The organism is Bartonella sp. AU55XJBT (assembly GCF_028618525.1).
In genome coordinates, this window is sequence record NZ_JAQITC010000005.1 from 57672 (window position 1) to 159621 (window position 101950).

At 38.4% G+C, this 101950-nt stretch carries 79 protein-coding genes and 1 pseudogene (1 of these 80 running past the window's edge); 39 read left to right on the forward strand and 41 right to left on the reverse strand.

The features are described from left to right. A protein-coding gene (gene uvrB, locus PVV70_RS03755) for an excinuclease ABC subunit UvrB (RefSeq protein ID WP_273757957.1) crosses the window boundary here: on the reverse strand, positions 1–1895 show its 5' portion. 241 nt of this gene lie to the left of the window's left edge; only the first 1895 of its 2136 coding nucleotides appear in the window; it begins with the start codon at positions 1893–1895; the stop codon falls past the left edge of the window. A gap of 259 nt (positions 1896–2154) precedes the next feature. Then, the gene (locus PVV70_RS03760) at positions 2155–2475 is read right to left on the reverse strand and encodes an SH3 domain-containing protein (protein WP_273757958.1); all 321 of its coding nucleotides are present in this window, start codon (positions 2473–2475) and stop codon (positions 2155–2157) included. Between the two features lie 335 nt (positions 2476–2810). Here PVV70_RS03760 and greA point away from each other — a divergent pair, with 335 nt between their 5' ends. Continuing rightward, positions 2811–3284, forward strand: a complete 474-nt coding sequence (gene greA, locus PVV70_RS03765; protein ID WP_005773808.1) for a transcription elongation factor GreA — start codon at positions 2811–2813, stop codon at positions 3282–3284. Positions 3285–3298: 14 nt separating this feature from the next. Then, positions 3299–4357, forward strand: a complete 1059-nt coding sequence (locus tag PVV70_RS03770) for a glycosyltransferase family 4 protein (RefSeq protein ID WP_273757959.1) — start codon at positions 3299–3301, stop codon at positions 4355–4357. A gap of 831 nt (positions 4358–5188) precedes the next feature. Here PVV70_RS03770 and PVV70_RS03775 read toward each other — a convergent pair. After that, positions 5189–6583: a TrkH family potassium uptake protein gene (locus PVV70_RS03775; protein WP_273757960.1), complete on the reverse strand. Its 1395-nt coding sequence runs from the start codon at positions 6581–6583 to the stop codon at positions 5189–5191. A gap of 327 nt (positions 6584–6910) precedes the next feature. Here PVV70_RS03775 and trxB point away from each other — a divergent pair, with 327 nt between their 5' ends. Beyond that, positions 6911–7867, forward strand: a complete 957-nt coding sequence (gene trxB / locus PVV70_RS03780; RefSeq protein ID WP_273757961.1) for a thioredoxin-disulfide reductase — start codon at positions 6911–6913, stop codon at positions 7865–7867. 42 nt (positions 7868–7909) lie between these two features. Next, entirely contained in the window at positions 7910–8815 is a 906-nt protein-coding gene (locus tag PVV70_RS03785; protein ID WP_273757962.1) for a LysR family transcriptional regulator, read from the forward strand. A 1540-nt stretch (positions 8816–10355) separates the two neighbouring features. Here PVV70_RS03785 and PVV70_RS03790 read toward each other — a convergent pair. The 3 genes from PVV70_RS03790 to carB all read right to left on the reverse strand — a co-directional run bounded on the left by PVV70_RS03790 (position 10356) and on the right by carB (position 15834). Continuing rightward, complete coding sequence (locus tag PVV70_RS03790; protein ID WP_273757963.1) at positions 10356–11558, reverse strand: pyridoxal phosphate-dependent aminotransferase; 1203 nt, start codon at positions 11556–11558, stop codon at positions 10356–10358. A 322-nt stretch (positions 11559–11880) separates the two neighbouring features. Then, positions 11881–12090: a cold-shock protein gene (locus PVV70_RS03795; RefSeq protein WP_005773801.1), complete on the reverse strand. Its 210-nt coding sequence runs from the start codon at positions 12088–12090 to the stop codon at positions 11881–11883. Between the two features lie 258 nt (positions 12091–12348). Then, the gene (gene carB / locus PVV70_RS03800; protein WP_273757964.1) at positions 12349–15834 is read right to left on the reverse strand and encodes a carbamoyl-phosphate synthase large subunit; all 3486 of its coding nucleotides are present in this window, start codon (positions 15832–15834) and stop codon (positions 12349–12351) included. 709 nt (positions 15835–16543) lie between these two features. Here carB and PVV70_RS03805 point away from each other — a divergent pair. Continuing rightward, the gene (locus PVV70_RS03805; RefSeq protein WP_273757965.1) at positions 16544–17089 is read left to right on the forward strand and encodes a methylated-DNA--[protein]-cysteine S-methyltransferase; all 546 of its coding nucleotides are present in this window, start codon (positions 16544–16546) and stop codon (positions 17087–17089) included. Here PVV70_RS03805 and PVV70_RS03810 read toward each other — a convergent pair. The 9 genes from PVV70_RS03810 to thiC all read right to left on the reverse strand — a co-directional run bounded on the left by PVV70_RS03810 (position 17076) and on the right by thiC (position 28679). Then, on the reverse strand, positions 17076–19397 hold the full coding sequence (locus tag PVV70_RS03810; protein ID WP_273757966.1) for an ATP-binding protein: 2322 nt from the start codon (positions 19395–19397) through the stop codon (positions 17076–17078). The genes PVV70_RS03805 and PVV70_RS03810 overlap by 14 nt on opposite strands. A 287-nt stretch (positions 19398–19684) precedes the next feature. Further along, positions 19685–22312, reverse strand: a complete 2628-nt coding sequence (gene pepN / locus PVV70_RS03815) for an aminopeptidase N (RefSeq protein ID WP_273757967.1) — start codon at positions 22310–22312, stop codon at positions 19685–19687. A 68-nt stretch (positions 22313–22380) separates the two neighbouring features. Then, positions 22381–23220: a uracil-DNA glycosylase family protein gene (locus PVV70_RS03820; RefSeq protein WP_273757968.1), complete on the reverse strand. Its 840-nt coding sequence runs from the start codon at positions 23218–23220 to the stop codon at positions 22381–22383. Between the two features lie 360 nt (positions 23221–23580). Then, on the reverse strand, positions 23581–24339 hold the full coding sequence (locus PVV70_RS03825; RefSeq protein ID WP_273758030.1) for a hydroxymethylpyrimidine/phosphomethylpyrimidine kinase: 759 nt from the start codon (positions 24337–24339) through the stop codon (positions 23581–23583). Then, positions 24330–24935 (reverse strand): thiamine phosphate synthase, encoded by a 606-nt coding sequence (locus PVV70_RS03830; RefSeq protein WP_273757969.1) that lies wholly within the window; start codon positions 24933–24935, stop codon positions 24330–24332. The genes PVV70_RS03825 and PVV70_RS03830 overlap by 10 nt, the downstream gene beginning before the upstream one ends. Then, a complete protein-coding gene (locus PVV70_RS03835; protein WP_273757970.1) occupies positions 24935–25705 on the reverse strand; it encodes a thiazole synthase in 771 nt (256 codons plus the stop codon). The genes PVV70_RS03830 and PVV70_RS03835 overlap by 1 nt, the downstream gene beginning before the upstream one ends. 5 nt (positions 25706–25710) lie before the next feature. Further along, complete coding sequence (gene thiS / locus PVV70_RS03840; protein WP_273717599.1) at positions 25711–25908, reverse strand: sulfur carrier protein ThiS; 198 nt, start codon at positions 25906–25908, stop codon at positions 25711–25713. 3 nt (positions 25909–25911) lie between these two features. Then, positions 25912–26862, reverse strand: coding sequence for a glycine oxidase ThiO (gene thiO, locus PVV70_RS03845; RefSeq protein ID WP_273757971.1), 951 nt, complete (start codon positions 26860–26862; stop codon positions 25912–25914). Then, the gene (thiC, locus tag PVV70_RS03850; protein WP_273757972.1) at positions 26859–28679 is read right to left on the reverse strand and encodes a phosphomethylpyrimidine synthase ThiC; all 1821 of its coding nucleotides are present in this window, start codon (positions 28677–28679) and stop codon (positions 26859–26861) included. Before thiC ends, thiO begins: the two co-directional genes overlap by 4 nt. 1373 nt (positions 28680–30052) lie before the next feature. Between thiC and PVV70_RS03855 the strand changes: the two genes are divergently transcribed. After that, a complete protein-coding gene (locus PVV70_RS03855) occupies positions 30053–31027 on the forward strand; it encodes a phage tail protein (RefSeq protein ID WP_273757973.1) in 975 nt (324 codons plus the stop codon). 242 nt (positions 31028–31269) lie between these two features. On the opposite strand, the gene PVV70_RS03860 is transcribed toward PVV70_RS03855, so the two are convergent. The 5 genes from PVV70_RS03860 to PVV70_RS03880 all read right to left on the reverse strand — a co-directional run bounded on the left by PVV70_RS03860 (position 31270) and on the right by PVV70_RS03880 (position 37606). Next, positions 31270–32109, reverse strand: coding sequence for a heme ABC transporter ATP-binding protein (locus PVV70_RS03860; protein WP_273757974.1), 840 nt, complete (start codon positions 32107–32109; stop codon positions 31270–31272). Next, complete coding sequence (locus tag PVV70_RS03865; RefSeq protein WP_273757975.1) at positions 32106–33185, reverse strand: iron ABC transporter permease; 1080 nt, start codon at positions 33183–33185, stop codon at positions 32106–32108. The genes PVV70_RS03860 and PVV70_RS03865 overlap by 4 nt, the downstream gene beginning before the upstream one ends. Before the next feature lie 20 nt (positions 33186–33205). Then, positions 33206–34111, reverse strand: a complete 906-nt coding sequence (locus PVV70_RS03870; protein ID WP_273757976.1) for a hemin ABC transporter substrate-binding protein — start codon at positions 34109–34111, stop codon at positions 33206–33208. An 11-nt stretch (positions 34112–34122) separates the two neighbouring features. Beyond that, entirely contained in the window at positions 34123–35166 is a 1044-nt protein-coding gene (locus PVV70_RS03875) for a hemin-degrading factor (RefSeq protein ID WP_273757977.1), read from the reverse strand. 262 nt (positions 35167–35428) lie between these two features. Continuing rightward, positions 35429–37606 (reverse strand): TonB-dependent hemoglobin/transferrin/lactoferrin family receptor, encoded by a 2178-nt coding sequence (locus PVV70_RS03880; protein WP_273757978.1) that lies wholly within the window; start codon positions 37604–37606, stop codon positions 35429–35431. Between the two features lie 254 nt (positions 37607–37860). On the opposite strand from PVV70_RS03880, the gene PVV70_RS03885 reads away from it, so the two are divergent. Next, positions 37861–38640, forward strand: coding sequence for an energy transducer TonB (locus PVV70_RS03885; protein WP_273757979.1), 780 nt, complete (start codon positions 37861–37863; stop codon positions 38638–38640). A 259-nt stretch (positions 38641–38899) separates the two neighbouring features. Here PVV70_RS03885 and PVV70_RS03890 read toward each other — a convergent pair whose 3' ends face one another. Next, positions 38900–40993: a lytic transglycosylase domain-containing protein gene (locus PVV70_RS03890; protein WP_273757980.1), complete on the reverse strand. Its 2094-nt coding sequence runs from the start codon at positions 40991–40993 to the stop codon at positions 38900–38902. A gap of 250 nt (positions 40994–41243) precedes the next feature. On the opposite strand from PVV70_RS03890, the gene dapA reads away from it, so the two are divergent. Beyond that, complete coding sequence (gene dapA, locus PVV70_RS03895) at positions 41244–42128, forward strand: 4-hydroxy-tetrahydrodipicolinate synthase (RefSeq protein WP_273757981.1); 885 nt, start codon at positions 41244–41246, stop codon at positions 42126–42128. An 18-nt stretch (positions 42129–42146) separates the two neighbouring features. Beyond that, positions 42147–42623 carry an SsrA-binding protein SmpB gene (gene smpB, locus PVV70_RS03900; protein WP_273757982.1) on the forward strand — a complete coding sequence of 159 codons (477 nt, stop codon included), beginning with the start codon at positions 42147–42149 and terminating at the stop codon, positions 42621–42623. A 24-nt stretch (positions 42624–42647) separates the two neighbouring features. Here the strand turns inward: smpB and PVV70_RS03905 are convergent, their stop codons facing one another. Next, the gene (locus PVV70_RS03905; RefSeq protein WP_273758031.1) at positions 42648–43322 is read right to left on the reverse strand and encodes a uracil-DNA glycosylase; all 675 of its coding nucleotides are present in this window, start codon (positions 43320–43322) and stop codon (positions 42648–42650) included. A 561-nt stretch (positions 43323–43883) separates the two neighbouring features. On the opposite strand from PVV70_RS03905, the gene rpoZ reads away from it, so the two are divergent. The 11 genes from rpoZ to panB all read left to right on the forward strand — a co-directional run bounded on the left by rpoZ (position 43884) and on the right by panB (position 53269). Next, positions 43884–44282: a DNA-directed RNA polymerase subunit omega gene (gene rpoZ / locus PVV70_RS03910; protein ID WP_120121952.1), complete on the forward strand. Its 399-nt coding sequence runs from the start codon at positions 43884–43886 to the stop codon at positions 44280–44282. A gap of 128 nt (positions 44283–44410) precedes the next feature. Beyond that, on the forward strand, positions 44411–46633 hold the full coding sequence (locus PVV70_RS03915; RefSeq protein ID WP_273757984.1) for a bifunctional (p)ppGpp synthetase/guanosine-3',5'-bis(diphosphate) 3'-pyrophosphohydrolase: 2223 nt from the start codon (positions 44411–44413) through the stop codon (positions 46631–46633). Positions 46634–46649: 16 nt separating this feature from the next. Next, complete coding sequence (gene pyrE, locus PVV70_RS03920) at positions 46650–47228, forward strand: orotate phosphoribosyltransferase (RefSeq protein WP_273758032.1); 579 nt, start codon at positions 46650–46652, stop codon at positions 47226–47228. A gap of 95 nt (positions 47229–47323) precedes the next feature. Next, entirely contained in the window at positions 47324–47914 is a 591-nt protein-coding gene (locus PVV70_RS03925) for a DUF2062 domain-containing protein (protein WP_273757985.1), read from the forward strand. Between the two features lie 20 nt (positions 47915–47934). Continuing rightward, positions 47935–48336, forward strand: a complete 402-nt coding sequence (acpS, locus tag PVV70_RS03930; protein ID WP_273757986.1) for a holo-ACP synthase — start codon at positions 47935–47937, stop codon at positions 48334–48336. Between the two features lie 79 nt (positions 48337–48415). Beyond that, positions 48416–49228, forward strand: a complete 813-nt coding sequence (lepB, locus tag PVV70_RS03935; protein ID WP_273758033.1) for a signal peptidase I — start codon at positions 48416–48418, stop codon at positions 49226–49228. Then, positions 49209–49916: a ribonuclease III gene (gene rnc, locus PVV70_RS03940; protein ID WP_273757988.1), complete on the forward strand. Its 708-nt coding sequence runs from the start codon at positions 49209–49211 to the stop codon at positions 49914–49916. Before lepB ends, rnc begins: the two co-directional genes overlap by 20 nt. Beyond that, positions 49909–50814 (forward strand): GTPase Era, encoded by a 906-nt coding sequence (gene era, locus PVV70_RS03945; protein ID WP_273757989.1) that lies wholly within the window; start codon positions 49909–49911, stop codon positions 50812–50814. The genes rnc and era overlap by 8 nt, the downstream gene beginning before the upstream one ends. A 7-nt stretch (positions 50815–50821) precedes the next feature. Next, positions 50822–51568, forward strand: a complete 747-nt coding sequence (recO, locus tag PVV70_RS03950) for a DNA repair protein RecO (RefSeq protein ID WP_273757990.1) — start codon at positions 50822–50824, stop codon at positions 51566–51568. Positions 51569–51596: 28 nt separating this feature from the next. Continuing rightward, complete coding sequence (gene panC, locus PVV70_RS03955; protein ID WP_273757992.1) at positions 51597–52457, forward strand: pantoate--beta-alanine ligase; 861 nt, start codon at positions 51597–51599, stop codon at positions 52455–52457. After that, a complete protein-coding gene (panB, locus tag PVV70_RS03960; RefSeq protein ID WP_273757994.1) occupies positions 52454–53269 on the forward strand; it encodes a 3-methyl-2-oxobutanoate hydroxymethyltransferase in 816 nt (271 codons plus the stop codon). The genes panC and panB overlap by 4 nt, the downstream gene beginning before the upstream one ends. Positions 53270–53749: 480 nt before the next feature. Here the strand turns inward: panB and PVV70_RS03965 are convergent, their stop codons facing one another. Both PVV70_RS03965 and PVV70_RS03970 read right to left on the reverse strand, forming a co-directional pair. Further along, positions 53750–54367: an HD family hydrolase gene (locus PVV70_RS03965; RefSeq protein ID WP_273757996.1), complete on the reverse strand. Its 618-nt coding sequence runs from the start codon at positions 54365–54367 to the stop codon at positions 53750–53752. Beyond that, on the reverse strand, positions 54360–55232 hold the full coding sequence (locus tag PVV70_RS03970; RefSeq protein ID WP_273757997.1) for a folate-binding protein YgfZ: 873 nt from the start codon (positions 55230–55232) through the stop codon (positions 54360–54362). Before PVV70_RS03970 ends, PVV70_RS03965 begins: the two co-directional genes overlap by 8 nt. A gap of 64 nt (positions 55233–55296) precedes the next feature. Here PVV70_RS03970 and PVV70_RS03975 point away from each other — a divergent pair, with 64 nt between their 5' ends. Beyond that, positions 55297–56625 (forward strand): dihydroorotase, encoded by a 1329-nt coding sequence (locus tag PVV70_RS03975; protein WP_273757998.1) that lies wholly within the window; start codon positions 55297–55299, stop codon positions 56623–56625. Between the two features lie 371 nt (positions 56626–56996). Here the strand turns inward: PVV70_RS03975 and PVV70_RS03980 are convergent, their stop codons facing one another. Then, positions 56997–57383, reverse strand: a complete 387-nt coding sequence (locus PVV70_RS03980; RefSeq protein ID WP_273757999.1) for a TIGR02301 family protein — start codon at positions 57381–57383, stop codon at positions 56997–56999. Positions 57384–57864: 481 nt separating this feature from the next. Between PVV70_RS03980 and cysS the strand changes: the two genes are divergently transcribed. The 5 genes from cysS (at position 57865) to PVV70_RS04005 (ending at position 63750) form a co-directional block, all read left to right on the forward strand. After that, on the forward strand, positions 57865–59373 hold the full coding sequence (gene cysS, locus PVV70_RS03985; protein WP_273758034.1) for a cysteine--tRNA ligase: 1509 nt from the start codon (positions 57865–57867) through the stop codon (positions 59371–59373). A 43-nt stretch (positions 59374–59416) separates the two neighbouring features. After that, on the forward strand, positions 59417–60088 hold the full coding sequence (locus PVV70_RS03990; RefSeq protein WP_273758035.1) for a DUF421 domain-containing protein: 672 nt from the start codon (positions 59417–59419) through the stop codon (positions 60086–60088). Positions 60089–60198: 110 nt separating this feature from the next. Next, a complete protein-coding gene (locus PVV70_RS03995; RefSeq protein ID WP_273758001.1) occupies positions 60199–62082 on the forward strand; it encodes an ABC transporter ATP-binding protein/permease in 1884 nt (627 codons plus the stop codon). A gap of 117 nt (positions 62083–62199) precedes the next feature. After that, positions 62200–62898, forward strand: coding sequence for a phosphatidylserine decarboxylase (locus tag PVV70_RS04000; protein WP_273717571.1), 699 nt, complete (start codon positions 62200–62202; stop codon positions 62896–62898). Between the two features lie 9 nt (positions 62899–62907). Then, complete coding sequence (locus tag PVV70_RS04005) at positions 62908–63750, forward strand: phosphatidylcholine/phosphatidylserine synthase (RefSeq protein WP_273758003.1); 843 nt, start codon at positions 62908–62910, stop codon at positions 63748–63750. Between the two features lie 69 nt (positions 63751–63819). On the opposite strand, the gene PVV70_RS04010 is transcribed toward PVV70_RS04005, so the two are convergent. The 9 genes from PVV70_RS04010 to rpsF all read right to left on the reverse strand — a co-directional run bounded on the left by PVV70_RS04010 (position 63820) and on the right by rpsF (position 72738). After that, positions 63820–64569 (reverse strand): SDR family NAD(P)-dependent oxidoreductase, encoded by a 750-nt coding sequence (locus PVV70_RS04010; protein WP_273758036.1) that lies wholly within the window; start codon positions 64567–64569, stop codon positions 63820–63822. Between the two features lie 2 nt (positions 64570–64571). After that, positions 64572–66062 (reverse strand): amidophosphoribosyltransferase, encoded by a 1491-nt coding sequence (gene purF / locus PVV70_RS04015; protein WP_273758037.1) that lies wholly within the window; start codon positions 66060–66062, stop codon positions 64572–64574. A gap of 78 nt (positions 66063–66140) precedes the next feature. Next, on the reverse strand, positions 66141–66722 hold the full coding sequence (locus tag PVV70_RS04020; RefSeq protein WP_273758004.1) for a CvpA family protein: 582 nt from the start codon (positions 66720–66722) through the stop codon (positions 66141–66143). A gap of 120 nt (positions 66723–66842) precedes the next feature. After that, the gene (gene radA / locus PVV70_RS04025) at positions 66843–68240 is read right to left on the reverse strand and encodes a DNA repair protein RadA (RefSeq protein WP_273758005.1); all 1398 of its coding nucleotides are present in this window, start codon (positions 68238–68240) and stop codon (positions 66843–66845) included. A gap of 6 nt (positions 68241–68246) precedes the next feature. Then, positions 68247–69737, reverse strand: coding sequence for a replicative DNA helicase (locus PVV70_RS04030; protein WP_273758006.1), 1491 nt, complete (start codon positions 69735–69737; stop codon positions 68247–68249). A gap of 593 nt (positions 69738–70330) precedes the next feature. Further along, a complete protein-coding gene (gene rplI / locus PVV70_RS04035) occupies positions 70331–70927 on the reverse strand; it encodes a 50S ribosomal protein L9 (RefSeq protein ID WP_273758007.1) in 597 nt (198 codons plus the stop codon). Between the two features lie 25 nt (positions 70928–70952). Further along, positions 70953–71933, reverse strand: a complete 981-nt coding sequence (locus PVV70_RS04040; RefSeq protein WP_273758008.1) for a hypothetical protein — start codon at positions 71931–71933, stop codon at positions 70953–70955. Positions 71934–72082: 149 nt separating this feature from the next. Further along, complete coding sequence (gene rpsR, locus PVV70_RS04045; protein ID WP_005773744.1) at positions 72083–72331, reverse strand: 30S ribosomal protein S18; 249 nt, start codon at positions 72329–72331, stop codon at positions 72083–72085. Then, the gene (gene rpsF / locus PVV70_RS04050) at positions 72331–72738 is read right to left on the reverse strand and encodes a 30S ribosomal protein S6 (protein ID WP_273758009.1); all 408 of its coding nucleotides are present in this window, start codon (positions 72736–72738) and stop codon (positions 72331–72333) included. Before rpsF ends, rpsR begins: the two co-directional genes overlap by 1 nt. Before the next feature lie 345 nt (positions 72739–73083). Here rpsF and PVV70_RS04055 point away from each other — a divergent pair, with 345 nt between their 5' ends. From PVV70_RS04055 to gmk, 7 genes and pseudogenes are all read left to right on the forward strand, one after another. Continuing rightward, entirely contained in the window at positions 73084–73671 is a 588-nt protein-coding gene (locus PVV70_RS04055) for an undecaprenyl-diphosphatase (protein ID WP_273758010.1), read from the forward strand. 78 nt (positions 73672–73749) lie between these two features. Next, the gene (gene fabD, locus PVV70_RS04060) at positions 73750–74694 is read left to right on the forward strand and encodes an ACP S-malonyltransferase (protein ID WP_273758011.1); all 945 of its coding nucleotides are present in this window, start codon (positions 73750–73752) and stop codon (positions 74692–74694) included. 19 nt (positions 74695–74713) lie between these two features. Next, positions 74714–75451, forward strand: coding sequence for a 3-oxoacyl-[acyl-carrier-protein] reductase (fabG, locus tag PVV70_RS04065; RefSeq protein WP_273758013.1), 738 nt, complete (start codon positions 74714–74716; stop codon positions 75449–75451). Between the two features lie 261 nt (positions 75452–75712). Next, positions 75713–75949, forward strand: coding sequence for an acyl carrier protein (locus tag PVV70_RS04070; protein WP_004860281.1), 237 nt, complete (start codon positions 75713–75715; stop codon positions 75947–75949). Between the two features lie 101 nt (positions 75950–76050). Beyond that, the gene (gene fabF, locus PVV70_RS04075; protein WP_273758015.1) at positions 76051–77313 is read left to right on the forward strand and encodes a beta-ketoacyl-ACP synthase II; all 1263 of its coding nucleotides are present in this window, start codon (positions 76051–76053) and stop codon (positions 77311–77313) included. Positions 77314–77379: 66 nt separating this feature from the next. Next, positions 77380–78488: pseudogene (gene mltG / locus PVV70_RS04080) on the forward strand (endolytic transglycosylase MltG). Positions 78489–78781: 293 nt separating this feature from the next. Continuing rightward, complete coding sequence (gene gmk, locus PVV70_RS04085; protein WP_273717557.1) at positions 78782–79447, forward strand: guanylate kinase; 666 nt, start codon at positions 78782–78784, stop codon at positions 79445–79447. Positions 79448–79478: 31 nt separating this feature from the next. Here the strand turns inward: gmk and rsmA are convergent, their stop codons facing one another. From rsmA to lptF, 6 genes are all read right to left on the reverse strand, one after another. Next, positions 79479–80309: a 16S rRNA (adenine(1518)-N(6)/adenine(1519)-N(6))-dimethyltransferase RsmA gene (rsmA, locus tag PVV70_RS04090; protein WP_273717556.1), complete on the reverse strand. Its 831-nt coding sequence runs from the start codon at positions 80307–80309 to the stop codon at positions 79479–79481. Beyond that, positions 80300–81313, reverse strand: coding sequence for a 4-hydroxythreonine-4-phosphate dehydrogenase PdxA (pdxA, locus tag PVV70_RS04095; protein ID WP_273758017.1), 1014 nt, complete (start codon positions 81311–81313; stop codon positions 80300–80302). Before pdxA ends, rsmA begins: the two co-directional genes overlap by 10 nt. Then, a complete protein-coding gene (locus PVV70_RS04100; protein WP_273758018.1) occupies positions 81313–82263 on the reverse strand; it encodes a peptidylprolyl isomerase in 951 nt (316 codons plus the stop codon). Before PVV70_RS04100 ends, pdxA begins: the two co-directional genes overlap by 1 nt. 102 nt (positions 82264–82365) lie before the next feature. After that, a complete protein-coding gene (locus PVV70_RS04105; RefSeq protein WP_273758019.1) occupies positions 82366–84735 on the reverse strand; it encodes an LPS-assembly protein LptD in 2370 nt (789 codons plus the stop codon). Beyond that, positions 84736–85827, reverse strand: a complete 1092-nt coding sequence (gene lptG / locus PVV70_RS04110) for an LPS export ABC transporter permease LptG (RefSeq protein WP_273758020.1) — start codon at positions 85825–85827, stop codon at positions 84736–84738. Continuing rightward, the gene (gene lptF / locus PVV70_RS04115; RefSeq protein WP_273758021.1) at positions 85824–87014 is read right to left on the reverse strand and encodes an LPS export ABC transporter permease LptF; all 1191 of its coding nucleotides are present in this window, start codon (positions 87012–87014) and stop codon (positions 85824–85826) included. Before lptF ends, lptG begins: the two co-directional genes overlap by 4 nt. A 403-nt stretch (positions 87015–87417) precedes the next feature. Here lptF and PVV70_RS04120 point away from each other — a divergent pair, with 403 nt between their 5' ends. The 3 genes from PVV70_RS04120 to PVV70_RS04130 are packed head-to-tail and all read left to right on the forward strand — an operon-like array spanning position 87418 to position 88296. Then, entirely contained in the window at positions 87418–87864 is a 447-nt protein-coding gene (locus tag PVV70_RS04120; RefSeq protein ID WP_273758022.1) for a DNA polymerase III subunit chi, read from the forward strand. Beyond that, positions 87864–88043, forward strand: coding sequence for a hypothetical protein (locus tag PVV70_RS04125; protein ID WP_273758023.1), 180 nt, complete (start codon positions 87864–87866; stop codon positions 88041–88043). Before PVV70_RS04120 ends, PVV70_RS04125 begins: the two co-directional genes overlap by 1 nt. Then, entirely contained in the window at positions 88033–88296 is a 264-nt protein-coding gene (locus PVV70_RS04130; protein ID WP_273758038.1) for a hypothetical protein, read from the forward strand. Before PVV70_RS04125 ends, PVV70_RS04130 begins: the two co-directional genes overlap by 11 nt. Here the strand turns inward: PVV70_RS04130 and PVV70_RS04135 are convergent. Beyond that, positions 88293–89582, reverse strand: a complete 1290-nt coding sequence (locus tag PVV70_RS04135; protein WP_273758024.1) for an MFS transporter — start codon at positions 89580–89582, stop codon at positions 88293–88295. The genes PVV70_RS04130 and PVV70_RS04135 overlap by 4 nt on opposite strands. 571 nt (positions 89583–90153) lie before the next feature. Between PVV70_RS04135 and bafA (PVV70_RS04140) the strand changes: the two genes are divergently transcribed. The 3 genes from bafA (PVV70_RS04140) to bafA (PVV70_RS04150) form a co-directional block, all read left to right on the forward strand. Beyond that, complete coding sequence (gene bafA, locus PVV70_RS04140) at positions 90154–95658, forward strand: BafA family autotransporter (protein WP_273758025.1); 5505 nt, start codon at positions 90154–90156, stop codon at positions 95656–95658. 349 nt (positions 95659–96007) lie between these two features. Further along, positions 96008–98572, forward strand: a complete 2565-nt coding sequence (gene bafA, locus PVV70_RS04145) for a BafA family autotransporter (RefSeq protein WP_273758026.1) — start codon at positions 96008–96010, stop codon at positions 98570–98572. A gap of 827 nt (positions 98573–99399) precedes the next feature. Next, a partial coding sequence (gene bafA / locus PVV70_RS04150) for a BafA family autotransporter (protein WP_273758027.1) occupies positions 99400–101950 on the forward strand: 2551 nt, incomplete at its 3' end.

Here is a 101950-nt window from a genome sequence, read left to right on the forward strand (position 1 = left end):
TTTTTGATACTGGTTGGTGTGATATGGTGCTTTTTATTATAGGCTATTTGTTTTTTTCGACGTCTTTGTGTTTCTTGCAAAGCACGTTCTATAGAGCCTGTCATTGTATCGGCATAAAGAATAACGCGACCATCTACGTTGCGTGCGGCACGACCGATGGTTTGTATGAGCGATGTTTCTGAGCGCAAAAAACCCTCTTTATCGGCATCTAGTATGGCAACAAAACCGCATTCTGGAATATCCAAACCTTCTCGAAGGAGATTGATCCCAATGAGGACATCAAAGGTACCAAGCCGCAGATCACGAAGAATTTCAATACGCTCTAACGTATCAATATCGGAATGCATATAGCGTACGCGAATACCTTGTTCGTGGAGATATTCCGTTAAATCTTCGGCCATACGCTTGGTTAGGACCGTGATCAATGTACGGTAGCCTTTTTGAATTGTTTTACGAATTTCATTGACAACATCATCAACTTGAGTGCGTGCTGGACGAACTTCTGTTTCTGGATCAACAAGCCCAGTTGGGCGGATAATTTGTTCAGCAAAAACACCATGGGATTGTTCCATTTCCCAGCGTCCAGGTGTTGCGGAGACAGCAATTGTTTGTGGGCGCATAGCGTCCCATTCTTCAAAGCGCAAAGGACGGTTGTCCATACAGGAAGGGAGGCGAAAACCATATTCTGCTAGAGTGGCTTTTCTGCGAAAGTCACCGCGATACATGCCACCAATTTGGGGAATCGTGACATGGCTTTCATCGATAAAAACAAGAGCATTGAGTGGAATATATTCGAATAAGGTTGGTGGTGGTTCACCAGGATTTCGTCCTGTTAAATAACGTGAATAATTTTCAATTCCAGGACATGAACCCGTTGTTTCTAACATTTCTAAATCAAAAATTGTACGCTGTTCTAAGCGTTGTGCTTCTAGAAGACGACCGGCTGCATTCAATTCATCAAGACGTTGAATGAGTTCTCGTTTGATCAATTTCATTGCTTGATTTAAGGTTGGACGCGGTATTACATAATGTGAATTGGCATAAATTTTAATAGATTGAAGGTCATCTGTTTTTTGTCCTGTTAGAGGATCAAATTCGGTAATTTTTTCTACTTCATCACCAAAAAGTGAGATACGCCAAGCACGATCTTCAAGGTGAACAGGAAAAATTTCAATGGTATCACCTCGTACACGAAAGGAACCACGAATGAAATTAATGTCTTGTCGATAATACTGTTGAGAAACTAAATCAGCTAGGAATTTTCGTTGATTGAGTTTGTCCCCTTTTTCTATTTGGAAGGTCATAGCCGTATAGGTTTCTACGGAACCAATTCCATAGATACAGGAGACAGATGCGACAATGATAACGTCATCGCGCTCTAAGACGGCGCGTGTTGCAGCATGGCGCATCCTGTCGATTTGTTCATTAATAGAGGATTCCTTTTCAATATAAGTGTCTGAGCGCGCAACATAGGCTTCGGGTTGATAATAGTCGTAATAAGAAACAAAATATTCGACAGCATTGTGAGGAAAAAAGTTTTTAAATTCTCCGTAAAGTTGTGCGGCAAGCGTTTTATTGGGGGCTAAGATGAGAGCTGGACGTTGTGTTTTTTCAATGACTTTTGCCATCGTATAGGTTTTGCCTGAGCCAGTAACCCCCAAAAGCACTTGTGTACGTTCATCTTTTTTAATTCCCTCAACCAGAGTTTTAATGGCTTGAGGCTGATCTCCCGCCGGTTTAAAGGATGTTTCGAGTTGAAACGGAATACCACCTTCAGATTTTTCAGGATGAGTCGGGCGATGAGGTGTCCATAATACACCATTTTTAAAAAGAGGATTACCTGAAGCAATGAGAGCAGAAAGAGCTTCTACGGTTGCAGTAACACCATTTTTCATTGTTGTATCCTTTGATAAAAAAGTGCTGGTGATTTAAAGAGAGTACTAATTTTTACAATTTCATTACGAGAACAGCAAAACGTTATTGAACAGATTTGTTTTGGTTTACTAGTGCTTTCATGAGCATATTGATAAAGTTTTTTCTATGAGACGAATTCTTTGAAATGTTTCTTTGGAGGGGCATATTTGTGGTCGCTCGTGGGATATTATTGCATTCTTGCCATGATGATCTTCAAGAGGGCATAAGTTATCATGGTTGTTATGGAGAATAATCATAAGTGGTCTTTTGGGGAACTAAAGACATTGTGTATGTGTGATAGAGGTCATTGCCATCTTTAAATGAAAGATAACGCGATGATACCCAACCTATTTGAGCGTTATGTCGGATATGGCACCAACTTCCTTCACAGTTTTTAACAAAAACCAATTCTCCAGCAGAAATTAAGCCACAAACTGCATACTGAGTGCTAGGTCCTGTTCTAAAATTAAGATTTGTTGTCACAAAGGCATCTGCTGCTTTAGATATTGTCGTGGCTAAAAAGAAAGAGCCAAACATAAAAAAAATGACAATTTTTTTCATTTTTCTACAAAGAATTTCTTTAGAAATTATCCTTCTCTCTTTGATATCCCATATGATTTCTGTTGCTAGATTATGATAAAACAAAAAAAATTACAATTCTTTCTTCTTTATGAGACTTAAAAGAGGAGAGCGAAGTTTAACGTTTTAAACACCAAAATGAGATGTTTTAAATACTATTAGTGCATGTTTTGTTCCCTTTATTTATTTTTATATGGAAAATAGGGATACTGTGCTATATAATGAAAAAGATCGTAGTTTTCGGATTCCAAAAGTAATTTTGGAAGCCGTTTTTTGTATTTTTATTAAACCTTCCGTGTAATAGAAAGGGACGGATTATGGAAAAAGTTCCGATGACTACAGCTGGTTTTGAAAGTCTTAAAGAAGAGTTGCGTTGGCGTCAACAACAGGAACGTCCACGAATTATAGAAGCAATTTCTGAGGCGCGTGCCCATGGTGATTTGTCAGAAAACGCCGAGTATCACGCTGCTAAAGAAGCACAAAGTCATAATGAGGGTCGTATAAATGAGCTTGAAGATTATATCGCGCGGGCAGAAGTTATCGATGTCTCGCGTCTTTCAGGAGACAAAATAAAATTTGGAGCGACCATTAAACTCTTGGATGAGGATACTGAAGAAAAAAAGGTATATCAGATCGTAGGGGATCAAGAAGCCGATGTAAAGATTGGTAAAATCTCTATTTCTTCACCGATTGCACGTGCACTTATTGGTAAGCAAGAAGGTGATGTGATTGAAGTGAATGCGCCCGGTGGTGCGCATAATTACGAAATCATTAAGGTTCAGTACATTTAAATATCTAAATAGTTATGCGTGTGTCTTTGGAAGAAACTGAGATTATTGCGCCTCACTTTAAAAGGCGTTTATCGGGAGTAACATCTACGATTATTCAGCTCATTCCACTGCAACGTCAACAGGGGATGCGTATAGCCACCTTGGGCTTTGGATTACCAAAAAAATTGCCGGCTCTTGCCTTTAGGGACCTTTTCGGACTTTGGCGAAGTCCGAAAGGGAAGTCGTTTCGTATTTGGCACGCAAGGCGTAATATTGAGATGCTTTGTGGGATCTTTTTGCGCGATATCTTGAAAATGAAGCTGAAACTTATTTTTACATCGGCTTCACAACGTCATCATAAGCCTTTTACAAAATGGTTGATTCGCCGTATGGATAGGGTTATTGCTACCAGTACACATACGGGCGCTTATCTAGAAGTGCCTCATAAGGTTATTATGCATGGGGTGGACGTGAAGCGCTTTTCACCACCACAGACTCTTGATGATTGTTTTTCTTCTTCGGGATTTCCAGGAAAATATGCGGTAGGGTGTTTTGGGCGTGTGCGCAGCTCAAAGGGAACAGATTTATTTGTTGATTCCATGATAGCATTATTGCCACGCTACCCGGAGTGGACAGCACTTATCGCTGGTCGTACCACAGAGCAACATTATCATTTTGAAAAAGAATTACGCCAAAAGATTGCTAAAGCTGGTCTGGAAGATCGCATTATTTTCCTTGGTGAGATTCTAGATACACCTTTGTGGTATCGTCGATTATCGCTTTATGTAACACCTACTCGTTTGGAAGGTTTTGGTTTAACACCATTAGAGGCAATGGCATCACAAACAGCTGTGGTAGCCAGTGATGTCGGAATTTTTAAAGAATTGGTGGTGAAAGGAACAGGACTGGTGGTTAAAGTAGGAGATGGAGAAGCTTTAACGGCAGCCATTGAACCTTATTTTGCGGATGTAGAAAAAACATTGGCAGCCGGAAAGAAAGCTTTAACCCATGTTCGTACGCACTTTCCTTTGGAGAAGGAAGCCACCGCAATTGGAAACGTTTACAAAGAACTGTTTGCGGAAAAAACAGTTTAAATACTATATCAAAAATTTTTCTTCAAAAAGATAATGATGGTCTCTCCATGGATAAAATAGTCATACATATTTTCAATAAATTCATAATAAGATAAATCTAAGACCAATATATCAATTCATATAGATAATCTACCTTTGCAATTTGAATAATATTTTAAGATTTTTACTTGTTAAATCTGTTAGTGTTAAATCAATGAAAGCTGTCCTCTTGCACATCACAATTGGAAGGTGGCATTGGTGGATGAAGATTATTGAAGACAAGCTATAAAGAGATTTTTATAAATTGTCTGAAATGCAAGCTGTTGCAACATTCATAGAAAGAAAATAATATGGTGGTGTTAATTTATATCTTGTTTTGTGGTACAGGCTTGCATCTTATTATTTAAATAAAAATAATATGCCCACTTTACTCTCCATGAGGACTGTCGTGAAATGCGGGCGATGAGTGCTGTGAGGTTTTTTTTAAATACGATTGCGAATTTATAGTAAATGGTATTTTGTTTTTTATAAAGCCATGACTTATTAAAGAAAAACATTTTTATCATCAAATATTCATATTTTTTGCATGAATGATTATTCGTAAAAAAGGATGTTCTATAAATCCATTTTATTTGATAAAGAAACTCAAGAATGTCATGTAAAGTGCCATATGTTACGGCTTTGAGAGCTGTTGACACTTGATTGTTTTTTCCGAAATATTTTTATGTCAATCATTTATACGATATTTGAAATTTTAGAAAATTTTCAGTTGATTGATTGAAGATTAAATATTGTTCGCGCCTTTTTTATTTTATCAATTTTTTATTATGATAAAATAAAATGCTCTATGCATTAGAATTGTTCACGCCAGAAAGCGGGAATAAAAAGGACGAATATTGTTATGATTTCAAGGCGTCCAGCTAACATTAGAAAACTTAAAATCCATAAAGCATTATCGTTTATGCTAGAGAAATTACCAGCGGGGCCAATAATATCTCCAAAGCCTGGACCAACATTTGAAAGTGCTGTTAAGACGCCTGTAAAGGCAGAGGTAAAGTCGAGACCGGTTGTGAGTAAAAGTGCAGTGCCGATAACAAGGCAGAACATATAAAGACAGACAAAAAACAAAACAGCTTGAGCAACATCGTTTGATATATTTGAGTGATCGTAGCGTGCCTTTACAATGACATTAGGAGAAAGAAGTTTTTCTATATTTGTTTGTGTAATACGCCAAAGAATAATGAGGCGATTGATTTTCATGCCACCAGAAGTAGAACCAGCACACCCGCCTGTAAAAGAAACAATGAAGAAAATTCCAAGCGCAAAGGGTCCCCAAAGTTGATAATCTTCAGCACTGTAACCTGTGGTGCTAATAATAGATGAAAGGTGAAAAATGACATCAAGGAAAATCAAGTGGAAAGCACGATGATCATGAAACCGTAACCATGCTGCTAAAGCAAAGCTGAAAAGGAGAACGATATGGAGAAAAACAATCACTTGTGGGTCAAGGAAGCGTTTGGAGTGTCCAGGAAGGACTAATTTAACATAAAGTACGAAGGGTAAAGCAGAAAGCAACATGAAGATTGTTGCAATAATTAAGATAGCTGGTTTATCAGAAAAATAGCCAAAAGAAGCATCATGCGTTGAAAAACCAGCAGTTGCGACCGTACTCATTGCATGGTTAATAGCATCAAATAAATTCATGCCTGCGGCAAAATAAGAAAGCATACAAGCCAATGTGAGCCCAACATAAGCGATGATAATTCCGTTCGCAATTTGATTGATACGGGGCAATATTTTTTCAGATTTATCAGATGACTCCATATGAAAAAGCCGTACACCCCCTACACGCAGTGAAGGCAAAAGCAAGAGGGCTAAACCGATAAAACCAATGCCCCCAATCCAGCATATAATAGAACGCCATAACACAATACTTCGCGATAAATGATCAAGACCAGAAAGGACTGTGGAGCCTGTTGTTGTAATTCCCGAGACAGATTCAAAAATGGCTCCTGCGAGAGAAATGGGAAGAGGGGAAAGATAAAGAGGTAAGGCCCCCACGATGCTTCCAGTGAGCCAAAGACAAACAGTGAGCATAAAGCCAAGCCGTGCTGAAAAACGACAAGTAGCTCCCTTCGTTGCTAAGAGAATCAGCGTTGCTAACATGGTGGTTATGGCACAAGAATAGAGAAAGGTTATCCCATTATGGTTTTTGTCATGCAAATCCACCAAAATTGGCAAAAGCATTGCGCCTCCCATGATTAACGCAAAACGTGCACAGACATTGATAATAAACTGAAAAATGACCGTTCCCTATCTTTGTATCTCTTTTTATTATGGTTTTGTGCTCATAAGAATTTACGTTTTTCTCTTTATAGGATAAAGACTAATTCTTAACATTAGCATGCCTTGATGAATTAGTAATCAGACCTTTTCATAAAACTTGAAAAGGAGTACATATATAACATAATTGAGATTATTGAAAAATATTTTTTTAAAAGACTGCATTCCATTATAATTTATAGAATTATTAAGTTGTAAAATAATTAAGTTGTAGAAAGTGAAGGGGATTTAATGGTACAATCGCATATTCGTCTGCTGATTATTGGCTCGGGTCCGGCTGGTTATACAGCGGCGGTCTATGCGGCAAGAGCAATGCTCCAGCCGGTTTTAGTGACAGGCTTGCAGCAGGGGGGGCAATTGACAATTACAACGGATGTCGAAAATTATCCAGGTTTTGCTAACCCCATCCAAGGACCATGGTTGATGGAACAAATGGCAAAACAAGCTGAAAATATGGGGACAAAAATTGTCTATGATACGATTACAAAGGCAGATTTACTGAAGGATCCTTTTGTCTTATATGGGGATTCAGGAACACAATATTCTTGTGATGCACTGATTATCGCAACAGGAGCCCAAGCACGCTGGCTTGGTTTAGAAAGTGAACAGACTTTTATGGGCGGTGGTGTTTCTGCTTGCGCTACATGTGATGGCTTTTTTTATCGGGGTAAGGATGTTATTGTTGTAGGAGGAGGAAATACGGCCGTTGAAGAAGCTCTTTATTTATCGCATATAGCAAAAAGTGTAAGCGTGGTTCATCGGCGAGAAAAGTTTCGGGCAGAGAAAATTTTGCAAGATAGGTTATTTACTTGTAATAATGTACGTGTTCTTTGGGATCATGTGGTTGAAGAAATTGTAGGACTGCCAGCTCAGGGGGCAAAGGGAGCTGTTGTAACAGGGGCACGTTTGAAAAATGTCAAAACAGGTCATGAGATGAAAGTGGAAGCAGAGGGAATATTTATTGCCATTGGGCATGATCCTGCTGTTTCTCTGTTTGAAGGGCAACTGAAACAAAAAAGAGGCGGCTATTTATGGACAGCGCCGGATTCAACAGCAACAAGTATTGCTGGTGTTTTTGCTGCAGGGGATGTAACAGATGAAACATTCCGACAAGCTGTAACAGCCGCGGGAAGGGGATGTATGGCAGCGTTAGAAGCAGAGCGGTTTTTGGATATATCTAAGCGTTAATAATTTATTAAAAATATAGAGAATCTAGAGGTAGGATTAATTGTGGCGCCACCGTTGGATTGGGATAAGTTAAGGGTATTTCATGCAGCAGCAGAAGCGGGATCTTTTACGCATGCGGCTCAAAAGCTTCATTTATCCCAATCAGCAGTTTCGCGACAGGTATCGGCTTTAGAACAAGAGGTTGGTGTATCTTTATTCCTGCGTCATGCGCGTGGTTTGATTCTTACAGAACAGGGAGAAACTCTTTATCGTACAGCTCATGATGTTTTGATGAAGCTTGAAAGTGTCCGTTTACAATTAAGTGAAAGCTACGCAAAACCAAGGGGGCATTTACGTGTGACCTCGACCTTCGGAATGGGGGCGGGGTGGATTGCAGAGCGTATGCCAGAATTTCTCAGTCTTTATCCTGATATGCAAGTTCAGCTTTTGCTTTCTGATGAAGAGCTTGATTTGACAATGTGTCATGCAGATTGTGCTGTTCGCCTCCATCAACCCCAACAACCTGATCTTATACAAAGAAAATTATTTACAATTCATATGCATGTTTATGCTTCGGAAAAGTATATTGCAAATTATGGAAAACCGGAAAAATTGTCTGAGCTCGATGAACATCGTATTATTTCGTTCGGTGAACCTGTTCCTCCTTATTTATCTGGTTTAAATTGGTTGGAAAAAGCCGGTAGAAGTGATGGATCATTGCGTGTTTCAGTCCTACAAATCAATAATATCATCTCAATAAAGAATGCGCTTATGCGTGATCTTGGGATTGCTGTGCTACCTGATTATATTGTCAATAATGATGAGCGTTTGGTACGTCTTTTTCCTGATATGGTTGATATTCCTTCTTTTGATACTTTTTTTTGTTACCCTTATAATTTAAAGAATTTAGCAAGGTTGAATGCTTTTCGAGATTATATTTTCTTAAAAGCACGTCAGTGGTCTTTTTAATATTCATATCTTATTTATAACGAACAATTAATTGTTTTGCACCCTAAGACTCTCGTAATATTTTTTCATTCCAAATCTTTTTATATCGAATCAATCAACTCACTTTCTTGCACGTTACAAGCGGGTGGGACGTATGGATAAAATTTTTACGAGAAAGGTATGCCTCTTTCAAACCATCTCAAGTGCCAAGGGTTGTCGAAACATGGGGGCTGGCAAAATGTGTGATGGTACGGGTTTGCTCCTTCACAAGTATAAAGATGGAAGGTTTCAATAGCTTTTATGATTATAACATCCACATAGCGCTGTCGCAAGTTGAGGGAGAGTCTTGAGAGAGATTCCTTTAAATTTAAAACAAGCGTGCCTATTTATCTCATAATGATTTTTTCTGTTAGAGGTTGAGGTTACTTTGCTGAGAGCTGTATATCAAAGGATATGAGAAAAATAAACTTGGAGCTTGTTTGCATAGATTTTACTCTAGTTTACGCGATTGGTTCGCTGAAACAACCGATGCCTCTTATAAAGTTGCTAAAACCATTTTAGATCATACGGTGGAAGGGCTTTTGTGTGAATAAATACTCTTGCAGAAAGGGATAAAATATCCCTTATAAATTTTCTCAAATGTGAAGGTTACTATAACATTGAAAATTGGACAATCGTATGAGGATGATCTCTTTCTATTTAATGAAAGAAATACAAGATTGAGAAAAAATTAGAGCTATGTGTTTATTGCATAGCAGATACGCTTAAGTCTTTATTGTGCTTCTGCTTATAAAATGACATAGAATGCTATCTCTTGATTATGTTGCCTCCCATTGCATTTTCTTGAGTGTTCCCTTACGAAGATCTGTCAGATTGATTTTATCTCTGAGGATTTTCCAAATTTGCCGGACGTGTGTCCGGCTTTTTTTTATTTCTAAAAGAGTGTTTAGAAAATGTAATGCATGGGAAGATTGATAAGAAAAAATTTCAAAATTTATGAATATCAAACAAATTTGTTAGGTAGACTAAAAGCTCAATGAGAAATTTGAGAGAGTTTTATTCTGTTGTATCATAAAATTCTGTTAAAACTTTATATATGAAGTGTTTTTTATGAGAGTATGAGGATGAATATTAAGGGCTTGTTCATAATACCTATAAAGTTAATTAAATGGTTAATAGCAAAAACTTAAGAGAAATTGAACTATTTACACAACAGAGAGGGATAGACTCTTCTTCATTTTCTGGCGAAAAGGAAGCCAAGTAATAGAAAAGGTTTCATTATAAGGGCGATTATGTTGAAAAGTACGAGATTTTTCTTAGTGTTATAAATTGGATAGAGAAAGCTAAACAGGTTTTTCATCTCTCATGACCACAGACTGACTCATTTATTTGATCACTAGATTTTTTTTGATCTTTATCTGCAGCTTCTATTTTTTTGTTATATTTATTCATGAATATTTTTGCTGAATCGATAGTCCCTGTGCTTAATATAGCTTTCGATAGTGTGTTAGATAAATTGATATTCGGCAAAAAACAATCACAAGAGATGATGTTAAAAATTTTAAATTAAACTGTTACAAAAGCGCTGGATACGTGTGCAAGCTTCTTCAAGTAATTTTTCTGATGTTGCATAAGAAATACGAAAAGTTGATCCAAGTCCAAAAGCAGACCCTTGGACAACAGCAACAGCTTCTGTTTCTAGAAGCGCTATAGCGAAGTCTTCATCATTCCTAATACATTGGCCGTTTGGTGTTTTCTTGCCAATAAGTTCTGCGCAAGAAGGATAAACATAAAAAGCACCTTCAGGTGTTGGACAATGAATACCAGGAGTTCGGTTTAGCATGGAAACAACGAGATCACGGCGAGCTTGGAAAATACTTTTATTTTTAGTGATAAAGTCTTGAGGCCCATTGAGTGCTTCAACAGCAGCCCATTGTGAAATAACACTCGTGCCGGACGTTTGCTGACCTTGAATGGTATCCATAGCTTTAATTAATCCTTGTGGTCCACCGGCATAACCGATTCTCCAACCCGTCATGGCATAGGCTTTGGAAACACCATTCATTGTGAGTGTGCGCTCATAAAGCGCTGGTTCTACTTGAGCGGGAGTCACAAAAGTAAAACCTTCATACGTGAGATGTTCATAGATATCATCGGAAAGGATAAAGACATGAGGATATTTTACTAAAACATCCGTGAGTTTTTTCAATTCATTATATGTATAAGCAGCCCCTGATGGATTTGAAGGAGAGTTAAAGATGAACCATTTTGTTTTGGGGGTAATGGCCGCTTCGAGCTCTTGTGGTTGAAGTTTATAAGAAAATTCAGCTTTTGTTTCTAAAAAGACAGGCGTACCATCGTTAAGTGCGACCATTTCTGGATAACTCACCCAATAAGGGGATGGAATGATGACTTCATCTCCTTTATTCAACGTTGCCATCAATGCATTAAAGAGAATTTGTTTTCCACCGGTTCCAACAATAATTTGTTCTGGTTGGTAAAGAAGGTTATTTTCTCTTTTAAATTTTGCAGAAATTGCTTGGCGCAATTCTGGAATTCCAGATATGGGAGGGTATTTTGTTTCTCCCCTTCGAACAGCTTCAATGGCCGCATTTTTGATGTTGTCTGGGGTATCAAAGTCTGGTTCTCCAGCACTTAAAGCAATAACATCGTGCCCTAATGTTTTTAAGTGACGGGCTTTTTGGGAAGCAGCAATTGTTGCAGAAGGTTTGATACGAGACAGCTTGTCTGCGATAAAAGCCATAATTTAAAATCCTTATATTATATCAATAAATGATTATCGCTTTAAAGATATTCTATAAGAGATTATATTGTATGCAATAAAAAACTTCTAAAATACTCTGATATGGATTTTTATAGCGTTGTGTTTTGAGAATTTTAACAAGGAATTCTTCTCTTAAGGATTATAAAAGTATTAGAGGAAGGGTAGGAATATCTTGATAAATTGTAGAAAATAGATAAGTAGCGTTTTCTTTTATCAAGATCAATTTTGCTTTACATAAAATAAAAAAATCTTCGTCGTTATAGACGAAGATTTTTAAATAAAATATTGCAGAATTTAAACTTTAAAGAGCTGCAAGGTTGCCAGCGGCAAATTTTCCTGAACGACGATCTTGAAGAACATCATAAGAAATTTTTTGCCCTTCATTAAGATTGGTTAGACCAGAACGCTCGACGGCGGAAATGTGTACAAATACATCTGCACTGCCATCGCTAGGTTGAATGAATCCGAAACCTTTTGTTGTATTAAACCACTTAACTGTTCCTGTAGACATAGGAAACTCCTTAGATATATAATTATATTGTGTATTGAAGCTATAATTCTTCAATACGGTTGTAGATCGAAATTAGGTGGGAGAAGTTTCGTCAAAAGTGCAGAACGCACAGGAAAGAAAGTCACGTAACCGAAAATTCGATAGAACCCATATAAAAGCCTTTAGCATAAAAAGCAAGCTTTAATTGCTATTTTTTATACAAAGAGAAAATCAAGAAAGGGTATCAAAAGGCGTGCGCTTTTCCACCTAGGAAGAAATTCAACTGAAATAACTTTGCAGGGAACGTACTTCAAGGCGCTTTTTTTTGAGTGCTTTGATTGCTTCTACGGCAGCTTCGGCTCCCGCTATTGTTGTATAATAGGGGACATTTTGCATGAGTGCTGCATAGCGTAATGATTTGGAATCTGAGATGGCACTGGCAGTGCTGGTTGTATTAAAAATCAATTGAATTTGGCGATTACGAATAGCATCTTCAATATGCGGGTGTCCTTCTAGAACTTTGTTGATTTTTTTTGCTTCAACATGATGTTCAGTGAGAAATTTTTGTGTTCCACTTGTGGCAACTACAGAAAAGCCAAGTTCTGTTAAACGTTTTACAGGATTTAAGATGCGTTTTTTGTCTTCATCTCTTACAGAAACGAATAAAGTCCCTTCCTTAGGGAGTTTTACACCAGCTCCAAGTTGCGCTTTAGCAAAAGCAAGCGCAAACTCATAGTCAAGCCCCATAACTTCACCGGTTGAACGCATTTCTGGACCAAGAAGCGTATCAACACCTGAAAAGCGGGCAAAAGGAAACACGGCTTCCTTGACGGCAATATGTTGTTTTTTCTGCGAAGAAGGTAATCCACCATAAGCTTGGAGAGCATTGTGCAGCGTTTCTCCTGCCATAATACGTGCAGCCATTTTAGCAATAGGGCGACCAATTGTTTTCGCAACAAATGGAACTGTCCGCGAAGCGCGGGGATTAACTTCTAAGACATAAATCGTGTCCTCTTTAATGGCATATTGTACATTCATTAAGCCACGAACATGAAGTGCTTGTGCTAATGCTTTTGTTTGGCGCTCTAATTCAGCGACGATGCTCTGTGAAAGCGTATGGACTGGTAAAGAACACGCTGAATCACCGGAGTGGATCCCTGCCTCTTCAATATGTTCCATAATCCCCACGATCAGTGTTTCTTTGCCATCACAAAGACAATCAACGTCTACTTCAATGGCTTCTGTTAGATAGGTGTCAAAGAGAAGCGGATTTTTACCAAGCAATATATTGATTTGTCCTGTTTTATCGTTGGGATAACGAGCTTTGATATCTTCTGGAATTAATTCAGACACACTTTCAAGTAAATAATTTTGCAAACTTCGTTCGTCACGGATAATTTGCATAGCACGCCCCCCTAAAACATAAGAGGGACGTACAACCAATGGGAATCCTAGTTCATGGGCAATGAGGCGTGCTTGTTCGATAGAGTGGGCAATTCCATTTTTAGGTTGTGTTAAGTTAAGTTTAAATAATAGTTTTTGAAAGCGATCTCTATCTTCTGCTAAATCGATGGCGTCAGGAGAAGTGCCAAGGATGGGAATGTTGTGTTTTTCGAGAGCGCTTGCTAATTTTAAGGGTGTTTGTCCGCCAAATTGAACGATGACTCCAACCAATTCACCTTTTTCCTGTTCCGCTTCTAAAATAGCGATAACATCTTCTGTTGTTAAAGATTCAAAGTAAAGACGATCAGAGGTATCATAGTCAGTTGAGACGGTTTCAGGATTGCAGTTAATCATAATCGCTTCAAAGCCTGCATCACGTAGGGCAAAAGCCGCGTGGCAGCAACAGTAATCAAATTCAATTCCTTGTCCAATGCGGTTTGGACCACCGCCTAAGATAGCAATTTTTTTGCGTTCAGAAATCTGTGCTTCTGAGTGTTCTGTACCGGCAAAGGGAACTTCATATGTTGAATACATATAGGCTGTAGGAGAAGAAAATTCAGCAGCACAAGTATCAATACGTTTGAAGACTTGTTTAACATTTAGTGATTTGCGTAAAGCGGCGATATCATCGGGTTCTTTTCCGGTAAGGGTAGCTAATCGCGCATCCGAAAATCCCATAGCTTTTAACATACGTAAGTTATCTTGATCTTGAGGTAATCCATGGATGCGGACACGCTGCTCCATTTCAACGATGGAGGCTATTTGTTCTAAAAACCACGGGTCAATTTTGCTGATTTGGTGAATTTCATTTAAGGGTAAGCCCGCGCGCATAGCTTCAGCAATATAGCGTAGACGGTCAGGACTTGGTATAGCAATGGCTGAGCGTATAGAACTTTTTTCATCACCTTCAGCATGTTCTGGGATGATAATTTCATCAAGACCTGTAAGACCAGTTTCAAGTCCACGGAGTGCTTTTTGTAATGATTCTTGAAAAGTACGTCCAATGGCCATGACCTCTCCTACAGATTTCATTGCAGTCGTAAGGACAGGTGACGACCCAGGAAATTTTTCGAAAGCAAAACGAGGAATTTTTGTCACGATATAGTCAATAGAAGGCTCAAATGATGCTGGTATCGCACCACCTGTGATATCATTTTTCAATTCATCAAGTGTATAGCCAACGGCGAGTTTTGCAGCTATCTTGGCAATGGGAAAACCTGTTGCTTTTGAAGCAAGTGCTGAAGAGCGAGAAACGCGCGGATTCATTTCAATAACAATGAGACGCCCATTTTCAGGATTAACAGCAAACTGTACATTGGATCCTCCCGTTTCAACACCAATTTCACGCAAGACTGCAATCGAAGCATTGCGCATACGTTGATATTCCTTATCGGTTAAGGTGAGAGCAGGGGCTACAGTGATCGAATCACCGGTATGAATCCCCATTGGGTCAATATTTTCAATAGAACAAACAATGATACAGTTGTCGTTCTTATCACGAACAACTTCCATTTCATATTCTTTCCACCCTAAAACACTTTCTTCAATTAAAACTTCTGTTGTAGGAGAAGCTTCAAGCCCCCGTTCAATAATTTCATAAAATTCAGAGCGGTTATACGCAATTCCACCCCCCGTCCCACCAAGGGTAAATGAAGGACGAATAATAGCTGGAAGCCCAACAACATCAAGCGCTTGAACTGCTTTTGCTGTTGCATGGGCGATATAATGCTGTTTGCGATCAGATTCGGTATGTCGCCAATTGCGTTCAAGTTCTTCGAGGGCTTTGTCAAGGGCAGCACCAGAAAGTTTTTCTTTAAGTTCAGCAAGTGTTTTTGCATGTTGCTGGCGATTTTCTTCTTTCAGTTCTGTGGCATTGGCTAACATAGACCGTGGTGTTTCCAAACCGATTTTTGCCATCGCTTGGCGAAATAAAGCACGATCTTCCGCTTTATCAATTGCTGCGGCATTGGCCCCTATCATTTCAACATGATAGCGGTCTAAAATTCCCATACGCTTTAATGATAAAGCAGTATTGAGAGCTGTTTGTCCTCCCATGGTGGGCAAAAGGGCATCGGGGCGTTCATGGGCAATAATTTTAGCAACAATCTCAGGCGTAATGGGTTCTATATAAGTTGCATCAGCGAGATTTGGATCTGTCATAATCGTGGCAGGATTAGAATTGACCAAAATAATCCGGTACCCTTCTTCTTTCAATGCTTTACAGGCTTGTGTGCCTGAATAGTCAAATTCACATGCCTGACCAATGATAATAGGTCCTGCTCCGATGATAAGAATAGATTTTATATCTGTGCGTTTAGGCATGGTTTTTTCCTATGACAAATATCCGTGCACGATTATGGCAAGAAAAATATTTAAGTTTTGAGGCTCCGGTCATTTTATAAGTTAAGTGACAAAGAAAGTAAGTACTAAAATACCTTTTCCATGCTTTTTTTATAAAATTGAAGAATAAATTTCTTTTTTGGGTTGAGCCATCTTGTCAGTATATAACAGGATAACCTTTGATAAGAAAATAAGAGTGCTCTCAAGAATGAGAATATTCAAGCATTCGTAGGAAATAAAACATGAACCATTATGCTTTGATAAAGTTTCATAAAATGAAAGGAGAAGTTTATTTTTTTTGTTTTGTAAAGTACTACCGTTTAGAGCGGTGATATAGGGCATAAAAATGATATATGAGGTATTTTTTGTTAGAGTTTGTTAAGGTGTGTAATAAAATTCAATCTAGAATTTGTCAGGAGAGTTTATTAAGTAAACCATATTGAAGTGGTTAGGGGGAGAACTGTAAGAGAAAGCTAGATTTTGGCTCTGGTTTCAGTCTTGATTCTTTAGGGGAAGAAAAAAGTCCATCTATGTATGTTGTCATTCCATAAAAGGGGGCGAGTGTATTTTAATACAATGACTAAGGAGATAATTTCAGAATAATCATGTTTGGTTTTAAAAGATAGTAAATAGTTTCCCTTTATTTTATAGGTGATGTTCAAAACTTTTTAAAATATTAAAGAAAGTTAAAATGCTGAATATTTCCCAAAAGAAAATATTCTGTCTGGAAGATGTATCCATAGGAAAACTTTTGGTTGCTAAATCTCAAAAGGGGATTTTTTATACTGCGTTGGGTGATACTACAGAGCAATTATTACAGGGGTTTACGGTACGCTTTGGTGATGCACAACAAGTTGTGGGTGACAATGAATTTAAGAGAGATGTTGTCCATATTATAGCCATGATAGAAACACCTAAGTTGGTAAAAAAATATAATTTCTCCTTAGATATAAATGGTACCGTTTTTCAACGGCAAGTATGGACAAGATTATGCGATATACCGTGTGGTGAAACAATTTCATATGAGGAATTAGCGTGCCGTATTGGTACGCCAAAAGCTTTTCGTGCCGTTGCGAATGCGTGTGCACGTAATGCATTGGCCATTATCATCCCTTGTCATCGTGTTGTCCGTAAAAATGGTTTTATTTCAGGATATCGTTGGGGAGCTAAACGGAAACAGATTTTGCTACAGCGAGAACAAAATGAAGGAATTAAAAACAAATTTAACTTTGTGTGATGGGCATTATAATCGTTACGGTTGTTCCTTTCATTTCTTTGGAAGTAATTTCAAGTTTTCCTTTGTGGAGTTCTAATAACGAGCGTGAAATGGCTAATCCAAGACCCGAGCCCGTATGGGATTTAGTAAGCTGATTTTCAACTTGTTCAAAAGGTTGTCCAAGTTTTTTGATAGCTGATTGCGGAATACCAACACCTGTATCTGTAATTTTAAAAATAAGGTTATTTTTTTTCTTGAAAGCGCAGACATCGATATTTCCACCAGAAGGCGTAAATTTAACCGCATTAGAGATGAGATTAAGGAAAATCTGTTTCATTGCACGCCCATCGACTTCAGCATGAAGTTCTGGTGTAATGTTTGTTGTAACAGCAATGTTTTTTTCTTGAGCCTGTGGTGTAAGCGTTCGTACGGCTTCACTAATGATGGGCTCAAGATCGGTATTTTTACAATCAAGCGTAAATCTTCCAGCTTCGATTTTTGACATATCAAGGATATCATTGATAAGAGTTAGAAGATGGGTTCCTGAATTGTAAATATCATGCATATATTCCTTATAGCGCTGTGAACCAAGAGGGCCAAAAGTCGATTGTAACATGATATCTGAAAAGCCGAGAATAGCGTTCAGAGGTGTGCGCAATTCATGAGACATATTGGCTAAAAATTCTGATTTAGCTTTATTCGCACTTTCTGCGCGCTCTTTTTCTGCTTTCAGACTTTTATTAAGTTTTTCCACTTCTGTTGCACGTTGTTGAGCACTCCCTCTAGTGCGTTTGAGTTCTTGAATAAAAGAAAAAAGACGCCTTTCACTATCTTCAAATTTTTCCTGTTGTTGTTTAAGCTCAGAAATATCCGTGCCAATACAAACCAATCCTCCGTCTTGGGTTCGCCGTTCATTAATTTTAAGCCAACAACCATCTGCCGTTTGGCGAATACTGGTTAAGTTACCGGTACCATCATCTTTGAGGGGATATTCACTGAGTGCAGGGCGAGCCATGGCTTCGACGGTTGCACGTTGGATCCCTGATTGTAGAATTTGTTTAGGAATAGCGGCATATTCGCAAAATTTGCTATTGGACATGACTAAACGTCCCTCAGCATCCCACAAGACAAAAGATTCTGAAATATTTTCAATCGCGTCACGGATACGAAGATCGGCTTGTGCCGTTTGTTCAGCCAATTGTTGCTGTTCACTAATGTCGAAGGAAATACCAACCAAATGGGGTTCTTCTTCTTCAGTAACTTCGGCGCGAAGTCGCATCCATACATAATGACCATCAGCATGACGCATAGGAATATTGATATCGATATGCTTTTTTTGGCCTCCCATTAGTTCTTGAGCAAGGTCAAAAAAATTAGCATCATTGGGATTGATAATGGCGCTAATTTGGGAAATGGAGAGTAATGCATCTTGAGGGATATAGCCAAGCATTTCGTACATTGCTCGTGACCAATAGACGCGTCCGCTTGCCATATTCCAATCCCATAATCCACAACGTCCACGCATCATTGCCATATCAATACGGTTTTGAATTTTTTCTGAAACAAGATCTGTCTTACGTGCTCGTAAAAGTTGATTATAATAAGCATAAAGAAGAGCAAGAATAATACCACTTGTTCCAATGAAGAGGGTTATATTCAGCGAAAAAAATCTGCGCCATTCCACAGTGCTATCTTGCATCTTTTCGCTAATGAAGACGCCATATTGCCCGTTTTTTGTTTGATGAAATGAAGCAAGAGCAGGGGTATCCTTGCCTATTGTAATTTTCATGATTCCAGCGTGTTGTCCAAGAGATTGTAAAGCAATGCTGTCAGAAATAAAATCTTGTAAAGGTTTTTCTAAGATGACCTCTGAATTGGATGAAGCCAAGACATTGCCTTTTTGATCAACAATGGTGATTAAAGTACTGGGACTGATAAGATCTTGATTGCGAAAAATGGTAAGGATATTTTGCAAATGATCATGAGAAAGGGCAGAGACTTTTCCTTTCTGAGAAACAGCCAATAAGTCACGATCAATTGTATTGGTAATATGAGAAGCTAAGAGTGTGAGGGTAGAACGCGTGCTTTTATCAATTGTATTGCGCCAATCATAGATTGACACAAAACGAATGACCGCAAGAACAATAAGAAATGCGACAATGGCAAATGGAAGTGAGCGTCGTAACCAAGGTTCAATAAAGAGAAGCTTTTGATAAGCAGAGCCAGAAGGCAGATGAATATGTTTTGTCTGCGCTTTATGATTTTGAGCGCTCGATTTTGAATCAGCATACATTTCCGTTGGCGCATTATATGCGTCCAATTTAGTCATCTCTTGTTCCTCTAATTCCGGAATAATGTGATTTAAAAACTGCTTCGATCTTCATGAGTAACCCCATCAAAGCGCAGTGAATCAAAACAGGAGTCTTCTGTCCAGTCTTTTTTTTTAAAAAAAGTATTTTACTTTTATGAATGTGGAATACGAAAAGGAAAAGGCATGTAAAACATGACCGATAAACAGGCTTGGATTGCCTATTTATCGGTTTAATGATGATCGAGGTGTTTTTAGAATTTATTAAAAAATATTAATATCATATTGATTTAAAATATTTTTTTGTTTTAAGTGAGCAGACGATTGATGATATCAGAGACATCGCTTGATAATTTTGGTGTAGCAGCAATTGTTTTTAATTCAGTTTCAAGTTTTTGTTGTCGAATGGGTTCTAATTGTCGCCAAGAACGCATCATTGTTAATAATCGTGAAGCAAGCTGTGGATTTTTTTTATCAATTTCTAAAATGATTTGGCAAAGAAAATGATAAGATGCTCCATCCATCCTGTTGAAGGCTGTGGGATTGTGAGATGCAAAGACACCGATCAGAGACCGTACACGATTAGGATTATCCTTTGAGAATAGCGGGTGTTGCATGAGCTTTTGAACATTCTCGAGTGTTGATGCGCCAGCAACCATTGCTTGAATAGAAAACCATTTATCCATGACCAAAGGGTCATGCCGATAGCGGTTTTCAAAATCATTTAAAGCATTTTGTGCCTGCTCACTTTCATTAAAATGCTTCACGAGAACAGCAATACTCGCCATACGGTCAGTCATATTATCAGTTGTTGCGTATTGTGTCGCAGCACGATTTGGATTGGCTTCGGCGATGGAAAGATAATCCAGTATGATATTTTTTAATGCTCGCTTTCCAGCTTGTGCAGCGTTTGGTGAATAGGGCTCTTGGATTTGCATTTTCCCATAGAATTTTGTTAAGAGCTCTTGATGGGTTTGTGCAAGTGAAGCTAAAAACTGATTGCGGACATAATGAATACGATCTGGATCAATATTTTCACCGATTGTATGAGCAAGCTCAACCTCACTAGGTAAATTTAAACAGAAAGCACGAAATTCAGGCTCTAAACTTTCATCGGTTAGGATCGTTTCAATCAGCTTTAGCAAAGCAGGGGGGAATGTTGCTTTTGCTTGTGTTTTATCTTGAATACTTTGAATCAAAGCTTGCATCATTAATTGATTAAGAGATTGCCAGCGATTGATATGATTGTCATCATGTTGCGCAAGAAAAATAAGTTCGCTTTCATTAAATGGCGTGTGTAGAATGATTGGTGCAGAAAAATCACGCAGCAGTGATAAAACAGGTTTTTCACGGAGACCCTTTAATGTAAAGGTTTGGCTTTCTTTGGACAACAGCATAACGTCTGATTGAATCTCTGTTTCCGCTTCATAAGTGAGGCGTTCTCCATTAGATCCTAATAAGCCAAATGCAATAGGAAGAAGCATGGGCTTTTTTGTATTTTGTTGTGGGGTTGCGGGAATATGTTGCTTTGCATGAATTGTTAAAACACCATCACGATAATGACTATCGATTTCTACGTTGGGGGTTCCAGCTTGTTCATACCACAGCATAAATTGCGAGAAGTCTCGGCCAGACACTTCAGCAAGACAGGCAATAAAATCTTCAATGGTACAAGCTTGTCCATCATGCCGTTGAAAATAAAGATCAGTGCCTTTACGAAACAGAGAGGGACCTAAAATCGTTCGTATCATGCGAACAACTTCAGCACCTTTTTCGTAAACCGTTGTAGTGTAAAAATTATTAATTTGGCTATATTGACGAGGACGAACAGGATGAGCAAGAGGTCCTGCATCTTCGGCAAATTGCGTCGCTTTTAATGTTTTTACATCTTCAATTCGCTGTAGGCTGCGTACATTTTGATCTGATGAAAATTCCTGATCACGATAAACAGTGAATCCTTCTTTTAAGCAGAGTTGAAACCAATCACGACAGGTAACACGATTACCGCTCCAATTATGGAAATATTCATGGGCAATGACGCGTTCAACATTTCTATAATCCTGATCGGTTGCTGTTTCAGGATCGGCAAGAACATATTTATCATTAAAAACGTTAAGACCTTTGTTTTCCATTGCTCCCATGTTAAAGTCTGAAACAGCAACAATATTGAAAACATCAAGATCATATTCGCGCCCGAAACATTGTTCATCCCAACGCATGGAACGTTTGAGCGCATCCATTGCATAAGCAGCGCGTTTGGTTTTTCCTTTTTCTACATAAATACCAAGTTTGACACGTCGTCCAGATGCAGTTGTAAAATGGTCCTCTAACTTATCAAGATCGCCACCTACCAAAGCAAAGAGATAAGATGGTTTAGGATAAGGATCTTCCCAAACGGCAAAATGGCGATTATTCTCTAAAGTTCCTGTTTCTACGAGATTCCCATTTGAAAGCAAGATTGGGACTGTTTGGGAGTCTACTTCAATTTTCACTTTATAGGTAGAAAGGACATCTGGACGGTCGTAAAAATAAGTCATACGACGAAAACCTTCCGATTCGCATTGTGTGCAATAAACACCATTTGAAAGATAAAGCCCCATAAGTTGGCGGTTACTTTCAGGATTCACTTCCGTAACCAATTTTAATGTAAAAGGAACTGCGGGTGGCGTTGTAATTTCTAAACGTGAAGGCGTAACTTGATAAGTGTCTGGAGCTAATGTCTCACCATTAATCGCAACAGAAATTAAAGTAAGATCATCTCCAGCAAGCACAAGAGGTGTTAATTCTTTTGTATCGTGACGGGGTTCAATAGACAATATGGCTGTAACATAGGTTTTTGTTGGTGCCAATTGGAAAGAAAGTTGTGTTTTGGGGATAATGTAAGGGGTTGGCTGGTAGTCTTCCAAACGATAAATAGATGTTGTTGGCTGTTCCATAGTTTTCCCATTCATATTTTAAGAGTTAAAGAAGGTATTTAATTTTAGAGTCAAAAAAGATTAAAGAATTACAAAAGGCTATCGAGGCGCTTTTTTACTTCTAAGAAGTCTATCCATGTAAGCTTCTTTTGACTAGGGGTTCTAAGAAGGTAGGCTGGGTGGAAAGTCGGCATAACAGGTATTTTTATATTATCCTCACTTTCATAAACATGCCATTTCCCTCGTGTTCGGATAATCCCACTTTGAGATCCGGTTAGAAACTGTGCAGCAACGCCTCCCAGTGCTATAAGCACACGAGGACGCGCTAAATAAATGTGCCGTTCAATAAAAGGGCGGCACAAGGCAACTTCTCTTGGTGTTGGTGTACGATTTCCTGGTGGACGCCAAGGAATAGTGTTGGCGATGTACACATTATTTCTTGTTAAGCCAATTGATGCGAGAATTTTATTCAGTAACATTCCTGCTTTTCCTACAAAAGGAACGCCTTGTATATCCTCTTCTCGTCCTGGGGCTTCGCCTATGAGCATCAGAGGGCTTCCTGCTGTCCCATCTGAAAAACAGGTGTTTTTTGCTGTTAACTTTAATGAACAGCCATTAAATGCAAGAAGAGCAGATTTTAATTCATCAAGTGTCTTTGCACTTTTTGCGCTCTCTATAGCTGCAGGTTCATTTTGTATAGCCCTAGAGTTATGCAGCGGCTGATGATCTAATTTTATGGTTGGAGATGTTTTGGGGGGGGGGTGTTGATTATGAGAAACATTCACAACAGATATTAATTTTTTCTCTGAACAAACAGATTGCTTAAAACGATCAATAGGTAAATCTGCCAGAACAGCATCCGCACCACTTTCTTTATAAAAGTTTAAGAGTTCTTCATAGGAAATTGAGCACGGTGTTTGATTTAACATTTTATTTTTTCTAATGATCTAATGACGATAGATCAAACAAAATTATCCTTCAAGTTTTATAAATATATTCGTTAGTCGTTAATGTATAAGAACGCTGATAGCATTTTCTCTTTTCACAAAAAAGATAAATCGTAAAATACGAATCTTTACAATTATAGACATCTTTAAATGTAAAATTTGTTTAAATTACGCTATTTCAACTTTTTAAACAGACTAATCTCTCCATGGTAAAAGAATTCTCTACGGAACGCAAGTGGTATGAATGACAATATTTTTATTTATTTTTATGATTTTTATTTATAAATACTATTTATATGAACAAAAATACATAAATATTACTTTTATATAATCTGATATTATTTAAAAAATATTTTTACAATGGGTTAAAAGCAATGTGTGGGTATATGCTTTTGCTTTTTTGACAGCTGAAATAAGAGATTCATCGAGTGCCAAATGGGCTGCAATGGCACTTGAGAGAATACACCCTGTTCCACGCATTGTTCCTTTTAAACGTGGAGCAGAAATATTGATGACTTCCATTTTGTCAATGAAGCTATCAATTGCAAGAGATCCCTCTGCATGCCCCCCTTTTACTAAAATAGAGCGAGTGCCCAATGACAAAAGTTTTTTTGCTTGTTGTATGGTCTCTTCATGATGAGATGCCAGTGGGGTTTGGCTTAGAAGAGCGAGTTCGTCTCTATTGGGTGTTAAAAGAGTCACATATGGGAGAAGCTGATTGATCATAATTTCTATGATTTTTTCCGTTGTTAGTTTTCCCCCTGATGAAGCAACCAGTACCGGATCAAGAATAACGGGAATATGGGGATAATCTTCGAGTACACGACAAATTTCTGCTATAATTGCTTGATTTCCGGTCATGCCAATTTTTATTGCGCTGACTGAATGAGCCTCTAGAGCTATACGCATTTGTGCGGCAATAAGTTTTTCATTCATGGGTACAATTTCAGCGACGTGATGATCATCTTGTACATTTACACAAGTGATGGCTAAATTTGCTTTGATGTGAAAATGTGCAGCTGTCTCTATATCACGAACAATACCAGCACCTCCTGTTGGATCAGTGCCTGCAACAATGAGAATAGAAGGTGTCAACGCCATGGCTGGGTCACCTTGAGCCATTGTTCTACCCGTTCTTCGGGTTTTTTATGGAGGGTAATGTCGGTGACAACAGCCGCGCTATTGGCTCCTGCTTTCAAAATATCTATTGCGCGTTCTGGGTTTAAACCACCAATTCCAACGAAAGGTAAAGCACCAATTCGTTTTCTCCATTGTTTGATTTTTTCTAATCCTTGAGGTTGCCATTTCATTTTTTTTAAGATTGTCGGATAAATAGGACCAAGAGCAATATAGTCAGGATGAACAGAGAGGGCGATATCCAATTCTTGGTTATCATGAGTGCTAAGACCAAATCTTATACCATTTTTGCGAATTGCAGGAAGATCAGCATTGCTTAGATCTTCTTGCCCAAGATGAATGAAATTGCATTTTTCATCAATGGCAATGCGCCAATGATCATTAATAATGAGTTGTGCTTCCCATTTATCACAGATGTTTTTTGCGCGTCTGATATGTTGACTGATTGTTTGAAGGTTTTCGTCTTTCATACGCAATTGTATGAGTTTTATACCAAGAGGAACCAAGCGTTCAACCCAATCAGCATTGTCAACGATGAGATAAAAAGGATCCAATTTCATCAAAATACCGCTTTACCAATAACGGGCGTTGAAGGAACCGCTACATTGCGTGCTTCGAGAATACCTGCTTTATATCCCATACGCCCTGCCTGGATAGCTTTAGAAAATGCTTCAGCCATCAAGACAGGATCACCTGCTTTAGCAACTGCGGTATTAAGAAGCACAGCATCATAACCCAGTTCCATAGCAACAGCAGCATGGGATGGACGCCCAATGCCAGCATCAATAATGAGCGTAACATCAGGAAGGTAAGCACGGATAGAGCGCAGTCCATCGATATTATGAGGGCCTTTAGCAGAACCAATAGGCGCGCACCAAGGCATAATGACACGGCAACCAACATCGAGAAGCTTTTCAGCCACAATGAGATCATCGGTTGTATAGGCAAAAATATGGAAACCTTCACTGTTTAAAATTTCTGCTGCTTCAATTAAAGAAAAAACATTGGGTTGTAAGGTATCGGCATTTCCGATAATTTCGAGTTTAATCCAAGAAGTTTTAAAGAGATCTCGTGCTAAATGGGCCGTGGTCATAGCTTCTTTAACAGTGTAACAACCTGCGGTATTGGGAAGTATTGTTATATCGAGCTCTTGAAGGAATTGCCAAAACTGCCCTCCTTGTTTTCCCCCAGCACTTTCTCGGCGTAATGAAACGGTTATAATTTCTGTACCGGATTTACAAATAGCATCACGCAGAATTGCAGGGGAGGGATATTGTGCTGTACCTAACATAAGACGGGATGAGAATTCACGTCCATAAAGATTCAACATAAATATTAGCCTCCTTGCATTGGGCTTAAAATTTCTACTTTATCCCCTTCATGCAAAATAAATTGATCGCGCGCCTCTAAAGGAACAACCTCAGCATTAACAGCAGTTGCTAGCCAATTTCCTTCATATCCCAATTCCACAAGCAAGAGATTAAGAAAAGTGGCTTCTGTTTGAAGTTTTTCACCATTAACAAATATCTGCATGTTTTATTCCAATGCCAATTTCATTGTTCGTTTTGCCATTTCTGGAGATAAAAGAAAACCATGTCTATAAAATCCATTCATAGAAATGTGATTACCATATTTGTATACAGAAGGGAAGTTATCAGGATAAGCTGGACGAACCCCAACACCAGATTCAATAATTTCTGCTTCAGCAAAAGCAGGGTGCAATGTATAGGCAGCGTTGAGCAATTCCATCATTGATCTGACAGAGATGGCGCCATCAAAGTCACTCTCAATCATCGTTGCACCAATCATAAAAATATTATCTTGCCGCGGCACAATATAGAGCGGAATACGGGGATGAAGAAGACGAACGGGACGGGAAAGTTTAATATCCCTACTGCGTAGGAGCAGCATTTCACCCCGCACCCCTCGTATATCTTTATCTTTTCCTAAACGTGCTATTCCTGTTGCATCAATGACCATATCAAAATTTGTTTCAGACGTTTTGACATCAACAAAACATACGCCACTTTTTATTAGGTTTTCTTTTAAAGCAATAAGTACTTTGCGAGGATCAAGATGCGCTTCATTTTCATAAAAAAGCGCATGGTTAAAACGTTCTGCAAGATCAGGTTCAAGGCGCGTTATTTCTTCACCATTTATAATTCTATGATGATGTGTTCGCTCTGAAAATCGTTCAAGTTCTACCTTATCTCGTGCTGGTGCGACAACTAAAGTTCCTTTTCGTGTAACAAGATCTGGAAATGTTTTGCACCACCACTCTATGGCTTGTACACCAAGATCTTCAACAATTTGTTCAGCATTTTCTCTTTCACAGTAAGGTGCTAGCATTCCTCCCGCATACCAACTTGCCGTTCCTATAGGAGAAGAAGGAGGGGCCGATACAGTAACATGAGCGCCTTTTTGTTGTAACATAAAAGCAACCGTTAAACCACCGACCCCCGCACCTTTGATAAGAATATTCTTCAACTACTTACTCTCTTTTTTTGAGGTGCTTCGACATAAATGTCACCCCTTTCTTGATATTTTTCAGCCATAGCAACCATACCTTCACCTTTTGTCTTTTGGAGTGCTGCAGCATCTCGAATATCATGGGAAATACGCATAGAACAGAATTTTGGTCCACACATGGAACAAAAATGCACCAATTTATGCGCATCTTTTGGCATTGTTTCATCATGAAAGGCACAAGCCGTTTCTGGATCAAGAGAAAGGTTGAATTGATCATGCCATCTAAAGTCAAATCGTGCACGTGAGAGAGCATTATCGCGTAATTGTGCTCTGGGCAAACCTTTTGCAAGATCAGCAGCATGAGCGGCAATTTTATAAGTGATGACTCCGGTTTTGACATCATTTTTATCGGGAAGCCCTAGGTGTTCTTTAGGTGTTACATAGCACAACATAGCGGTTCCAAGCCACCCAATCATAGCCGCACCAATGGCGGAAGTAATATGGTCATAACCAGGAGCGATATCAGTTGTAAGAGGTCCCAAAGTATAAAAAGGGGCTTCATGACAAAGATCGAGTTGTTGTTCCATGTTTTCTTTAATTTTGTGCATTGGAACATGTCCAGGTCCTTCAATCATAACCTGTACATTTTTTCCCCAAGCAATTTTTGTTAATTCTCCTAAAGTCTTAAGTTCAGCAAATTGGGCCTCATCATTAGCATCAGCAATAGAGCCAGGGCGTAATCCATCTCCTAAGGAAAGAGAGATATCATAGGTGCTTGCAATATCACAAATTTCATCAAAATGTTCATAGAGAAAGCTTTCTTTATGATGATGAAGACACCATTTTGCCATAATAGAACCACCCCGCGACACAATCCCTGTTACACGATCAATGGTCATTGGAATAAATGGTAACCTTAAGCCAGCATGAATAGTAAAATAATCAACGCCCTGTTCTGCTTGTTCTATAAGAGTATCGCGAAAAATGTCCCATGTTAAATTTTCAGCAATACCTTGTACTTTTTCGAGCGCTTGATAAAGAGGAACAGTCCCGATGGGTACAGGAGAATTTCGAATAATCCACTCACGGATATTGTGAATATTTCGCCCCGTCGAGAGATCCATCACTGTATCTGCGCCCCAACGAATAGCCCAAACCATTTTATCAACTTCTTCTGCCATAGAAGATGTTACAGCTGAATTGCCAATATTGGCATTAATTTTAACACGAAAATTGCGCCCAATAATCATTGGTTCGCATTCTGGATGATTGATATTCTGGGGAATAATGGCGCGTCCGTTTGCAATTTCATTCCGAACGAATTCCGCAGTATAAATTTCTGGTATTCCTCCCCCCAATGGACTTGATTGCGCTTTTTGTTGATCTTTTATTGAGAGCCCTTCATTTTCTCGTATAGCAACATATTCCATTTCGGCGGTAATAATACCTGCACGTGCATACGCCATTTGTGTAATTTCTTTGCCATTTTTTGCGCGCAAAATAGACCGTTTTTTTTCAAAGGCGGGTATAGGAGAGCGCATTAATCCATTATCTTCAGGTTTAATTGGACGTTCAGGATAAGGTTCAGTATCATCACGCTTAGAGAGCCAAGATGAGCCAATTGCGGGTAAACCTTTTGTAAGATCAATGATTGCATCTTTGTCGGTATAGAGACCAGAAGTATCGTAAACATTTAAAGGTTTTTCACCACTCCCATTGGTTAATGAAATTTCACGCAATGGAACACGCACATCAGAAAAAAGAGGGCTCTGTTGATAAATTTTGCGTGAGGCGGGAAAGGGGCTACAACTGATTGATGGAATATTTTTTGGCACAAATTTTTCCTTCTAAACACAGAGTTCAAAAACTAAGGGGTATGGGGATATATTCAAATGATCAATTATGTATTCTTGAATGAAGAAATGCTTTTAACCTTTTATAGTCAGTGATCTTCAATAAAGTTTAAGAAAATTTATTTTGAAAAGATTAATGCAATATCTAAATAATATCTGCACTCCCCCACATAAACACTTTTGCTAGCACTGGTATGATTGGCTTAAATATGGATATTGTCAATCACAAAGATATTATTTTTAACGATTTTGGTGTATTTTTTAAGAATAAAAAGAGGCATTATGAAGTGATAAACTATATATTAAGAAATTGTTTTTGATAGTTGGGGAGAGAAAATATAAATCAATCGGGCATTTTTTGTTTGGATTGATGAGGCAGATGAGTAAGCAAAAGAGTTTAGAGAGTACTTACTTTGATAGTGCAATGATTAAGAAGAGCACCAATAATTGCGAGATCATGTTCAAAAGGATTTATTGTTCTTGCAAAAAAAATATACCTATAATAAAATATATACAGAGAGGGAGAGCCGTTTTAAATGAGGGCGGGTTTGGTTGTAGAGCGTTGGTTTTAAAAATCTTGCGAGATATGTTCATAAAGGCTTAAGGGGTGGGGTGTGTTTCTTGGTATCTGGATCGGTACAATCTTCAGATTTAAGGAAACTCTGTGATTTTTCCTTAGTATTTCAATTCACTGAAGGGAATAAATTATCATATCGAATATATTCTCTATGATATATTGAGGTTGCACAGAAGTCTGTTCAGAAAAGTATTGGTGTTGAGCTCGCAATACAATTTCAGAAATAAATTGAATGAAATAGAGTAAGGTATCTGCATGTAAATAAAAACATAATGAGGCATGCAAAGAATTTGAAGCTAACTTTTGAATTTTTTAAATACAAATGATAGTCAAAAGAAATATTTGACTTATTAAACAAATAAAATATTTCATTAAAAATTTAAATCAGCGACTTTTTATGCAAATGACAAGTTATTGCATTCAATAATGTTTATATGAAATCCATAGTAAGGGAAAATTTGAACGGTATTTGTAAATTTTGCAACAAGATGCAAAATTTAGGAATGTAATTGTTTAACGATAGCAAAGCAACAAAACAAGATATCAAATAACATCAGATGAGGTGCTACATTACGCATTAGAGGTGGAAGCATTAAGACTGATATTATGAAAAAAAATCTGATGAAATGAGCTTATTAAATTGAAAGGGGTGAAGAGAGAAGGAATGTATAAAATAGGGATGGTGCAATGGTTATGATATAACAATGCGGCAGGCACATTTTTAGAGTACAGAACGAGAAGTTGTTAGAAAAACGTTGAAAATAATGGGGGATTTATAATGTCAAATATTTACGATTGGTCGCTAAAGGCTGATGAAAATGCTCATTCAGATAATATTATTAATTGGGCAGAAGGACAGCCGCCTAGTTCTGTCAATGATAGCGCAAGGGCGATGATGCAGCGCGTGCGTGAATATCTTGCAGATAATGGTGGATCTATTGACGCTGGCTTTATGATCAATGCGGAAGATGAAACAACATTAATTACCTTAAAGACAGTTTCGCCTATAAAGAAATACAACAATGATATCATTATACGTTTTAAGGCCCATGGCGTGAATGTTGGCACGACGACAGTAAAAGTTAATAGCATGGGAGAAAAGCCTATTTATAAAGCAACGAATACAGGTGTTATACCGTTAGAAGGGGGAGAGCTACAAACAGATGGTATTTATGAAATGGTATATAATGGCAATGTTTCAATGGAAGGTCGAGATGGTTGGTATTTATTAAATCCTACACCACCAAAGATAGAATTTTTTCCGGCTGGATTCATTGCAACATTTGCTATGCAAAATATGCCGAATGGTTGGCTTTTATGTGATGGTAAGGCCTATAAGCGCAAAGATTATCCGCAGTTATTCAAGGCAATAGGTGATAAATGGGGAAAGTACAGTGATACAACTTTTAAAGTTCCTGATTTTAGAGGCATGTTTTTACGTGGTTTTGATGATGGACGGGGTTTAGATGATGATAGAAAATTTGCAGATGAACAACAAGATAGCATAAAATCACATACACATATTGGAACTATCGAAGAATCGGGCAAGCATGCACACAATTTTGAGTATAAAGGCGTTGGATGGCCAACTGGTAATATTGGGAGATTACCGAATTATTATACCTATAATGCTACCTTGCAAGGGACAACAGATTCTTCTGGTGCGCATACACACAAGGTAACTCTTTCCCATACGGGTGAAGCAGAAACGCGACCTGTTAATACAACCGTTGTTTATGCTATAAAATCATAAGTATGATCGGGGATAAAGAATCTCTACACATTTGCTCATTTTATTAATGCGGAGTAATTCCGCGTTAATTTCTATTTATATAAAGCGGAGCCTATAATACTGTTCATACGATACTTGAAAGAGCTAAAAAAACAATTTTAAAATAGAAGGAAAAATATGATCATATTTGATATTCTTAAGGCGCTCATTTAAAAAATAAAACAGGCTTTTGGATAGTTTCGTGTTTTATTTTTTTATGGATTTTAATTTTTAGATTGAAGCCGATAATAGCTTTGATGAGACCTAACTTCACAAGATGATGCCGTTTGAGGGAGAATAAATGGGATGTCTTCTTTAGGCAATTCAGAAACGTTTAAGGAACAATGATAAACATCGCGGAGATTTTGTGTGGTTAAAACGGCAGAAGCATTTCCTTCATAATAAATCTCGCCCTCCTTGAGCAAGATCATGTTATCTGCATAATGTGCCGCGAGATTGAGATCATGAAGAACAGCAAGAACGCCACCGCCAGAATGGGCAAATTGTTTTGCAATGTCCATAACGATAATTTGATGTTGAATATCGAGGCTAGCAATAGGTTCATCTAATATCATCCAGCGAGGAATTCCATTATAAATGGGTTTCCAGATTTGACAAAGAACACGCGCAAGCTGTACGCGCGCTTGTTCTCCACCTGATAATTGGTGATAGTACAGGTTACCGTAATCAGAAAGGTCAACGCGCTCTAAAGCTTCTTGGATAAGATTTTGCAATTCGGCTTTGGCAATGGTAATTTGGTTTACAGAAAGGCCAAGCCCTACAACTTCATGAACTAAGAATGGAAATACGAGGGTTGTTGATTGTGGTAAAACGGCTCGCATTTTTGCCATTTCATAAGTCTTTGTTTGGCGTACATCATAACCATTTAAGGTTATTTTTCCACTGTAGGGAATTTCTCCACTTAATGCTTTGACAAAAGTACTTTTTCCTGATCCGTTTGGACCGATAATGATGGTAAAAGCGCCACTTTTAGCCTGAAGATTAATGTTGTTAAGAATCTGTTTCTTCCCGCGCTGAACGCAAATATTTATCGCTTCAATCATGAAAAGTCTGTTCCTCGTTTGCATATAAGAATCCACAGGAAGAAGGGAGCCCCAAAAAGTGCTGTTACAATTCCAATTGGCAATTCTGCGGGAGCAACAATTAAGCGTGCAAACGTATCAGCAAAAATAAGTAATGCTGCTCCCAAGAGAGCAGAATAAGGAATGAGATAGCGGTGATCAGGACCAATGAGCTGACGTAAAATATGAGGAACAATAATCCCAATAAAACCAATACCACCACTGACAGCAACAGCACTTCCACACATAAGAGCAACAAGGGGAATCGCAATATTTTTAACGCGTTGAACTGGGAAGCCAATATGACCAGCAACGGCTTCTCCAAGTGCAAGAGCATTCAGTGCTCGTGATAAAAAGGGGGAGAAAAGAAGACCAATAAAGATAAAAGGGAGAACAAGCCATACTTTCAACCATGTTGCACCTGCAAGAGAGCCAAGACTCCAAAAAGTGATATCGCGTAATTGTTGGTCATTTGCGATAAAAATCAACGTTCCGACAACTGCACTGCTTAAGGCTCCAAGGGCAATGCCGGCAAGCAACATGGTTGCAATAGAGGTAAAGCTATGATGCGTTGCTATTATGTAGAGAACAATCGTTGATAAAAGCCCTCCCAAAAAAGCGCCTATGATAACCTTGTACGGCTCTAGAAAAGGTGCAAATGAAATAGGAAAGGCAAAACCTACAACAATTGCTAAAACAGCACCAAGACCGGCTCCTGCTGATACACCTACAATTCCAGGATCAGCAAGAGGATTACGGAAAAGTCCTTGCATCAGAACACCAGAGACAGCCAAAGCTGCTCCAATCAATAGTCCTAAGATAACACGAGGAAGCCTTATATCAATAAATATGAGATAATCGCGTGTTTTACGACTGACAGAAAATTCTTGCGTAAACATGCTATAAAGAAAATCAAAGAGTGAAGTATTTGAAGCACCATTTAAAAGTCCGCTTAAAATGCTAAAGATGAGGAATATTATGAGAGCTAATAAGAGTATTTTTCTTAAATTTTCGCGCTTTATTCTTTTACTTTTCTCTGTTTCAGATGCATAAACCATGGATGGTTTCTCTACTAATTTTATCCGTTTTTATCGTTTTGGTTTGCACCATAAAGCATATGAATAAGTTCTCTTGATGCATTTGCAGTGCGTGGACCAAATCCTAAAAGGTACATAGCATCCATTTGTTTAATAGCGCGATTTTTGGCGGCAGTTGTTGCTTGAATTGCTGGTATAGCTAAAAGTTTTTCAAGATTAATAGATTTTGCACTATGTGTTATAAGCAAAATAGCATCAGGGTCTGCTTTTAGTAACGCTTCGTTATTGAGAAGTTTATACCCTTTATAATCAGTAATGGCATTGATAGCCCCTGAAAGTTTTATGATACCATCAGCTGCTGTATCTGTTCCAGATGCCATAACGCGCCCATTTTGTACGGATAAAATGAAAAGGACACGCTTTGGTTTCGTAACCTTTGCCAAAAGAGCATCGTTGTCTACAAAATCACGGCTTACTTTTTGAATTAATGCAGTGGCTTGTGCTTCACGATGGATAGCTTTTCCAACGAGGCGAATTTTTTCTATGACACTTTCTCGAGAATAATTTTCTGGTATGATCACGATAGGGATTGATGTTTTTTTGAGAATTTCAATTGTTGAAGGAGGTCCACTTCCTTCAACAAGCAAGATGCCTTCTGGAGCAAGAGATAGAACACCTTCAGGTGAAAGAGCACGCATGTAGCCAAGCACAGGAAGTTTGAGGGCTTCTTTAGGATAAACGCTTGTACTATCACGAGCAACAAGTTGATCCTGTGCGCCTAACGCATAAACAATTTCCGTCAGAGAACCGCCAATGGAAACAATCCGTGCATTTTCAGAAAAACGTGTGGTAGGTTCAGCAATGACACGTTGAGAAAAGAAGCTAAAAGAAAGCAGCAGAAAAAGAAGAAAAAAACTGAAGTGTCTACGCAAAAGAAGTATAAGCATATTTTATCTTTCTAAGCGACGACTAATTCTTGATAGGGAGGAAGAGACTTCAATAAAGTACGCCAATCCTCACGCTCTTTTTGACCTTCTTTGCGCAAGCCAAAAAATTGAACAATCATATCATCATTTTTATCGAAAACTTCAAGTGAACTGACATAGCCATCACGGGTAGGTTTGCGAACATGCCATACACTAGCAATCCCAGATGTAAGTAGGTGGAGGTCAAACCCTGGATCAAGAACATTAAGCCAAGGTCCCATTTGCTTAATATTTTTTACAATTCCACTAAAAATTTGAATACACCCCTTATTCCCAACAAAACACATAATAGGCAGTTCTTGTTCCGCGACTCGGTTAAGCATTATTTCAACAACATCTGCCTGTAATTCATCGGCAAATTCATTTCCAGCATATTTTACAGCATGATGCCGATTAATTTTAAATTCAGAAATAATTTTATGAAGTTGGTGTACATCTGTCATTTTACGCCAACGATCCCGAAAATTCTCAATATCCAATTCTGTTATGTCACATCGAACTGGAAGAGAAACGGGAAGAATGTCAAGAACAGAGGATTGATCTTCAAGAAGGAGCTTTTCAACAAGTTTATTCCATTCTTCCATGTTGGTCGCATCTTTAGAGTAGACTTTTAAAATAGCAACGCCATGCTCATCAAAGAATTGTAGACTTTTGGTAGGTTTTCCAAGAATAACGACATCATATTCAAAACCAAACTTCCATTGTTTTGTAAAAATACGCAAATCAATTTCACCAAGTGTAATAGGAATATGTTGGTTTGGAACGATTTTTTCAAAACACCCTGTTATTTCGTGAACAGCATATTCGTTTCGTGTTAAGACCATGACTGTTCCAAGCCGAGGAGCACTTTCCAAAAGAGTAGCAACATCAGCTTGTAATCTTTTTGCCTTTCCAACGGTACAATAGGCCGCAATAAGTTCCGCTTCAGATATACCAATCGAAACCGCAAAATCGCGGTTTCGCATTTCTTTTTTTTCTTCACGCAAACGAAGAATCATTTCAGCTGTATATGCCATGGACTTTACCTTTATGTTACTTAACTCAAAAACTAACTTTCAAATTTTATAATTCCAAGGCAATAGATTAAATTCTTTTAAAAGTCCAATCTATCACACAATAACGCTCTATCGCCAACAGCTGAACAACCAAAAAACGATAAAACAGAAAGAATTAAAACTTTTCTATCAAATCTTTGTAATTTTAAAGATGTTGAAAATGAAAACACAATAATTGATCCTTTTATCGATACGGGTTTGGTCTAATCGCTAACAGAAGTGACTAAAACTTTTGTACGAACGACACCTTAAAGTTACGACCAGGCTGGCTATAATAATCCTTCGGTGTTGAACTTTTACCTGAAGGAAGTTCTGATGCATTCCAATATTTTGTATTGAAAAGATTATAAACACCGGCTCTTAAAATAGGTCCCGTTTCACCGAATGGTTTCCACCACCCTGTCATATCAACGACATAGTATCCTGGAATTTTTTGGTAATCAGATGCTTTAGCTACTTTGTCACGTTTGGCTGCCAAAGTAAGGATAATATCGCTTCCCCAAACCTCTTTTGCATACCCTAATCCGATAACTGCTTTCAAAGGAGGAGTTGAGTTAAGATACTCCTTTTTATCAAGATCTTTTCCTTGTGAATAAGCAAGGGCAACATTGCTATGAAAACCATTTTTAAGAACTAAATGCGCTTTTGTTTCAACACCAAAAATTTGCACGCGGAAACGATTCATGTAATGCCGACGCGCAAATCTGAATTCATCTGATGGACCTTTATCCTCAGTATCTATGAAATTCTTATATTGGTTGATAAAGGCATTGAAGGAGCCACCGAAATTTGCATTTCCATACCGTAGACCAACATCATACCCATTGCTTGTTTCTGGTTGAAGATCAGGATTTCCTTTCACGTAATAAGCAGAAGGTTTGATATAAGAAACGTAAAGCTCTGGAATACGCGGTGCACGAAAAGCTTGTGCCCACTGAGCATAAAGCGTTACTTGATTACGAACATCCCACTCCATGCGCAATTTAGGAGAAAAACGTGATCCACTTCTTTCTGGAGGGAATTTATCAGAAATCAGCGCTTTCTCATAAGAAGGCGTTTTCTGAGGAATATATTTGTACCAATCATATCGGACTCCCGGCGTTACACGAAAACGATCATCAACGAACCCAACTTCATCTTCAAAAACAAAACCTAAATTGTAACCATTCGTGTCTGGTGAATCTGATCGATTAGCAGGAACGAAAAGACATCCTTTCGCATATTCTTTCACATGGCAATTGTCTTTGCCTAACAAATAGTGATGAAATTTAGATGACTCAACATTCGTTGCAAACTTTAACGTATGGCTCACAGTGCCAAAATCGACTTTTTTAAGTGCATCAGCATTGAAACCATAATTGATATTACGCAAAAAATTATCTCTCAGATAATCCCCTTTAGGGGCTGAAACACGAACGCCAGTCAAAACGTGACGACTTGATTGCCTTTGCCAAAAAAGCACCCCACTAAACGCATCAAGAAACGCATCGCCATTACCATTATAATCATAAGAAAGAGAAAAGCGCTCACGAATTTTATTATCCTGATCATAAACGGAACCTAGAGCATATCTTGCAGATTCATTTAATGAATGTGTGTTACTATTATGACCAAAACGTTCTGCGGTAAAACCAAGCCGATGATTATCACTCAAATATTGATGGATTTTAAAAAGCAAGTTATTTTTATCAAAGTGAGAAGGGTTTTTACGCGTGCGTTCCTGATATCCTCCCACTGTTCCCATATTTTTGCGCTCATGACCTTCTACATAAGACCCTTGGAAAAGCAAAAATGTTCGGTAATTACGCACAGCAAAAGCTTGATCGATACGCCAGCTATTATCAACGGAGTGATAACCACCTTTTATAAGACTTCCCCAATTTTTTCCTTCCACGATAAGGTCTTCTGGATTAAGGGTACGCAGTGCAATTATTCCCCCTAGAGCGCCAGAACCATAACGACTAGAATCTGATCCTTGAATAGTATCAAATGTAGAAAGAGCATTGAAATCAAAAGTTGTATTTCCACCGCCACCACGGAATATATCGTTAAACCATGGAAGAGAAATACCATCCATTGTCGTAAGAACACGGTTTGCATCTAAACCACGAACAACGAAACTGTTATTCTCTGAGTTATAGGAGACAGAAGGATTAAGACGACTCACATCATAAACATCAGTGATTTGTTTTGCATCAATATTCTTATTAGTTTTACGATCTGTTAGAATGGTTATTGAATTTGAAGCGTCTTCTATTTTTTTTCCTTTAATAAGGATTGGTTTGAGCTCAGTCACAATATTTTTATCGCTGTTTTGTGCAAAAACAAATGAAGGTATACAGACCGATAACGCACTTAAAATCACACAGCTCTTATGGATATTTTCTCGTCTTATTCGCATAACACATCATAACCTTTTTTAAAACATCCCCTCTCTAAGCTTGAAACTTTACATAATAAATGCCCGTAAAAATACTTGACTTAACCCGATCACAAGTTAGCCAACAAAGCAGGAATGATTTAACAATATAAAATCACAGAGGAACCATATTAAACATGATAAAATCAGTCAAGAAAAAAGTTGCAATTTCCAAACAGCTTGTTTTAATGAGATGAAAGACCAATATTGCATTTAGAATAGCGGCGGAAGAAACGATGAACTTTGCAAATACGAGGCAGTTATCAACTCTTTGGATTGGTGCATTTGTTGGCGCTCTTTTTTTGCATCTTGCATTGGGAGCACAGTTTTATTTTCGAAAGACTGGCGTCAGTAACGGTATGCTCTCGTCGACTGTTATGCTAACTCTTGCTCAAGAGAATGTATATCTGGATGCTGATAGAGATTCCTCGAATTCAGATTATGATACAGATTTATCAAATGTTAGCACAAAATCAGAATTGTTACAGCCGGATCTTGCTGAGCAAGAGCCAGAGATACTGGAAACGGTGGATGAAATTCAACCGGAAGAGCCCCAGCATACTGTAGAGAAAGATGATTTTACAGTAAATTCTTTGGAAGAATCTCTGCCGCACAAAGTAGAAGATAAAATATTTGAAAAAAAAACAAAACCAAAGACAATTGTAAAGCAGTCATCTGTAAAGGCCGTGCGTTCGGTTGCTGCCAGACAGAGCGGCAGTACCGCAGGGCTTGAAGATATGGTGTTAATGGAGTGGTTAGCAAAGGTACAGTCGCAATTAGAAAAGCAAAAAAATTATGTTGTAGGACAGCGTACCAGCCGAGCAAAAGGAACGGTAAAATTAGAATTTAGAGTGCATGAGCGAGGGAATATTTTTTCTAGCCGTGTTGTCGTTTCTGCTGGAGATCCAGAACTTGATCGATTGGCTATGGCAGCCCTTCAACGCGTTGGTTCTTTTCCTCCCCCTCCACCATCAAAAGTGAATAAAACGATCAGAGTATCCTTAATATTTAGCTGATTTTTATGGCGAGCTCTGTTTAGATAATATGTAATATATTGATTTATAATGATAATTCATTATTTTATATTTGGAGTGAGAGCCTCGAATAGTGTAGGACTTTCTTATTTCAACTCTATTGATACTGAATTAATCAAAATCATTTCCTTGCACGTTAAGAATGAGGCTGTATGTTGATACTCTTTTAGGAAGGAATAAAAATCCTCTTAAGTAAAAATCCTCTTAAGAATGCACGAGTATTTGGGAAGATTAAGGCATATTATTTCCATCGACCAGAAAGCAGGTCGGTTTTTATATCTATTTTTCCAGTGAGTCTTGCTTTGTAGACGCCGTAATTTTCCATAACACGCATCACGTAATTCCGTGTTTCCGTATAAGGAATGCGCTCAATCCAATCAATGACGTTATCGAGAGATTGTCCTCGAGGATCGCCATAACGTTTTATCCATTCATTGACGCGACGGGGCCCCGCATTGTAGCCAATAAGCGTTAGGATATAGGATCCATCAAAACGTTCCAATTGTTCATTGAGAAAATGGGCACCTAATGTCACATTATAACGAGTATCACTGCTAAATTTTTTATGAGACCATGCGATTGAGTATTTTTTTGCTAATGCTTTTGCTGTTGTAGGAAGCAATTGGAGTATACCTTGTGCACCTGCTTTTGATATGGCTGTTGGATTAAATTCGCTTTCTTGGCGTGCAATGGCATAGATAAGTGATTTTTCTTCTACAGAAATATGAGCAGAAGCTGGTATGGCGCCCAGAGGATGAGAAAGTGCGCCGACATTTTTTCCCTGAAAGGCAGCCATTTTTCCGATTTTGAGGCTGGTATAATAATCACCATTTTTTTCTGCCATAACAGCCAGAAGAGCTAATTCACCGGGGCTTTCTATTTTTTTTCCGAGTTCTCTATAAAAAACTTTAGCAAAATCAGCATAGCCTGCTTCTTCAAGACGTTGAATTGCTTTGATAGCTTTTCGTGCACTAAAATGTTGTCGCTCAGCGGTTGTTGGTTTGGGGAAGGAAATATTAAGCTTTTTTTGGTTGAGTCGTGCAGCGGCTAATTGTCCATAATAAGTTGCACCGAAATGAGCGGCACGATGAAAGTAATGCTGGGCATTTTTATTTTCTCCTAGCGTTTCTGCTGTTCGTCCCATCCAGTAATATCCACGTGATGCAGAAAAAGGTAAAGAAGAGAGTTGAGGAATACGGGAAAAATGCTGCATTGCTAATTTAGGGTTATGAAGAAACCGTAGTGCGTACCACCCTGCATGAAACTCAGCATCGACGGCTAATGCAGATGTCATACCAGTATGCATTGCAACGAGCTGATAAGCGATTTTTGGTTTGTTTAAATCGAGCATTTCTCGAGAAAGGGCGCGTTGTTCTTTCCACAATGAATGAGGATTCATAAGATGGAAGGTATCTTTTGATGTTTTCATCATAAGTGTTGCGGCAGCATCATATTGCTTTGTTCGCCGAAGATGGCGCATTCGAGCAAACTGGAAGAGAGGATCTTTTTTCCATATTCTCTCTATAGCTTGTAATTTTTGTGTCGCTCTGGGATCATTTTTTTCAACGGCCACAAAAGCATCAAAAAGAGATTGAGCACGGGCTAATTTTGCAATGCATGCCGCTGAATCAAAACGATGTGCATACAGCATAAACTGCATGCGTTTTAAATGATCAATAGGTTTTAAGGCAGCGCTTGCATTTTTAAGAACAAATACTTCTTCTTTTGCATTAAGCGGTGTTTTATGCCACCATGGTGCAATAACATGTTGAGCACGGGTAATTTGTCCCGTTGCAATAAGTGCTTTAGCGAAGAGTGCCATGCCTTGTGCTGTGAGAGGGGGATGATGCGAAAATTTTTGGATGATGATACGTGTGACATTGGTTTCGTTAAGAAAAGCACGTTCAGCATTGCGTTGCATCGTTTCTATACCGGGCCATCCTTTTAGCATATTGATTGCGTTATATATTTCAGAACTTGGTATATTATCTTGGTTTGATAGCACCAGCGCCCATGTCAGAATATCACGATCAAGGCTATGTTTTTCCATTGAATTACGCAGGTGTATTGTTTTTGCAACATTGTTGTTTGCAAGGGCATCTAGCCCAGCTTTTAGTTGCTTGAGTGTCGCAGTATTGTGCGATGTCGTGTGTCTTTGTTGAAGAGGTTCTTGAGCTTCTTGTTTTATAGCAAGGGGGGTAGGGCGTGCTGAAGGGATTGGTGCTTTCCCGTGTAAAAGAGGTGTTTGTGCATAGGCACTTGAAAATAAAATTCTTATTGCCAGTATAAGTGCAATAAGGGTTGATACGAAAAGAGAGGTGGGAAACACACGCATAGAAAAAAGACCTTAAGACCTTGCTTTTTGTAAAAACTTAAGGGGTTATAGAACACAAGCATGAAAAACGCGTTAATACAAATGGCTTATTTTAACGAAATGTTCAAAATTTAAGGAGGGACATGTTCATCTTATAGAGGCTTTTTTTGAAATTCATCTTGCTTCAATGATAGAGCAAGATTATGCTCTATTTAAAATTTATAAAGGCGATTATTAAAAAAATAAAAGCGAACATTATAGGGAGTTTATCATGCTCAAGGGAGCTATAACTGCGCTTATCACACCGTTTGATCAGAAGGGTGCAATTGATGAGAAAGCGTTTTGTGATTTTGTTGAATGGCAAATCACACAAGGGATTAACGGTGTAAGCCCTGTTGGGACAACAGGTGAATCAGCAACTTTAAGTCATGAAGAACATAAGCAAATTATAGCATTGTGTGTTGAGCAGGTCGCAAAGCGTGTTCCTGTTGTTGCTGGAGCAGGATCCAATAGCACAAGTGAGGCTATAGAGCTTGCACAATACGCACAAAAAGCTGGTGCAGATGCCGTTTTGGTTGTGACCCCCTATTATAATAGACCCAATCAGTCTGGTTTATATAAGCATTTTTCTTCCATTGCCAAAGCTGTTTCTATCCCGATTATAATTTATAATATTCCGGGTCGTTCTGTTATCGATATGGCTGTGGAAACGATGAGAGACCTTTATCGAGATTTTAACAACATCATTGGTGTTAAGGATGCAACAAGCAGAATTGAGCGCGTGAGTGAACAAGGTGAAAAGTGTGGCAAAGATTTCGTACAGCTTTCCGGTGATGACTGTACAGCATTAGGTTTTAATGCCCATGGAGGTGTCGGATGTATTTCAGTTTCCTCCAATGTTGCTCCAAAACTTTGTGCAGAGCTTCAAGCTGCTTGTTGTCACGGGGATTATAAAACAGCACGGGAATTAAATGATCGCCTTATGCCTCTCAATCGTGCTGTATTTATTGAACCTAGTCCAGCAGGGATTAAATATGCTGCTGCAAAATTGGGGTTTTGTGGTGAGACTGTGCGTTCTCCGATTGTTCCATTAACACAGAGCACAAAGAAGATTATTGATGCAGCCCTTAGTCATGCTGGTCTTTTAAAAGCATAAAATGATATTGAAAAAGCCATGAATAAAAAAAAGAACGCGCCGGCACGGAAAATAATTGCTGACAATCGTAAAGCACGTTTTAATTTTGAAATCCTGAATAATCTTGAGGCGGGTCTTGTTCTTCAAGGAGCGGAAGTGAAGTCTTTACGTTCTAATCACGCTAATATTGCTGAAAGCTATGCGAGTTTTGAAAATGGAGAATTATGGTTAGTAAACAGCTATATTCCTGAATATACGCAGGCTAATCGTTTTAATCATGAGCCGCGACGGTTGCGTAAGTTATTACTTTCAAAACGTGAGATGGCACGTTTTTTTAATGCAACATCCCGTGAAGGAATGACACTTATTCCTCTCAAACTTTATTTTAATGAACGTGGGCGCGTTAAGTTAGAGATTGCTCTAGCCCGTGGAAAAAAACTTCATGATAAGCGTGAAACGGAAAAAAAACGTGATTGGGGACGTGAAAAAGCAAGACTTTTAAAAAGATATGGATGATCGTTTTGGATATGTTTTATTGATTTAGCATTGATCTAAGTATGTTTTTGCCTCTTGAAAAATTTGGTGAAACATAGCGTCTGTCAAGCGTCCAGTATTCGTATTATAACGAGAACAGTGATAGCTGGAAAAGATGCGTAATCTACCAATGTTATTGATTGTGCCATGTCCAAAAGGATGCACTAAAACTTTTGCATTAAGAGCGCGTATGGTTGAATGGTGTGCAATGGTGCCTAAGGTAATAACGGCTTTAAGTTTGGGAAGATTTGTTAAAAGAGGCGAGAAGAAAGAGCGGCACGTGTTAATTTCAGCACCGGTGGGTTTATTTTCTGGTGGAACACAACGAACAGAGTTAACGATTGCAGCATCAATCAGTTCAAGAGTATCATCAGCTCTTTCTTCAAAGGTTCCTCGGGCAAATCCAAATTTTTTCAAAGTAGAATAAAGTAAGTGCCCAGCATAATCACCCGTAAATGGACGTCCAGTTCGATTGGCGCCGCGTAATCCAGGAGCAAGACCAACAATGAGAAGACGCGTTGTGTCTGCTCCTTTATAGGGAAAGAAAGGGTGTACCGGTGCGTTATACCAACTTGGTTCTTTCATACGCCAGTCAGCGATAAACTGATGGAGCCTAGGGCATAAATTGCAATTTTGAGGTGGCTCTGGGCAAAGCGATGTTGATGTTAATGGGCTATTCATGGCGTTAGGCATCAATCGTTTTTATTCTTTTAAGTCTTTTATGGTGTATATGATGGATCATGTTTTGATAAAGAATCCAGAATATCAATAAACTGTTTTAGAAGAAAGTTTAGTATAAACTTATGGCTAATGATGATGTAACAAGAAGCAATCTTTCAGTCATTTATTTGATGAATAAGACTGCAATATATACGCTGTTTAAAAAAATCTGTCTTTCATAAATATAGTATCATAAAAGTGTTCATAAGGTTGTTGTTATTAGAAAGGATTTTTAAGAGCTTATATTTCCTTTAAAAGAATAAAGACTCCAAAGAGATATTTTATCAAGAAACACTACTTTCCTTTGTTCGAATTCAATCTATTGGAATTGTTTAAAGTGCGGCTTTGATAACGAGCATGAGGAGGACATACATTTTTTATAAAGTTACCAAGAATTTTCTCAAATAAGTTTTTTAAGCAAAAAATATAAAAGTTTATATTGTTTTTCTTGTGTTTTATTTTGACTATTGTATATACTCCTCATACCCGCTATTAAATTTTTTATTTGAGAGAGAGGCATAAATGGCCCGCGTAACGGTAGAAGATTGTATTGATAAAGTTGATAACCGCTTTGAATTGGTACTTTTAGCAGGTCATCGGGCGCGTCAGATTTCGCAAGGTGCGCAGATTACCGTTGATCGTGATAATGATAAAAATCCAGTTGTTGCTTTGCGTGAGATAGCAGAAGAAACGTTGTCGCCTGCTGATTTAAAAGAAGATCTTATTCATTCGCTGCAAAAGCATGTGGAAGTAGATGAACCAGAAATGGCAAGTGAATTCATTACCCATTCAAGTGAGGCTGAAAGTGTTTTTAATACATCATCTCAAGAAGAAGGAGCTTCATTTGATCAGATGTCAGAAGAAGAGCTTTTAGCAGGGATTGAAGGTTTGGTTGTTCCAGAAAAAAGTGACGACTATTAATTACGGCGGTTGATATTACAGGAGTGAAGATAGCTTGCTATATAAGGAGCGGTTATTTTTCTTGTCCTTTATTGATAAGGCGTGTTCAATAAGGGTTAGAGGTGTGAAAAGATAAAGGATATGCTCGTATGATGCGTCAGTGTGAGCTTGTTGGGCGTGTTCAGCGTTACAAGTCTGACGTGGATGAGGCTCTTCTAAAAAGAGCCTATGATTATGCAATGAGAAAGCATGCACATCAAAAGCGTGCTTCAGGTGATCTTTATTTTTCTCATCCTTTAGAAGTTGCTGCTATTTTAACAGATATGCGATTGGACGAGGCAACGATTGCTGTTGCTCTTTTGCATGATACAATTGAAGATACAAGTGCTACACGAGCAGAAATTGATCAACTTTTTGGTTCTGAAATTGGGAAGTTGGTTGAAGGGCTTACAAAGCTTAATAAGCTTGATCTTGTATCAAAGAAAGCTGTACAGGCAGAAAATCTTCGTAAACTTCTTATTGCCATTTCTGATGATGTTCGGGTTCTTTTAGTCAAACTTGCAGACCGCCTTCATAATATGCGTACCCTTGATGTCATGCGTGATGATAAACGTCGACGAATTGCTGAGGAGACAATGGATATTTATGCGCCACTTGCGGGCCGTATGGGTATGCAGGATATGCGTGAAGAATTAGAGGATCTCTCTTTCTTTTATTTAAATCCAGAAGGTTATCGTACGATTACCAATCGACTCTCTGAATTATCAAAGCGCAATCGTGATTTGCTTTTCACAATTGAAAATGAATTGACAAAACTTTTTTTGGAAAATGGCATTAAAGCAGATGTTAAAAGCCGTCAGAAAAAATCCTATTCAGTTTTTCGCAAAATGGAAAGCAAGGCATTATCTTTTGAACAGCTATCGGATATTTTTGGATTTCGTGTGATTGTTGAATCCGTGAATGATTGTTATCGTGCTCTTGGTGTCATCCATACAACATGGCCGATGGTTCCTGGTCGTTTTAAAGATTATATCTCCATACCAAAGCAAAATGATTATCGTTCTATTCATACAACCATTGTGGGACCTTCGAGACAACGTGTTGAGTTGCAAATTAGAACGGCTGCTATGAATGAGGTTGCTGAATATGGGGTTGCTGCCCATTCCATATATAAGGAGCAGGGTTCCAATTATTCGACTTCGAAGTTATCAAACGAAACGAATGCCTATGCATGGTTGCGTCAAACGATACAATCTTTATCTGATGGAGATAATCCGGAAGAGTTTTTAGAACACACAAAACTTGAGCTTTTTCAAGACCAAGTTTTTTGTTTTACACCAAAAGGTCGATTAATTGCTTTTCCTAAAGGCGCGACACCTATTGATTTTGCTTATGCTGTCCACACAGACATTGGCGATTCTTGTGTGGGCGTAAAAATCAATGGTCGTATTATGCCTTTAATGACTAAATTAAAAAATGGTGACGAAGTTGATATTATCCGTTCACACGCTCAAATTCCGCCCGCTGCGTGGGAATTTCTTGTTGTCACAGGTAAAGCGCGTTCAGCTATTCGACGCGCAAGCCGAGCAGCGGTGCGTAAGCAATATTCAGGCTTAGGATATCGTATCCTTGAGCGTTCATTTGAATATATGGGAAAACAATTTTCAAAAGATATTTTAAAGAAAGTTTTGCCACGTTTGGCACGAAAAGATGTAGAGGATGTCTTGGCTGCTGTTGGGCGTGGAGAGTTATTTTCCGCTGATGTGATTAAAGCGGTTTATCCTGATTATCAAGAGCGTGTAGTACAAAAGTCATCTTTTAAGCCTGGGGAGGAAGGGTGGTTCAATATTGAAAATGCTCAAGGGATGATTTTTAAGGTTCCAGAAAATGAAAAGGATGCAATGATAGAGGATCATCAATCTAAAGCCTTACCTATTCGAGGAACCCGTGGTGATATACCTGTCCGTTTTTCACCAGAAGGAGCAGTGCCTGGAGATCGGATTGTTGGTATTATGCAACCAGGCGCTGGGATCGTGATTTATCCAATTCAGTCTTCGGCTTTGATGGCCTACGATGATCAGCCGGAACGATGGATTGATGTCCGCTGGGATATTGATGCCCAAATGAACGAACGTTTTCCTGCGCGAATAAATATTTTGGTTGTCAATAGTCCTGGTTCTTTAGCTGAAATTACGCAAATAATTTCTGCTAACGATGCCAATATCCAAAATTTATCTTTTATCCGAATGGCACCAGATTTTACAGAAATGATGATTGATTTGGAAGTTTGGGATTTAAAACATTTGAATCGTATTTTTTCTCAGTTAAAAAAGGCAGATTCAGTCAGTACAGTACGGCGGGTTCATGGATAACAAGGAAGATTTTGCAATGAATACACAAGATGTCATTGATATTTTTAAACAAGCAGATGCTATTCTAGAAGGGCATTTTATTTTAACATCGGGACGCCATAGTGCAACTTATATGCAAAAGGCAAAAGTGTTTATGCATGCTGACTTGACGGAAAAGCTCTGTCGTGGATTGGCTGAAAAAATCAAAGAATCTATCAAGAAACAAATTGATTATGTTGTTGGTCCCGCAATTGGTGGTCTTATTCCTTCCTATGAGACTTCACGTCACCTTGGTGTTCCTTCTCTTTGGGTAGAGCGTGTCAATGGTGTCTTTGAATTGCGTCGTTTTGAAATCAAGAAGGGTGCGCGGGTTGTTATTATTGAAGATATTGTGACAACGGGTCTTTCTATTCGTGAGACCGTTGAGGCGTTGACGGCAGCAGGAGCAGAGGTCTTGGCAAGTGCCTGTATCCTCGATCGTTCTGGTGGTAAGGTTGATGTTGGTGTTCCGTTGATCGCGCTAGCTGAATACGAGATCGCTTCTTATACGAGTGATGCACTTCCTGCAGATCTTTCTGCTCTTCCAGCGATTAAACCAGGCAGTCGAAATATTTAATTATCTTTCTATTTTTTTTTTATGCAAAAACTAAAAAAGATTAATTTGGATGATATAGATTATTTTATCATTAAAAGATGTATATTGAGAGTCATATGCTTTTTCGTCGTCGAGAACCAGTAGATTTTGTAACGCGTATTCGACTTTGGTTGTGGCCACGTCGTTCATTTTCTCGCTCATTTTCTTACATACATAAACGTATTTTGCGTATATCAGCAACACCACACGAAGTTGCATTAGGGTTTGCTATTGGTATTTTTTTAGCCTGTTCCCCTGTCTTCGGGGTGCATATTATCTTGGCAATATTTTTTTCTTGGATTTTGCGTGCAAACTTTGCTGCTGCAATCATTGGGACGGTTTTTTCTAATCCACTCACATTTTTATTGATTGTCATGGCTGATTATAAAGTAGGGTATTTTTGTTTATCACTTTTTAGCGATGTCAATGAGATTTCTCTTTCTCAAATTCGTGCTCTGTTTAATGGTTTGACAGTATCAAATTTCTCTCTCCTTTTTAAAGGGGCATGGGACACAATTATGAGTCCTATGATTTTAGGTGGAACTCTTTTAGGTGTTGTTTTTGGTGGTTTATCTTATATAGGTGTTTACAGAGCAACGGTTCGTTTTAAACAAAAGCGATATCAAAAGATTATAAAAAAAAGGCATTTAAAGAAGCGTTCATCGTAACAAAGATTGGGGAATGTCTTATGATTGTCGGTCTTGGAAATGATTTGGTTGATATACGACGTATTGAGAGAATGTTGGTTCTTTATGGCGAGCGTTTTATTCAACGTATTTTTACGGATATTGAAAGGAATAGATCCGAAAATCTCAAAAAAAAATCTTCTTCTTATGCGAAAAGATTTGCCGCTAAAGAAGCATGTGCTAAAGCCTTAGGGACAGGAATCGCTTGTGGTATCAATTGGAAAGACATGGGAGTGGTTAATTTGTCCTCTGGAAAACCAATCATGCACTTAACAAATCGTGCGCAAGGGCAACTTCAAAAGTTATTACCTCCTCATCATGATGCGGTTATTCATCTCAGCATAACAGATGATTTTCCTTGGGCGCAGGCATTTGTTATTATTGAAGCACTTCCACGTGGATAGATGGCGTGAGAGATTGTGCTTTTGTTATTTGAATATTATGATGAAAAAAGTTATATTTGTGATGGGAAGGCAGTTGGTGATGGTCCAAAAAGATAAAGTGCATAAAAAAGAAAAAAAAGGTGGGATTCTTGAATTAATTTCTGTTTTAATACAGGCTCTGCTTTTAGCAGCGTTTATTCGGACACTTTTTTTCCAGCCTTTTAGTATTCCTTCTGGGTCCATGCGTCCTACTTTATTGGTAGGGGATTATCTCTTTGTTTCTAAGTATGCATATGGGTATTCTCATTTTTCCATTCCTTTTTCTCCGCCCCTTTTTTCTGGACGTATTTGGGCATCCCAACCTCAACGGGGAGATGTGGTCGTTTTTCGTTTACCAAGTAATCCGAAGATCGATTATATAAAGCGCGTTGTTGGGCTGCCAGGTGATCGTATACAAGTTCGTCAAAGTGTTCTTTATATTAATGATGAGGCTGTTTCACGTCACTTTATGGGAGAGATTGATAATTCTGATATAACGGAAGTGAACTATCCTGTTGAGGTCTATCGCGAGACATTGCCGAATGGTGTTCGCTACGATACGCTTGATTTAGCTTTCATCCCAAAAGTTGATGATACAAAAGTCTTTGAAGTTCCTCAGGGGCATTATTTTATGATGGGGGATAACCGCGACAATTCAGATGATAGTCGTTTAGATGTAGGCTATGTTCCAGAAGAAAATCTTATTGGTCGCGCGAGCGTGATTTTCTTTTCTATTAGTAACGGTTCAAGTGCTTGGCAGATTTGGCGCTGGCCATTTGATGTACGTTGGAAACGTTTGTTTTCTTTCATAAATAAGGTTCATGATTTGCCGCTTATCAAGCAAGGAAACAACGATGAAACGTCTCATGATTGATCAGCTTTTCAAGCTGACGGGGCATCGTTTTAAAGATGAAGAGAAATTAAAAAGAGCATTAACACACGCAAGTGTGCAAGATTCAGAACAAGGGAATTATGAACGATTAGAATTTCTAGGGGATCGGGTTCTAGGGCTTTTGATTGCAGAGATGCTGTATCAACTTTTCCCTAAAGCAAGTGAAGGTGAATTATCAGTCCGTTTGAATCATCTGGTCAATGCGCAGACATGTGCTGATATTGCGCGCGAAATGAGGCTTCCTGATATGATCCAAGTTGGTTTTGAGATGAGAAATTTTGAAGGGCGTCGACTCATCAATATGCATGCAGATGTCGTAGAAGCCTTGATTGCAGTGATGTATCTTGATGGAGGATTGGAAAGTGTTCGCCCCTTTATTCAAAAATACTGGCAAAGTCGGGCAAAGAAAATGAATGCAGCTCGACGTGATGCCAAGACAGAGTTACAAGAATGGGCACATATCCAAGGCAATGCACAACCACATTATCAGGTTATCAAACGTTCAGGTCCAGATCACGATCCTGTTTTTATGGTAGAGGTCAGTATTTCAGGTTTTGCTTCAGAGATTGGGCAGGGGAGCTCTAAAAGATATGCTGAAAGGATGGCTGCCGAAAAAATTTTGCGACGAGAGGGGGTATGGAAAAACGTGGGGAAAAATGATCATGAGTGACGCTATGAAAACGCGTTCTGGATTTGTTGTGCTTATCGGGATGCCTAATGCCGGTAAATCGACATTGGTTAATCAATTGGTTGGAACAAAGGTTTCAATTGTAACGCATAAGGTACAAACAACACGAACTTTAATCCGCGGTATTGTTATTCATGATAATGTGCAAATTGTATTGGTCGATACACCGGGTGTTTTTCGTCCTCACAAGCGCTTAGAACGTGCCATGGTCTCTGCTGCTTGGGGAGGGGCTAAGAGCGCTGATGTTCTGCTTGTTTTAATTGACGCTCAAAGTGGTCTTTCGAATGAAGTTGATATGATGTTAGATATTGTAAACACTATGAAACAAGAAAAAGTTCTTGTTCTAAATAAGGTTGATACAGTTGTTAAATCATCTCTTTTAGCGTTAACCACTCAAATAAATGAACGTGTAAAGTTTACGCAAACATTTATGATTTCTGCTCTAAATGGTTCTGGTTGCAAGGATTTACTTCATGCGTTGAGTAGCATGATGCAGAAGGGGCCATGGTATTATCCGGAAGATCAAATTTCCGATATGCCTATGCGTCACCTTGCTGCTGAAATTACGCGTGAAAAACTTTTTCTTCGTCTTCATGATGAGCTTCCTTATTCCTCAACGGTTGAAACAGAAAGCTTTGAAGAGCGGTCAGATGGTTCTGTTAAAATTAATCAAGTTATTTATGTAGAGCGTGAGAGTCAGAAGAAAATTGTTTTAGGAGCAAAAGGCGATACGATTAAAATGATTGGTCAAGCAGCACGCAAGGAGCTCATGGAAATTATGGATCAAAAGGTTCATCTTTTCCTCTTTGTGAAAGTGCGTAATAATTGGGATACCGATCCAGAACGTTATCGGGAAATGGGATTGGATTTTTTAAAATAATGAAAAAATGAAGTGGAAAGAACAAGCTGTTATTCTTGGGGCACGCCAATATGGTGAAACAAGTGTTATTCTTGAGATTATGACGCGTGAACACGGTCGTTATATGGGCGTGGTAAAAGGAGGGCGTTCGCGTCGTATGGCTGCTCTTCTTCAGCCTGGAAATTTTGTGGAGGCTGAATGGTGGGCGCGTTTAGAAGAACATTTGGGACTTTTTCGCCTTGAAGCACTTGATTTACATGCGGCACGATTAATCTGTCTACCAGAAGCGCTTTATGCTTTGCAGTTGATTGCTTTTCATTTGCGGCTTCTTCCTGAACGTGATCCGCATCCCGTTTTATATGATATTTTGCACCTTTTTATGCAGAATTTTGATGAACCATTTGTAAATGCGGAATTGCTAGTACGTTTTGAAATGCGGCTTCTTGAAGAACTTGGTTTTGGTCTTGATTTATCTTGTTGTGCTGCAACAGGTCGCCAAGAAAAGCTTTATTATGTATCGCCAAAATCTGGACGGGCTGTCTGTGAAGAAGCAGGGGAGCCTTGGAAAAAGAAGCTTCTCATTCTTCCACAGTTTCTTGTGCAAAGAACGACTCGTCCTACTGATTTTAGGGATATAATAAATGGTTTTAACTTAACGGGTTTTTTTCTCATGCGTCATGTCTGGGAGCCACGAGATATAAAACAGCCGTCGGTGCGGATGAATTTGATACAGTTGTTTGAGCGTCGATTTGGTATACAAGCATTTATTTGTTGATCTGATCATAATTGAATAGAATGGAAAAATGAAAGTTTTAAAGACAATTGCTGAAGTTCGCCAATATACTTCAGAAGAACGGAGTTTAGGCTTTTCGATTGGTTTTGTTCCAACAATGGGAGCTCTTCATCAGGGGCATCTGGCATTAGTACAGCGTGCAAAAGCAACGTGTGATCGCGTATTGGTTTCTATTTTTGTCAATCCAAAGCAATTTGGACCTGATGAAGACTTTGATCAATATCCAAGAGACTTGAGAAGCGATTGTGCTTTATTGGAAAAAGCGGGTGTTGAATGTGTTTTTGCGCCTTCTGTAGATGAAATATGGCCCTTGGGAAATGATACAATTGTGCAAGTGGAAAAATTATCACGTATGTTGATGGGAAAATTACGTCCAGGGCACTTTTGTGGTGTAACGAGTGTTGTTGCTAAGCTTTTTAATATTGTTCAGCCCGATAAAGCTTTTTTTGGAGAAAAGGATTTTCAACAAATTTTAATTATTCGGCGTATGGCTGAGGATTTAGCTTTTCCTGTTGAAATTATCGGAGTCCCTATTTTACGTGAAGCAGATGGTCTTGCCCATTCTTCACGGAATAAACTTTTAACATTAGAAGATCGTAAAGCGGCCAAAATTATTCCTGAAAGTGGAAAAGCTGCTGAAGAGCTTTACCATGAAGGTGAACGGTCTGTTGATAAGTTATGCAAAATTGTTCGCAATATTTTACAACAAGAGACGCGTGCAATCATTGAAGCAATAGATTTACGAGATATGGAGACTTTATGCGAGGTCAAAGGAAAATTGGATAAACCAGCAGTTTTACTCCTTACTGTCCGTTTTGGTGAGGTAAGACTTATTGATCAATATATATTGCAAGAAAAGGTCGGAAAATGAGTGTACATAAAACCGTAAAGCGTATAACATCTTCTCAAATACGTGCAAGAAAGGGACAACAGCCGATTGTTTCTTTAACAGCTTATCAAGCTTATACGGCACGGATTGCTGATCCCTATTGTGATATCCTTGTGGTTGGTGATAGCGTTGGCATGGTTGTGTATGGTTTTGAGACAACACTTCCTGTTAATTTAGATATGATGATTTTACACGGGCAAGCCGTGGTGCGTGGATCTCAAAAAGCTCTTGTCGTTATTGATATGCCTTTTGGCTCTTATGAGGAAAGTAAAGAGCAAGCTTTTTTAAATGCATCGCGTATTCTTGCTCAAACGGGGTGTGGTGCAGTTAAGCTTGAAGGTGGTGTTTATATAGCGGAAACAATAGATTTTTTGTGTAAACGTGGTATTCCAGTGATGGGCCATATTGGTCTTACTCCCCAAGCGGTGAATCGTTTTGGTGGTTTCAAGACACAAGGGCGTAACGAGAGTGATTGGCAAAGAATTGAAGGTGACGGAGCCGCGATTGAAAAGGCTGGTGCTTTTGCCGTTGTTGTGGAAGGTGTTGTTGAACCTTTAGCGGTGAAATTGACAGAAAAGCTTTCTATTCCAACCATCGGTATTGGTGCATCCAATCAGTGCGATGGACAGGTATTGGTTATGGAAGATATGTTGGGCTATGGTGCTCACGTGCCTAAATTTGTACGCCGTTATGGAAACCTTGAACAAGCCATGGAAACCGCAATCAAGAACTATGCAGAAGATGTTACATCCCGTGCTTTTCCAGTAGATACTGAAGTTTATAAACTAAAATAAATTTCAGTTTAAAATGAAAAGTTTGACAAGAGAATATTTATCTATTTTTATGATAGATGTGCTTTTTTAAGAAACATTTAGGCACTTCATGTCATCTCGCGACGGCGCTTGTGAATAGTATAACGGTAAAGTCTCCACGCAGTGTATAAAATTATAGAGCACGACCTCTTTACGCTTCATAAAAGAGCAAATCGGCACCATCTATCATACACTTTGCTAACTTCCAATGTTGTCGACGAGCGCTTGCCACTTGAGACGGTCCATAAGCGGTATTTTAGTCTTCTTGTACAGTTTTTATTCCCACTGCTTTGCCTGCTTGTGACGTGCAAGCAAATGATCTTGATTGATTCAATATAAACAGATTTGAAATGAGTGAATCTTATCATATTAGGGGGAATCATTTAATATGAAAACAATAAATTGTCATTATAAATCAGTGTGATGATTCTGCAATGATAAGAAATCAACAATGCGAAGAGCCTATAATCTTTGGTCCTCCAAGTCATTAAAGCGCGCCAAAAATGCGTTTTCAATTTGTTGAGTAGAGGAGGGGTGTAAATTAAGACCATCGGGTGAAATATTATTGGGAGAGCCAAAATAGCGAAGGGCTTCTTCTGTGTTAAATCCAGCAAATGTGATCGCTTCATGATATGCTGCAATACGATCGGCTTGTTTAATTTTTTTTAAAAGTTTTTGAGAAAGATCAACGGGAAGAGAAAAACGCATGTGGATCGCATCTTGGATGCGTTTTTCAATGCGTTCATATTGTTTTCCTATGACAGCTTTAAAGGGTGAAATGATATCGCCGATGACATATTCTGGTGCATCATGAAGAAGAGCACAGAGACATTCATGCTTCAGCGACTGTGGAAAAAGTTTTTGAAATATTTGTTCGACCAAAAGTGAATGTTGTGCAACAGAATAGGCGTATTCTCCTCGTGTTTGACCATTCCAACGTGCTACACGTGCAAGTCCATGAGCAATATCTTCAATTTCAATATCAAAAGGAGAAGGATTGAGAAGATCAAGTCTGCGTCCAGAGAGCATTCTTTGCCAAGCCCGAGCTTCTCCACTTTTTAATAATTCAACTTTAGCCATGTGTATTTTCTATCGTATTTTCAGGAAAGGTAAAATTCATATTTTCAGCAATGCTTATAGTGACAGGAATATTTTTTACAGTAAAGGGAATGTTATGATCCATAGCATCTTTGACGTGGTCAATACGCATTAAAGCGAGAGCCTCATTTGCAACAGATGTTCCCAAGTGGCCAAGCACTTTTGTTCCTGCTTCAATGCTTGATTGAGGGGGGAGGTCACATGGGCCTTTTACAATCAAGATACGGCGACGTGCTGCACGGCGGTGGTGCATTCGTGAAACAATTTCTTGTCCAATATAACATCCTTTGTTGAAGGCCAATCCATTGATTTGATCGTAATTAATATCATGAGGAAAAACTTTGCCGACTTCATAGTCTTGATCACTTTCTGCAATTGCATAACGAATTCGCAATTGATTCCATGTGTTATAATCTTCTGCTGCCAAAAAAGGAACATTGCTATAGATTCGTATTATTTTTTCTTGTTTTGGAAAGCGTTTATCAACAAAATTTGAATCAAAACTTAAAGTATCTGATTCATTTTTCCAAGAAACTATAACAAGCCCTTGTAATGGTTGTGTAATTTCTACTTTTTTACGCAGTTTATAGAGCAACAGACGCTTATAGAGTGTATCGGCCAAAGACATCACAATATCAATAAAATAACTATTCTCTCTTTTACCAATAAGAAAATCAGCAAGGACCTTTCCTTGTGGGGATAAGAGGGCTCCAGGGAAAAGTTCTTTGGGACTTATTTTTTTTACATCTGTTGTGATCAGGGACTGTAAAAAATCTGTTGCTTCTTCGCCTGTAATTTGAATAATTTTGCGGTTTTTTAAGCAAATGGCATTTTGTTTTTCAATCATGGTTCTTGCCTTTCTGCGCAAAGTTACATAATCGATAAGTGAGCAATATGTAAGGAGCGTGGCTATGTTTAAAACATTTGATACAATTTTTAAAGGTGCAACACTTGTGAATCATGATGGAAAAAGCAAGCGTGATATTGGTGTTACAAATGGCCGTATTGCTGAAATTGGCGACCTTACATGTGCCTCGGCTGGTGAGGTGATTGATTGTACGGGGCTTCATATTTTTCCGGGAATTATTGATAGTCAAGTGCATTTTCGTGAGCCAGGCAATGAATATAAAGAAGATTTGGAAAGTGGCTCATATTCTGCTGTGTTAGGAGGGGTTACAGCAGTGTTTGAAATGCCTAATACCAATCCATTGACAACATCAGAAGAAACATTAAGCGATAAGGTTAAACGCGGATTTCATCGCATGCATTGTGATTTTGCATTTTGGGTTGGAGGAACGCGTGAAAATGCTCATGAACTTTCTGAATTAGAAAGACTTCCTGGTGCGGCTGGAATTAAAGTTTTTATGGGATCTTCTACCGGTGATCTTTTGGTTGATGATGATGAAAGTGTACGTCTTATTTTGAAAAATACACGCCGTCGTGCGGCTTTTCATTCTGAAGATGAGGAAAGACTCAGAGAACGTAAAATACTGCGTATTTCAGGGGATGCATCCTCGCATCCAATTTGGCGTGATGAGGTTGCGGCGTTAAAGTGTACACAGCGTTTGGTAAAAATTGCCCATGAGACGAAAGCACGCATTCATGTGTTACATCTTTCGACAGAAGAAGAAATTGATTTTCTCAAAAAACATAAAGATGTTGCAACAATTGAAGTGACACACCATCATTTAACTCTCACGGCTGATGATTATAAACGGTTTGGTACATTAATTCAGATGAATCCACCTATTCGTGAACTGCGCCACCGTGAAGCTCTTTGGTACGGTGTTCAACAGGGGATTATTGATGTTTTAGGCTCAGATCATGCGCCTCATACCCTTGAGGACAAGCTTCAATCTTACCCCTCTTCACCTTCAGGGATGACAGGAGTGCAAACAACAGCAGCTATTATGTTAACACATGTGAACGCAGGAAAAATGTCTCTTGAGCGTTTTGTTGATCTCACGTCACATGGTCCTAGTCGTATTTTTGGTATAAGTTGTAAAGGACGTCTTGCTGTTGGATATGATGCTGATTTGACCATTGTTGATCTTAAGCGAGAAGAAGTTATTACGAATAGCTTAATTGGTTCGCGTGCCGGTTGGACACCTTATGATGGTCAAAAGGTTAAAGGTTGGCCGGTTGGGACTATTGTCCGTGGTATGCGCGTTATGTGGGAAGGTGAAATTGTCACACCTTCACAAGGAGAGCCTGTTAAATTTATAGAAACTTTGGTGTAAACAGCATAAATTTTATCCTATTATGCCACAAAATACTATCATTTAAGGAGAAGGTATGTCAGTCTCCTTAATACATAGTTTTTTTTATGTGTGGTGAATATTTTAGGCTTGTTACGTGAGTTGGAAGTCAAGTGGCATTCACTAGAACTTGGGCTATTTACAAACTAGGTTGGTAAGAATGTTCGTCCTTTGAGGTGTGGAGAAGAAGCCAAAAAGCAATACGGGAAAAGGGGTTCATAAGAATACAGGCGTACCGAGCATTATGTTTTAAAAGTTTTTCTATTTTCGAGAAGATAACTTATTGCTCTATTCATTTGTGAGGAGGGCATTATTGATATCACTTAAATTAAAGGAGATGCTTTTTATATAGATTAGTTGTTATAATGTATGAGAAGATTTTCAGATAAAGCTCTTCCTTCTTGAATATACCTTTGATTAGCTTCAATGGCTGCTTGTGTACAATGATGATAATTTTCTGAGAAAGCACGATACGCTTCATTAAATGCTTCATAAAAATAAGCACGTCTTTGTGGAATGGGGTGTTCTGCTTCAATGAGTGCGTTCATATAGTCATACCATTGGTTTGTTGGCCATTGGTTTGTTGGAGGCTTACAAAGATTTTGGAGAAAATGCAGGGATCCCAAAATTTCTGCGAGGCGAAGTAATTTTTTCTCATAAGGTGGAGATTGTTGTGCAAAGGTTGGCATTGAAATGACAAAAAATATTAAAAGAATAATTTTTCTCAAATTATTACGCATTATTTTGATTGCTTTCTTTGAATAAAACTCTGTACAGATAAAATAATTGTGTCATGAGAACGATGTTAAAAAAGAGGGTTAATTGCGACATTATTCTCAATGATTGATGATAGAATATAGGGCGTAAGAGACAGTAAGGAACCCATTGTGAAATATTAAAAATACTGATGAAGCTTTATGGGGTTAAAGTTTTAAGATTTGCTTCCTGTAATCTATTTTTCATATAAATATTCTATTGCCTATGGAATTTTTTCTAAACTTGTTTCCTTCAAGAAGAAAAAAGCTCTCTATCTATAGAATGCTTTTGTCCAATCAAATAAAAGAGATTGTTTTAGGATAAATGATAGAGACAGCTGTGAATACCATAGGGGAAGAAGAATTGATGATAAGGTGAAGTTTTAGTCTAAACTGCATAATGTGATCATTTGAGAGAAGAGGCATTTAAAAGAGCGGTGCGTAATATCATTTACGGAGTATAATGATGAAAAAGTTGCGATTTTATAATACGCTGACACGTAAAAAAGAAAATTTTACACCAATAGATCCGACAAAAGTACGTCTTTATGTTTGTGGTCCAACAGTTTATGATTACGCGCATATAGGAAATGCTCGCCCTGTTATTGTTTTTGATATTTTATTTCGCTTATTGCGTCATGTTTATGGCAATGATCATGTTCTCTATGCGCGTAATATTACAGATGTCGATGATAAAATTAATGCACGAGCTGCCCATGAATATCCAAACGTTTCACTGAATTATGCTATTCGTCAATTAACCGAACGCACATATTCTCAGTTTCAACAAGATACAATAGCACTTGGTTGTCTATTGCCAACCAGCCAGCCGCGCGCAACCGAGCATTTAGAGGAGATGCGCGCACTCATCGAAAGATTGCTTGAAAAGGGACACGCTTATAAAGCGGAAAATCATATATTATTTTCTATAAAGAGCATAAAAAATCCTCCCCATTATGGGACATTTTCAAATCGTTCTTTAGATGAAATGAGGGCGGGAGCGCGTATTGATGTTGCTGCCTATAAAAGAGAGGAGATGGATTTTGTTTTATGGAAACCTTCTGTGGAGGGAGAGCCAGGTTGGGAATCTCCGGGCGGAATTCCTGTTTTAGGTCGTCCAGGTTGGCATATTGAGTGTTCTGCCATGTCAATGGCAAAGTTGTTAGCGCCCTACGGTGGTGGTTTAACTTGTGATGATCCTATTGCGAATATTTTTGATATTCATGGTGGTGGACTTGATTTAATTTTTCCTCACCATGAAAATGAGATTGCACAAAGTTGTTCAGCTTTTGGAACGGAGAGAATGGCTAATTTTTGGATGCATAACGGCTTTTTACAAGTTGAAGGCAAAAAGATGTCAAAAAGCTTTGGCAATTTTATAACCATTCGTTCTGTTTTAGAGAATAATTTTTTGGAGTTTAATGGTGTTTTAGCTGAGGAAATGAAGCAAAATTGGGCGGGTTTGTCTGCACGTTTTTCGATGCTCCAAACGCATTATCGTGAACCATTAAATTGGACAGCGCAGCGTCTAATGCAATCGAGCAGTGAACTGTATCGTTGGTATGAATTGCTTCGCAGTAAAAAGAGTATAATGGAAAATAATGAAGCGATTGATGATACTTTGATAGATGCCCTCAGTGATGATCTTAATACACCAAAAGCATTCACTCTTTTGCGAAAATTTTATAAAGCAGGGAATGCCTTGGCTCTTGCTCATGGGATGAATTTATTAGGATTATTACGACAAGAATGGGTTAAAAAAATAGACTGCCCATTATTTGTAAAAAAAACCTCTCTTGATTCAAAATTTATTGATCAGCGCATTGCCGAAAGACTAAGGCTTATCCATAATAAAGAGTGGGAAGCTGCGGATACAATTCGCAATGAGCTTGCAGCCGAGGGGATTCTCTTAAAAGATAGTAAGGATCCGCAGAGTGGTGAGCGCATAACCGTGTGGGAAATAAAACGACTTTAATTTCTCTATTCCAGCAGTTCTCATAAATTAAAAGGAGAATATGATGGAATTTTTATATCACTATGGATATATCGCGCTTAAGCTAGCTGTAGGTCTGGTTGCCTTTCTATTTATTTTAAGAACGACGGGACGTGGAAGCCTTAGTCAGATGACACCTGTTGATCTGGTCAGCAATTTTGTTATGGGAGGTATTATTGGAGGAGTCATTTATAATCAGAATATTAGCAGCACTCAATTATTGCTTGTTCTACTCATTTGGCAAGCCTTGATTACCTCTTTTAATTTTTTTGCACGCTATTCAGTTTTTTTTCGCCGCCTTATTGCAGGGCGGAATGTCACATTGGTTTTAGATGGGGCCTTTCAAATGGATAAGATTAAGAGCTTAGGAATCAATGTTAATGATCTCATTGCGATGTTACGTCTTAAAGGGTGTCATTTACATGAAGCTGCTTTTGTGCGTTTGGAAACCAATGGTGATTGCACTGTTATTAAAAAGGAAGAGGGGAAGAAATCGACAATTGTCGTAGAAAACGGTGAAGTTATTGATGATGGTCTTAAAGAGATTGGTAAAACAAAAAAGTGGCTTCAGGCAGAATTGAAAAAAAAGCATGTAAAAGTTGAAAATTTATTTGCAGCAGAGTGGTATGAGAATACAGATCAAAATAATAAACTGTATCGTGGATTATTTCTTGTTCCTTTTTCAAAAACAGTCTAACCTCGAACAACGAGTAGGTATAGCTTATTGAAAAGCGTAAGAAACTTATAAACAACCACAGGGGGATGCTTTGCCTTTTTCGTGTGGATGATAGATGAAGTAAGGGCTTTATGAAACGCAATGAAATGACAAAAACTGTATCATCCGATACAGGGAAGACTCTGCACACACTTTACAATTTATGGCCTTATATGTGGCCGGTAGGTCGGCGTGATCTAAAAATACGTGTACTGTGGGCAATATTTTATCTTGTTTTATCCAAGCTCGTTCTCATATCTGTGCCGTATTTCTTTAAATATTCTACGAATGTGCTTGATACAAGCTTTCAGCTCCCTGAATGGTTTCCGTCCAGTTTGATTATCCCCATCATGCTTGTTTTGGCGTACAACGTTGCACGGATTATGCAGGCTGGATTAAATCAATTGCGCGATTCTCTTTTTGCCACTGTTGGTCAATATGCTGTTCGTCAATTAGCTTATAAAACCTTTGTACATATTCATGAGTTATCTTTGCGGTTTCATTTAGAACGCCGAACTGGTGGGCTTTCTCGCGTGATTGAGCGTGGAACAAAAGGAATTGAAGCGATCGTAAGATTTTCAATTCTCAATACTGTACCGACAATTTTAGAATTTATATTAACGGCTCTTGTATTTTACATCAACTACGGATGGCATTATCTTCTCATTGTTGTTGTAACGGTTTTATTATATACTTTTTTTACCATTAAGGCGAGTGATTGGCGTATTCGCATTCGTCAACAAATGAATACAGCGGATACTGAGGCGAATACGCGCGCTGTTGATTCTCTTTTAAATTTTGAAACGGTCAAATATTTTGGCAATGAAACTCTAGAAGCCGATCGTTTCGATGCTTCTATGGCGGGTTATGAAAAAGCCGCAACAAAGATTTGGACATCATTAAGCTGGCTTAATTTTGGTCAGGCTCTTATCTTTGGTATTGGAATGACGATCATGATGCTGATGTCAGCTTATGAAGTTTTTTATAAGACACAAACTTTAGGGGATTTTGTTTTTATTAATGCCCTTTTAATGCAACTTTCCATTCCACTGAATTTTATTGGTTCAATTTATCGTGATGTTCGACAAGGTTTAACGGATATTGAAGCGATGTTCGATCTTTTAGATGTTCAGCAGGAAATCACTGATAAATCAGATGCTAAACCGTTAGAGATAAGCGATGGGACCATTCGTTTTCATCAGGTAAAATTTTCTTATGATTCGACGCGTCAGATTCTCAGAGATATTGATTTTGAAGTCCCTGGAGGAAAAACAGTCGCCATTGTCGGCCCATCGGGTGCAGGGAAATCAACCATTTCTCGATTACTTTTTCGGTTTTATGATGTTGATGCGGGCTCTATCACAATTGACGGGCAGGATATTCGTGATGTAACGCAAAAAAGTTTGCGTGAGGCGATCGGTATGGTCCCACAAGATACAGTGTTATTTAATGATACAATTGCTTATAATATTCGCTATGGGCGCCCAAGTGCTACAGATGAAGAGGTGCACAAAGCGTCTGAAATGGCACAAATATCAAAATTTATTGAGATGTTACCGGAAGGTTTTCAGTCTATGGTAGGAGAGCGTGGTCTCAAATTATCAGGGGGTGAAAAACAACGTGTGGCTATTGCACGGACACTTTTAAAAGCCCCCCCACTTCTTATTCTAGATGAAGCAACATCGGCTCTTGATACGGCAACAGAACAGGAAATTCAACAAGCATTGGATATTGTAAGTCGTGGACGTACAACATTGATTATTGCGCATCGTCTGTCCACGGTTATCAATGCTGATGAAATTTTGGTTCTTAAAAGTGGTCGTATTATTGAAAATGGAACGCATACAGAGCTCTTACGAAAGAAAGGTCTTTATGCTTCAATGTGGAATAAGCAGCTTGAAGCATCACAAGCTGAAGAAAAATTACGTAAAATGCGTGAAGAAGATGAGACGGGTATTGTTAATCGTAAAAAATAAGGTGGGCAAAATGTAATCTATATCTTTATATGGAGCGATTGATTAAATACATAAAAAGAGACAAGAGGAACAAAAAGATTTATTGCTTGTTTAGGTTTATGATGAATAGGAAATTATATGAGTATTTTACAATCTGTCCATAATAGCTTTGTACCGATTCATAAAGAAGGTTATCCTTTTATTGTAGCGTTTTTTGTTATTTCACTCATTTTGGGTTGGATGTGGAGTCCGCTATTTTGGTGTGGTCTTATTCTTACAGTGTGGTGTATATACTTTTTTCGTGATCCAGATCGTGTGATCCCTTTGAATTCAAATTGGGTTATGTCGCCTGCAGATGGGCGTATTTCATTTGTGGAATCATGTATTCCACCTGAAGAATTAGGCTTAGGAAAAGATGAAATGATCCGTATTTCCATTTTTATGGATATCTTTTCATGCCATATCAACCGTATTCCTATCAGTGGTACAGTAGAGTCTATCGTTTATCAGCCAGGTCGGTTTACCAATGCGGAGTTTGATAAGGCTAGTCAGTTTAATGAGCGTAATGGGGTGGTCATTGATAGCAAGCATGGGAAAATTGGTATCGTACAAATAGCGGGGATGTTTGCCCGTCGGATTGTTTGTTGGTCAAAAGAAAACGATGCTGTTATCATGGGAGAGCGATTTGGATTGATTCGTTTTGGTTCTCGCCTTGATATTTATATGCCAGCTGAAATGAGATTACGTGTTGCAGTTGGGCAAACAGCAATTGCTGGGGAGACAGTTTTGGGTTCTTTTGATGATAAGAGTGCCACAACGGACTTCAGATACGATTAGGACCGTACAATGAAAAATTTTTCGCCATTTTCTTCATTCAATCCTGAGGGGCAGCATGATGATGCTGCAAATCGGCGACGTTCACCGACATCGATGCGGTATGTTATTCCCAATATTATTACTATTTTGGCAATTTGTGCAGGGATGAGCAGCATTCGTTTGGCTTTTGAGAATCGCTATGAGGCTGCTATTTTAATGGTGCTTTTGGCTGCAGTTTTAGATGGTGCTGATGGTCGCATTGCGCGTTTAATAGATGGGAGTTCATCTTTTGGGGCACAGATGGATTCTCTTGCTGATATTGTAAATTTTGGTGTTACTCCTGCACTTATTGTTTATTCCTTTATCTTGAATCAAGCATACCACATTGGTTGGGTTGCAGCTCTTGTTTATTGTGTTGCTTGTTGTTTGCGATTAGCGCGTTTTAATGTGATGTTGGATAACACTGATATACCTCAATGGCAGAAAAGTTATTTTGTTGGTGTTCCTGCACCTGCAGGAGCGTTACTCCTTTTATTTCCTACCTATTTAGGCGCTCTTGGTTTGGTCCCCAATTGGGGGTGGGCATTGTTTTTTAGTCTTTATACTGTAATTATTGCTTTTCTTTTGATTAGTCGCCTACCAGTGTGGAATGCAAAGTCCATTGATCACAATTTGAGGCGTGATATCGTTATACCTTGCATGTTGGTCATTGTTATTTATGTCGGTTTTCTTGCGACTTACACATGGAAAACTTTATTGATTACAGCTGTTAGCTATATGATTTTTCTCCCCTGTAGTTTTATTGCTTATAATAAACGGGCTGCTTTAGAAGATAAAAAGGCTGATGCTAAAAAAGCTATCCAAGAATCATAAACTGCTCCATTCTTCCGTTGAAAAGTGCAGGAAAGAGAGAGATTGGTCTATTTACATTTCAGATGATGATCAATGAGGGGCATAATAATCCACAAACCGATTTTCACGGACATTAAAGAGTTTTCCAGTTTCCTTTAAATCAGGTGAGAGCAAATGGACTATTTTTTTTGCAACCTCTTGTGGTGAGGGGAGCGCTTCTGGATCTTCACCAGGCATAGCTTCAGCACGCATGGCAGTGCGTGTGGCTCCAGGGTTGATACAATTAATCTTGATAGGGGTTTGTTTGAGTTCTTCTGCCCAACAACGGGCAATCATTTCTAAAGCCGCTTTAGAGGCTGCATATGCCCCCCAGAAAGGGCGTGCAACATGCGCAACGCTTGAGGATAATAGGATGGCGCGTCCAGCATCAGATTCACGTAATAAAGGCTCAACAGCTTTTATTAAGCGCCATTGGCTGAAAAGATTTATTTGAAAGACATCTTCAAAGATCGTATTTTCTATATGCGCTATTGGTGAAAGTGTTCCAAGGATTCCCGCATTTGCAACGATAATATCGAGCTTTTTCCATCGATTGGCAATAGAGAGTGCAAGAGCATCGATGTTTTCCATATGATGCAAATCGAGCGGAACGAGAGTTGCATGAGCTCCTTTTTTTCGGATTTGATTGTCCAATTCAGTCAGTCCGCTGACTGTTCGTGCAAGAGCAATAATATGAGCGCCGCGTGCAGCGAGCTCGAGTGCTAAATAATAGCCAATTCCTCTTGATGCACCAGTAACGAGTGCAACACGCCCATGGAGACTAAAATCATATTTTGTCATCATTAATCTCTTGTTTTAAGAACAGATGATTGATGAATTTTGGAGAGGTTTTCTTGATCAACCAGATGTGTAGGATAATATCCAGTAAAATAATGGTCAGTAAATTGTGGATCGGCATTGTTTCGTTTTTCTCCTGCTACAGCAAGATATAATCCGTCCGTTGAAAGAAATTCTAAAGAGTCTGCTCCAATAAAATTGCACATAGATTTTAAATCTGGATATTGATTTGCTAAAAGGCTTTCAGCTTTAGGTGTATCAATGCCATAAAAGTCAGGATAGAAAATCATAGGGCTAGAGACGCGCATATGAACTTCCTTTGCTCCTGCATCGCGAAGCATTCGCACAATTTTAAGGGATGTTGTTCCCCGTACAATAGAGTCATCAACCAGAATAACACGTTTTCCTTCAATCATAGGACGGTTTGCCGAATGTTTTAACTTGACGCCAAAAGCGCGAATTTGTTGTGTTGGTTCGATAAAAGTGCGGCCAACATAGTGATTACGAATAATACCAAGCTCGAAGGGAATTCCAATTTCTTGTGCATAGCCAATTGCAGCAGGTGTTCCGCCATCTGGAACAGGAACCACAACATCACCCTCACAAGGAGCTTCCTGTGCTAAACGGATTCCCATATTTTTGCGTGTTGTATAAACACTACGCCCACCAACGATTGAGTCCGGACGGGCAAAATAAACATATTCAAATAAGCAAAGTTTTTCTGGTTTTGCATTTTCTGGTTTTATAATTTTTTTCGTAATTTCTCCATTTTTTTGTATTTCACATATAATGATTTCTCCATTTTTAACATCACGGACATATTTTGCTCCAATAATATCAAGAGCACAAGTTTCAGAACAAAAGATAGGCTTACCATCAAGTTCTCCCATCACTAGAGGTCTAATTCCGGTTGGATCGCGTGCTGCAATAAGCTTTGTACGTGTAAGCGCTAACATAGCATACCCACCTTCTACTTGCCGAATCGCATCAACAAAACGATCAGAGGACGATTCATAACGTGAGCGGGCAATAAGATGGAGAAAAACCTCTGAATCTGACGTTGATTGACAGATAGCACCAGAAGCGATGAGTTCACGGCGCAATGTAAGACCATTGGTAAGATTACCATTATGCGCAATAGCAATACCTCCAACTTTCAATTCAGCAAAAAGAGGTTGAACATTGCGTAATGCCACTTCTCCAGTTGTTGAATAACGGGTATGTCCAATAGCGCGATTCCCTGGTAAGCGTGCAAGTGTTGCGGGGTTTGTATAGTGATCACCAACGAGACCTAAATGCTTTTCTTGATGAAATATTTTATTATGATAAGAAACAATACCCGCTGCTTCTTGCCCACGATGCTGGAGTGCGTGAAGTCCAAGAGCGGTCAATGTTGCAGCATCTTCATGCCCAAGAATGCCAAAAACCCCGCATTCTTCGTGAAGGGTATCATCATCTAATGAAAATTCTTGACAGGAAATATCGCTTTTTATCATCATATTCTTTCAGTTGTGATAGAGAGGAATCATTCATATCATATTTTACATCATTTAGTTCTCTTTCCTCATGAAAAGCTATTCTCCATTTTTAAGAAGCGTTTTCTCATGAGGGTGTTTCTTATTCGTATGTTTATCGCTGTCTTTAAACAAATTTTCCGCCTTTTCGAGAACAGATCCAAGATCTTTTGGGAGTATTTCCCAAACTTTTTGTCCCAGTGAATCCAAGATAGGCCTTGTTCTAGCATTTTTTAACCAGTCTGCTTGGTTTTCCGGTTTAATCAGGGCATTAAGAAGCAACATACTGATAACCATAATCAGTAAACCACGAAGTGCTCCAAAAATAAAACCAATCGTGCGGTCAAGGATACCAATTCGACTATCAATAATAAAATCAGAGATTTTCATTGTAATAATTGAAGTAATAATGAGAACAATAATAAAAATTGTGACCAATGTTGTGATCAATGCAATCATTTTATTAGAGAAATATTGTTCAAAGAAAGGTAAAACAGGTTTGAATAAAAACAGTGTCGTAACAGCTGCGATTGCCCAAGAAATCAACGATAACACTTCACGTGAAAATCCTCGAAGCATAGCAAGAAAAGCGGACAACAGGATGATGACTACGACAATTCCATCAAGGATTGTTATGATCATTTGTTTGTTCCTTATACATAAAGTTGTGTTCTTTAAATCTGTGTGCAAACATATCTTTGTTAGGTTATTTTTTTATTCTTATAGCAAGGATATTTTGTATTTTATAGCATTTTTTCTATATTATCCTTCCTGTGGTGTAGGCCATTTTTTACTTGCGGTAAGAGTGGCAACAAGTTCGGGAAGGTCGGAGAAAGTTTTTTGTTGAAAATTGATCGACTTCATCATTTCGGTTGTTGTCGTGGGATGAAAAGCTCCCTGAAAGCCGAGTTTTTTTGCTTCATTGATGCGTTGTGCTGAATGTGCAACAGCGCGAGTAGCTCCTGAAAGACTGACTTCACCAAAGTATACATAATCCGTTGGCAAAGGGATATTGGCAAGAGAAGAGACCAAAGCAGCGGCTACAGCTAAATCAGCAGCAGGTTCTGATATACGATATCCACCTGCCACGTTCAGATAGACATCATGCTGTCCAAAACGAATGCCACAATGGGCTTCTAAAACGGCGAGAATCATAGAAAGACGATTTCCATCCCATCCGACAACTGCACGTCTTGGTGTTCCAAGAGAAGAAGGAGCAACAAGCGCTTGAATTTCTACCAATATCGGGCGTGTTCCCTCCATACCCGCAAAAACAGCTGCCCCTGGCGCTTTTTCATTACGTTCTCCTAAAAACAATTCGGATGGATTTATCACTTCGCGTAATCCTTTATCAGACATTTCAAAAACACCAATTTCATCTGTTGGTCCGAAGCGATTTTTTACAGTTCTAAGAATGCGATAATGATGCCCTCCTTCACCCTCAAAATAGAGAACACCATCAACCATGTGTTCAACAACCCGAGGACCAGCAATTTGCCCATCTTTTGTCACATGCCCCACAAGAACAACAGCGGCTCCTGTTTTTTTGGCAAAGCGGATCATTGCCTGAGCACCAATACGGACTTGTGTGACAGTGCCGGGGGCTGAATCTGCTGTATCTGACCATAGGGTTTGAATCGAATCGATAATCACCATATCAAGGTTTTTATGTTCGCTTAAGGTTGCAAGAATATCTTCAACATTGGTTTCAGCAGCAAGTTTCACTTCTGTATTATGAGCGCCAAGCCTTTGCGCACGCAAACAAATTTGCGCAATAGCCTCTTCACCTGAGACATAGATAACATGGTGTCCTTTGCGTGATAAAGCAGCTGCTGTTTGTGTAAGCAATGTTGATTTTCCAATACCTGGATCACCACCAACAAGGAGTGCTGATCCACGAACGAAGCCCCCACCCGTAACACGATCAAGTTCAGCAATACCTGAATGAATACGTGGAGCATCTTGGATATCTCCAGAAAGAGATGTAAGGGTGACGATGCGTCCTTTACGAGCATTCTGCTTAGGACCACTTCCTATGCCGCCATTTATATTTTCTTCAATAAGTGAATTCCATTCTCCACAGGCGCTACATTTCCCTGCCCAACGAGAATGGATGGTTCCACAATTTTGACAGATAAATTGAACACGAGTGCGTGCCATGTCAATTTAACCAATTTGTTCTGGAAGATAATTGCTATCTGCCAGATCACTAAAGCGTGTGAAATCAGATTGAAAGGCAAGGGACACGATTCCTGTTGGTCCGTGACGTTGTTTTGCAACAATGACATCAGCTTTCCCCATAATTTTATCCATTTCATCTTGCCATTTTTGATGTTCCAAAGTGCCTAATTTGGGTTCTTCATTTTTGAAATAATATTCTTCGCGATAGACAAAAAGGACAATGTCGGCATCTTGCTCGATAGAGCCAGATTCACGTAAGTCGGAGAGTTGTGGACGTTTATCTGTTCTGTTTTCGACTTGGCGTGAAAGTTGAGAGAGAGCGATAATAGGAACATTTAATTCTTTCGCTAATGCTTTTAGTCCTGTGGTAATTTCTGTAATCTCTTGAACACGATTTTCTGATGAACGTTTTGAACTGCTTGTCATGAGCTGGATATAATCAATAAACAAGACATCTAAACCATGTTGTCGCTTGAGACGTCGCGCACGAGCAGCCAGTTGCGTAATTGATATTCCCCCAGTTTGATCAATATAAAGAGGTGCTTTTTGGAGCTGGTTCACTGCACGAATGATTTTTGAAAATTGTTCATCTGAAATGTTTCCCCGTCGAATATCAGAAGAAGAGACTTCTGTTTGTTCAGAAATAATACGTGTTGCAAGCTGCTCTGAGGACATTTCAAGTGAGAAGAACCCTACAACGCCACCTTCATTTTCTTGGTTATTGCTATTATGGTTATAAGCATTGGCAATATTAAAGGCAATGTTGGTCGCCAGTGAGGTTTTCCCCATACCAGGGCGTCCAGCAAGGATAATTAAGTCAGATGCTTGTAATCCTCCCATTTTTTCATCAAGTGTTTTAATATGGGTCGCTATCCCCGATAATTGTGAAGAACGCTGTTTCGCTGCACTTGCCATATCGAGTGCTTTTTTGACAGCCTCATTAAAATTTTCAAATCCGCCTCCATATTTCCCTTTTTCTGCGAGCTCAAATAACTGATTTTCAACAGTTTCAATTTGTTGGGTAGGTGTAAGCTCTACAGGAGCATCAAAGGCTGTATTGACAGCTTGAGTTCCAAGGTTAATCAAAGAACGACGAATAAAAAGGTCGTAAATAACGCGTCCATAATCTTCAGCGTTAATAATGGTGACTGCCTCTTTGGCTAAGCGAACAACATACTGGTATACAGTAATATCTCCAATTTTTTCTTCCATTTGGATATAGTGCTTGATCGTAACCGGATCTACACGTTTTCCAGTTTTAATAAGATGGGATAAAACAGCATAAATCTCTTGATGCAACGGTTCAAAAAAATGTTCTGGTTTTAGAAAATCAGAAACACGGTCGAGAGAATCATTGTTGATAAAGATGGCACCAAGCAATGCTTGTTCAGCTTCAATATTATGCGGAAGTTGCCGAAAAGAAGGGGAATCTTCTTTTTTCGAAGAGCTGATATTAACAACGCTAGTTTCTTCCATAAACTTTTCCCACTAAAATTCCAAGTCTAGCTACTTTAGGCGATGAATTTAAAATCGTACATTAAAAGAATAGAGCTACAAAGCTTCATTTTAAGTTAAAATCATATAATTTTTAAAACTCTCTTCTAATGGTTCATTTATCATTCGTGTATTATTAATATAGCATCTATTTCATATGTTTTATTTTTATAATATGTGATTTTCAGTGGCAGTTTCAGCACTCTAAATTGAAATATTTTGAAATTATGTGATTTTAAAATTCTAATACTAGTCTAAGTGGAATGACTTCTTTATAATTGAAATCATTGTAGATCACGTGAGGATATCATTAACTTACCGCTCATGCAAAATTCACTCTTAAGGATAGAGCTTTAAATTATTTTTGCTTTTATGCTGGAAAAACAAAAGCATTTCTCCTTGTTGATGTTATCATTTCTGATATGGAATGTGCTTATATAATATACTTCTTATCCTTCATAAAAATTAGTTCTTTACATACGATAGCCATAAAATACTCAGTTTTAAAGCATGAGTATTTTATGACCAATATTTAAATGGAATAAAAGATATAAAACAGAAAGCAAAAGGAGCAATTAAGCTTCTTGATGAGGACTGTTTATATCGTTTTCATTAATTTCTTCTGCCAACAATTCTTCCTGACTTTCTTCTAATATTTCTTCTTGAATATCATATATTTCTTTAGCAGAAGTAAGAGTTTCACCTTCTGCTTGGCGTTGTGCTTCACTGGTAGAGCGTGCAACATTAATAACCACAGAAATTTGAACTTCAGGATGGAGGCTAAGAGTAATTGTATGAAGACCGATCATTTTTATTGGATGATTAAGTTCAATTTGATTTCGCCCAATAGAGAATCCTTCATTTGTTATGATTTCAGCAATATCACGTGTTGAAACAGATCCATAAAGTTGTCCTGTTTCACCAGCAGAACGAACAGCAATAAATGATTGACCATCAAGTTTTTCAGCAATTTTTTGTGCTTCGCTTTTGCGTTCAAGATTACGTGCTTCAAGTTGTGCACGTTGTATCTCAAAATGTTTCTTATTCGCTTCATTTGCGCGTAAAGCTTTACCTTGAGGTAAGAGAAAATTACGTGCATAACCATCTTTAACTGAGACAATATCACCCATCTGACCAAGACGAGGAATGCGCTCAAGTAAAATAATATCCATAGTTTTTCCTTTCGAACAAATAAATTTAGGGAAGTTTTTTGCGTGATTGAAAATTGTACTGAATAGCAGCCCAAATACCCATCAAAAGCATCATGAAAGAAATAGGTGGGAAAAAAACAACAGTTAAAATAGCAATATAAACAAAAGAAAGTATAATAATCCGACCGTTGACCCCTTCTGTAATATTATGAAGATAGGCTAGACCACTAATTGCTATGATGACAGTATAGGCAGAGCTGAAGACACGTGTCCCCAAATGAAGAGAATCGCTCAATTCAATCATTGAGGCGATGGAAACAAGGATAAAAATAACAATGCCAGAAATTGGAAGGCGAAGAGTTTTACTCCAATCATCCCGAGGTCTTTTCAGCCATTTCATATATTGGGCTGTTATCATTGAAAAATAAAGATTACCAATGAGAAAAATCAAACTATAAACGGTTAGAGCGATAGCTGCTAAAGTTGCAGCATGCGCCATTAAAAACTCACTAACATTAAGTATATCAGCTTCTTTTAATGACTGCACTTGTTGTAAAGTTTGTACTATGTTTGCAGCGATTTTTTTTGCAATGAGAGGGGTGCTTGGACGGGTTTTTATATAGAGTCCAATGAAGGTGACTATGAGAGCAATAAAGTTGGTTAAATGAAAAATAACAGACGATAATGGGTACCATATCAATGTGTTTTCTTTTTGCGCTGGTCGTGCCAGTCCAAGAAGCCAAGAGGCATAAACAGCTGGAAGAAAAGATAACAGCATAAGCCCAAGAGCAATATAAATATCCGTAGCTATGACAAGAATAACAGTCGCACTTATTAAGGCAACGAAGCTAGCAAATGTTCCTTGACCGAACGCAACAATAAAAATTGGCAATGAAATAAAACAGCCAAGAAGAAGAGAAAAAGAGGGAATGATATTGGCAAAACTGATGATTGCCATTCCTATCACAACAGCAAACAATCCCGCCAAAACACCAGTTAATATCTCATCAGTACGATTTTTTTTCATTTATTGCTGTCCTGCTTTCTGCAGTTAGAGGCATATCAATACCCCAACTTTTATATTTAAGCTTAAGATAGGATCCGATAAGCTATTTTTCTAAACCATACAAGAAAAGCAACTGAAGAGTTTCTTCAGTTGCAAAGTATCTTGATCGTTTACTTTATAACGTACGGAAGTAAGCCTAAAAAGCGAGCGCGTTTGATAGCATTAGCTAATTCACGCTGTTTTTTTTGACTAACAGCTGTAATTCGTGAAGGAACAATTTTTCCACGTTCAGAAATATAACGTTGTAACAATTTGATATCTTTATAATCAATTTTAGGCGCATTAGCCCCTGAAAAAGGACACGTTTTACGACGACGATGAAAAGGGCGACGTGCAGAGTTTTGATTTGTATCAGTCATCATTCTACCCCTTCTATAATGTTGTCACGTTGGCGACGTGGGGAACGAGAGCGTTCTTCATCCTGACCAATGTGCGTATTGCGATCAAGGTGTGAAAGCATCGCAGATTTTTCTTTTTCGTGTTTTTCTACACGAATGGTCATGTAGCGCAAAATATCTTCATTGATTCGCATCTGTCGCTCCATTTCAGCAATTGCTACAGCGGGTGCATCAATATTAACCAAGACATAATAAGCCTTACGGTTTTTACGAATACGATAAGCAAGAGGACGAAGTCCCCAATTTTCTACACGCCCAACTTTTCCACCGTGCGTTTCAATGACGCCTTTGTAAAGGCTCAAAAGTTCATCAACTTGCTGCGGTGCAATATCTTGTCGGGCAAGGAACATATGTTCATAAAGAGCCATTGTTTTGCCTTTCTTCAATTAAATTTTACCGGTTTCAGCGCAAAGCCTCTGCGACTTGTCTTTTTGGAAAATCCAAAGAAGAAAGGACGCGTTTACAATTTGAGACATCTCAGAGCGGAGACACGGGAGGCCGGAAACATTGTATTTCCTACTGATATTTTACAGCCCTCCGTTCAACCTCCAGCTAAATGCCGATAATGAACATCTCATATCTACAGGTTATCTTTTAAAATAGCAAGTTTATACACATAAAAAAATAGATTTATTAAATCTTGATATATTTTCAATATATTTCCCTCTTCTATAAAGAGGTAATATTGTAACATAGAGATAAAGGAGAGAAAAATGGACTTTTTAAACCAGATTGATGTTACGCTCTTTAAGATGTTTGTTGGCGGACATCAGTCTTGGTCAATTTTAGTTTTGTTGAGTATTTTTTGTGCGAAGTTTTTAATTTACATGATTCCTATTCATCTTTGTGTATTATGGTTTTGTGGTGGGGAAAAGGAACGATGTGTTGTGCTAAGCATTTGTATAAGTATTGGCATAGTTCTTTTGATAGGTTATCTTATCTCTCTCATTTATTTTCATCCACGCCCATTCGTTGCAGGGTTGACGATACCGCTGATTAAACATCGTGCAACAGCTTCTTTCCCTAGTAATCATGCCTTGACCATTGCAGCTTATACAGCAAGCTTTTATTTTTACCGATACAAAGGTACTTTTAAATTTGCTGTGGTGTTTTTATGCTTGATCTGTTGGGCACGCATCTTTGTGGGGGTACATTATCCCTTTGATATTTTAGCGGGTACAATTTTAGGAAGTCTCACAAGTCTGGGGGTTATTCAGTTTATAGCTCCATATTTTCCTAAATTTTTATATCAAATTCCACCTTTAAAATATAATTTGAAGAGAGATATTCATTCTAAATAAAGCACTTTATCTTGACTTTTTGCGGATGAATAAGGTCAAAAGAAAATAATTTAATGGCACAATTTTAGGAGTCGATGAATGGGTGCAGCTTTTATTTTTCCAGGGCAAGGGAGTCAACTTGTTGGGATGGGGAAAGCGCTTGCAGAGCAATTTTGTGCAGCGCGAATGGTTTTTGAGGAAGTTGATGAAGCTTTGGGTGAGAAATTATCAGAGATCATTTTTGAAGGACCAACAGATGTTTTAACGCTAACAGCCAATGCACAACCAGCATTAATGGCTGTATCCATGGCTGTCATTCGTGTGATGGAACATTTAGGACTTCGTATAGAAGCAAAGGTAAAGTTTGTTGCTGGTCATTCTTTAGGCGAATATTCAGCTCTTTGTGCTGCTGGTACATTCAGTCTTACAGATACGGCAAGGCTTTTGCGCATTCGTGGCGATGCCATGCAGGCTGCTGTTCCAGTTGGTGAAGGCGCTATGGCAGCACTTATCGGTTTAGAAGAGCACGTTGTGGAAGAAATTTGCGAAACTGTTTCTGGAGAAGGACTATGCCAGATTGCCAATGATAATGGTGGTGGGCAAATTGTTATTTCAGGTGAAGCAAAAGCCATTGATACAGCGGTAGAGATTGCATCAACAAAAGGTGCAAAACGTGCGCTTCTTCTTCCGGTTTCTGCACCTTTTCATTCGTCTTTAATGCAGCCTGCTGCGAATGCCATGAAGCAAGCACTTTTGACTGTTAACAAAGCGGCCCCTATTATTCCTTTGATTGCTAACGTTTCTGTTGCACCAGAAAGCGATCCTGAGCGTATTGCTACTCTTCTTGTTCAACAAGTGACTGGGAGGGTGCGGTGGCGTGAAACAATAGAATGGATCGGTGCTAATGGGGTTGATACGCTTTTTGAAGTTGGTTCTGGAAAAGTATTAACAGGTTTAACGCGCCGTATTAACAAGGATATAAAGGGGGTAACAATTGGAACAGTTGATGAAATAGAATCAGCGCTAGGGATGCTTGGCGTTTAATCTATAAGGAGTTAAAAAAATGTTTAGATTAACAGGACGTAAAGCTCTTGTAACGGGGGCATCAGGAGGAATTGGTGAGGCAATTGCACGTTGTTTCCATGCACAAGGCGCCATTGTTGGGCTTCATGGAACACGTGAAGACAAGCTTAAAGAAGTGGCAGCAGAATTAGGACAGAATGTTTTTGTGTTTCCCGCTAATCTTTCTGAACGTCAATCGATTAAACAATTGGCTGAAGTTGCAGAAAAAGAAATGGACGGTGTTGATATTTTGGTCAACAATGCGGGAATCACCAGGGATGGTCTTTTTGTGCGTATGCAAGATAAAGACTGGGATGAAGTTTTAGAAGTTAACCTAACAGCTGCTTCTCTTTTGACGCGTGAATTAACACATTCTATGATGCGTCGTCGTTATGGAAGGATTATTAATATCACATCAGTTGTTGGTGTTGTGGGAAATCCTGGACAAACGAATTATTGTGCTGCAAAAGCAGGCTTGATAGGTTTTTCTAAAGCATTGGCACAAGAAATTGCTTCGCGAAACATTACTGTCAATTGTATTGCTCCAGGATTTATTAAATCTGCAATGACAGATAAGCTTAATGAAAAGCAAAAAGAAGCTATTATGGCTGCGATTCCAATGAAGCGTATGGGGAGTGGGCAAGAAATAGCCACTGCTGCTGTTTATCTAGCGAGCGATGAAGCCGCCTATATGACAGGTCAAACACTCCATATTAATGGTGGAATGGCAATGATTTAAGTATTTTCTTGTATTCCACATTGATTTATAAGCTGTATTATTTTAGATAGTAACGATTAAAATGAAAAGATGCGCTATTTCTTTAACTTGATCGTTGATCAATTGATGTCAGAATGTCAGATTGGTTCATTTTATAGGGGATATCCACAGGATGTTTTAAATCATTGCTAAAATCTTTTAAAGGAATGCATCTATTGCTTGATTAGATGAGCCGATATAGTTAACCAAATTATAGGAAAATATAAATTCGAGGATTTCGATATGAGTGATACAGTAGAGCGCGTTAAAAAAATTATTGTGGAACATCTTGGGGTTAATGCTGATAAAGTCGTGGAAAATGCGAGCTTTATCGACGATCTAGGGGCTGATAGCCTTGATACCGTTGAACTCGTTATGGCTTTTGAAGAAGAATTTGGTGTAGAAATTCCAGATGAAGCTGCTGAAACGATTTTCACAGTTGGTGATGCGGTAAAGTTCATTGATAAAGCTTCTGCATAATTAGCAAAGGGCAAAGGCACTCATTGCTTTTGCCTGTATTCTTCTGAGTTCTTTTGAAAAGAGAGCTTTGAGAGCTAAAGTTTAGTTCAAGGTTAGAAGTTATGAGACGTGTTGTTGTTACTGGTTTAGGATTGGTATCTCCATTGGCTGGTAATATTGAATATAGTTGGAAACGGCTTCTTGAAGGGAGAAGTGGTGTTCGGCGTATTACTGAATTTGATGTGTCCGATTTGCCATGCCAGATTGCAGCGCGTATCCCTGTAGGGGATGGAACAGAGGGCACTTATAATGCTGATTTGTATATGGAACCTAAAGAGCAACGGAAGGTTGATGCATTTATTGTTTATGCAATGGCTGCTGCTAACCAAGCACTTACAGATGCTGAATGGTTTCCTAAGAATGATGAAGATCAGATTTGTACAGGGGTATTAATTGGTTCGGGGATTGGGGGGATTGAGGGCATTGTTGAAGCTGGTTATACGCTTCGTGATAAAGGTCCGCGTCGTGTTTCTCCTTTTTTTATTCCAGGTCGTTTGATTAATCTTGCTTCTGGTTATGTGTCCATTCAATATGGTTTACGGGGGCCTAATCATTCGGTTGTGACGGCTTGTTCGACAGGAGCCCATGCGATCGGTGATGCGACACGTTTGATTATGTTCGGTGATGCAGATGTTATGGTGGCAGGGGGGGCCGAATCTCCGATAAATCGGATATCTCTCGCGGGCTTTTCTGCTTGTAGAGCTCTTTCTACTTGTCGCAATGATGATCCTGAACGGGCCTCACGTCCTTATGATGCTGATCGTGATGGTTTTGTGATGGGGGAGGGAGCGGCGGTTGTTGTTTTAGAAGAACTGGAACATGCTAAAAAACGAGGAGCACGTATTTATGCTGAGGTTATCGGCTATGGTTTATCGGGTGATGCTTACCACATTACAGCTCCTTCAGAAAGTGGTGAAGGGGCTCAGCGTAGTATGATGGCCGCTCTTAAGCGCGCACAAGTGAATGTGAGTGAACTTGATTATATTAATGCTCATGGTACATCAACGATGGCTGATTCCATAGAGCTAGCAGCTGTTGAGCGTGTTTTAGGGAATTATGCACCACAAGTTTCTATGTCATCAACCAAATCCTCTATCGGGCATTTACTTGGTGCAGCCGGTGCTGCTGAGGCTATTTTTTGTATTTTAGCTATACGGGATAACATAGCGCCAGCGACACTTAATCTTGACAACCCATCGATTGAAACGAAAATTGATCTTGTCCCGCACAAACCACGTGAACGAAAGATTGATACGATTCTTTCCAATTCTTTTGGATTTGGTGGGACAAATGCATCGTTGGTGATGCAGCGTTTTAGGGGATAATAAGTATTTTTATTTAATTTCTGCTTAAGAAGTTATAATATTGTCCTTAATCGCTTTTGAGGGGTTATGTCTGATGTGAAAAATGGAAAATCATTAAAGGACATAAGTGATTCCTCTTTGAATCATTGAGCAGATAGTTAGGCATGTTAACACATAAAAAACAAAAGAAATCATCTATCGTCCGTAATCCATTGGTCATTCTTGGTCATTTTTTTCTCATGCTGATTGTGATTATTCTTTTCGGCATAAGTATTCCTCTTTATATTGGAAAAAGTATTTTTGAAGAAAAGGGAAAAATTGAGGAAGAACAAGTTATTCTTATCAGTCCTGGCACAGGAATTCGTGAAATTGCTTCATTACTAGAAAAACGTGGTTTCATTCGATCATCAGATATTTTTGTTTATGGGGTTGGCTATCACAAAAACACAAGTCACCTGAAGGCTGGTGAATATTTAATTCCAGCCCATGCTTCAATGCAGGATATTATGGATATTCTTGTGAAAGGAAAATCCATTGAGTATGCCTTTACAGTACCGGAAGGTTTAACGGTTCAGCAAGTTTTCGATCGTTTAGCGGCAAATGAAATTTTGATTGGGGACCTTCCAAAAGTTTTGCCTCCAGAGGGCTATTTGATGACGGATACTGTTCGCTTTATTCGGGGGACAACACGTAAAGAAATTATAAACAGATTGTATGAGGGACAGAAAAAATTAATTCATGCGATATGGGCTACGCGTTCACTTGATTTACCCATTAAATCAATTGATGAATTTGTCATATTGGCCTCAATTGTTGAAAAAGAAACAGGTGTTGCAGCAGAGAGGCCAATGGTTGCTGCGGTATTTTATAACCGCCTTGCAAAGCATATGCGTCTTCAATCGGATCCAACGGTAATTTATGGTCTCTTTGGAGGAAAAGGAAAGCCATCGGGACGTGCGATTTACCGTTCAGATCTTGAGAAGGAAACACCCTATAATACTTATAAAATTAATGGTTTGCCCCCAACAGCTATTGCAAATCCAGGTCGCGATTCTTTGAAAGCGGTGGCACATCCACCAAGCAGTGATGCGCTTTATTTTGTTGCAGATGGTTCAGGAGGACATGTTTTCTCTCGAACCTTAGAAGAACATAATATGAATGTTCACAAATGGCGAGAATTAAAGGCAAGACATTGATTTATAATGATACCGCATTTTTTGACATCGTAAATGAAAGCCCCCAATATAGTAAGATTTTTCTACTTAAACTTTTGATGAGAATGATAAAAAATGATTTTCTTGTATGTTACAAGTAGGATGAGCGTATAGATACAAAATATTTAAGAGATAAATTAATATATTTCTGATAAATTATCTCAATAAAAGTATAGAATAATATTGAGAACGGCTAAAAAAATTGATTAGGGAAAAGTTTAGATAATGTATCGTCCAAATTTTGAAGAAAAATTTATACAAAGTAGAGTGGTGTAATGACAGTCATTGAAAGTGAATTGAATACTCTAAAAACAAAACAACGCCGCGGTTTTTTATTTATTCTCTCTTCACCTTCAGGTGCTGGTAAATCAACAATTTCGAGGTTGCTTTTAAAAGATGGACACTTAGAGCTTTCTGTCAGTGTGACCACAAGGAAAAAGCGTTCCAGTGAAGTAAATGGACTCCACTATCACTTTATTTCCAAGGAAGAGTTTGACCATAAACGTGATAGAGATGAATTTATTGAATGGGCAGAAGTCCATGGGAATTATTATGGTACGTTACGTGAAACTGTTGAAAATACATTGAGTGTTGGCCGTGATATGCTATTTGATATTGATTATCAAGGCACCAAGCAGATGCAAAAAAAGATGCCAGGAGACACCGTATCTGTTTTTATTCTTCCACCATCAATGAAAGAGCTTGTTTCGCGTTTACATCGTCGAGCAGAAGATAGTCAAGATATCATCAATTTACGATTGGAAAATGCACGAACGGAGCTAACGCATTGGCGTTCTTATGATTATATTGTAATTAATGAGGATTTAGATCAGTCTTTATCTTTTATTAGGTCAATTTATTTAGCTGAAACCGCAAAACGCGAGAGATGTGCTTTTCTTGAAACTTTTATTAATGAACTTATTTTTGAAAAGATTGATTAATATTTTTATTATTTTAAAAAAGTTATACTTTTTAGGTTATCAAATTCGCTATAGTCACAAATTCAGAAATTGAAAGTGTTTCAGCACGGCGAGTCCCATCAATTCCTGCCTTTTTTAAAAGAATTTCACCTCCAAGAGTTCTGAAATTTTGGCGAAGCATTTTTCGTCTTTGTCCAAAAGCGGTTTTTGTAATAAAGCTTAGTTTTTGCGCAGAGCAGACAAGAGGTTGAGTTCGTGGAATGATATGAACAACGGAAGAAGTTATTTTAGGCGCTGGTATGAAGGCTTGAGGAGGAACATCAAAGGCAATTTTAGCCGTGGTACGCCAGCCAGTTAAAACACTAAGACGTCCATAATGAGAAGATTGAGGTTTAGCCGTAATTCGTTTGGCAACTTCACGTTGAAACATCAATGTCATTGATTCATAAAAAGGGGGCCATGGTTCCACTAATAGCCAATTTAATAAGAGTTGCGTTCCAATATTATAAGGAAGATTGGCGATAATGCGTGGTTTTTCTGGGCTCGTTTCAAAGAGTTTTGAAAAATCTTGTTTCAGTGCATCATTACAAATAAGTTTTAATTGGTTCGGATAGTGCTTTTCTATTTCTAAGAGAGCCGGTATGCAGCGCTCATCGCGCTCTATTGCTGTTACAATAGCGCCCTTTGCTAGCAAGGCGCGTGTGAGTCCTCCAGGACCTGGACCAATTTCAAGAACAGGTTTTCCTTCTATATTGCCTGCTTGACGAGCAATTTTAGATGTTAAATTCAGATCAAAAAGGAAATTTTGCCCTAAAGATTTATGGGCTTGTAATCCATATGTATCAATGATCTCACGCAGAGGAGGGAGATTATCTATTGGCATGGTATCGAATTATTTTTTGCAAGTTGATTTGCAAGTTTAAGGGCAGCAATAAAGCTTTCAGGAGAAGCTATGCCTTTATCAGCAATGTTAAAAGCAGTTCCGTGATCTGGAGATGTACGAATGAAAGGTAGACCTAACGTGATATTAACGGTGGTATCAAAATCTAATGTTTTAACAGGGATAAGAGCTTGATCATGATACATGCAAAGAGCAACATCATATGTTTTTCTTGCGCATTCATGGAACATTGTATCGGCAGGAAGCGGACCTGTAATATTGAGGCCTTTCTTTTTAAGATATTCAATAGCAGGAGTGATAACTTCAATATCTTCTTTTCCTATTGCACCTTCTTCTCCAGCATGAGGATTAAGACCAGCGACAGCCAGCCGAGGTGACGTTATTTGAAATCGTGTTTTTAAGTCGCATTCAGTAATGAAGGCCGTTTGAATGATTAAATGACGGGTCAGCTGTGAAGGAACATCTTTAAATGGAATATGAACAGTCATTGGTACCGTTTTTAATCGAGGCCCTGCTAACATCATAACTGGATGATAACATTTATGAAAAGCTTTATGGGCCAAATCGGCTAAAAATTCTGTATGACCTGGAAATTCAAATCCGGCGTCATAAAGATTCTTTTTGGCAATAGGACAAGTAACCAATGCGGAAGCATGTCCACTTTGAATCAATTGAACACCGCGCTCAATAGCCTCAATGATTCCAGCAGCATTGTTTGGAGAAGGAAAACCTAATTGATCACTTTGTTTGTTTTTTAACGGTATGAGAGGGAGAGCGTTTTGAAAATTTTTGACAGGATCGGTGGTTAAAACAGATTCCACCTCAACATCCATCTGTAAAAAACGAGCGCGTGAATGAATAACATCTGGATCGGCGATAAGCACAAAAGCCGGAACTTGGCGGGTAACACGCAAATTCCACGCTTTTAGAGCTATTTCAGGACCAATTCCGGCAGGATCACCACCACTAACAACAAGAGCAGACATTATTGAATACGTGCTACGTGCCGCAATTCTTCTAAATATTTTTCGCTTAATTCTTCAAGTTTTTTCGGGCTTCTGTTTTTATTATCTTGAAGAGAAAATATCAGCCGAGCAACATAATCATCAGAAACCCTTTTTATTTTGCAAACAGCAATAGCTTCGATTCCATCAGATGTTTCTTGTAATTTTGTCATTTTTCCAGCAGGTGTTGCAAGAATAGCTTGCTCCCATGCACTAGGAAGTTGAGGTTCCAGAAACTTTCCTAAATGGCGGATTGTAACGTCTAAAATACCTCTTGCTTGATTGTGGGCATTTGCACATCCACGGAAATGTGCGCGGAAATTGCTTGCTTCTCTTTGACGTCTTTCAAAGATTTCTGAACGACGATGCGCAGGAATAACAAAAATAATGCGCTGTAATGTATATTCGTTGGTTGAAGGTTTAACACCACCATTTTTTAATATTCTGCGCACAGCTTCTTGTTCGCTAACCATACCCATTTGAGCTTGATAGCGTGCGCTAACAAGACGCCCCCATCCTATTTGTCCACGGATATAATTTTTGAAATGTTGCACAGTAATATCATTTTGGATCAGAATCTGATTGAGTTGATCAATTGTCATATTATTTTGCATTGCAAAGTTCTCAAAAGCTCTATCAACCTCATCATTGCTGACCTCAATATTACGACGTTTTATTTCAATATTTTTTAGCTCTTCGTCGATCAGCTCTTTTTTAGCTTGTGCCACCAAATTGCCTTGCTTTTGTTGCAATCTGAGAAATGCGACACGCCTTTGTATATCATAATTTGTGATAGGATTACCATTAACTGTAACAACAATAGCCGTCTGCGCAAAGGCTGACGGAATCAAAAGCTCGTTTATGAGCAGGCTGCTTACGCTCAAAGACGTAATATAAAATAAAGCAAGAACACGCTTTTTCAATTTATTCATGTAAATAGGCTTTCGCATTGTTTATTAATTCTCATCAATAACTTAAACTATACGCTTTCTTTCATAAAAACAATAATAAGTTAAATCACTTATACATTCTCTTTATAAATTTGAATCTATCTTTTTTCCGATATCTGCGATTGTACGCAATGAAAGAGAGAAATTAAAGTTCTGCAAAGGTGTTTTTCTTCCCGGATTCATTACCTGTTGATAACCGAATGTGACCCCGAAACATTCATCGGCATAATTCAAGCTAATTCCTCGTTTTATAAATGTGCCAGATACGAGATCATAACCGGCGTTGCTATTAATGGACCAATAGTCCGCTAGTTTTAAGCCTGTTTGAAAAGAAATTTCTTGGCGCTCTTGTGGATATTCGTAATTTGGTTGGCTTGCGATATAAGCATATTGCACAGAGGCCCAAAAATTTTTCCACCTTTGTGATGCTTCAATTTCACTACGACGGATTTTGCCTGTTTTTTTGTCAAAGCTTTCGCGTGTTTCTAAGGAAAAACCGTTCGTATGGGTTGCACCAAACATTGCAACATAGTCTGAACGTTTTGCCTCTAAGCTAGAATGAGTACCGACATTAATAAGGTCCTTTTCTGCAAAAGAATTCTTCCCCGCCAGATGAAAGGATTGTCCAATAAGACCATAAAGAGACCAATTGTTATTAAAGCTTCCAGAATATCTTAAACCTATATTGGCTCTTGTCCCACCTTCTACACGATCATAACCAGAAAATTTATCTCGTTGAAAGAGAGTGGTTGCATCAAAAACAAAGCTTTGTGCATCTTCATTAGGAAGTTGTCCGATATATTGTTCGTTATTGCGTATAAAAATTTGTGCGGTTGGTTCTATAATATGTGTAGAATGAGCAGCTGTAATAAGGAAGGGATAGCGTGCTTCTAATCCTGCTGTTGCCATGCCACGAATTTTTGAGCCACGAATTGTGGATAAGGCATTGTTTTCTCCAGAAGCAGCATGATTTTCTTGTCCATTGATTGTAAGAATATCGGCCCGTAGAGAGAGAAGGGGGGTTAATATGAGGCCATTGTGCGTGTTAAAGCGCTTTTTCCACTGAAGCTCATTTGTTAAACGCAAACTATTTCCAGCCATACCGGAAAGTCTTACTATGTTGAGAGGATTTTTGTTCCAGTCGGGTGAAGTGAAGTCGGCATGACGTCGGTAAATTGATTGTATATTGCTATGGAAGGTAAGCTCTCCATTATAAATGGGCTCATCTGGTGTAAAAGAATAATCGATGCGTGGTAGAACCCATGCTTGCTGAGAGTGACGTTCATAATGAGAATCATTCAATATCGAATCTTGAATTTTAAAATGATAAAAACGCATGTCAAAATAGTTTTTTCCTGCAAGACCATTCAGATAGATCTGAGAAAGTTGTGTAGGATCGCTATAGTTTTCAAGCTTATAGGCACGACTAAAATGCCGATCGGATTGTGCAAGAATATCCCATCCATAAGTCCAGTGTGAATTAATACGAAAGTCCCCCTTTGTCGCCAGCATATAACGGTTTTTATGCTGTGCATCAATCGTATCATTGTCAAATCTATGCGGTTTCATTTGATAGATATGAGCAAAGCGAATGTTATAACGGCCCATTTTAAAACGTTGACGCCATTCCCCTTCGGTTAAAAGCCCTTGTTGAGTATAAACCGTAGAAGAAAGGGTAAAGTCATAATGGGGAGCGAGATTCCAGAAATAAGAATTCTTTATCCCCATACCAAGATAATCAGTATAGAAAAAATGAGGTGTAAGCAGACCACTAGCACGCCTGACAGTTGGATCATAGAGTTCAAAATTTGGAAATTTTATAATTGGTACACCAAGAACTTCAAAACTGCTATTTTCAAACCGAATTTTTTTAACGCTATTATTCCATATAATCTTTCTGGCTTTAATTTTCCACAGGACCTCTCTATCTGGTTTATAAGAGCAAGGTTCACAGGCTGTATAGGTTGCATTTTCAAAGATTGTTACTTGATTGTTTTGGCGTGTAGCATTTTGAGCGGAAAAGTGCACATTGTTGGCTGTATCAATACGCAAAGCATTCACAAACCCCTCGCCAAGATCTTTAGTCATATCAATTTGATTAGAGTAAATTTTATTCCCATCTTTTTGAATAATTTCAACGTTTCCTTGTGCAATAAGCCGTCCTGTTTTTTGGTTGTAAATGATTTTTTGAGCGACAACTTTATTGCCATCATATTCAACTTGGACATTTCCTTGTGCAGAAACAGTGTTTTCATCACGATTATAGATGAGTTCATCCGCAGAGAGCAAAAGAGGACGCTCCGAGTTTTGAAGGCGATTTTGAGCGGGAGACGTAAGGCTTTGAGCGTGTACACAATAAGGCAACGCCCCCCCAAAAATAACCACCATAACACTTCTAAAAGCGAGAGCACTTAATTTTGTTAAAATAATTTTCTTACGCGTTAATGCTTCCACTTAGCCATCCTCTTTATGAAGTAAAAAAGAGATTCCCAAGAATAATGCAATAACAACAGGTGTCCAAGCGGCAATAATTGGTGGAATATATCCAGCATTACCAAAAGCCTGAACGAGTACAGAAATAATGTAAAGCATAAATCCAGCAATTACGCCACCAAGAATCAACGTTCTAGATTGCCCAAAACGCGTAAAATTTAAAGATACAGTTGCTGCGATGAGAGTCATAGCCACAAGCAATGCCGGTAAGGCAATCAAAGATTGTAAATACATATCAAAATTATTAGCAGAATAACCAAATGAACGTGCAATCATAATTTTTTTTGGCAGTTGGTAAAATGGAATAGTTGCGGGATTCACTAAACGTTCCGTTAAAAATTCAGGTTTTAGATTGGTTTTTATTTTCAACTCGGTAAAATTTTCAGGAGGATGCCCTATTTTATAGATTGTGCCATTTGTTAAGAACCAAGCGCCATTAGTCAAGGTTGCTTTTGGGGTGTTAATCCAATTTTTGACGGTTGCGTCGTCTTTGTATTGTACAAAGGTTGCATCGAGAAGAGAAAGTCCTTGATCAGTAATAAATTTAGCACCAATGGTTGTTCTGCCTAAATCTGTACGCTGTGTTAACCAGTGGATACGCGTATTATGAAGAGATGTTAGGACATTATTATTGCGCCATTCAGTCATCATTTTTTCTGCTTGAGAAAATCCCCATGCAGCAAGTGGATTAATGAGAAAAATTGAAAATAATCCTAAAAGAAAAGCTCCCAAACAAGCAGGCATAAGAAATTGCCATGCAGAAACACCGATTGAGCGGGTAACCACAAGTTCAAGCTTTTTGTTAAGCGAAATAAGGGTTGCCATTGCAGAAAAGAGTGCAATAAAAGGGATAAGTTGTTGCATAATAAAAGGGATACGTAAAACAGAGAGGAGAAATGCATCTTTTGCTGTGTAATGTGGAAGGGAAGGTAGCCTCCCAGAATTTTCTGTAAAATCGATTAAAAGAGCGAGGACCAAAATACTCCCCCAAAAATAACACGTTATTTTAAGGTAACGTGTAAAAAAATAGCGTCCAAGTGTCCATCCAATCATGATATTTCATCCGGAGAATCTTGAGATTTTCGATGTTCAAATTTGTTCACTACTTTTTGAAAAATGATTTGAAATATCTCGTTAAATTTTGCAGGGAGTCCAATTTTATGATTCGTTAAAAGCATAAAAAAGACGAATATACTTGTTCCTATAGGCGTAATATAGAGGAGAGGAATATATGCAAGATCGTTTTTTGCTTTTTCGGCGAAAAAATATCCTATCCAATAGACCAGAAAAGAAAGAGCAATCGCCGAGAAATTTGCTAAATGGCGTGCTTGTCGATGAGAGCGTACATTCCCTGCCGCTGCTAATGCAATAAGTGAAAAAACGATTGGATAGAGCCATTGCGTTAGTCGGCGGTGAAACTCAGCTTTATATTGGAGTGGTTTTCGTTGATAGTAGGGATCTTTTGGGTCAGGGTTTTGTAAATAAGAAAGAGACCGATCTTTTGGATAAAGAGTAGGTTTTTTATCACTAGGAATAAACTCTCCTAGGCTAAAGGTATATGCGCTAAATTGAACGATTGAAACGCTGTTATTTTGATGGTTGACCCTTTCTATTTCACCGTTATTGAGGATTAAAAAACGACCGTTTTGATTGTTTATAATGGAGGCTTTTGTTGCATAATAAAAAAGATCCATTTTAGGGTCACGCTGGTCGGCAATAAAAAGGCGTTCAAGTGTTCCATTTGGATTTCGTTCCCCAATTTCTATGTAAAGGTTATTGGTAAGTTTTTGAAAGCTTCCTTCACTAATGAACAGATTAATAAGATCAAAATGAGCACTTGCTAGCATTTGTCGCATATGAAGGCGCGCTTGAGGAACAATAAAATTAGCGATAGAGAAAGAGATGCATGATGCAATAATAGCAAGAAGGAGAATAGGTTTCCAAACAGTACTTTTAGGAAAACCAGAGGCATTGATGACAGCAAGTTCTGAGTCTTGATTCATTGCTGAAAGGATAGTTGTAACTGCGATCACTAATGCAAATGGAATGACAAGAAAAATAACAGAAGGAACCAATGAGAGTGAAAATTGCAAGACTGTAAGGAGTGTTTGTTTACTTGTTGTGAGAAAGTTTATCCGCGCAAGAATTTGCACGGTCCAACTAACGCCCACCGCTGCAATCATGACAGAACTAAACAAAACAAAGACACGTTTCAGGATGTAGAACTCAATAATACACATAAATTGGGAAACACCCTCAGTCTTTAATTCGATAGCAAATACTTTTACCGCTTTCGGTTAAAATGTAATAAAATTAAAAAACACCCTTTCAGAGATTGGACATTTTTAGCAAAAAAATAATATAAAATTGCTCGTTAAATTCCCTTTAATTTTTTCACACATTATATTTTATTTTCCGTGATAGTCTACAAAGAATCTAGAGAATAACTGAATTTTTTTTATTAACGTTGAAAATAAAAAAAATCATCTTTAAAAGAGTCTTTTAAAACCACGGGTAAAAAGATGATGCATCTCAATCGAAAAAGAGGTTTATATTTTGAACGGTTTCCTTTTATATAAGGGATGTAGAAGTTTCTCTAAAAAAATATTAGCTTTTTATAAAGAATGATGAGGACCTAACAGGTTGGATATTTTATTCTATCATTTGACGCAGTCAACGCTGAAAGATATTTTGCCAACGCTTGTGGAGCGAGCATTGGCTCGTTTTGGTAAGGTAACAATACAATGTGTGAGTAAAGAACAGCGTGATTCTATAGATATGCATTTATGGATTTATGCTGATGAATCATTTATTGGGCATGGAACGGAGTGTGATCAATATTCAAATCTTCAGCCTGTATTTCTGACGACAGGACAAGAAAATCCGAATGATTCAAAGCTTCGTTTTCTCATAGAGGGAGCTGTTTGTTCGGATATTGATGCTTATCAACGGCTTGTTGTGTTATTTGATGGTAAAAATGATGAGCAGTTGAATCTTGCTCGAGCACAGTGGAAAAAATATAAAATGGAAAATCATAATTTAACGTATTGGCAACAGACTGAAGATCGCTGTTGGGAAAAACAGGTTTAATGCGTCTCGTCTCTTTTTTTATGATTTTTACAGGATTGGTGGGAATTGTAAATCCAGCACTTTTTATTGCGGAAGGATCAGGAGGAGGGCGTTGGGTCTTTGTCGTGATTTTTCTTTTAGGTATGCTAAAGATATGGCCTATAATTAAAAAAATGAAACGGCATGATGATGATTATTGATCGAATTTTGCTTGTTTTATGGGCTGTGATGTTGGCTTTTTTTTGCGTTTCGTGGTTAGGGACAACGCATATCCTATCAGGAATGTTTGCTGTTGCTGATATGAGCAATATTGCGGATTTTTTATTTTTCTTTTTGTGTGCCTTGTTTGCGGGAATATTGTGGTGGAGTATACCACAACCCATGTCTTTAAAAATGAGACTGGCAGCATTTTTTCTGCCAGTCCTTATTTTATCCTTCTTTATTACATTTTAGTTGGATATTTCATCATCTGTAAATCCGACGAAGCAAATCAATGAGATAAAAGAAGCAAGAAGCAAATAATAGCCGATATAAGACGTATCAAAATGTTGCACTAAATATTCTGCAATATAAGGTGCAAGAGAGGCTCCTACGATACCAGATAAGTTGAAAGTAATAGAAGAGCCTGTGTATCGAATGGCTGTCGGGTATGGTGAAGCCAAAACAGCACCAAGAGGACTGTATATCATTCCCATGATAGACAAACCAATGACAGACATTGCAAGGACTCCTATAACTCCAGAATTTAAGAAATAAGGAATTGCGAAAGAATAGATACCGGTGATGATTGTAACACAAATCATCAAAGTTCTCCGCCTAATACGATCAGCAAGTCTTCCAGTAATGATCGTAAAAATTCCACAGAAAATAGCACCGACAATTTCAACTTGAAGAGCTTGATAATATGACAATTGCAAATGATTTGTTGAATAGCTTAACAAATATGCAGTAACCAAGTAAAACAAAACAAATGTTCCCATACCAGAAAATATTCCAAGAAATAAGATCCGTGGATATTTTAAAAAGACATCGATGATAGGAACTTTGACACGTTCTTTACTTTCAAGATTTTTTTTGAATTGAACAGTTTCATTGATTGAAAGACGGACCCATAATCCTATAATCATAAAAACAATTGAAGCAATGAAAGGGATGCGCCATCCCCAAGCGACAAGTGCTTCATGATTAAGGAAGTATAATAAACCTAAATAAACAGCAATGGATAAAAACAAACCGATAGGAACGCCCAATTGGGGAAACATTGCATACCAGCCTCGCTTTTCTGGAGGGGCATTTTCTGTTGCGAGCAAAACAGCTCCTCCCCATTCTCCTCCTAATCCCATTCCTTGTCCAATACGGCACAAGGTTAAGAGGAAGGGAGCAAACCACCCAGCGGTTTCATACGTGGGAAGAAAACCAATAATGACTGTTGAGAGTCCCATTGTGAGAAGAGAGGCAATGAGTGTTGCTTTTCTTCCAATTTTATCTCCAAAATGTCCAAAGACAATTGATCCAAAGGGCCGAGCAAAAAAGGCTGCTCCAAAGATCAGAAAAGATTGTAAAATGGCAATCTGATCATTTTGTGTTGGAAAAAACACATGAGGAAATATAAGAGCTGCGGCAGTGGCAAAGACATAGAAATCAAAGAATTCAATTGTTGGGCCAATAAGGCTTGCAAACAAAATACGACGAGGGGAATTTCTGTTGCTTGTACCTTGCATTTCTAAGTTTATAGACATGAATAGAATGTCCCTTTCAGTATATGACAAATCAAATATGAATTAATCGACTATAATTATAAAAATTTCAAATCAGTGTCGAGTCGATATTATGAGGTTTCTTAATATATTAGAACAATGATGATAGACTGATGAACATCAATAAGTGTTTTTTAGATTATCAAAATTGAATAGAATAAAGAAACTGTTTTAAATGCTGTAAAAGATGGAAATATGTGGCCATAAAGACCGCTCTCATTCATAGTGCTATTTCCTTTAAAGTTTAAGGCCATTTTTATCATTGAGGGATCAATCTTATTCGTAGATCAGTGTTTTAGTGTCTCAAAAATATTAAAATTTTTTTTATGAATATAATTATAACACTTTTTAGTTGCATAAGTAAAAATTAAATCTTTTAGTTGTGCATACATTTAAAAACACATAGTGTGTATTTGATCTGTCAGAGCTTAATCATCGAATGCTTTATTATCTTAAAAAAATATGCGGTTAAGTCATTACAGAATGTTGTTTTGGTCTATGCACTTTTTTCTAAATGGGGGGGATTTAAATTTGGAATTATGGAGTGTGAATAATGCAACGCAAATTGAAATTAAGTTTTTGTGCGTTAATGACCAGTAGTTTTTTTGTCAAGATTGCGAGTGCAGATGGAGTAGCGACACTAAAAGAAAAGCTATTAACACCAGTAGGTATCAATGAACAGCTAGAAGAGACAAGAAAATTGTTATCAAAAGTGAGAGGGTTAAAAGAAAAAAAAGAGGGGGCAAAAATGATAGTGCATGAAAAGACAATAGAAGGAAGTAAATCTTCAGAAGAAGAAAGGAAGGGATTAGAAAACCTATTCTTTGAAGTTCTCACAAATTCAATTATAAGCGATGGTGCTACTATTTATATTACCAACCGTATCTCTGAAGATTCTGAAATAAATAGCTTTAGCTATGAAGATGCTGCCTACTCCATCAATAATACGGTTCAAGAGGGTGGAAAACTCTACATTGATGCAGCAAGTGTGAGTAGGGATACGATCATTGAGCATGGTGGGATTGAGTTTGTCCAAAGCTTGAGCAGTTCAGAATATGCTTTTGTTAAAAAAGGGGGACAACAAATTGTTGAAAGTGGTGCAAATGCTGAAGGGACTAAAATTCATGGTGGTGAGCAGATTATTTTTGGTAAGGGGGGCCTTGGAGATGGTTTGTCGCGTAAAGACAAGGAAAGTAGTGCTTATAGCACTGAAATTTATGCAGCAGATGGAATGCTAGGAATACAAAGTGTCTATAGTGGGGCGATGGCTGTTGATACAAAGATTATGAAAGGAGGCGTCCAGAATATTGATGGTCAAGGGAATTTTAATAAAGGCTTCTCAGAAGATGCTGATACAGTCGATACAGAAGATGAAGATTTTACAATCAATGAAGGGGCTTTTGCACTGAGTACCGAACTTTTTAAAAATGGGATGCAGAATATCTATGCGGGAGGGAATGCGAGTGAAGTTACTTTATACGATAGAGCTACTCAGAAGATATATGATGCTGGATACGCGGATACTTTAACAATTAATCATCAAGCAAAGTCATGGGTTTTTGCGGGGGCGATATTAGATAAGGTTACAAATGTTCATGATTTTGGCAGCCTTTATCTTTATGCTGGGAATGGTGAAGCTGTTACAGAAGTAGAAACTCTTAATTTAAATGGAGAAGATACCAAACTCTATATTATTGCTTCTGAAGATAACAGCAAAAAACCTCAGGTTAATATCCAGAATTTAAAAGGAAATGGGAGCGTTATTTTTACGTCTTTAGGGGCACATAAGCATTACTCTGAGCTTAATATCGGGGAGCTTTCAGGTTCTTTCCATTTCGATTTTAATGTAGGCTTTGCCAAGCACCTTAGTGATTATCTTGTCATTAAAGAAAGGAGCTCTGGTTCCCACACAATAAGCGTTATCGATTCTGGGCGTGAAATTACAAATTCTTCTCACAAAAAGCTTAAATTAATTTCTGATCACAGTGGAGATGCTCATTTTATTCTGACAAACACTTTTGGTGAAAAAATCGAAACGATTGATGCTGGAACCTATAGGTATCGTTTGAAACATAGAAACGATAAAAACACCGGTAAAATTTGGTATTTAGATGCGAATTATGCTCTTGATGAGACAAATTCTTTATTTTCTGATTTTAGCTTGCAACCATCTGCTATGGCTTCATTATCGCGCGATCTCACAGAACGCACAATTGAAAAGGGAATGATTGTCACGATTACGGATCCTAGCTTTGATAGTAGCGGTGAAAAAGTTGAGAGCAATGGAGAAACTTCAATTAGTAATACAGTTAAAGAGGGTGGAACGCTTTCCGTTTATAGCGGTGGTTTTAGCTTGTATACGACAATTCAAAGAGGGGGGACTGAGCTTATTAAAACACAGGGTCTTTCTCAGGATAGTGCTGTTCATAAAGGGGGGAGACAAAAGGTTGAAGAGGGGGGAAAAGCAGAAGGGGCTAAAATTTATGGTGGTGAACAGTTTGTTTCAGGAAAATCTAATATCCAAGGGGAGATGGTAAGGAGCAGCGCCTATGACACCGTCATTTCTGGTGAAAATGGGGTGCGAGGATATCAGAATGTGTATGATGATGGAGAGGTTTTTCGTACAAAGATCATGGAAGGAGGGGTACAAAATCTTTATGTAGAAGGGGATCTAGACAATTATAGCAGTTTTGCATCTAATACAGAGGTCTTTTCTGGTGGAGAGCAACACGTTTTGGCGGGGGGAATAGCCGTTGGTGTTCTTTTACAAGGGAGTGCTTTTCAGAAAATAGATTTAGGGGGCTATGTAAAAGATTTAATCATTAAGAACCAAGCACAATCGTGGTTACATTCTGGTGCAACATTAGAAGGAAGCACCGTGATTCATGATTCTGGACGTATTTATCTTTATGCTGGTGCTAAGCAATCTCGTACTGAAGTCGAAAAAATTGTTTTAAATGGTAGAGATACAAAATTGTACGCGATTGCTTCTAAGATGGATGGCGAAAGTTCTTTAATCGAGAACTTAAGTGGTGATGGTCGTGTTATTTTTACTTCTACGGTATTTAATCCACATTACTCTAAACTTGAGGTCGGGAATCTTTCAGGGAGTTTACATTTTAGATTGAATACCAATTTTGAGGAGCAGCGCGGTGATTCTCTCCTTATCAAAAAGGGGGAAGGACATCACACCATAAGCGTGATTGATTCTGGTATTGAAATTGCCAATTCTTCTCTACAAAACCAGAACTTAGTTTTAGAACTTGATTTAATTCATCAACAAAGCGGAAATGCGCATTTTACTCTGACAGATTTTTCTGGTGAAAAGACGAGTACAATTGATGGCGGCGCCTACCTGTATGATCTAAAGACGAAAGATCATAATGGTGGAAAAATTTGGTATTTAGCGCCGTTGGAAACAACTCCTACTTCTGTAATCCACACACCTCATACGGAGCCGTCTATAGATAAGCTTCCTGAAAAAGAAGAAAATATGACGCCGTCACAAGATATTAATATTAATTTTGATCCATATTCTGATGTCATTAATTTCAGTATTCGTGAGGGGGGAGGCATTTTACAAAGCTTTTTGCTTGATGATGACAGGGTAGTTTATATCTCTGATGATGGAGAGCAAGGTACTCTTAAGCAATCCATTAACGCTACAGTTGAGGGATCTGGAAGACTTTATGTTGAGGCTGGTGGTTTTGTTAAGAATACAACAATTGAAAATGGTGGTTCTGAGATTATAGGGGAACAGGGAATTTCAGAGTCTACGATTATTTACGAGGGCGGGCAACAAAAGGTAGAAGGAGGAGGAACAGCATTGCAGACTACAATCTACGGGGGTGATCAGCTGATTTGGGGAGATGGATACATGAATGGTGGCATTGTTGGGAGCAGTGCTTATGATACGACAATTTACGGTCAAGGGGACATACCCGGACAGCAGAATGTGTATGATGATGGAATGGTTGTGAGAACAAAAGTGATGAGTGGAGGAATACAAACTCTTGCTAAATGGTTTCCAGATGATGATAACTTTGCAGAAAAAGCCGGTGGTTTAGCTATAAATACAGAAGTCTTTTCAGAGGGTATGCAGCGTGTTTTATCAGGAGGTGAAGCGAATACAGTAATTTTACGCACTGGTGGTGCTCAAGAAGTTTATGCGGGTGGAATTGTGAAGGATCTAACAATTGAAGCTAATGCCAATTCATGGGTTTTTACTGGTGCGATATTAGGAGGAGAAATAACGGTTCAGGATTTTGGCGGACTCCATCTTGATGCTGGAGATGATAGTCAGCAAACTAAAGCAGAAAATATCAATCTAAATGGAGAAGAAGCTCAATTATACTCCATTGCTCGTGAATTTGATGACAAGAGTACACACATTCAGCAGTTAAGCGGTGTAGGAAAAGTCATTTTTACTTCTTCTGAAGATGATTTGTATTACTCAAAGCTTTATGTTGATGACCTTTCGGGGAGTCTCCATTTCGATTTTAATGTCAGTCTTGCAGAAGGAAAAGGTGATTACCTTTTTATTGAGAATGGGAGTGGTTTTCACACAATAAGTGTGGTTGATTCTGGTATTGAAATTGTTGATCCTTCTTCAACAGAACTTGATTTAATTTTGGATCAAAGTGGAGGCGCTTCTTTTACTCTACAAAGTTTTTCTGGTGCAAAAATTGGAATGGTTGATGGTGGAACTTATACCTATGGCTTAAAACACAAAAATATTGAGAATGAAGAGAAAAAAGTTTGGTATTTATCTGCAGTTTACATGGATAGTGCGCCAAGAGGGCAACGCAGGAGAAGCAGATCTGCGCGGCATTTAAGTCAAAATCAACCAGTTTTTTCTCTTTCAACGCTTACAAATACACAAGAGCATGCGATTAAATTACCTCGTCGAAGAGAAAACCGCCAAAACGTGAGTCAAAAATCTCCAGCTTCTGTTTTTTCAATTGTTTCAAATCTGGGAAGTCAAATGATTAAAGGAGCACCTCCATATTCTCTTTCTGGTGACAAACAACAGTCTGCTGTTGCAGGATCTTCTCAATCTTTAGCTGATCAGATGACTTTGCGTCCAAGCAATCAGAAGCAGCCTTCTCCACAATTGAGTGAGAAGCTTTCAGGTTCTGACTTTTTAACCACGCCTTCTACAGATGCAGTATTGTCTATGTCTGTAGCTCCAGCGATGGTGTTTCACAATGAAATGCAAAGCGTGCGTGCGGGAAGAGGAATTCTAGATAAAAGTAAAAAGAATACGGCTTTATGGAGCTATGCGATTAAATCAAAAGAGAGTATTGCGACAGAGCATATAGATTTTAAGCTCGATCAGACAGGGATCGTTTTAGGGATCAATGGCTTAAGCGAGTGGGAAAATGGAGAGTTTTATATAGGTGGTTTTGGCAGTTATGACCATGCACGCGTTGCGCATGCTCGGGGAGGTACCAGCGGTATCAATAGTTATGGCATTGGGGCTTATGTCACGTATGTGGATCATAGTGGATGGTATCTGGATGCTCTTTTAAAATATAATCATTATCAAAATACGCTGAAGGCGGTTTCCACGAATGGTTTAGGGATTGAAGGAAGTTATAAGCAGTGGGTTGTGGGGTCCTCCTTTGAAGCGGGTTATCGACTTCAGACGTCCAAGAACAGTTGGTTGCAGCCTTATGGACAATTTACATGGTTGCAAGTTGAGGGCAAAGAAATCAAGTTATCGAATGGCATGGTAGGTGATATCCGTCCCTTTACTTCATTGCGCAGTGAGATTGGGTTATCTTTAGGGTATGAATTTGGCTCTGGCATGGCTTCTTCCTCACAGGCATATATTACAGCAGCATGGTTGCGTGAGAATAAAAATGACAATCAGACGTTAATTAATGAACGCCATGCATTTACGAGCGATTTATCAGGCAACGCGGGTAAATTAGGGATAGGTTTGAGCAGTTTTATGAGTGAGAAGTTGAAGCTATATGGTGAGGCTCATTATGTTAAAGGGCGTAAAACAAAACAATTTCTTCAGGGCATTTTAGGGCTACGCTATAGTTTCTAATTATAAGAGTATAATTATCTTTAAATGTATAATTGTTTTTGAAAGTTTTTAATAAAATGTAAATAATTTTTCAGAGCATGCAGACTTGCTTTTCATGACAGATTGTACACTCTCTTTTATATTATAGTTTATGATGTGTTACTTTTTTCTTTGATAAAAAAACTTTGAAGAAATGTAGGAGTTGCCTTATATTTTTGGTCAAAAATGCATTGAAGAAATGGTAAAGAGCAGTTCTTTGAGTGAAGTGATGAGGCTACTCAGAAGAATTATTACAATCTAAGGTTGAAAATATATTTTGTAGAGCTAGTTACGTTTGGTGTCTATGCAGGCGTAAAGAGGGGGGGAGGATATGGCTATACAATATAAATGGAAACGCAATTTTTGGGTACTCTTGTTGAGCAGCTGTTTTGTACAGGCAGCTGCCGCAAATGAGGGGGGGATACCGCTTTTTTGTCAATCTTCAAGTTATGCAAATGATCAAGTATTTCACGATCAATATAATGAAGATATGAAAACAGGAAGATGCATCCTTGGAGCATCGAATGATTTCATTGTAAGAAGACACAATGAATTAGGTTTTTTAAAAAAGCCTAGCAATTTTACTCTTGTTAAGGGTGCTAGAATATTTGCGAGCCAGCAGGAGCTTGATAGCAATCATCGTGATAATATTGGAGATAATGCGCGAGCACAAAATACTGCGTTTCTTAAAAAACCTGAGCTTATCTTCATTAAAAATGGGGCACTTCTTGAAAATTATATCCTTGATCATGAAGGTAAAGCATACATTTCAAATGATGGTGAAATTGATAGTCCAGGGCGGTCTATCGATAATACGGTAAAGAATGGTGCGGAGCTTTATGTGTATGCAGGAGGTCTCAGTGAGAATAGTAAAATTGAACATGGTGGAATTGAGAATGTTCAGGCTTTAAAGGGAAAACAAGGCTTTTCGAAAAATGCTATCGTTAAAGAAGGCGGACGGCAAAGTGTTGGAAATGGAGGAAAAGTAGAGGAGACTAAAATTTATGGTGGGGAGCAGCTTGTTTTCGGGGAGGGGGATGTTGGAGGAGAGATTAAAGGGAGTAGCGCTTCTCATACAGTCATTTACGGTCAAGAGGAAATATTAGGTCAACAAAAAGTATATGACGGGGGTAAAGTTTGGAATACAAAAGTTATGCGAGGGGGCATCCAAGAGGTTGGAAAAAAGTCTGAAGATGCAAAAAATGGTGGTTTTGCATTTGATACAGAAGTTTTTGCTGGTGGTAAACAGCGTATCTTAAAAGGCGGTCATGCTGTTGGAGTCACTTTAAATGAGAGCGCTACTCAGGAAATATATACGGATGGATCTGTAAAAAATCTAACAATGAATGATGAAACAAAATCATGGGTGCATGCTGGAGCAACATTAGAAGGCAAGACACAGGTAAATCATTCTGGGCAGCTTCATCTTTATGCTGGGAATGATCAACATCGCACCACAGTGGAAGATATTATTTTAAATGGAAAAGAGACAAAACTGTATTCACTCACAGATGAGTCTGATGGAAAAAACTCTTTGATACAAAAATTAAGTGGTGAGGGAAGTGTTATTTTTGCATTTACGGGTTCTGATCCCTATTATTCTCAACTTCATGTAAATAATCTTTCAGGAAGTTTACATTTCGCATTCAATACCACAATTGCCCAAAACCGTGGTGATTATCTCTTGGTTGAGAAAGGCGCTGGGAATCATACGATAAGTGTTGCTGATTCTGGCGTTGAAATCACAGATCCTTTTTCAAATAAACGTGATTTAATTACGGATCAAAGTGGTGGAGCACATTTTACGCTGACAGATCTTAAGGGTGAAAACATTAACGCCATCGATGGTGGAACTTATATGTATGGTTTGAAAGAAAGAAAGGATGAAAATGGGAAAGTTTGGTTTTTATCTGCAGATCGCCTCAGTGGACCAGACACCTCTATCCCAGATCCTACAAACCCGTTCGTTCCTGGTGGAACATCAACGACACCTTCTACAGATGCAGTGTTAACTTCATCAGTAGTCCCTGGACTTATTTTTAACAATGAGTTGCAAATTGTACGGAATGGTAGAAAAATTTGGAACAGAAATAGGAAAGATATCGAGCTATGGACTTATGGGATTAAGAGCAGAGAACGTATTGCGACAGGCCATACACACTTTAGGCTTGGGCAGACAGGTTTAGTCTTTGGTGCTGATCAGTTGAATGAATTAAGGCATGGAGAGTTATATATTGGTGGTTTTGCTAGTTATGATCAAGCACGTGTTTCTCACGCACGAGGGGGTGACAGCGATTTGAACTCTTATAGCATTGGAACTTACGCCACTTATTTTGATCGTCGCGGATGGTATATGGATGGTGTTTTGAAATATAATTATTATAAAGATAATTTGAAAGCCATCTCAACAAATGGCTTAGCGATTCAAAGTCATTACAATCAGTGGGCAATCGGTGGATCATTTGAGATTGGTTGTTATTTTGAACCAGCGCAAAATACTTGGATGCAGCCTTATATTAAGCTAACAGGTCTACAGGTTGAAGGCAAAAAAATAAAACTTTCCAATGGAATGGTCGGTGATCTAAGTCCATTAGTTTCATTCCGTAGTGAAGTTGGATTGACGGCAGGACATGAATTCTTTGTGAATTCAGAAACTTCATTAACAGCTTATATAATGGCAGCTTGGTTGCGTGAGAATATAAATAATAATCATACGACAATTAATAACCAGCATAAATTTATCACAGACTTATCGGGTAGTGCGGGCAAATTAGGAATTGGTTTAAACAGTTCGGTCAATGATAACCTAACACTTTATGCGGAAGCATATTATCTAAAAGGGCATAAGATTAAAAATGCTCTTCAAGGTATTTTAGGATTACGCTATAGTTTCTAAATAGACCTTTACATGCGGCTGATTAACTTTACAACCTTAAACAGATAACGCTTCACTACGTCTTTTTGAGAGTATAGAGATCTTTTCAAACAGTAAGGATGCCTTTATACTCTCTTTTAAGGTAAGGTATTAATTCATAAAGAGGGTTCATTATTTCGTATGTTGAATGAGAGTCTTGAATATTGTAAGATTCTTTCATTTTAAATTTGCTCCATTTTGATCAATCAAAACCATTTACTTGCACGTCACAAGGGAGGAGAGCCGTGTAGAGTAGAATTGTACACGAAAGCATTCAAAATGCTTCTGATGAACCACTTCAAGTACTAAGGACGATCGCAACATTTTAGAGCTGGTAAAGTATGTGATGGAGCCGGCTTGCTTCGCCATAAGCGTAAAGATAGTGGTGTTCAATGGATTTTTAGCAATTATGCTATTCATTGTTGACGTCAGGAAAAATATAGGCTTGCGCATATGTAAGAAGAGATGTTTCTTTCAAACAAGCACATAAGCACCCCAATGGCGTTCTCTTTTACGTGGAGGGCAGTGATCCCATTAAAGGGCATGAACATTTTTTTCATCCATAACTTTAAATATGCAAATTATTCCTTGAATTCAAATAAACAATTTGAATTTTATTCAGTTTTTCTGTCTTCAGTTAGCGTTTTTTAGTGGTTTATATGAACACAACTAAAAATTGTTTAAATTAAAAAATACACTAAAAAATTGTATTTAGACATAAATAAAACACATTATGATACAATCTAAAATGAGCTACCTGCGTAGCCGCGGGATATTTGTCTAAATAATTGAAGAGTGGAGTGTGGATAATGCGGTATAAATACAAGTTAAGTTTTTCAGTATTGATGATCAGTAGTTGTCTTGCGCAATCTGCAAGTGCAGTAGAGAGTGGGAATAGAGGGCAAATAAGAGTAACCCATGTGAGAAATGAAGAAGAGGAACGAAAAAATTTAGAAATAATTGCTCGTTTTTTCAAAAATAATATCACGATTAAATATGGTGATGTAGAGCTTGTTGATAATGGAAAAACTTCCGTGGGGTCCACTATCAAAAAAGGAGGGATGCAAATAGTTACACGTGCAGGAATTGCAATAAACGCCGAAATTTTGGGAGGTCAGCAGTTTGTTCATGAAGAGCCAAATATTGATCTTACACGCAAGCCTAGACGAAGTAGTGCATATAATTCCACAGTTACGGGTGGAGATGGAGCAATAGGGCAGCAGAATGTGTATGATGGGGGAGAGACTTGGTATACGAAAGTAGGAAATAACGGAGAACAAAATCTTTATGCGGGGCAAAGAAAGGAAGGGGGGAGAGCAACGGCTACAGAAGTTTCTGATAATGGACGACAGCACGTCTTAGCACTTGGAGAAGCTGTGAAAACTACTTTGAAGGATCAAGCTGTTCAAGTTGTCTATCCTAAAGGGATTGTGAATACTTTAACAATTACGGATTATGCTAGGTCTTGGATACATGTTGGCGCAAAAGATGTTGTTGGGGCTGTAAGGGTCAATGATCACGGAGAACTTTATTTGTTTGCTGGCGGTAGGACAAATCATATTACCAAGAAAAACATTCCTCTAGAAGGAAAACCTGATGAACCAATATTTGAGGTTGGTGAACGGAAAATAGGAGAAAAACCTCAGATTAAAATTGAAGATTTAGGGGGACAAGATGGAACTGTTATTTTTACTTCTATTCCGTATGATCCACAACATATTTCACTTCATGTTGAGAAACTTTCAGGAAGCTTACATTTTCGATTTAATATTAGTGCTACATGGGATGCGAGTGATTATTTGTCAATTGGTGAGGGCGCAGGGAATCACAAAATAAGCGTTGCCGATTCTGGTCGTGAAATTACAAGTCTTCTCTCACAAAGGAGTAGTTTTGTTACTGAGCATCCATTAATTACCGATAGAGGACCAGATGGAGGAGCTAACTTTACTCTGGAGGATCTTTCGGGGAGGAAAATTACAACTTTTGATTCTGGAACTTATCAGTATCGCTTGGAGAAGAGAACAAGATGTGCTGATTCTAGTGGTAGTGCTACAATTTGGTATTTAAGTAGAGCTTCTGGAGATACGGAAGGTTCTAGTTCTGAAGTAGAGTGTGTGAATAAGAAAGCAAAGATTCCTCTTGCATTGTCTGCTGATGCGGGTACACAGTCTGATCAAGGTTCTTCTTCTAGAAAAGGAAATACTGGTTCTCAGAACCCTCCTAGAAAACAGCAACCTAAGAAACGTCCGCCACGTCATTTAAGCGAAGCGCAAAATGTCTCTAGTGTTTCGGTATCTTCCTCTCAAGAAAATCAGACTCGTGTTGTGTTGCCTCCAGCACCTCCATATTCTCTTTCTGGTGACAAACAACAGTCTGCTGTTGCAGGATCTTCTCAATCTTTAGCTGATCAGATGACTTTGCGTCCAAGCAATCAGAAGCAGCCTTCTCCACAATTGAGTGAGAAGCTTTCAGGTTCTGACTTTTTAACCACGCCTTCTACAGATGCAGTATTGTCTATGTCTGTAGCTCCAGCGATGGTGTTTCACAATGAAATGCAAAGCGTGCGTGCGGGAAGAGGAATTCTAGATAAAAGTAAAAAGAATACGGCTTTATGGAGCTATGCGATTAAATCAAAAGAGAGTATTGCGACAGAGCATATAGATTTTAAGCTCGATCAGACAGGGATCGTTTTAGGGATCAATGGCTTAAGCGAGTGGGAAAATGGAGAGTTTTATATAGGTGGTTTTGGCAGTTATGACCATGCACGCGTTGCGCATGCTCGGGGAGGTACCAGCGGTATCAATAGTTATGGCATTGGGGCTTATGTCACGTATGTGGATCATAGTGGATGGTATCTGGATGCTCTTTTAAAATATAATCATTATCAAAATACGCTGAAGGCGGTTTCCACGAATGGTTTAGGGATTGAAGGAAGTTATAAGCAGTGGGTTGTGGGGTCCTCCTTTGAAGCGGGTTATCGACTTCAGACGTCCAAGAACAGTTGGTTGCAGCCTTATGGACAATTTACATGGTTGCAAGTTGAGGGCAAAGAAATCAAGTTATCGAATGGCATGGTAGGTGATATCCGTCCCTTTACTTCATTGCGCAGTGAGATTGGGTTATCTTTAGGGTATGAATTTGGCTCTGGCATGGCTTCTTCCTCACAGGCATATATTACAGCAGCATGGTTGCGTGAGAATAAAAATGACAATCAGACGTTAATTAATGAACGCCATGCATTTACGAGCGATTTATCAGGCAACGCGGGTAAATTAGGGATAGGTTTGAGCAGTTTTATGAGTGAGAAGTTGAAGCTATATGGTGAGGCTCATTATGTTAAAGGGCGTAAAACAAAACAAT

What these genes read in the sequence shown, in the direction of transcription:
- fabF (WP_273758015.1), top strand. Translation starts at nt 76,051, where the DNA reads ATGAGACGTGTTGTTGTTACTGGTTTAGGATTGGTATCTCCATTGGCT.
- PVV70_RS03825 (WP_273758030.1), bottom strand. Translation starts at nt 24,339, where the DNA reads ATGGCGTTGACACCTTCTATTCTCATTGTTGCAGGCACTGATCCAACA.
- PVV70_RS03905 (WP_273758031.1), bottom strand. Translation starts at nt 43,322, where the DNA reads ATGAATAGCCCATTAACATCAACATCGCTTTGCCCAGAGCCACCTCAA.
- PVV70_RS03820 (WP_273757968.1), bottom strand. Translation starts at nt 23,220, where the DNA reads ATGTTAAATCAAACACCGTGCTCAATTTCCTATGAAGAACTCTTAAAC.
- PVV70_RS03835 (WP_273757970.1), bottom strand. Translation starts at nt 25,705, where the DNA reads ATGTTGAATCTTTATGGACGTGAATTCTCATCCCGTCTTATGTTAGGT.
- panB (WP_273757994.1), top strand. Translation starts at nt 52,454, where the DNA reads ATGAGTGTACATAAAACCGTAAAGCGTATAACATCTTCTCAAATACGT.
- PVV70_RS04005 (WP_273758003.1), top strand. Translation starts at nt 62,908, where the DNA reads ATGAAAAATTTTTCGCCATTTTCTTCATTCAATCCTGAGGGGCAGCAT.
- PVV70_RS03810 (WP_273757966.1), bottom strand. Translation starts at nt 19,397, where the DNA reads ATGACTAAATTGGACGCATATAATGCGCCAACGGAAATGTATGCTGAT.
- lepB (WP_273758033.1), top strand. Translation starts at nt 48,416, where the DNA reads ATGGTCCAAAAAGATAAAGTGCATAAAAAAGAAAAAAAAGGTGGGATT.
- bafA (WP_273758026.1), top strand. Translation starts at nt 96,008, where the DNA reads ATGGCTATACAATATAAATGGAAACGCAATTTTTGGGTACTCTTGTTG.
- PVV70_RS03770 (WP_273757959.1), top strand. Translation starts at nt 3,299, where the DNA reads ATGCGTGTGTCTTTGGAAGAAACTGAGATTATTGCGCCTCACTTTAAA.
- PVV70_RS03975 (WP_273757998.1), top strand. Translation starts at nt 55,297, where the DNA reads ATGTTTAAAACATTTGATACAATTTTTAAAGGTGCAACACTTGTGAAT.
- PVV70_RS04070 (WP_004860281.1), top strand. Translation starts at nt 75,713, where the DNA reads ATGAGTGATACAGTAGAGCGCGTTAAAAAAATTATTGTGGAACATCTT.
- pdxA (WP_273758017.1), bottom strand. Translation starts at nt 81,313, where the DNA reads ATGTCTGCTCTTGTTGTTAGTGGTGGTGATCCTGCCGGAATTGGTCCT.
- carB (WP_273757964.1), bottom strand. Translation starts at nt 15,834, where the DNA reads ATGCCTAAACGCACAGATATAAAATCTATTCTTATCATCGGAGCAGGA.
- PVV70_RS03915 (WP_273757984.1), top strand. Translation starts at nt 44,411, where the DNA reads ATGATGCGTCAGTGTGAGCTTGTTGGGCGTGTTCAGCGTTACAAGTCT.
- rsmA (WP_273717556.1), bottom strand. Translation starts at nt 80,309, where the DNA reads ATGCCAATAGATAATCTCCCTCCTCTGCGTGAGATCATTGATACATAT.
- fabD (WP_273758011.1), top strand. Translation starts at nt 73,750, where the DNA reads ATGGGTGCAGCTTTTATTTTTCCAGGGCAAGGGAGTCAACTTGTTGGG.
- PVV70_RS03760 (WP_273757958.1), bottom strand. Translation starts at nt 2,475, where the DNA reads ATGAAAAAAATTGTCATTTTTTTTATGTTTGGCTCTTTCTTTTTAGCC.
- PVV70_RS03875 (WP_273757977.1), bottom strand. Translation starts at nt 35,166, where the DNA reads ATGGCATATACAGCTGAAATGATTCTTCGTTTGCGTGAAGAAAAAAAA.
- PVV70_RS04100 (WP_273758018.1), bottom strand. Translation starts at nt 82,263, where the DNA reads ATGAATAAATTGAAAAAGCGTGTTCTTGCTTTATTTTATATTACGTCT.
- PVV70_RS04040 (WP_273758008.1), bottom strand. Translation starts at nt 71,933, where the DNA reads ATGAAAAAAAATCGTACTGATGAGATATTAACTGGTGTTTTGGCGGGA.
- lptG (WP_273758020.1), bottom strand. Translation starts at nt 85,827, where the DNA reads ATGATTGGATGGACACTTGGACGCTATTTTTTTACACGTTACCTTAAA.
- rnc (WP_273757988.1), top strand. Translation starts at nt 49,209, where the DNA reads ATGAAACGTCTCATGATTGATCAGCTTTTCAAGCTGACGGGGCATCGT.
- PVV70_RS04135 (WP_273758024.1), bottom strand. Translation starts at nt 89,582, where the DNA reads ATGTCTATAAACTTAGAAATGCAAGGTACAAGCAACAGAAATTCCCCT.
- PVV70_RS04020 (WP_273758004.1), bottom strand. Translation starts at nt 66,722, where the DNA reads ATGATCATAACAATCCTTGATGGAATTGTCGTAGTCATCATCCTGTTG.
- purF (WP_273758037.1), bottom strand. Translation starts at nt 66,062, where the DNA reads ATGATAAAAAGCGATATTTCCTGTCAAGAATTTTCATTAGATGATGAT.
- bafA (WP_273758025.1), top strand. Translation starts at nt 90,154, where the DNA reads ATGCAACGCAAATTGAAATTAAGTTTTTGTGCGTTAATGACCAGTAGT.
- cysS (WP_273758034.1), top strand. Translation starts at nt 57,865, where the DNA reads ATGAAAAAGTTGCGATTTTATAATACGCTGACACGTAAAAAAGAAAAT.
- era (WP_273757989.1), top strand. Translation starts at nt 49,909, where the DNA reads ATGAGTGACGCTATGAAAACGCGTTCTGGATTTGTTGTGCTTATCGGG.
- PVV70_RS04030 (WP_273758006.1), bottom strand. Translation starts at nt 69,737, where the DNA reads ATGGAAGAAACTAGCGTTGTTAATATCAGCTCTTCGAAAAAAGAAGAT.
- radA (WP_273758005.1), bottom strand. Translation starts at nt 68,240, where the DNA reads ATGGCACGCACTCGTGTTCAATTTATCTGTCAAAATTGTGGAACCATC.
- recO (WP_273757990.1), top strand. Translation starts at nt 50,822, where the DNA reads ATGAAGTGGAAAGAACAAGCTGTTATTCTTGGGGCACGCCAATATGGT.
- PVV70_RS03885 (WP_273757979.1), top strand. Translation starts at nt 37,861, where the DNA reads ATGAACTTTGCAAATACGAGGCAGTTATCAACTCTTTGGATTGGTGCA.
- dapA (WP_273757981.1), top strand. Translation starts at nt 41,244, where the DNA reads ATGCTCAAGGGAGCTATAACTGCGCTTATCACACCGTTTGATCAGAAG.
- acpS (WP_273757986.1), top strand. Translation starts at nt 47,935, where the DNA reads ATGATTGTCGGTCTTGGAAATGATTTGGTTGATATACGACGTATTGAG.
- panC (WP_273757992.1), top strand. Translation starts at nt 51,597, where the DNA reads ATGAAAGTTTTAAAGACAATTGCTGAAGTTCGCCAATATACTTCAGAA.
- PVV70_RS03925 (WP_273757985.1), top strand. Translation starts at nt 47,324, where the DNA reads ATGCTTTTTCGTCGTCGAGAACCAGTAGATTTTGTAACGCGTATTCGA.
- rplI (WP_273758007.1), bottom strand. Translation starts at nt 70,927, where the DNA reads ATGGATATTATTTTACTTGAGCGCATTCCTCGTCTTGGTCAGATGGGT.
- PVV70_RS03860 (WP_273757974.1), bottom strand. Translation starts at nt 32,109, where the DNA reads ATGATTGAAGCGATAAATATTTGCGTTCAGCGCGGGAAGAAACAGATT.
- PVV70_RS04125 (WP_273758023.1), top strand. Translation starts at nt 87,864, where the DNA reads ATGCGTCTCGTCTCTTTTTTTATGATTTTTACAGGATTGGTGGGAATT.
- PVV70_RS03880 (WP_273757978.1), bottom strand. Translation starts at nt 37,606, where the DNA reads ATGCGAATAAGACGAGAAAATATCCATAAGAGCTGTGTGATTTTAAGT.
- PVV70_RS03795 (WP_005773801.1), bottom strand. Translation starts at nt 12,090, where the DNA reads ATGTCTACAGGAACAGTTAAGTGGTTTAATACAACAAAAGGTTTCGGA.
- PVV70_RS03995 (WP_273758001.1), top strand. Translation starts at nt 60,199, where the DNA reads ATGAAACGCAATGAAATGACAAAAACTGTATCATCCGATACAGGGAAG.
- PVV70_RS03970 (WP_273757997.1), bottom strand. Translation starts at nt 55,232, where the DNA reads ATGATTGAAAAACAAAATGCCATTTGCTTAAAAAACCGCAAAATTATT.
- PVV70_RS04010 (WP_273758036.1), bottom strand. Translation starts at nt 64,569, where the DNA reads ATGACAAAATATGATTTTAGTCTCCATGGGCGTGTTGCACTCGTTACT.
- trxB (WP_273757961.1), top strand. Translation starts at nt 6,911, where the DNA reads ATGGTACAATCGCATATTCGTCTGCTGATTATTGGCTCGGGTCCGGCT.
- gmk (WP_273717557.1), top strand. Translation starts at nt 78,782, where the DNA reads ATGACAGTCATTGAAAGTGAATTGAATACTCTAAAAACAAAACAACGC.
- greA (WP_005773808.1), top strand. Translation starts at nt 2,811, where the DNA reads ATGGAAAAAGTTCCGATGACTACAGCTGGTTTTGAAAGTCTTAAAGAA.
- PVV70_RS03805 (WP_273757965.1), top strand. Translation starts at nt 16,544, where the DNA reads ATGCTGAATATTTCCCAAAAGAAAATATTCTGTCTGGAAGATGTATCC.
- PVV70_RS03855 (WP_273757973.1), top strand. Translation starts at nt 30,053, where the DNA reads ATGTCAAATATTTACGATTGGTCGCTAAAGGCTGATGAAAATGCTCAT.
- rpoZ (WP_120121952.1), top strand. Translation starts at nt 43,884, where the DNA reads ATGGCCCGCGTAACGGTAGAAGATTGTATTGATAAAGTTGATAACCGC.
- lptF (WP_273758021.1), bottom strand. Translation starts at nt 87,014, where the DNA reads ATGTGTATTATTGAGTTCTACATCCTGAAACGTGTCTTTGTTTTGTTT.
- PVV70_RS04000 (WP_273717571.1), top strand. Translation starts at nt 62,200, where the DNA reads ATGAGTATTTTACAATCTGTCCATAATAGCTTTGTACCGATTCATAAA.
- PVV70_RS03980 (WP_273757999.1), bottom strand. Translation starts at nt 57,383, where the DNA reads ATGCGTAATAATTTGAGAAAAATTATTCTTTTAATATTTTTTGTCATT.
- PVV70_RS03990 (WP_273758035.1), top strand. Translation starts at nt 59,417, where the DNA reads ATGGAATTTTTATATCACTATGGATATATCGCGCTTAAGCTAGCTGTA.
- PVV70_RS03830 (WP_273757969.1), bottom strand. Translation starts at nt 24,935, where the DNA reads ATGAAATTGGATCCTTTTTATCTCATCGTTGACAATGCTGATTGGGTT.
- PVV70_RS03775 (WP_273757960.1), bottom strand. Translation starts at nt 6,583, where the DNA reads ATGCTTTTGCCAATTTTGGTGGATTTGCATGACAAAAACCATAATGGG.
- rpsF (WP_273758009.1), bottom strand. Translation starts at nt 72,738, where the DNA reads ATGGCTCTTTATGAACATATGTTCCTTGCCCGACAAGATATTGCACCG.
- PVV70_RS03890 (WP_273757980.1), bottom strand. Translation starts at nt 40,993, where the DNA reads ATGCGTGTGTTTCCCACCTCTCTTTTCGTATCAACCCTTATTGCACTT.
- smpB (WP_273757982.1), top strand. Translation starts at nt 42,147, where the DNA reads ATGAATAAAAAAAAGAACGCGCCGGCACGGAAAATAATTGCTGACAAT.
- rpsR (WP_005773744.1), bottom strand. Translation starts at nt 72,331, where the DNA reads ATGACTGATACAAATCAAAACTCTGCACGTCGCCCTTTTCATCGTCGT.
- PVV70_RS03870 (WP_273757976.1), bottom strand. Translation starts at nt 34,111, where the DNA reads ATGCTTATACTTCTTTTGCGTAGACACTTCAGTTTTTTTCTTCTTTTT.
- fabG (WP_273758013.1), top strand. Translation starts at nt 74,714, where the DNA reads ATGTTTAGATTAACAGGACGTAAAGCTCTTGTAACGGGGGCATCAGGA.
- PVV70_RS04055 (WP_273758010.1), top strand. Translation starts at nt 73,084, where the DNA reads ATGGACTTTTTAAACCAGATTGATGTTACGCTCTTTAAGATGTTTGTT.
- PVV70_RS04130 (WP_273758038.1), top strand. Translation starts at nt 88,033, where the DNA reads ATGATTATTGATCGAATTTTGCTTGTTTTATGGGCTGTGATGTTGGCT.
- thiS (WP_273717599.1), bottom strand. Translation starts at nt 25,908, where the DNA reads ATGCAGATATTTGTTAATGGTGAAAAACTTCAAACAGAAGCCACTTTT.
- PVV70_RS03965 (WP_273757996.1), bottom strand. Translation starts at nt 54,367, where the DNA reads ATGGCTAAAGTTGAATTATTAAAAAGTGGAGAAGCTCGGGCTTGGCAA.
- pepN (WP_273757967.1), bottom strand. Translation starts at nt 22,312, where the DNA reads ATGGAACAGCCAACAACATCTATTTATCGTTTGGAAGACTACCAGCCA.
- PVV70_RS03790 (WP_273757963.1), bottom strand. Translation starts at nt 11,558, where the DNA reads ATGGCTTTTATCGCAGACAAGCTGTCTCGTATCAAACCTTCTGCAACA.
- pyrE (WP_273758032.1), top strand. Translation starts at nt 46,650, where the DNA reads ATGAATACACAAGATGTCATTGATATTTTTAAACAAGCAGATGCTATT.
- PVV70_RS03865 (WP_273757975.1), bottom strand. Translation starts at nt 33,185, where the DNA reads ATGGTTTATGCATCTGAAACAGAGAAAAGTAAAAGAATAAAGCGCGAA.